This window comes from Streptomyces sp. NPDC030143 (assembly GCF_055573695.1).
The window spans coordinates 56692-154591 of the sequence record NZ_JBVIAY010000013.1; the positions used below are offsets into that span (position 1 = coordinate 56692).

The 97900-nt window shown below is 72.6% G+C and carries 91 protein-coding genes and 4 pseudogenes (1 of these 95 cut by a window edge); 52 read left to right on the plus strand and 43 right to left on the minus strand.

The genetic code is table 11. From position 1 onward, the window contains the following. The 5 genes from ACZ4YY_RS22350 to ACZ4YY_RS22370 form a co-directional block, all read right to left on the minus strand. Positions 1-237, minus strand: partial view of a cellulase family glycosylhydrolase gene (locus ACZ4YY_RS22350; protein ID WP_468292826.1) — the beginning only. Its footprint begins 1518 nt before the window's first position; the window shows 237 of its 1755 coding nt (coding positions 1-237); it begins with the start codon at positions 235-237; its stop codon lies beyond the left edge, outside the window. Between the two features lie 118 nt (positions 238-355). Beyond that, complete coding sequence (locus ACZ4YY_RS22355) at positions 356-1867, minus strand: glycoside hydrolase family 43 protein (protein ID WP_468292829.1); 1512 nt, start codon at positions 1865-1867, stop codon at positions 356-358. Positions 1868-1918: 51 nt separating this feature from the next. Then, positions 1919-2098 (minus strand): hypothetical protein, encoded by a 180-nt coding sequence (locus ACZ4YY_RS22360; protein ID WP_468292832.1) that lies wholly within the window; start codon positions 2096-2098, stop codon positions 1919-1921. Then, positions 2095-2250 carry a hypothetical protein gene (locus ACZ4YY_RS22365; protein ID WP_468292834.1) on the minus strand — a complete coding sequence of 52 codons (156 nt, stop codon included), beginning with the start codon at positions 2248-2250 and terminating at the stop codon, positions 2095-2097. Before ACZ4YY_RS22365 ends, ACZ4YY_RS22360 begins: the two co-directional genes overlap by 4 nt. 198 nt (positions 2251-2448) lie before the next feature. Next, positions 2449-4434, minus strand: a complete 1986-nt coding sequence (locus tag ACZ4YY_RS22370; RefSeq protein ID WP_468292837.1) for a beta-galactosidase — start codon at positions 4432-4434, stop codon at positions 2449-2451. 569 nt (positions 4435-5003) lie between these two features. Between ACZ4YY_RS22370 and ACZ4YY_RS22375 the strand changes: the two are divergent. The 6 genes and pseudogenes from ACZ4YY_RS22375 to ACZ4YY_RS22400 form a co-directional block, all read left to right on the plus strand. Next, positions 5004-5816, plus strand: a pseudogene (locus ACZ4YY_RS22375) (glycoside hydrolase family 3 N-terminal domain-containing protein); the annotation flags it as partial. Positions 5817-6099: 283 nt separating this feature from the next. Then, on the plus strand, positions 6100-6252 hold the full coding sequence (locus ACZ4YY_RS22380) for a hypothetical protein (protein WP_468292840.1): 153 nt from the start codon (positions 6100-6102) through the stop codon (positions 6250-6252). 300 nt (positions 6253-6552) lie between these two features. Beyond that, the gene (locus ACZ4YY_RS22385; RefSeq protein ID WP_468292843.1) at positions 6553-7761 is read left to right on the plus strand and encodes an ROK family transcriptional regulator; all 1209 of its coding nucleotides are present in this window, start codon (positions 6553-6555) and stop codon (positions 7759-7761) included. Positions 7762-8135: 374 nt separating this feature from the next. Then, positions 8136-9812 carry an extracellular solute-binding protein gene (locus ACZ4YY_RS22390; RefSeq protein ID WP_468292846.1) on the plus strand — a complete coding sequence of 559 codons (1677 nt, stop codon included), beginning with the start codon at positions 8136-8138 and terminating at the stop codon, positions 9810-9812. After that, entirely contained in the window at positions 9812-10864 is a 1053-nt protein-coding gene (locus ACZ4YY_RS22395) for an ABC transporter permease (RefSeq protein ID WP_468292849.1), read from the plus strand. The genes ACZ4YY_RS22390 and ACZ4YY_RS22395 overlap by 1 nt, the downstream gene beginning before the upstream one ends. Further along, positions 10861-11787, plus strand: coding sequence for a carbohydrate ABC transporter permease (locus ACZ4YY_RS22400; RefSeq protein WP_358480891.1), 927 nt, complete (start codon positions 10861-10863; stop codon positions 11785-11787). The genes ACZ4YY_RS22395 and ACZ4YY_RS22400 overlap by 4 nt, the downstream gene beginning before the upstream one ends. 189 nt (positions 11788-11976) lie before the next feature. Here ACZ4YY_RS22400 and ACZ4YY_RS22405 read toward each other — a convergent pair whose 3' ends face one another. Beyond that, entirely contained in the window at positions 11977-12399 is a 423-nt protein-coding gene (locus tag ACZ4YY_RS22405; RefSeq protein ID WP_468292852.1) for a hypothetical protein, read from the minus strand. A gap of 16 nt (positions 12400-12415) precedes the next feature. Then, positions 12416-12853: a glycoside hydrolase family 36 N-terminal domain-containing protein gene (locus tag ACZ4YY_RS22410; protein WP_468292855.1), complete on the minus strand. Its 438-nt coding sequence runs from the start codon at positions 12851-12853 to the stop codon at positions 12416-12418. Between the two features lie 351 nt (positions 12854-13204). Between ACZ4YY_RS22410 and ACZ4YY_RS22415 the strand changes: the two genes are divergently transcribed. The 3 genes from ACZ4YY_RS22415 to ACZ4YY_RS22425 all read left to right on the plus strand — a co-directional run bounded on the left by ACZ4YY_RS22415 (position 13205) and on the right by ACZ4YY_RS22425 (position 20621). Continuing rightward, a complete protein-coding gene (locus tag ACZ4YY_RS22415; RefSeq protein ID WP_468292858.1) occupies positions 13205-16078 on the plus strand; it encodes a glycoside hydrolase family 3 C-terminal domain-containing protein in 2874 nt (957 codons plus the stop codon). Between the two features lie 138 nt (positions 16079-16216). After that, on the plus strand, positions 16217-18199 hold the full coding sequence (locus tag ACZ4YY_RS22420) for a glycoside hydrolase family 31 protein (protein WP_468292861.1): 1983 nt from the start codon (positions 16217-16219) through the stop codon (positions 18197-18199). Between the two features lie 82 nt (positions 18200-18281). Next, positions 18282-20621, plus strand: a complete 2340-nt coding sequence (locus ACZ4YY_RS22425) for a WD40/YVTN/BNR-like repeat-containing protein (RefSeq protein ID WP_468292864.1) — start codon at positions 18282-18284, stop codon at positions 20619-20621. A gap of 14 nt (positions 20622-20635) precedes the next feature. On the opposite strand, the gene ACZ4YY_RS22430 is transcribed toward ACZ4YY_RS22425, so the two are convergent. Beyond that, positions 20636-20812 (minus strand): hypothetical protein, encoded by a 177-nt coding sequence (locus ACZ4YY_RS22430; RefSeq protein ID WP_468292867.1) that lies wholly within the window; start codon positions 20810-20812, stop codon positions 20636-20638. 11 nt (positions 20813-20823) lie between these two features. Between ACZ4YY_RS22430 and ACZ4YY_RS22435 the strand changes: the two genes are divergently transcribed. The 3 genes from ACZ4YY_RS22435 (at position 20824) to ACZ4YY_RS22445 (ending at position 23996) form a co-directional block, all read left to right on the plus strand. Next, positions 20824-21171, plus strand: a complete 348-nt coding sequence (locus ACZ4YY_RS22435) for a transposase (RefSeq protein WP_468292870.1) — start codon at positions 20824-20826, stop codon at positions 21169-21171. Positions 21172-21282: 111 nt separating this feature from the next. Beyond that, a complete protein-coding gene (locus tag ACZ4YY_RS22440; protein ID WP_468292873.1) occupies positions 21283-23085 on the plus strand; it encodes a family 43 glycosylhydrolase in 1803 nt (600 codons plus the stop codon). A 365-nt stretch (positions 23086-23450) separates the two neighbouring features. Further along, entirely contained in the window at positions 23451-23996 is a 546-nt protein-coding gene (locus tag ACZ4YY_RS22445) for a hypothetical protein (RefSeq protein ID WP_468292875.1), read from the plus strand. 87 nt (positions 23997-24083) lie between these two features. Here the strand turns inward: ACZ4YY_RS22445 and ACZ4YY_RS22450 are convergent, their stop codons facing one another. Further along, positions 24084-24245, minus strand: a complete 162-nt coding sequence (locus ACZ4YY_RS22450) for a hypothetical protein (protein ID WP_468292878.1) — start codon at positions 24243-24245, stop codon at positions 24084-24086. 377 nt (positions 24246-24622) lie between these two features. Here ACZ4YY_RS22450 and ACZ4YY_RS22455 point away from each other — a divergent pair, with 377 nt between their 5' ends. Then, complete coding sequence (locus tag ACZ4YY_RS22455) at positions 24623-26011, plus strand: MFS transporter (RefSeq protein WP_468292881.1); 1389 nt, start codon at positions 24623-24625, stop codon at positions 26009-26011. 47 nt (positions 26012-26058) lie between these two features. On the opposite strand, the gene ACZ4YY_RS22460 is transcribed toward ACZ4YY_RS22455, so the two are convergent. The 4 genes from ACZ4YY_RS22460 to lnt form a co-directional block, all read right to left on the minus strand. Further along, positions 26059-28008: a helix-turn-helix domain-containing protein gene (locus tag ACZ4YY_RS22460; protein ID WP_468292884.1), complete on the minus strand. Its 1950-nt coding sequence runs from the start codon at positions 28006-28008 to the stop codon at positions 26059-26061. A 76-nt stretch (positions 28009-28084) separates the two neighbouring features. After that, a complete protein-coding gene (locus tag ACZ4YY_RS22465) occupies positions 28085-28888 on the minus strand; it encodes a 3-hydroxybutyrate dehydrogenase (protein WP_468292887.1) in 804 nt (267 codons plus the stop codon). A gap of 54 nt (positions 28889-28942) precedes the next feature. Further along, entirely contained in the window at positions 28943-29422 is a 480-nt protein-coding gene (locus ACZ4YY_RS22470; protein ID WP_468292890.1) for an NUDIX hydrolase, read from the minus strand. A 309-nt stretch (positions 29423-29731) separates the two neighbouring features. Beyond that, positions 29732-31372: an apolipoprotein N-acyltransferase gene (gene lnt, locus ACZ4YY_RS22475; RefSeq protein ID WP_468292893.1), complete on the minus strand. Its 1641-nt coding sequence runs from the start codon at positions 31370-31372 to the stop codon at positions 29732-29734. Positions 31373-31615: 243 nt separating this feature from the next. Here lnt and ACZ4YY_RS22480 point away from each other — a divergent pair, with 243 nt between their 5' ends. Continuing rightward, positions 31616-32692: an O-antigen ligase family protein gene (locus ACZ4YY_RS22480; protein WP_468293234.1), complete on the plus strand. Its 1077-nt coding sequence runs from the start codon at positions 31616-31618 to the stop codon at positions 32690-32692. 15 nt (positions 32693-32707) lie between these two features. Here ACZ4YY_RS22480 and ACZ4YY_RS22485 read toward each other — a convergent pair whose 3' ends face one another. Further along, on the minus strand, positions 32708-33247 hold the full coding sequence (locus tag ACZ4YY_RS22485) for a hypothetical protein (protein WP_468292895.1): 540 nt from the start codon (positions 33245-33247) through the stop codon (positions 32708-32710). A 108-nt stretch (positions 33248-33355) separates the two neighbouring features. Next, complete coding sequence (locus tag ACZ4YY_RS22490) at positions 33356-34141, minus strand: glutamate racemase (protein WP_468292898.1); 786 nt, start codon at positions 34139-34141, stop codon at positions 33356-33358. 39 nt (positions 34142-34180) lie between these two features. On the opposite strand from ACZ4YY_RS22490, the gene ACZ4YY_RS22495 reads away from it, so the two are divergent. Beyond that, complete coding sequence (locus ACZ4YY_RS22495; protein WP_468292901.1) at positions 34181-35374, plus strand: glycosyltransferase; 1194 nt, start codon at positions 34181-34183, stop codon at positions 35372-35374. Between the two features lie 60 nt (positions 35375-35434). Here the strand turns inward: ACZ4YY_RS22495 and ACZ4YY_RS22500 are convergent, their stop codons facing one another. Next, positions 35435-36727, minus strand: a complete 1293-nt coding sequence (locus ACZ4YY_RS22500; protein ID WP_468293236.1) for a TerD family protein — start codon at positions 36725-36727, stop codon at positions 35435-35437. 309 nt (positions 36728-37036) lie between these two features. Between ACZ4YY_RS22500 and ACZ4YY_RS22505 the strand changes: the two genes are divergently transcribed. The 4 genes from ACZ4YY_RS22505 (at position 37037) to ACZ4YY_RS22520 (ending at position 41661) form a co-directional block, all read left to right on the plus strand. Continuing rightward, positions 37037-37462, plus strand: coding sequence for a DUF6643 family protein (locus ACZ4YY_RS22505; protein ID WP_468292904.1), 426 nt, complete (start codon positions 37037-37039; stop codon positions 37460-37462). Between the two features lie 42 nt (positions 37463-37504). Further along, complete coding sequence (locus ACZ4YY_RS22510; RefSeq protein WP_468292907.1) at positions 37505-38332, plus strand: MOSC domain-containing protein; 828 nt, start codon at positions 37505-37507, stop codon at positions 38330-38332. A gap of 185 nt (positions 38333-38517) precedes the next feature. Beyond that, positions 38518-39123, plus strand: a complete 606-nt coding sequence (locus ACZ4YY_RS22515; RefSeq protein WP_468292909.1) for an Rv1733c family protein — start codon at positions 38518-38520, stop codon at positions 39121-39123. A 105-nt stretch (positions 39124-39228) separates the two neighbouring features. Further along, positions 39229-41661, plus strand: coding sequence for a right-handed parallel beta-helix repeat-containing protein (locus ACZ4YY_RS22520; RefSeq protein WP_468292912.1), 2433 nt, complete (start codon positions 39229-39231; stop codon positions 41659-41661). A gap of 255 nt (positions 41662-41916) precedes the next feature. Here ACZ4YY_RS22520 and ACZ4YY_RS22525 read toward each other — a convergent pair whose 3' ends face one another. Beyond that, positions 41917-44250 carry a hypothetical protein gene (locus tag ACZ4YY_RS22525; protein WP_468292915.1) on the minus strand — a complete coding sequence of 778 codons (2334 nt, stop codon included), beginning with the start codon at positions 44248-44250 and terminating at the stop codon, positions 41917-41919. 299 nt (positions 44251-44549) lie between these two features. On the opposite strand from ACZ4YY_RS22525, the gene ACZ4YY_RS22530 reads away from it, so the two are divergent. Both ACZ4YY_RS22530 and ACZ4YY_RS22535 read left to right on the plus strand, forming a co-directional pair. Next, entirely contained in the window at positions 44550-45380 is an 831-nt protein-coding gene (locus tag ACZ4YY_RS22530; protein ID WP_468292917.1) for a DeoR/GlpR family DNA-binding transcription regulator, read from the plus strand. Between the two features lie 50 nt (positions 45381-45430). Further along, positions 45431-45907 carry an SRPBCC family protein gene (locus ACZ4YY_RS22535; RefSeq protein ID WP_468292920.1) on the plus strand — a complete coding sequence of 159 codons (477 nt, stop codon included), beginning with the start codon at positions 45431-45433 and terminating at the stop codon, positions 45905-45907. A 225-nt stretch (positions 45908-46132) separates the two neighbouring features. Here ACZ4YY_RS22535 and cds1 read toward each other — a convergent pair whose 3' ends face one another. Continuing rightward, positions 46133-47257, minus strand: coding sequence for an L-cysteine desulfhydrase Cds1 (gene cds1 / locus ACZ4YY_RS22540; RefSeq protein WP_468292923.1), 1125 nt, complete (start codon positions 47255-47257; stop codon positions 46133-46135). Positions 47258-47596: 339 nt separating this feature from the next. Here cds1 and ACZ4YY_RS22545 point away from each other — a divergent pair, with 339 nt between their 5' ends. Both ACZ4YY_RS22545 and ACZ4YY_RS22550 read left to right on the plus strand, forming a co-directional pair. Then, on the plus strand, positions 47597-47920 hold the full coding sequence (locus ACZ4YY_RS22545; protein WP_468292926.1) for a hypothetical protein: 324 nt from the start codon (positions 47597-47599) through the stop codon (positions 47918-47920). 213 nt (positions 47921-48133) lie between these two features. Beyond that, complete coding sequence (locus ACZ4YY_RS22550; protein ID WP_468292929.1) at positions 48134-48673, plus strand: ATP-binding protein; 540 nt, start codon at positions 48134-48136, stop codon at positions 48671-48673. 34 nt (positions 48674-48707) lie between these two features. Here the strand turns inward: ACZ4YY_RS22550 and ACZ4YY_RS22555 are convergent, their stop codons facing one another. Beyond that, positions 48708-48989, minus strand: coding sequence for an SHOCT domain-containing protein (locus ACZ4YY_RS22555; protein WP_468292932.1), 282 nt, complete (start codon positions 48987-48989; stop codon positions 48708-48710). Positions 48990-49159: 170 nt separating this feature from the next. Between ACZ4YY_RS22555 and ACZ4YY_RS22560 the strand changes: the two genes are divergently transcribed. The 6 genes from ACZ4YY_RS22560 to ACZ4YY_RS22585 all read left to right on the plus strand — a co-directional run bounded on the left by ACZ4YY_RS22560 (position 49160) and on the right by ACZ4YY_RS22585 (position 53466). Continuing rightward, entirely contained in the window at positions 49160-49732 is a 573-nt protein-coding gene (locus tag ACZ4YY_RS22560; protein WP_468292935.1) for a TetR/AcrR family transcriptional regulator, read from the plus strand. 25 nt (positions 49733-49757) lie between these two features. Next, positions 49758-50336, plus strand: coding sequence for a DUF4865 family protein (locus tag ACZ4YY_RS22565; RefSeq protein WP_468292938.1), 579 nt, complete (start codon positions 49758-49760; stop codon positions 50334-50336). Continuing rightward, a complete protein-coding gene (locus ACZ4YY_RS22570; protein ID WP_468293237.1) occupies positions 50333-51241 on the plus strand; it encodes a phosphotriesterase family protein in 909 nt (302 codons plus the stop codon). The genes ACZ4YY_RS22565 and ACZ4YY_RS22570 overlap by 4 nt, the downstream gene beginning before the upstream one ends. 126 nt (positions 51242-51367) lie before the next feature. Next, a complete protein-coding gene (locus ACZ4YY_RS22575) occupies positions 51368-51553 on the plus strand; it encodes a DUF1272 domain-containing protein (RefSeq protein WP_468292940.1) in 186 nt (61 codons plus the stop codon). A gap of 358 nt (positions 51554-51911) precedes the next feature. Next, positions 51912-52496, plus strand: coding sequence for a TetR/AcrR family transcriptional regulator (locus ACZ4YY_RS22580; RefSeq protein ID WP_468292943.1), 585 nt, complete (start codon positions 51912-51914; stop codon positions 52494-52496). A gap of 205 nt (positions 52497-52701) precedes the next feature. Beyond that, complete coding sequence (locus ACZ4YY_RS22585) at positions 52702-53466, plus strand: SDR family NAD(P)-dependent oxidoreductase (RefSeq protein WP_468292946.1); 765 nt, start codon at positions 52702-52704, stop codon at positions 53464-53466. A 51-nt stretch (positions 53467-53517) separates the two neighbouring features. On the opposite strand, the gene ACZ4YY_RS22590 is transcribed toward ACZ4YY_RS22585, so the two are convergent. Together ACZ4YY_RS22590 and ACZ4YY_RS22595 are read right to left on the minus strand one after the other, a co-directional pair. Then, on the minus strand, positions 53518-54762 hold the full coding sequence (locus ACZ4YY_RS22590; protein ID WP_468292948.1) for an ROK family protein: 1245 nt from the start codon (positions 54760-54762) through the stop codon (positions 53518-53520). Between the two features lie 28 nt (positions 54763-54790). Beyond that, entirely contained in the window at positions 54791-55525 is a 735-nt protein-coding gene (locus ACZ4YY_RS22595) for an alpha-ketoglutarate-dependent dioxygenase AlkB family protein (RefSeq protein WP_468292951.1), read from the minus strand. Positions 55526-55757: 232 nt separating this feature from the next. Here ACZ4YY_RS22595 and ACZ4YY_RS22600 point away from each other — a divergent pair, with 232 nt between their 5' ends. Next, positions 55758-57008 (plus strand): methyltransferase, encoded by a 1251-nt coding sequence (locus tag ACZ4YY_RS22600; RefSeq protein ID WP_468293239.1) that lies wholly within the window; start codon positions 55758-55760, stop codon positions 57006-57008. 244 nt (positions 57009-57252) lie between these two features. On the opposite strand, the gene ACZ4YY_RS22605 is transcribed toward ACZ4YY_RS22600, so the two are convergent. Further along, the gene (locus tag ACZ4YY_RS22605; protein ID WP_468292954.1) at positions 57253-57558 is read right to left on the minus strand and encodes a hypothetical protein; all 306 of its coding nucleotides are present in this window, start codon (positions 57556-57558) and stop codon (positions 57253-57255) included. A 362-nt stretch (positions 57559-57920) separates the two neighbouring features. Between ACZ4YY_RS22605 and ACZ4YY_RS22610 the strand changes: the two genes are divergently transcribed. Beyond that, positions 57921-58937: an SGNH/GDSL hydrolase family protein gene (locus ACZ4YY_RS22610; protein WP_468292957.1), complete on the plus strand. Its 1017-nt coding sequence runs from the start codon at positions 57921-57923 to the stop codon at positions 58935-58937. Positions 58938-59344: 407 nt separating this feature from the next. Here the strand turns inward: ACZ4YY_RS22610 and ACZ4YY_RS22615 are convergent. Beyond that, positions 59345-60052: pseudogene (locus tag ACZ4YY_RS22615) on the minus strand (MSCRAMM family protein); the annotation flags it as partial. 101 nt (positions 60053-60153) lie between these two features. Between ACZ4YY_RS22615 and ACZ4YY_RS22620 the strand changes: the two are divergent. Continuing rightward, positions 60154-61503 (plus strand): MFS transporter, encoded by a 1350-nt coding sequence (locus ACZ4YY_RS22620; protein ID WP_468292960.1) that lies wholly within the window; start codon positions 60154-60156, stop codon positions 61501-61503. A 178-nt stretch (positions 61504-61681) separates the two neighbouring features. On the opposite strand, the gene ACZ4YY_RS22625 is transcribed toward ACZ4YY_RS22620, so the two are convergent. Continuing rightward, positions 61682-62077 (minus strand): MarR family winged helix-turn-helix transcriptional regulator, encoded by a 396-nt coding sequence (locus ACZ4YY_RS22625; protein ID WP_468292963.1) that lies wholly within the window; start codon positions 62075-62077, stop codon positions 61682-61684. Between the two features lie 87 nt (positions 62078-62164). On the opposite strand from ACZ4YY_RS22625, the gene ACZ4YY_RS22630 reads away from it, so the two are divergent. Continuing rightward, on the plus strand, positions 62165-63709 hold the full coding sequence (locus ACZ4YY_RS22630; protein WP_468292966.1) for an MFS transporter: 1545 nt from the start codon (positions 62165-62167) through the stop codon (positions 63707-63709). A 130-nt stretch (positions 63710-63839) separates the two neighbouring features. Then, positions 63840-64133, plus strand: a complete 294-nt coding sequence (locus tag ACZ4YY_RS22635; protein WP_468292969.1) for a DUF6332 family protein — start codon at positions 63840-63842, stop codon at positions 64131-64133. Here ACZ4YY_RS22635 and ACZ4YY_RS22640 read toward each other — a convergent pair. The 3 genes and pseudogenes from ACZ4YY_RS22640 to ACZ4YY_RS22650 form a co-directional block, all read right to left on the minus strand. After that, positions 64094-64715, minus strand: a pseudogene (locus ACZ4YY_RS22640) (response regulator). The gene ACZ4YY_RS22635 and the pseudogene ACZ4YY_RS22640 sit on opposite strands and share 40 nt — an antisense overlap. 28 nt (positions 64716-64743) lie before the next feature. Beyond that, positions 64744-65046 (minus strand): hypothetical protein, encoded by a 303-nt coding sequence (locus ACZ4YY_RS22645; protein WP_468293252.1) that lies wholly within the window; start codon positions 65044-65046, stop codon positions 64744-64746. Between the two features lie 650 nt (positions 65047-65696). Continuing rightward, positions 65697-66455, minus strand: coding sequence for a TetR/AcrR family transcriptional regulator (locus ACZ4YY_RS22650; protein ID WP_468292972.1), 759 nt, complete (start codon positions 66453-66455; stop codon positions 65697-65699). A 224-nt stretch (positions 66456-66679) separates the two neighbouring features. On the opposite strand from ACZ4YY_RS22650, the gene ACZ4YY_RS22655 reads away from it, so the two are divergent. Beyond that, positions 66680-67135, plus strand: a complete 456-nt coding sequence (locus ACZ4YY_RS22655; RefSeq protein WP_468292975.1) for a nitroreductase family deazaflavin-dependent oxidoreductase — start codon at positions 66680-66682, stop codon at positions 67133-67135. A 10-nt stretch (positions 67136-67145) separates the two neighbouring features. On the opposite strand, the gene ACZ4YY_RS22660 is transcribed toward ACZ4YY_RS22655, so the two are convergent. Continuing rightward, entirely contained in the window at positions 67146-68375 is a 1230-nt protein-coding gene (locus tag ACZ4YY_RS22660) for a geranylgeranyl reductase family protein (RefSeq protein WP_468292978.1), read from the minus strand. A 135-nt stretch (positions 68376-68510) separates the two neighbouring features. On the opposite strand from ACZ4YY_RS22660, the gene ACZ4YY_RS22665 reads away from it, so the two are divergent. Beyond that, positions 68511-69866, plus strand: coding sequence for a M20/M25/M40 family metallo-hydrolase (locus tag ACZ4YY_RS22665; RefSeq protein ID WP_468292981.1), 1356 nt, complete (start codon positions 68511-68513; stop codon positions 69864-69866). Between the two features lie 64 nt (positions 69867-69930). Continuing rightward, complete coding sequence (locus ACZ4YY_RS22670; RefSeq protein WP_468292983.1) at positions 69931-70650, plus strand: MBL fold metallo-hydrolase; 720 nt, start codon at positions 69931-69933, stop codon at positions 70648-70650. Positions 70651-70851: 201 nt separating this feature from the next. On the opposite strand, the gene ACZ4YY_RS22675 is transcribed toward ACZ4YY_RS22670, so the two are convergent. The 3 genes from ACZ4YY_RS22675 to ACZ4YY_RS22685 all read right to left on the minus strand — a co-directional run bounded on the left by ACZ4YY_RS22675 (position 70852) and on the right by ACZ4YY_RS22685 (position 73508). Then, positions 70852-71895: an NUDIX hydrolase gene (locus ACZ4YY_RS22675; protein ID WP_468292986.1), complete on the minus strand. Its 1044-nt coding sequence runs from the start codon at positions 71893-71895 to the stop codon at positions 70852-70854. Between the two features lie 151 nt (positions 71896-72046). Continuing rightward, positions 72047-72247 carry a hypothetical protein gene (locus ACZ4YY_RS22680; protein ID WP_468292989.1) on the minus strand — a complete coding sequence of 67 codons (201 nt, stop codon included), beginning with the start codon at positions 72245-72247 and terminating at the stop codon, positions 72047-72049. Positions 72248-72554: 307 nt separating this feature from the next. Then, complete coding sequence (locus tag ACZ4YY_RS22685; RefSeq protein ID WP_468292992.1) at positions 72555-73508, minus strand: ROK family protein; 954 nt, start codon at positions 73506-73508, stop codon at positions 72555-72557. 224 nt (positions 73509-73732) lie between these two features. Between ACZ4YY_RS22685 and ACZ4YY_RS22690 the strand changes: the two genes are divergently transcribed. The 3 genes from ACZ4YY_RS22690 (at position 73733) to ACZ4YY_RS22700 (ending at position 76022) form a co-directional block, all read left to right on the plus strand. Then, positions 73733-74782 (plus strand): LacI family DNA-binding transcriptional regulator, encoded by a 1050-nt coding sequence (locus ACZ4YY_RS22690; RefSeq protein ID WP_468292994.1) that lies wholly within the window; start codon positions 73733-73735, stop codon positions 74780-74782. Between the two features lie 8 nt (positions 74783-74790). Next, positions 74791-75546 (plus strand): hypothetical protein, encoded by a 756-nt coding sequence (locus tag ACZ4YY_RS22695; protein ID WP_468292997.1) that lies wholly within the window; start codon positions 74791-74793, stop codon positions 75544-75546. Between the two features lie 86 nt (positions 75547-75632). Continuing rightward, positions 75633-76022: a VOC family protein gene (locus tag ACZ4YY_RS22700; protein ID WP_468292999.1), complete on the plus strand. Its 390-nt coding sequence runs from the start codon at positions 75633-75635 to the stop codon at positions 76020-76022. A gap of 38 nt (positions 76023-76060) precedes the next feature. On the opposite strand, the gene ACZ4YY_RS22705 is transcribed toward ACZ4YY_RS22700, so the two are convergent. Beyond that, a complete protein-coding gene (locus ACZ4YY_RS22705) occupies positions 76061-77362 on the minus strand; it encodes a DUF6986 family protein (RefSeq protein ID WP_468293002.1) in 1302 nt (433 codons plus the stop codon). A gap of 174 nt (positions 77363-77536) precedes the next feature. On the opposite strand from ACZ4YY_RS22705, the gene ACZ4YY_RS22710 reads away from it, so the two are divergent. Then, entirely contained in the window at positions 77537-78448 is a 912-nt protein-coding gene (locus tag ACZ4YY_RS22710) for an endonuclease/exonuclease/phosphatase family protein (RefSeq protein WP_468293005.1), read from the plus strand. 55 nt (positions 78449-78503) lie between these two features. Here ACZ4YY_RS22710 and ACZ4YY_RS22715 read toward each other — a convergent pair whose 3' ends face one another. The 4 genes from ACZ4YY_RS22715 to ACZ4YY_RS22730 form a co-directional block, all read right to left on the minus strand. Continuing rightward, the gene (locus ACZ4YY_RS22715) at positions 78504-79466 is read right to left on the minus strand and encodes an electron transfer flavoprotein subunit alpha/FixB family protein (RefSeq protein ID WP_468293006.1); all 963 of its coding nucleotides are present in this window, start codon (positions 79464-79466) and stop codon (positions 78504-78506) included. Between the two features lie 55 nt (positions 79467-79521). Continuing rightward, complete coding sequence (locus tag ACZ4YY_RS22720) at positions 79522-80310, minus strand: electron transfer flavoprotein subunit beta/FixA family protein (RefSeq protein ID WP_031139245.1); 789 nt, start codon at positions 80308-80310, stop codon at positions 79522-79524. Between the two features lie 219 nt (positions 80311-80529). Beyond that, a complete protein-coding gene (locus ACZ4YY_RS22725; RefSeq protein WP_468293008.1) occupies positions 80530-81039 on the minus strand; it encodes a flavin reductase family protein in 510 nt (169 codons plus the stop codon). 206 nt (positions 81040-81245) lie between these two features. After that, complete coding sequence (locus ACZ4YY_RS22730) at positions 81246-81659, minus strand: TlpA family protein disulfide reductase (protein ID WP_468293011.1); 414 nt, start codon at positions 81657-81659, stop codon at positions 81246-81248. A gap of 75 nt (positions 81660-81734) precedes the next feature. On the opposite strand from ACZ4YY_RS22730, the pseudogene ACZ4YY_RS22735 reads away from it, so the two are divergent. Together ACZ4YY_RS22735 and ACZ4YY_RS22740 are read left to right on the plus strand one after the other, a co-directional pair. After that, positions 81735-82053: pseudogene (locus tag ACZ4YY_RS22735) on the plus strand (DUF4395 family protein). A 184-nt stretch (positions 82054-82237) separates the two neighbouring features. Then, positions 82238-82966: a lysophospholipid acyltransferase family protein gene (locus ACZ4YY_RS22740; RefSeq protein WP_468293014.1), complete on the plus strand. Its 729-nt coding sequence runs from the start codon at positions 82238-82240 to the stop codon at positions 82964-82966. Positions 82967-83318: 352 nt separating this feature from the next. Here the strand turns inward: ACZ4YY_RS22740 and ACZ4YY_RS22745 are convergent, their stop codons facing one another. The 5 genes from ACZ4YY_RS22745 to ACZ4YY_RS22765 all read right to left on the minus strand — a co-directional run bounded on the left by ACZ4YY_RS22745 (position 83319) and on the right by ACZ4YY_RS22765 (position 87736). Then, entirely contained in the window at positions 83319-83537 is a 219-nt protein-coding gene (locus ACZ4YY_RS22745) for a hypothetical protein (protein ID WP_468293017.1), read from the minus strand. 280 nt (positions 83538-83817) lie between these two features. Continuing rightward, a complete protein-coding gene (locus ACZ4YY_RS22750; RefSeq protein ID WP_468293019.1) occupies positions 83818-84390 on the minus strand; it encodes a transglutaminase domain-containing protein in 573 nt (190 codons plus the stop codon). A 90-nt stretch (positions 84391-84480) separates the two neighbouring features. After that, the gene (locus tag ACZ4YY_RS22755) at positions 84481-85554 is read right to left on the minus strand and encodes a threonine aldolase family protein (protein WP_468293022.1); all 1074 of its coding nucleotides are present in this window, start codon (positions 85552-85554) and stop codon (positions 84481-84483) included. Beyond that, complete coding sequence (locus tag ACZ4YY_RS22760) at positions 85551-86297, minus strand: SDR family NAD(P)-dependent oxidoreductase (protein WP_468293241.1); 747 nt, start codon at positions 86295-86297, stop codon at positions 85551-85553. The genes ACZ4YY_RS22755 and ACZ4YY_RS22760 overlap by 4 nt, the downstream gene beginning before the upstream one ends. Positions 86298-86338: 41 nt before the next feature. Then, positions 86339-87736: a DUF6421 family protein gene (locus ACZ4YY_RS22765; RefSeq protein WP_468293025.1), complete on the minus strand. Its 1398-nt coding sequence runs from the start codon at positions 87734-87736 to the stop codon at positions 86339-86341. A 198-nt stretch (positions 87737-87934) separates the two neighbouring features. Here ACZ4YY_RS22765 and ACZ4YY_RS22770 point away from each other — a divergent pair, with 198 nt between their 5' ends. Next, positions 87935-88618 carry a glycerophosphodiester phosphodiesterase gene (locus ACZ4YY_RS22770; RefSeq protein ID WP_468293027.1) on the plus strand — a complete coding sequence of 228 codons (684 nt, stop codon included), beginning with the start codon at positions 87935-87937 and terminating at the stop codon, positions 88616-88618. A gap of 31 nt (positions 88619-88649) precedes the next feature. On the opposite strand, the gene ACZ4YY_RS22775 is transcribed toward ACZ4YY_RS22770, so the two are convergent. Then, entirely contained in the window at positions 88650-89198 is a 549-nt protein-coding gene (locus ACZ4YY_RS22775) for a GNAT family N-acetyltransferase (protein WP_468293030.1), read from the minus strand. Positions 89199-89431: 233 nt separating this feature from the next. On the opposite strand from ACZ4YY_RS22775, the gene ACZ4YY_RS22780 reads away from it, so the two are divergent. The 3 genes from ACZ4YY_RS22780 to ACZ4YY_RS22790 all read left to right on the plus strand — a co-directional run bounded on the left by ACZ4YY_RS22780 (position 89432) and on the right by ACZ4YY_RS22790 (position 91797). Beyond that, positions 89432-89824, plus strand: a complete 393-nt coding sequence (locus tag ACZ4YY_RS22780) for a VOC family protein (protein WP_468293033.1) — start codon at positions 89432-89434, stop codon at positions 89822-89824. A gap of 83 nt (positions 89825-89907) precedes the next feature. Next, entirely contained in the window at positions 89908-90672 is a 765-nt protein-coding gene (locus ACZ4YY_RS22785) for a VOC family protein (RefSeq protein WP_468293036.1), read from the plus strand. A gap of 78 nt (positions 90673-90750) precedes the next feature. Continuing rightward, a complete protein-coding gene (locus ACZ4YY_RS22790; protein ID WP_468293038.1) occupies positions 90751-91797 on the plus strand; it encodes an aldo/keto reductase in 1047 nt (348 codons plus the stop codon). A 481-nt stretch (positions 91798-92278) separates the two neighbouring features. On the opposite strand, the gene ACZ4YY_RS22795 is transcribed toward ACZ4YY_RS22790, so the two are convergent. Then, positions 92279-92887, minus strand: a complete 609-nt coding sequence (locus ACZ4YY_RS22795) for a MarR family winged helix-turn-helix transcriptional regulator (protein ID WP_468293041.1) — start codon at positions 92885-92887, stop codon at positions 92279-92281. A 602-nt stretch (positions 92888-93489) separates the two neighbouring features. On the opposite strand from ACZ4YY_RS22795, the gene ACZ4YY_RS22800 reads away from it, so the two are divergent. The 5 genes from ACZ4YY_RS22800 to ACZ4YY_RS22820 all read left to right on the plus strand — a co-directional run. Continuing rightward, positions 93490-94032: a DUF5134 domain-containing protein gene (locus ACZ4YY_RS22800; RefSeq protein WP_468293044.1), complete on the plus strand. Its 543-nt coding sequence runs from the start codon at positions 93490-93492 to the stop codon at positions 94030-94032. Between the two features lie 94 nt (positions 94033-94126). After that, positions 94127-95062: a M56 family metallopeptidase gene (locus ACZ4YY_RS22805; RefSeq protein WP_468293047.1), complete on the plus strand. Its 936-nt coding sequence runs from the start codon at positions 94127-94129 to the stop codon at positions 95060-95062. Positions 95063-95603: 541 nt separating this feature from the next. Next, a complete protein-coding gene (locus ACZ4YY_RS22810) occupies positions 95604-96275 on the plus strand; it encodes a phosphatase PAP2 family protein (protein WP_468293050.1) in 672 nt (223 codons plus the stop codon). A gap of 87 nt (positions 96276-96362) precedes the next feature. Beyond that, positions 96363-97055: an HAD family hydrolase gene (locus ACZ4YY_RS22815; RefSeq protein ID WP_468293053.1), complete on the plus strand. Its 693-nt coding sequence runs from the start codon at positions 96363-96365 to the stop codon at positions 97053-97055. Between the two features lie 186 nt (positions 97056-97241). Next, positions 97242-97900: TetR/AcrR family transcriptional regulator (locus ACZ4YY_RS22820; protein WP_468293056.1), on the plus strand; the 659-nt coding region annotated here is incomplete at its 3' end.

The following is a 97900-nucleotide window of genomic DNA, read 5'->3' on the forward strand; positions in this document are numbered from 1 at the left end:
CTCGTCGGGGATGGCGTCCAGGGTGTTGCCGAGGTTCCAGCTGGGCTGCATCGCGGCCACGGTGCCCATCGGACTGAGCGCGATGTTCTTCGTCGCCGCGGACGCGCCCTCGTGGGACGGTACGGCGAACGCGGCGGTGCTGGTCAGCCCTATCGCGGCGACCAGCGCCAGCAGCAGACCGAGCACCCGGCCCGGGCCGCCTCTGCGCCGGTCGGTGGGGTGGTGCGTTCCCTTCATCTGTGACCTCTCTCTTGTTGGCCGAGCGGGTTCCGCCCGTGGGGGGATGGAGCGGCAGGCAGCAAGGGGGCGGGGCGTCTTCGGAAGCCGACGTGGTGCCTCGGCTCGCCTCGCCGGTTCACCGGCCGAGCGGCTCGTGGTCGAACCAGTCGAAGTGGACTGTGCCGACCGCGGCGTACAGGCCGAGGACCCGGCCGGTGAATCCGCCGGCCACCTCCGTCGACAGATAGCGGCCGTCGAGTGCGCCGAGTGCGGTGAAGGTGCCGTCCTGCTCCTCGACGCCGAACGTGAGGATGTCGGGACCGGTGCGGGGGCCGTTCGGAGGGGCGTCGGAGACGTCGAGGCGCAGAACCACGGGCCCGGCCGGCACGGGACGGGAAGCCACGACAGTGCGGAACGGTCCGACGCGGCTCAGGACGCGTACTTGGCCCTCGGCCGCCTCGATCTCGTAATGGTGCTCTTCGTCCAGGCGGACGGCGAGGCCACCGCGCCCTTCGGCGGGGTCGATCCGGGTGCGCACCCGGCAGGCCAGATGCTGCTGGCGGCGGCCGACGAACACGACGTCCGGCTCGTCCAGCGAGGCGCCGCGGGCGCGCAGCGTCAGCCAGCCGGCCCGCTCCTTGGTGGTGCAGTGCTCCTCCGGACGGTCGCGTACGGAGATCCACTGCGGCCGCAACCCGCTGAGGTCGAAGTCGTCCCGGTGGGCCTCGGCGGGGCCGGGGACGAGCGGCCAGGCGGGCGCGGGCAGTTCGGGCGACACCTCGCCGGCGACGGGCCAGCCTTCCACCCACTCCACGGGCGCCAGGAAGGTCTCGCGGCCCAGCACGTGCCAGCCGGGCGTGCCACCCCGCGGCCGGACGCCCAGAAGCACCATCCACCACGAACCGTCGGGCCCCTGGACCAGGTCCGCGTGACCGGTGTTCTGGATCGGGCGGTGAGTGCCGCGGTGGGTGAGGACCGGGTTGGCCGGGCACGGCTCGAACGGGCCGGTGGGCGTGCGCCCGCGGGCGATCGAGACGGCGTGGCCGCGCTCGGTGCCGCCCTCGGCGATGAGCAGATACCAGTACGCGCCGATGTGGTACAGATGCGGCGCCTCCGGCGCCTGGGCGCCGGGGGTGCCGGCCCACACCTTGTGCGGAGGTCCGAACGTCTCGCCGGTGTACGGGTCGATACGGACCTGCGCGCCCCCGGCGACCGTGCACCAGCAGGTGCCGTCCTCGTCCCAGGCGAGATCCGGGTCGATGCCCTTCACCTCCGGCAGTCGGACCGGGTCGGACCAGGGCCCGGCCGGATCGGTGGCGGTGAACAGCAGGTTGCCCTCGCCCTCGGCCACGTTGGTGACGATCAGCCAGAAACGTCCGTCGTGGTGGCGCAGGGTGGGAGCGTAGATCCCGCCGGAGGACGGCATTGCGGCCGGCAGGCGCAGTTGGGTCGGCCGGTCCAGGGCGTTGCCGATCTGCGTCCAGTGCACCAGGTCACGGCTGTGGAAGACGGGGATGCCGGGGAAGTACTCGAAGCTGGAGCAGACGAGGTAGTAGTCGTCTCCGACGCGGCAGACGCTGGGGTCGGGGTGGAAGCCGGGGATCACGGGGTTGGTCATGGTGGCGTCCGTCCGCTGCATTTCTGACATTCGGCCAAGTCCCTTTCCTTCAGAGGGTTGTTGTCATGTGTCACCGGCGGTTCAGGGCGCGTCCGGCAGCGTGTGGGTGAGGCGGAGCAGCACGGTGGACGGAGCTGTGGGCAGCGTCAGCGTGAGGTCGGCGGCATCGGGGTTCCAGGCGGCGACGGCCTGGCTCGCGGTGAGGTAGAGGCCGTCGACGCGAGCGGCGGACCCGCGGAGGTGAGGCAGGGGAAGGCTCATCGTGGACTCGCTGCCGGGCGGCGCCAGACGGTGAGGTAGGTAGTGGCGGGGGTCCGCAGGGTCAGGGCGAGCCACGGGTCGTCCCAGGCCGGCAGGTCGAGCGGCCACGCGGGGACGGCCTGAGGCAGGTCGGCACGGATGGCCTTGTACACGGCGACGGTACGAGTCGATGAGACACACGCTCGACCAGGCGCAGCCGCGGTGCCGTCCTCGCCGACGTCGATCTCGATCTCCAGGGCCGCTTGGCCCCAAAGGGGAGTCTGCGGTGCGCCGGTCATGATGGCCTTTCCGGTAAGGGTCAGAACGCGCGGGGGCAGGCCCCGACGGCAAGGGAGGGACTCGGCGGGGAGTCAGGCGGTACGGAGCACCGCGCAGCCGCCGGGCGGCAGTTCGGACAAGGTGTTGCCCGTGAGCAGGTCGTGGGCGGGCTCGGGCAGGGGCACGGGCTCGGGGCGGTGGTTGATCAGAACGCCCCAGCGACGGCCGTCCGGGGCGCGTCGCATGACGGCCTCGACCTGAGCGGGCAGGCCCTGCACCTCGGGACCCACTCCCGCCTCGTCGAGCAGCCGGGCGACCAGGGCGGCGTAGCCGGCGTCGTCCAGGCGGGTGGAGAGGTACCAGCCCTGTCCGGTACCGAAGCGGTGACGGGTCAGCGCCGGGCTGCCGGCGAGCATGCCCTCGGCGTAGGCGGCGAGCGTTTCCGCGCCTTCGGCGCGAAGCGACTCGCTCCAGACGGTGCCGTGCGATCCGTCCGACAGGGCGATCCGCTCGTCCCGCCGCAGCGGCCGGTACTCCTCGACGCGGATGCCCAGCGCCTCGCGTAGCGGCTCGGCGGGGTAGCCGCCGAGGCGGGCGTGCATGCGGTCGTCGACGTATCCGCTCGCGTGCTGGACGAGGAGGGTTCCGCCGTCGGCGACGTAACGGCGCAGGTTCTCGGCCGCCCCGTCGGACAGGAGGAACAGGGCCGGTGCGATGACGAGCGGGAAGCGGCTCAAGTCGTGCTCGGGGTGCGCGAAGTCGACGGTGACGCCGGCGTCCCACAGTGCCCGGTGCGCCCGGCCGAGTGCCGCGTGGTAGTCGAGATCCGCCGAGGGCAGGCCGTCCACGCCGAGCGCCCACCAGGCGTCCGCCTCGTGCAGGACCGCCACCGAAGCGGTGACCGTCGATCCCGCCAGCTCGCCGAGCCGGGCGACCGCCTCGCCGACCTGCGTGACCTCACGGAAGATGCGGCTGTCCGGCCCCGCGTGCGGGACCATCGCCGAGTGCCACGTCTCGGCGCCGGCCCGGGACTGCCGCCACTGGAAGAAGAGGGCGCCCTCCGAACCGCGGGCGATGTGGCCGAGGGTGTGGCGCAGGATGTCCCCGGGCTCCTTGGCCAGGACCCGGTCGCGGTCGTAGACGGTACTGGTGCCCTGTTCCATCAGCAGCCAGGGGTGGCCGCCGGCCAGGGAGCGGGTGCGGTCGGCGTGGAAGGCGACGTCGGCGGCGGCGTCCAGACCGGGTGAGCTGGGGTACTGGTCGGACGTGACGACGTCGAGTTCGCGGGCCAGGGCCCACAGGTCGACGTTCTGGTAGGCGGGGAGCATCAGGTTGGTCGTCACCGGCCGGTCGCTGTGCGCGCGGATCGCGTCGCGTTGCTCGCGGTAGGCGGTGATGATCTCGTCGGACCAGAAGCGGTGGAAGTCCAGTGCCTGGCCGGGGTTCTTGTGCCACTGCGTCACGCGCGGCGGCAGCAGTTGCTCCCAGGAGGTGTAGCGCTGGCTCCAGAAGGCTGTTCCCCAGGCCTCGTTGAGGGCGTCCAGCGAGCCGTGGCGGGTGCGCAGCCACCCCCGGAAGGCGGCGGCGGTGTGGTCGCAGTAGCAGAGCGTGCCGTACTCGTTGTGGACGTGCCACAGGGCGAGGGCGGGGTGGTCTCCGTAGCGTTCGGCCAGGGCGGAGGCGATCCGGCGGGCCGCGGTGCGATAGGCGGGCGCGGTGAGGCAGTAGGTGTCGCGGCTGCCGTGGGTGAGGCGGGTGCCGTCCGGGGTGACCGGCAGCGCGTCGGGGTGGGCCAGGGTGAACCAGGGCGGCGGGGAGGCCGTCGGGGTGGCGAGGTCGACGGCCACGCCGTTCGTGTGGAGGCGGTCGATGTGGGCGTCGAGCCAGGCGAAGTCGTAGCGGCCCTCGTCCGGTTCCAGCAGGGCCCAGGAGAAGATGCCTACGGTGGCCAGGTTGACCCTGGCCCGGCGCATCAGCGCGTCGTCCTCCTTCCACACCGGTTCGTCCCACTGCTCGGGGTTGTAGTCACCGCCGTAGGCGAGGCCGCCCAGGCGGTCGGTCAGGCTGCGGATGGTCATGACTGGTCCTCGGGAAGAAGGGACTCGGCAACTGCTGGGCGACTGCTCTGGCATACCGTCAGAGCGTCCCTCCTGACGGTGGTGAGGGAGCGGCTCCGCTCCAGCAGCGGGGAATGGGCGGGTGGAGCCGCTCCCGGTCACAGGGGGGCGCAGACGGGCGGCCGGTTCACCCCTTGATCGCGCCCGAGAGCACACCGGTGCGGAAGTGCTTCTGCCCGAACGGGCAGAAGATCAGCAGCGGTACGAGCGTCAGGACGACCACCGCCTTCTGCAGGGACAGCGGAGCCGTCTGTGCGTGCGCGGAGCCGAAGCCGGAGTCGACCCTGCTTTGCCGACGAAGCTTCCGCGGTTCAGCCCGTTGCTCAAGGCGGCGGTCCCTTCCTCCGGATCGTCGAAGCGCTTCACCTGGCCGGGAACGTTAATGACACGCTTCTTGCGAGACAAGGGGGCAGGCATCAAGAAATTCCTTTGGCCCAAGTCGTTGACAGCCTGTCGCTGAGCTGCAAGCGTCGAAGCGCTTCGATAGCCCGCAACCAGCCTGCTTAAAGGTCCTCGGGGGTTCTTCGTCCCTGCCCGCCGCCCGGCTTCCGTTCCGCGACCCGGTGCTGCCGATCGACAAGCGCGTCGACGATCTGCTCGGGCGGCTCACGCTCGACGAGCGGATCGCGCTGCTGCACCAGTACGCACCGGCCGTCGAGCGCCTCGGCATCGCCTCGTCCCGTACCGGCACGGAGGCGCTGCACGGCGTTTCCCGGCTCGGCGGGGCGACGGTCTTCCCGCAGGCCGTGGGACCTGGCGCGACCTGGGACGAGAACCTGATCCACCAGGTCGCCGAGGCCGTCTCCATCGAGCTGCGTGCCTTCCACTACCACCGCCCGACGGCGAACGGCATCGGTACCAACAGTTTCCAGGCGTGGGCCCCGTGGTGAACCTGCTGCGCGACCCGCGCTGGGGCCGCAACGAGCCCGCGCTGGGGCCGCAACGAGGAGGGCTACTCCGAGGACCCGGTACACACGGCACGGCTGGGCACGGCCTACTGCGCGGGCCTGGCCGGCGGCCACCCCGCCTACCTGCGCCCGGCCGCGGTGCTCAAGCACTTCCTCGTCTACAACAACGAGGACGACCGCTGCGTCACCTCCTCCGGCCTGCGCCCGCGCGTCCTGCAGGAGTACGACCTGGCCGCCTTCCGACCCGTCGTCGCCTCGGGCGCGGCGACCGGCGCGATGGCCGCCTACAACCCGGTCAACGGCCGTCCCTGTCACGTCAACCCGCTCATCGAGACCGAACTGCGCAGCTGGTCCCCGCCGACCGGACATGAGTTGTTCGTCGTCAGCGACGCCGAGGCGCCGTCCAACCTGGTCGACCAGGAGCACTACTTCGACGACCAAGCCGTCTTCGAGCTGCTGCGCGAGGAGCGCGGCGAGGGCGAAGCGCGCACTCGTTCGGAGACGGCGCCGAGCACACGGTCGGGATCCCGAGTACCGACGGCCCCGGCGAGACGGCCCGCTTCCGCATGTGCCGCGAGGGCGGCCGGCTCCACGTGAGGGCCGACAGCCCGCATCCCTGGCAGCTGCGCATCGGCGGCCATGACGGCACCCTGCACACCAGCACCGCGAGGCTCGCGGTGTCCGGCTTCCCGAACTGGACTCCCTCGGCGTACGGCTCGTGGTGTCCGTCTGGCCCACCCTGCAGGACGACAGCGCCAACCACGATGCCCTGCGCGCCTGCGGCGGCCTGGTCCGGGACAGCCACGGCGGCCTGCTGCGCCACCACTGGCCGGCGCGCGGCGGGGACCAGCGTCACCTGCCGATGGCGTAATACGACGCGATGCACCCCCGTGCCCGGCAACTGCTGTGGGAGCAACTCCGCGCTGACCGCGAGCCGAACCAGCCCTTCAGCGCGCGGATGAGCGGCGGCCCAGGGCATCTTGAGCCACCGACACTTTCACCACGAAAGAGTCGATGCGGAAGCTCCTCGAAGCCACCCCACCTTCTAGGGCCTGCTCGCGAAATTCAGGCAATCATGCTTCCGCCATGGAAGTAATCGCGGTTGCGTGGAATGCTGACCCCTGCTAGCCGAGCACCTGCCGCGCATACCGACCCTGGGGAGGGCCACCCCGTGGACGCCACCACCGCTCCGTCGACCCGCGCGGTCGCCCTGGAAGTGCTGCTGAGCGGCCCCCTGCCCCGCAGCGAGATCGCCCGTCGCCTCGACATGTCGGCCGGCAGCCTCACCCGGTTGGCCAAGCCGCTGGTCGACAGCGGTCTACTCGTGGAGGTGGACACCAACGGTGGCCCCGAGTCCGGGACCCTGCGCCGGACTCGGCCGCTCGACGTCAACCCCACCGCCCACCACTTCATCGGCGCCAAGGTGACCGGCGACGACGTCCACGCCGTCCTCACCACGATGCGCGCCGAGGTGGTGGCCTCCAGCCGCAGACCTCTGACCGGCCGGGACCCCGCCTCCGTCGTGGCGACCGTCAACGAGCTGACGCAGGAGCTCACCCCCAGGCATGCGCAGGTGAGTGGACTGGGGGTGAGTCTCGGAGGACGAGTCGTCGACCATACGACGGTGACCGACGCGCCGTTTCTGCGATGGACCACAGGCGTTCCCCTCGGGGGCCTCCTCCAGGACGCGTTCGACGGTTGCGTCACCGTCGACAACGACCTTCTGGCGCTCACCCGGGCCGAGCACTGGTTCGGCGCGGCACGCGGTCATGACCGTTTCGCGGTCGTCGCCATCGGCGCGGGCATCGGCTACGGCCTGGTCATGCACGACACCGTCGTCGACATCCCTGACGTCGGTGCCGGGCTGCTCGGGCACCACCCCCTCGACCCGATGGGCCCGCTCTGCCCGCGGGGGCACCGAGGCTGCGCCACGGCGATGCTCTCCGTCGCCTCCATCCGCTCCGCCGTCTCCGTAGGACTGCGCCGTCCGGTGACCTACGACGAGTGCCTCGACCTCGCAGCCGACGGCGACCCCGTCGCCACGGCCGTGGTCACCGCCTCCGGTCGCGCCCTCGGCCGCCTGCTGGCCGCGGTCGCCAACTTCACGCTGGTACAGAAGATCGTGGTCACCGGCGAAGCCGTGCGTCTGGCGGAAGCCGCCCGTCCCGCCATGGATGAGGGCATCCGGGCCGACCGCGTCCCGGATGCCGCCCCTGTCGACGTGGAGGTCCGACACAACAACTTCGCCCACTGGGCCCGTGGCGCGGCGGCCACCGTCATCCAGAGCTACGTCCTGGGCCACGCCCCGACACCGGCGCGACGCCCACGGACAGCAGCGGCCGGCCCCGGAGCAGGCGCCGCCAGGGTCGCCTCAGGCTGAGTGAAGTCGTCGGGTGCGCCATCACGCGCACTCCGACTCTCGCGCCACCTTCCGCGCAGGCACACTCATGCCACAATTCCATGCTTTGTCGAAGCGCTTCGATAACGCCTAATCCGACGAGGCGCTGCTTTTGATGTCGTCAAATGGAAACCCAGCCCGTACGCATCCCCGTCTCTGCCTTTTCGAAGAAACTGAGGCGAAATCTCTTGTGCACCCTGGAGGGCGTCACTTAATCTCGCGGCCAAATCGAAGCGCTTCGACAGCGTTCTTGCGCAGCCGTGCCGACGCGCCGCTCTCAGCTCAGCCAGTTCTCCCGACACCGCAGCCGACGGCCCATCGCCGGGTGTCCAGGTGCACAACGAAGGGTTGAAGCAATGACACCGAACACCGTCTCCCCAGCCGGATTCAGCCGCAGGAATTTCCTCACCTCCACGGCCGTCGCCACCGCTGCGATGGCCGGCGGGATGCCGCTCCTGACCGCTTGTAGCGGTTCTAGCGGCGATTCAGGCGAGGGCACCACATCAGGCAAGAACGCAGCCAAGCTGCTCCCGACGTACGTCGCCAGCACGACCGCGCGGCCCGACCTGCTTTCGAAGAACGGCTCGGCGGCCGGGTACACCGGCAAGATCGACCTCGCCGACCTTGCCGCCTCGGTCCCCGACAAGCTCGGGACCGGCGCCCCCTTCAAGGTCATGGCTCCGCTCTGGGGGACCCCGCCGAAGCCGGACTGCGCCTACTACACGGAACTCGACAAGGCGGCGGGCACCAAGATCACCTGGCAGAACCAGGACGGCAACACCTACGGTGAGAAGCTCGGTGCCGTCCTCGCCTCCAGCTCCATACCGGACATGGTGGTCGTGCCCGGCTGGGAACTGACCGGCAAGATCCCCAACGCCGTCATCGCGAAGTTCATGGACCTGGGCCCCTACCTGGCGGGCGACGAGGTCAAGAAGTACCCCAACCTCGCCGCGATCCCGTCCGACGCCTGGCGCATGAGCATCTTCGGCGGCGCACTGCGCGGCATCCCCATATCCGGCGCCCCCGTGCCCGGCATCGTTCCGTACTACCGCAAGGACATCTTCGACAAGAAGGGCTACACCGTCCCCAAGTCGGCCGATGAGTTCCTCAGTTGGGCCAAGGAGGCCACCAGCGCCAAGGCCAAGGTGTGGGCCTGCGCCGACATGCGCTGGGCTGCGGGGGCCATCTTCGGTCTGCAGCCGGCCGGCACGCTCGGCTGGAACATGAGCAGCGACGGCAAGCTGACGTACCGCATCGAGCACCCCGAGTACCTCGAACACCTGGAGTGGGTCCGCAAGTTGTTCGCAGCGGGCGTCGTCCACCCCGACGACAGGGCCAACACCGGTGACCCGACCCAGCGGTTCACCGCCGGGCAGATCCTGGTCTTCAACGGCGACATGTCCGCCTGGTACGGCAAGACCGCAGAACAGGCCAAGGCCAACCCGGAGTTCGAGATCGACGGCATGGACTATTTCGCCGCCGACGGCGGCGACCCGACCCTGTACGCCGGTCAGCCCGCCGGCACCTGGTCGATGATCCGCAAGGGCGCCTCCAAGGAGACGGTCGAGAACGCACTGGCCGCCGCCAACTTCGCGGCGGCCCCGTACGGCACCAAGGAGCGGATGTACGTCGACTACGGCGTCGAAGGCACCCACTACACCATCAAGGACGGCGTCCCGGTCAAGAACGACCGGGGAATCCAGGAGGTGAACAACGCCTGGGGGATGCTCGCGACCCCGGCGCCCTACCTCGCCCACCCCGACTACCCGGACATCACCCGCAAGCAGGTCGAGTGGCAGCAGCGCCAGGGCGTCTTCGTCAAGAAGACGTCCACGTACGGCATGAACATCCTCGAACCGCGCCGCTACGCCAACATCTCCACCCCGTTCGAGCAGCTCGAGATCGACTTCGTGCGCGGTAACAGCAAGCTGTCCGACGTTCAGCAGGCCATCTCGACGTGGAAGACCTCCGGCGGCGACAAACTGCGCGACTGGTACAAGAAGCTGCTGGAGAAGAACGGCAGTGGTCGCTGATGTCCCTCACAGCGGGGAGCAGGCCGGACGGGACGCGTCCCCCCGCGGCCGTCGAGGAGCCGGTGGCCGCGGCCGGCACTGCCGTCCTCACCCGACACGTACCGGGCAAGGCCCGCCGCACGGGCGGGGTGCCCTTCCGGGTCCGGCTGCGCCGCGACCGCACGCTGATCCTGATGACGCTGCCCGTCCTCGTCCTTCTCCTGGTCTTCAACTACGTTCCGCTGCTCGCCAACGTCATCGCCTTCCAGGACTACGACCCGTACGCCGCGGGCAACGGCATCACGGCCGTCTTCCACAGCCCCTGGGTCGGCATGGAACAGTTCGCGCGGATGCTCCACGACCCGCCGTTCTGGGACTCCGTACGCAACACCATCGTGCTGTTCCTGCTCCAACTGGTGCTGTTCTTCCCCGTCCCCATCGTGCTCGCGCTGGTCATCAACAGCGTGGTCCGGCCCCGGGTGCGGGCCGTGGCACAAGCGATCATGTATCTGCCGCACTTCTTCTCGTGGGTCCTCGTGGTCACCGTCTTCCAGCAGGTCTTCGGCGGGGCGGGCATCATCGCCCAGACCGTGCAGAACCACGGGTGGAGCGGCTTCGACCTGATGACGAACGCGAGCCTGTTCAAGTACATGGTCGTGGCGCAGGCCGTGTGGAAGGACGCCGGCTGGGGAATCATCGTCTTCCTCGCAGCCCTGTCCGCCGTCTCCACCGACCTGTACGAGGCCGCCGCCATGGACGGTGCGGGACGCTGGCGGCGCATGTGGCACGTCACACTGCCCGCGCTGCGCCCGGTGATCGCGCTGCTCCTCGTGCTACGGGTCGGCGACGCGCTCAGCGTGGGATTCGAGCAGTACCTGCTCCAGCGTGACGCGGTCGGGGTCGGAGCCGCCGAGGTCCTGGACACCTACGTGTGGAACGTGGGCATCCAGAACGGCGACTTCAGCTACGCGGCCGCGGTCGGCCTGGTCAAGGGTCTCATCGGAGTCGCGCTCGTCCTGGGCGCGAACAAGTTCGCGCACCTGCTCGGCGAGCAGGGGGTGTACAAAAAATGAGCCTCAACACCCAGCTGATCCGCAGTCTCCAGGCGCCCGCACGTCCCGTGTGGGAGGAGCCGCCGGGCAAGGCCGGCATCACCGCCAAGAGCGGCTTCCTCCTGCTGTGCTGCCTGGCAGTGCTCGCACCGCTGTGGATCGTGATCGTCACCAGCCTCTCCCCCAAACCCGTGATCGACCAGGCCGGCGGCCTCGTCGTGGTCCCCAGAGGCATCACCTTCGTCAACTACACCGAACTGCTCAGCGGCGGCCAGGTCAGCCGGGCGATCACGGTCTCGGTCGGCGTCACCCTCGTCGGCACCCTGTTCTCCATGACGGTGTCGGTGCTCGCCGCCTACGGCCTGTCCCGGCCCGGCAGCCTGGGACACCGGTTCTCCCTGACGGCCATGATGGCCACCATGTTCTTCGGAGCCGGGCTGATCCCCACGTATCTGCTCGTGCAGACACTCGGCCTCACGGACACCTACCTGTCACTGATCCTGCCGAGCGCCGTCAGCGTCTTCAACATCCTGGTGCTGCGGGCCTTCTTCATGGGGATCTCCCCCGAACTCACCGAGTCCGCCCGCATCGACGGCGCCGGTGACCTGCGCATCCTGCTGACCATCGTCCTTCCGCTGTCCCGGGCGGTGCTGGCCGTCATCGCCCTGTTCTACGCGGTCGGCTACTGGAGCGCCTGGTTCAACGCCTCCATCTACCTCTCCGACCAGCAGATGATGCCGCTGCAGAACGTGCTCATCCAGCTGGTCCAGAAGAACACCGAGGCACCGACGGGTCTCCAGCAGGCGGTCCACACCGGCCAGCTCTCGGCACTGGGCCTGCAGATGGCCGTCATGGTCCTCGCGTTGATCCCTGTCGCCGTCGTCTCCCCGTTCGTCCAACGGCACTTCAAGAAGGGCATGCTCACGGGCGCCATCAAGGGGTGACGCCGAGGAACAGGGCGGGGGAAGGCGCTATGACGGGGCCGGCGATCACGGATGACGCGATCGCCGGCCCCGCCGCGCACTGCGCTCTTCCACCAGGGTGTCCGCCGCCCGACGGGCCGGTGCTGCCCGTCATCGACGCACTCACCGGTGACCACCACGTGGGGTACGTCCGGGGAGCCGGGGCGGCGCTCAGGCCTCCGGCGTCGTGCGGGTGATGCGGAGCAGTGCCGCCGAGGGCGCGGTGGGCAGGGTCACGGTGAGTTCGGTGCTGTCCGGGTTCCAGGCGGCGCTCGCCCCGCGTGCGGCGGGGTACAGCACGTCGGCGTGGGCTGCGGCGCCCGCCTGCTGCGGCAGACGGACGGACACCGTGTCCTGCCCGCCCGGGCGGCGCCAGAGCGTGAGGTAGGTGGTGGCGGGCGTGTGCAGGGCGAGGGCGGCCCACGGGGCGTCCCAGGCGGGGAGCCCGAGCGGCCAGGACGGCACGGCCTGCGGCAGATCGGCGCGGACGGCCCGGTACACGGCGATCGCCTCATGGACCAGTCCGCGGGCTTCGGGCCCCAGCTCCGGCAGACGGCCGGAGAGGTGGATGCGGCCCAGAAGTGCGCTCGTCATCGTGAAGGCGACTTCGTCAAGGGAGTCTCCAGGCTGCGGATATGCCCACACGGCGCCCTGTTCGGGGGTGACGGCGGTCGCAGCCGGCCGCGTCGATCGCTGCCGGGTCCCGCGGGGTGAGACAGCCCACGACGAGCGAACTGACCGATTCCAGGTGCAGCGTGTCCGGCCCCTCATTGCGCAGGGTCGCCTCGCCGCGGAGCACGGGGACGCCGTCCGGCGACCGGTAGGTCATCTCGACGGCGAGCCCGGTCTCCGGGTCGTGCAGGTCCACGGTCAGGGTGTGCCAGTCTCCGTCCCGGCCCGCCCGGTGCCCTCGGTGGCGCAGCCGGGCACCGAGAGCGGTCCCGATCAGGCGGCTGCCCGACCAGCCCCGGCCGTGGCCCGTCGCCGTCACCTCCACCAGAGGCAGGGACGCGCCGTCGTCGCCGCCCACGTCGCCGGGGCGGCCCATATGCGCAAGGCGGCCGCGGTCGTCGTCGCCGACGGTGAAGTCGAGTCGCAGGGCGCTGTGACCCCAGCGGAAGTCCCGCTGTTCGTTGTCCTTGGTGTCCTTCGGTGTCCCTTGTACGGAGGTGGGGAAGCCAGTCGCGGGATATCGGAATCGAAGCGCTTCACTTAACAGTGAAGCTAACCGAGTCAATTCTTCGGAACAAGAGGAAAGAGGCAGAATGACGTGTCAACTCCCGGGAAGATTCCTCGGTTCGAACCATTGACAGCAACGGAGCGGGAATGTCAGCGTCGAAGCGCTTCGACGCATGCTCTCCACCACCACTCGACCCCCGTCTGCCGAGGGATCCCTCACGTGACTTCTGCGTCCGCATCCGCAGCCACGCCCCCCTTCCGCGACTCCGCGCTCACGCTGCACGAGCGCGTCGACGACCTGCTGGAACGGCTCACGCTCGACGAGCGGCTCGCCATGCTGCACCAGTACGTGCCCGCCGTCCCCCGCCTGGGCATCGCCGCGTTCCGCACCGGAACGGAGGCGCTGCACGGTGTCGCCGGCCTCGGCAGGGCGACCGTCTTCCCCCAGGCCGTGGGGCTCGGCGCCACCTGGGACGAGGAACTCGTGCACGCCGTCGGCGAAGCCGTCTCCGCCGAACTGCGCGCGTTGCACCGGCATCGGCCCGCCCCGACCGGGCCCGGCCCCAACGGGCTGCAGGTCTGGTCGCCCGTGGTGAACCTGCTGCGCGATCCGAGGTGGGGCCGCAACGAGGAGGGCTACTCGGAGGACCCGCTGCACACCTCGCGCGTCGCCACCGCGTACTGCCGAGGACTGACCGGTGATCACCCCGCCTACCTGCGGACCGCTCCCGTACTCAAGCACTTCCTCGCCAACAACAACGAGACCGACCGCAGCGTCACCTCCTCCGGCCTGCGCCCGCGCGTACTGCACGAGTACGACCTGGCCGCCTTCCGCCCGGTCATCGCCTCCGGCGCGGCCACCGGCGCCATGGCCGCCTACAACCTCGTCAACGGCCGTCCCTGCCACGTCAGTCCGCTGCTCGAGCGAGAACTGCGGGCCTGGGCGAGGCCCACGGGCCACGAGCTGTTCGTGGTCAGCGACGAGGGCGCGCCGACCAACCTCGTCACACCGGAGCACTACTTCGACGACCACGCCGAGGGCCACGCCGCGGCCCTGAAGGCGGGCATCGACAACTTCACCGACCTCCGCGAGGACAGCGCGACCGTGATCGGCCGACTGCGCGCGGCTCTGGAGCGCGGCCTGATCGACGAACAGGACGTAAACAGCGCGGTCCGCCGACAGCTGCAACTCCGCTTCCGGCTGGGCGAGTTCGACCCTGACCTGGACCCGTACGCGGGCATCGGGCCCGAGGTCGTCGACTGCCCCGAGCACCGCGCCCTCGCCCGCCGCGCGGCGGCGGAGTCCGTCGTACTGCTCAAGAACGACGGCCTGCTGCCGCTCGCCCCGGCCCGTGCCGCGCGGATCGCGGTCATCGGCCCGCACGCGGACGCGCTGTACGAGGACTGGTACAGCGGCACTCTGCCGTACCAGGTCGGCATCGCGACCGCTCTGCGGGCGGCGCTCGCGCCCCTGGGCGGCGAGGTGGTGTGCGTGCCGGGCACCGACCGGATCGCGCTGCGCTCCCGTACCACGGGCGATCCCCTGGGCAAGAGCGCCTTCGACGTTCAGGAGTGGGGCGACGGCGTTGTCACCCTGTGCGAGGCCGGTACCGGCCGCTATCTCCGCTGCGGCGACGACGGTTCACTCGTCGCCGAACGGACGTCGCTCAAGAACTGGTTCGTCGACGAGACGTTCCGCCTGGAGCCCGCCCCGGACGACGAGGACGACGTCGTGGTGGTCCGGCATGTGCGCACCGGCCGCTACGCCGCCGTCGATCCCGCGGACGGCAGCGTGCACGTCACCGCTGACGGCCTCGCGGCGGCCGAGCGCTGGCAGCGGGAGCTGCTGCACGACGGGACGGCCGAGGCGCGGGCCGCCGCCGCGTCGGCCGACGCGGCCATCGTCGTCCTCGGCAACCACCCGATGATCAACGGCCGTGAGACCGAGGACCGTTCGGGAATCGCCCTGCCCGAAGCCCAGGGGGCGTTGCTGCGGACGGTCGCCGCGGTCCGTCCCGAGACCGCGCTCGTCGTCATGAGCAGCTACCCCTACGCCGTCGACTGGGCCGACACGCATCTTCCGGCGGTGCTGTGGACCTCCCACGGCGGCCAGGAGACCGGCCATGCGCTGGCGGCCGTCCTGCTCGGCGAGGCCGATCCCGGGGGACGGCTGCCGCAGACCTGGTACCGCGGCGACGACGAACTGCCGGACCTGCTCGACTACGACATCATCAAGGCCGGCTGGACCTACCAGTACCACCACGCCGCGCCGCTCTACCCGTTCGGGCACGGCCTGTCGTACGCGGATGTCACCTATCGTGACCTGCGGCTCTCCGCGCACACCATGGCCCAGGACGGCACCTTGGACGTCTCGGTGACGACGGTCAACTCCGGATCCCGGCCCGGCAGCGAGGTCGTTCAGCTCTACGTCCGCCCCCGTCACGCCCGTTACCAGGCGCCCCGGCTGCGCCTCGCCGACTTCCGCAAGGTCCGGCTCGAACCCGGCGAGACGAGGCGGCTCGACTTCCGGCTCCCCGCCGAACAGTTCGCCCACTGGGACGTGGGGACCGGCTCCTTCACCGTCGACCCCGGCGACTACGACGTGCTGGTGGCACGCTCCGCCGGGGACGTCGTAGCCGGCGCGGGGCTCCGTGTGACCGGGCCACCACCCGTGCCCCGGACGGTCGTCGGCCGCCGCACGCGCGCCTGCGACTTCGACGACCACACGCGCGCCGTCCTGGTCGACGCCACCCGGGCCGCGGGCGACGCCGTCGCCCCCTTCGATCCGTCCCGCCCCACGACGCTGCTGTTCCGTTCGGCCGATCTGACCGGCGCCGTCCGCTTCGCGGCCGAGGTCGCCCGCGAGGAGGAGGCCGAGGGCGAGGCCGAGGGCGAGGCAAGCGTGGAAGTGCGGGCGGGCGAGCGGAGCCTGGGCCGGATCATGGTCCCGGTCACCGGCGACCGGTACACATGGGCCGAGGTAGCCGCCGAGCTGTCCGGCGTCGAACCCGGCCCGCACGACCTGACCTTGATCCTGCGCGGGCGCTTGCGCCTCGCCGCGTTCCGCTTCCACTCGTCCCCGGCGGACGACTGAGCGTTCACCGCGCCCACCAGCGCAAAACACGTTTGTGCGATGTCTGTGCCCCCTCCTGATCCCGGCGCCGCGGCCCCTGCCGCGGCCGGGAGACCTCATAGACGTGGGCCGCGTCCGAGACGATCAAAGGGAGACACCGTGTCCTACAGCATCCGTGCGGGCGGCCTGGAGCGCCACACCGCGGCGGAGATGCTCCGCATCGAGCCCTGGGGCCCGCACGCCGTACGCGTACGGGCCACGGCCGGGACCCTCGACTCCGCCGCCCCCGGCGCGCTGGAGACCCCGGCGCCCGCCACCCCCGACGCCCTGTCCGCATCGGACGACGGCAGTGCCCGTCTGGTCAACGGCCGGCTGGCCGTGGAGGCGTCGACGGACGGCCGGCTGACGTTCCGTCACGTCGACTCGGGTCGCGTACTCCTCGCCGAGCGCGACCCGCGCTCCCATCACACCGGCTCCCGCGTCCTCGCGGCCGGCGGCCGCACCCAGCAGTCCTTCGACGCCTACGACGGCGAACGGCTCCACGGCCTCGGGCAGCATCTGCACGGACGCCTCGACCAGAAGGGCTGCGTGATCGATCTCGTCCAGAGCAACACCGTGGCGGCCGTCCCCTTCCTGCACTCCTCGCGGGGCTACGGGCTGCTGTGGAACAACCCCGCCACCGGCCGGGTCGAGCTGGGCGCGGACGCCACCCGCTGGACCGCGGACGCCGGCGGACGCATCGACTACTGGATCACCGCGGGCGACACCCCGGCCCAGATCCTCGACGCCTACACACAGGCCACCGGCCGGCCGCCCCTGCTGCCGGAGTGGGCGTCCGGCTTCTGGCAGTCGAAACTGCGCTACCGCACTCAGGACGAACTCCTGTCGGTGGCACGGCAGTACAAGGAACGCGGCCTGCCGCTGTCCGTCATCGTCTGTGACTTCTTCCACTGGCCGCGCATGGGCGACTGGCGTTTCGAGCCCGCCGAGTGGCCCGACCCCACCGCCATGACGCAAGAGCTGGGACGGCTCGGGGTGAAACTCGCCGTCTCGGTCTGGCCGACGGTCGAACCCGACAGCGACACCTACGACGAACTGCGCGCGGCCGGGCATCTCGTCAGGGACGCCGACGGAGGCCTGCTCACTTTCCCGTGGCCCTCCCGCCACGGCGGCGACGCGCTGACCCGCCCAATGGCGTACTACGACGCCACGCACCCCGGCGCCCGCGCGGCACTGTGGCAGCGCCTGAACGACAACTACCGTTCCCTGGGCGTCAGTTGCCTCTGGCTGGACGCCTGCGAGCCCGACATGCCCCCGGAGCTCGCCGAACGCGCGGTGTACGCGGCCGGGCCCGCCGCCCAAGCCGCCAACCTCTACCCGCTGCAGCACGCCCGCGCGGTGGCCGACGGTCTGCGCGCGACGGGCGAGGACCGCCCCTTGTCACTGATCCGGTCGGCCTGGGCGGGCAGCCAGCGACACGGCGCCCTGCTGTGGTCCGGCGACATCCCCACCACGTTCGACTCCCTGGCGCGCCAGATCAGGGCCGGTCTGAACGTCGCGATGAGCGGCATCCCCTGGTGGAACACCGACATCGGTGGCTTCGCCGGCGGCGACCCCGACGACCCCGACTACCGTGAACTGCTCATCCGCTGGTTCCAGTACGGCACCTTCGGTCCGGTCATGCGGCTGCACGGAGACCGCGAGCCGAACCACCCCACCTTCTCCACCGACATGACCGCCGGGCCGAACGAGGTCTGGTCGTACGGGCAGGAGGCATACGACATCCTGCGGCAGCATCTGCTGCTGCGTGAACGCCTGCGCCCCTACCTGCACCGCCTCTCCGAGGACGCCCACCGCACCGGCGCCCCGCCCATGCGCCCGCTGTTCTTCGACTTCCCCGAGGACCCGGGTGCCTGGGACGCGGACGACCAGTTCCTGCTGGGCCCCGATGTCCTGGTTGCGCCCGTGTACGAGGCGGGCGCCCGGGCCCGCCGGGTGTACCTGCCGGCCGGGACCGACTGGCTCGACCCTGCCACCGGAGCCCTGCTGAAGGGCGGCACGACGCTCGACGCCGAAGCCCCCTTGGAACGCATCCCGGTCTTCGTGCGGGAGGGGTCCGACATGGCGGAACACCTGGCCTGACGACGCCCCGGACACCCACTTCTCGTGCGCACACCGGCCAAGCGCTGAAGCCAAGACACCTACCAGAAAGGCAGGACCGTCCATGCCTCCCACCCCGCACCTCTCGCGGCGCGGAATGCTGGCCGCCGGCGCGGCAGCCGCCGCGCTCCCGGTGCTCGCCCCCTCCGCCGCGTCCGCCGCCGGCTCCGGAAGGGCCAGAGCGCCGTACCGCTTCCGCAACGCGGAGATAGTCGGCGGCGGCTTCGTCACCGGCATCGTCTTCAACCAGCGTGAGCCCGGACTGGTGTACGCACGCACCGACATCGGCGGTGCCTACCGCCTGGACAAGGCGTCCCGGCGGTGGATCCCCCTCACCGACTGGATCGGCTGGGACACCTACGGTCACACCGGCATCATCAGCATCGCCACCGACGAGGCCGACCCCGACCGGGTCTATCTGGCGGCGGGTACCTACACCCTGCCCGACTGGGACCCGGACATGGCGGCGATCCTGCGCTCGGCCGACCGCGGCCGCACCTGGAAGACCACCCCGCTGCCGTTCCGTCTGGGCGGCAACATGCCCGGCCGGGGCATCGGCGAACGCCTCGTGATCGACCCCAACCGCAACAAGATCCTCTACCTGGGAGTGCGCGGCGGCCACGGGCTCTGGCGCAGCACCGACCACGGCAAGACCTTCGCGAAGGTGACGAGCTTCCCCAACGTCGGCAACTTCGTCCCCGACCCCAGCGACCCCGACGGCTACAACGGCGACAACCTCGGCGTGCTGCAAGTCGTCTTCGACAAGCGCACCGGCAGACCGGGCAGAGCCACCCGGACGCTGTACGTCACCGTCGCCGACAAGGACAACATCCTGTACCGGTCGACCGACGCGGGAGCCACCTGGCAGCGCGTCCCCGGCCAGCCCACCGGGTACATCCCGCACCACGCCGTCCTCGACCACGAAGGCGGCTACCTGTACCTCGCGACCAGCGACACCGCCGGCCCCTACGACGGCTCCAAGGGCGACGTGTGGAAGCTCGACACCGCCACCGACACCTGGACCCGTATCAGCCCGGTCCCCTCCACCAGCGACGAGAACGCCTACGGTTACAGCGGTCTGACCATCGACCGGCAGAACCCGGACACCCTGATGGTGTCCACCCAGATCAAGTGGTGGCCCGACTGCCTCCTCTTCCGGTCCACCGACGGCGGCGCCACCTGGAGCCGAATCTGGGACCTGGACGCGGACGGACAGCGCACGCTCCGCTACGACATCGACATCTCGGACGCCCCCTGGCTGACGTGGAACGCCACCGTGAATCCCCCCGAGTTGACCCCGAAGCTCGGCTGGATGATGGAGTCCGTCCAGATCGACCCGTTCGACTCCGACCACTTCATGTACGGGACCGGCGCGACGATCTACGGCGCGGACAACCTGACCGACTGGGACCGCGACGGCACGGTCCATCTGTCCGTGCGCGCCCAGGGGTTGGAGGAGACAGCGGTCCTGTCCCTGATCAGCCCGCCGGCCGGGCGCGCCCATCTGTTCTCCGGCATCGGGGACGTCGGCGGCTTCCGGCACACGGACCTGCACAAAGCGTCGAAGATGTACGACACCCCGACCTTCGACAACACCCCGGCCCTGGACTACGCGGAGCTCGCGCCCCACACCGTCGTCCGGGTCGGCCGCCCCACCAGCGGCTGGACCCAGCACTTCGCTGTCTCCACCGACGGCGGTGACACCTGGAAACCGTCCGGCGACGAACCGGCCGGCCTCACCGGCCCTGGTGTCGAGGACCAGGCCGTCGCCGTCGGGGCCGACGGCCGACGGATCGTGTGGTCCCCGGCCGGAGCACCAGTCAGCTGGTCCGACGACCACGGAGCGACCTGGACGGCCTCGAAGGGGCTGCCGGCTGGGGCTCCCGTGCGCTCCGACCGGGTGAACCCGGCGAAGTTCTACGCGTACGCCTCCGGCTACTTCTACCTCAGCAACGACGGCGGCCAGAGCTTCGGCCGCACGGCGGCCACCGGTCTGCCCACCGAGGGAAACGTGCGGTTCAAGGCGGTGCCGGGCCACGAGGGCGACATCTGGCTGGCCGGTGGCACCGACAAGGACGGGACCTCCACCCCGTACGGCATGTGGCGCTCGACCGACTCCGGAGCGACCTTCACCCGGATCAAGACGGTGGACCAGGGCGACGCCGTCGGCTTCGGCAAGGCCGCACCGGGCGCTCCGTACCCCGCGGTGTTCACCAGTTCCAAGATCGGCGGCGTGCGCGGCATCTTCCGGTCCGACGACGCGGGCCGGACCTGGGTCCGCATCAACGACGACCGGCACCAATACGCCTGGACGGGCGGCACCATCACCGGAGACCCCCGCGTCCACGGCCGTGTCTACTTCGGCACCAACGGACGGGGGGTCGTCTACGGCGACCCGGCCTGAACCCCTGGCTCCGGTCACGGCTGACGCACCCAGCCGCCGTGACCGGACTCCGGGCGCTGGCGCACCGCCAACTGGAGGGCGGCCGGGTGAGGGCACGGCAGGTGGTGACGAAGAGTGCGACGTCCGCACCGTGCTCGGGCGCCGAGGTACTTCTCGAAGTCGTGCCAGGAAAGGGCGTCGACCTCGGCCATCGACAACTCCCGTGCCCTCGCCTCTCGGAGCGGCTCTCACCCTCCGGAACGGTGGCCGGACGCCTGGCCGTCCCCGTCGGCGCCCCGATGCCGTGCTCGGCGACATGGCGTACGACTCGAGGGCCGTGCGCCACGAACTGCGTCGGCGCCGGATCCTGCCGGTGATCTCCCGCAAGGGTTCTGCGAACATCAGGGGCCTGGGCAAACTCCGCTATGTCGTCGAGCAGACCTTCGCCCTGCTCCACCAGTTCAAGCGCCTCGCCGTCCGATGGGAACGACGTCTCGAACTCCACGAGGCCTTCGTCTCGTTGGGCTGTTCTCTCATCTGCTGGAGGCGCCTCAAGAAGACCCGCTCGTGATCCTGTTACGACCTCGTAGGTTGGTTGACCGACCACCAGTCGCCCTCCGTCCAAAACCGTCGTCGGATCCAGAGACCATCTATCAGCGCCGGACACTGAACGGGGTTCGTCATGGAAGACAGAGTTCTCGTCTACACCCGAACACCTCTCGGCGAGTACACGGAGTCGCTGAGCAACAGCATCCACCTCGCGTTGAGCGAAGACGGAGCACCGTTTGAGCCGCTCAACCAGAACTACGGGATCTTGTTTCCCGAAGCCACGGTGAGCGAGCACAACACGATCCTGGAGAAGGGTGCCAAGAACCCCTATCTGTTCCGCACGAGAGAAGGCGGGTTCGGGCTGGTCGCCGTCCGTGTCGCACCCCGGGGAGCACAGGACGAGGAAAGCCGTGGCTGTGTCCTGGTGTGGACGTCGACCGATCTGACGGAGTTCCGATCCCGAGGGCTCCTTCGGTTGCACAACTCCGTGCATATTGATGCCGTCGCGTGTCAGTACGACGAGGCGGTCGGTGCGTACGAGTTTCTGTGGCGAGACGCCGACGGAAACGTGTTCGTGAACCAGGTTGTCGATCTCGCAGGAGGAGGGTCAAAGGGGCCTCGGCCGGGATCCCGGTTCCCGCAGGTTGCGGACCCCTGCAACCTGACGGACATCAACCCGGGGAACGTGCTCGCGGTGGAACCGTCGATCGCTCAAGCCGTTCGGGACCGGTGGACGCCCCGGGCGCATACGGAAACCCGCGTCCCCAGGAGTGTCGTCGCGTCCTCCCTGTCGGAACTGGCCGCGGTGAAGGCGACAGCCGTCTACTCCGACGGTTCCACGGCCGACAAGTCTGTCGCCTGGGACACCAGTGCAGTGGACTTCTCGGCTCCGGGAACCTACCGAGTCTCCGGCACGGTGCAGACTCCCGTTCGCCCCTTCCCATTGGCGCGCGGGTACGCGGACCCGGTGATTCTGCCCTGGGAAGGGAAGTACTACTACATCGCGACCAACGACAACGTGGACGCCATCGGCCTCTACGTCCGAGAGTCCGAGACGATCAACGGCTTGTTCGACGACGGGTTCCGCGAGCAGGTGATCCTCGACGCGGACGAGAGCAAGGGCTTCGTGCAGACCTTCTGGGCCCCTGAGTTCCACCAGATCGGCAACGACCTCTATATCTTGTTCGCTGTCAGCGGCACCGAGTGGGGGCCGCAGTGCCACATGATGCGACTCAGGAAGGGTCACGACATCATGCAGGCCGACAGCTGGGAGACCCCCGTACGGGTCCGGAAGGCCGACGGCTCCTACTTGGCCGAGAGTGGCAGCATCACGCTGGACATGACCTACTTCAAAGCTGACGAGAGGTGCTTCCTCGTCTGGTCATCCCGGACAGGTCTGGGCTCGCCGATGGACTCGGGCAGCATGGTCTACATCGCGGAGACCACCGTGGCTGATCCCACTCGTCTCATCAGCGAACCGGTGTTGCTGACGCGCCCGCTGTACGGCTGGGAGAACGTGCAGGGGACGATCAACAACGAAGGCCCGTACCCGTTCCTGACCGACGAGACCGTGTACATCACGTACTCCGGTGGAGCGGCCAGAGGCTACACCTACTCCATCGGGATGCTGAGTATTCCCCGAGGCGGTGACTACCTGGATGCCTCCGCATGGTCCAAGGCGATCACGCCGGTCCTGAACTACCAGTCGGTAGAAGGGCTCTATGGTGCCGGGCACAACTCCCTCTTCACTGACTACGACGGCAACACCTGGATCTGCTACCACGCGGTCGCCTCGCCCGTGGGTCACGATGTGGTCTCGTCCGCGATGCACCGAGTCCACTTCGGCAGGGGCGGAGTTCCCGTCTTCAGTCTCAGCCCGGCCCGCGACCTGCGAGAGGAACTGACCGACGTTCGACTCGAAGTGGTGGTGCCCTGATGCGGAGGACAGGCCCTACCTCGGGCTGACGGCATCGGCGAACAGCCTGGGCGGCACCCGGACCTGGTAGGAGGTCCGGGTGCCGTCGTCACACGATGGCGGTGAGGTGGAAGACCACGGCCTGCCAGGCAGCAGGGTGGGGAGCTGGAGACCCACCTCGGCGAGCAGCCGGCCTGGAAGCACGAGTGGTGCGGTGGCGCTCAGTCAGCTCGGGGCGCCCACTCGGTCCGTGGTGCGCCGACGTCGTTACGCACCTGCACCGTGTAGCGGCGGTCGGGGTCGAGCCCGGGCAGCCGCAACCGGGTCAGCGAGGGACTCCTCGGGCCGGGCGGCAGCGCGATCACCGGGCACCTTGGCACGCCGCCGTGAGGCGGCGCTTCGCGCCGGCCAGCCGAGGCGCAGACACCGGTGATCCCCGGTCCGCGGCGCGCCTACGACGCCCGTCCCGCTCCCAGCACGACGACGTCACCGTCATCGGCTGCCCGGCCCTGAGCGAGCTGGGCGGCGACGCGGCGACTGGCGGCACGCTCTCCTTCCCGCACAAGGCGAAGGCGGAATTCACCTACGGCGGCAGTTCCTCGGAGATCTCCGAGGAGCTGTACAGCGACAGGGCGAGGAAGCTCTCCGACGGCATCGCCCGGATCTTCGACGCGATGACCGGGTGCCCGACCTATCAGGTCGTCGCGGGCGGCACCCCGGTCGACGTGACCTCGCAGAAGCTGCCCGCGCCCCACGGCGTCGGTGATGAGCAGTGGAGCCAGCTCCTCACGCTCTCCACGGGAGGGCGGAGCACCGTGGTCAAGCAGACCGCCATCCGCGACGACAGCCTGCTGCTGATCGTCTCCGGCTCCCCGGCCCTCGTCGACCGCAACCTCGACAAGGCCCTCACCAAGGCCACGGCAGCCGGCTGACCGGCGCCCGACGCACTGCTGCCCCGACCAGGATGGCCGGGGCAGCAGTGCTGTACGGCTTACCTCGCTGCACGGTCTGGCAAGGTCTCAACGAGATGTGAACCATGCGGCGAGTGAACTGCCCGTCGTTGCGACGAGTGCCGTGACGACGGCGGCCACCAGCCAGGGTGAGATGCGTTGGACGACGACGTGCACGCCACCGAGGCGGAGTTCAAGGACAGGCTGCTGCTTCTCTTCGGTTCGAGGCATACGGCTATTCAGCCGCACGGGAACGTGGCACCGCTACGCCATACCTTCGCCACTTTGCCCCACGTCAACGGGCCTCCGAATACCACATGCTGAGCGGCACCACTACGCCAAAACGTGGCCACTTTCCCCAATTTGAGGCGCTGGGAGTACCACACGGGAAGTCCCCACCGCCACCTTGACCCGGAACTACGCGTCCCGGACGGCACATGTTCCACCCACTTCCGAGCCCCTGAACCGCCTTCCGCGAGCCGGCATGGTGGCCACAGGCATAGCCAACCCCCGAACTATGTTGCCCCGCCACATGTGCGCCTGACCTGCGTCTTCCTACGGTGTGCCGACACCCACCCGTCCCCACCGCACACGAGGAAGTGGCGCACATGGCCTCCGGAACCACCGCTCCCCCACCCCCCGCCAACCTCAAGCGCATCGTCACCGCCAGCCTCATCGGCACCACCATCGAGTGGTACGACTTCTTCCTCTACGGCTCCGCGGCCGCCCTCGTCTTCAACAAGCTGTTCTTCCCCGACTCCGACCCCCTCGTCGGCACCCTCCTGTCCTTCCTGACCTACGCCGTCGGGTTCGCGGCGCGTCCGCTCGGGGCGTTGGTCTTCGGGCATTACGGGGACCGGCTCGGGCGCAAGAAGCTGCTGGTGCTGAGCCTGCTGTTGATGGGCGGGGCGACCTTCGCGATCGGTCTGCTGCCCACCCACGCGACCATCGGTACAGCGGCCCCGGTGTTGCTGACGGTGCTGCGACTGGTGCAGGGGTTCGCGCTCGGCGGAGAGTGGGGCGGAGCCGTCCTGCTGGTGTCGGAGCACGGGGACGCGCGCCGACGCGGGTTCTGGGCCTCGTGGCCGCAGACCGGGGCGCCGGCCGGGCAGTTGCTCGCCACCGGCGTGCTGTCCCTGCTCACCGCCGTGCTGTCGGACGCCGCCTTCGGCGACTGGGGCTGGCGCATCCCGTTCCTGCTCTCCGGTGTGCTGGTGATCGTCGGCTTGTGGATTCGTCTCTCCGTCGACGAATCACCCGTCTTCCGGCAGGCGCTCGCGCAGGCCGAGGCACGGAAGGCGACACGGGCGGCGGACGCCGAGAAGCTGCCCGTCGTCGCCGTTCTGCGCCACCACTGGCGTGACGTGCTGGTCGCGATGGGCGCGCGCATGGCGGAGAACATCTCCTACTACGTCATCACCGCCTTCGTCCTGGTCTACGCGACGACCTCGGCCGGTGTCTCCAAGCAGACCGCCCTGAACGCCGTCCTCATCGCCTCTGCCGTGCACTTCGCGGTCATCCCCGCCTGGGGTGCCCTCTCGGACCGCGTGGGGCGCCGGCCGGTGTACCTGGTCGGCGCGGTCGGCGTCGGCCTGTGGATGTTCCCGTTCTTCGCGCTCGTCGACACGGGCGGCTTCGGCAGCCTGCTCCTCGCGGTGACCGTCGGTCTGGTGCTGCACGGGGCGATGTACGCGCCCCAGGCCGCCTTCTTCTCCGAGATGTTCGCGACCCGCATGCGCTACTCCGGTGCCTCGATCGGCGCCCAGTTCGCCTCGGTGGCGGCGGGTGCGCCGGCGCCGCTCATCGCCACCGCGCTGCTGGCCGACTACGACAGCTCCACGCCGATCGCCCTGTACGTGATCGCGGCGGCGCTGCTGACGGTCGTCGCCGTGGGCGTGGCCAAGGAGACCCGCCACCGCGATCTCGGCGGGATCGAGCCGGCGGCCGACGGGGGGCGGCGGGGGCGGGACGCGGCGGAGGGCGCCCGCGTCGTCTGACACCGGTACCGCCGCCGACCCCTCGTACGCCCAGCGCGTACGGGGGGTCAGCGCGGTATCGGTTCCGACAACCGGTGCAGTTTCAGAGCGAGTTGTATCTCCAGTGCGCGGGCCGGGCTCTGCCAGTCCTCCCCCAGGAGACGGGCGACGCGCTCGAGACGCTGGGCCACCGTGTTGACGTGGACGTGGAGCTCGTCCTTGGTGCGGGCCGGGCTCATGCCGCAGGCGAAGTAGGCGTCGAGGGTGCGCACGAGGTCGGTGCCGCGGCGTTCGTCGTAGGAGACGACCTCTCCGATGGTGCGGTCCACGAAGCCCACCACGTCCCGGTCCCCGGCGAGCAGCAGTCCGAGGAAGCCGAAGTCCTCGGCGGCGGCGCCGTCGCCGGAGCGGCCCAGCAACCGGAGGGCGTCGAGACAGCGGCGGCCCTCCTCGTAGGCGGCGGCCGCCGCTTCCGGCCGGGTGGCGAGGTCGCCGACCGGTGCGGAGGCGCCGACGGTGACCGCCTCGTGGACGGCGGTGCCGAGGTGGCGGGCGGTGCGGCGGGCCAGCTCCGTCGCTGAGGTGCCGGGGTCGAGGGGCAGCAGCAGGACGGTGCCGCCGTCACGGGCCGCCGCCAGACCGTGGCGGGTCGCGGCGAGGTGGGAGGCTGCGGACCACAGGCGCCGGCGGGCGTCCGCCTCCTGGTCGGCGTCGGCCTCGGTGGTGTCCAGGCGGGCGGCGAGGACCACGTGCGTCGCGTCGAGGTCGGCGCGCAGCCGCTGGGCGCGCTCGCGCAGCAGGCGCCCGTCGCGGTCGCGGGCGTCGAGAAGGTCGTCCAACAGCTCGCCGCGGACGCGCTGCTCGGCCTCGGCGGCGGAGCGGCGGGCCAGCAGCAGCAGTGAGGTGACCATCGCGGCGCGCTCCAGGGTGCGCTGGTCGACGGGGTCGAGGCCGGGATGGCCGCGCAGGACGAGCGCGCCGAGCAGTTCTCCGCCGGCGGCGACGGCGGCGATCCAGTCGTCCGCGTGCCGCACCGCGTGTCCTTCGGCGCGGGACGCCTCCACCGCTGCCGCCGGTGCGGTCTCGGTGAACGCCACGTCGCCGTCGAGGACCTCGGAGACCGCGTCGGCCACATCGTGGACCCCGCCGCCGCGCAGCACGAGCTCGGCGAGCCGGTCGTGGACGTCGGAGGCGCGCTCGATGACTCCGCTGCGGTCCCGGATGATCTCGTTGGCGTGCTCCAGGTCGGCCAGCGCCGAGCGGGTCTCGGTGAGCAGGTTGGCGGTGTCGATGGCCGCCGCGGCGAGCGCGGCGAAGGAGCCCAGCAGCGCGATCTGCTCCCGTTCGAAGACGCGGGCGCGCCGGTCGGCGGCGAACAGCACCCCGATGACGTTCGCCCCCAGGGTCAGCGGAACGCCGAGGATCGCCACCAGACCTTCGTCACGCACGCCGGCGTCGATGGTCGCGGTGTGCCGGAAGCGCTCGTCGCGGAAGTAATCGTCGGTGACGTACGGGCGGGCCGTCTGGGCGACCAGACCGCCGAGGCCCTCCCCCATCCCCAGGCGCAGCTGCTGGAAGCGGGCGGCGACCGAGCCCTCGGTGACCCGCATGTAGGTGTCGCCCCTGACCGGGTCGTTCAGGCTGAGGTAGGCGACGTCGGTGCCGAGCAGCGAGCGGGCGCGCTGCACGATCGCCCGGAGGACGGCGTCCACGTCGCGCAGGCCCGCGAGGTCGTGCGCGGTCTCGAAGAGTGCCGACAGCTCGGCCTCGCGCCGACGGCGTTTCTCCAGCTCGGAGCGGACGCGCAGGGCGAGCAGCTGGGCGTGTTCGAGGGCCGCGGTCTCCTCGGCGGGTCGTCCCTCGGCGCGCGCGAGAAGCACCGGACGCTCGTACGCCTCGGCGGCCGCACCCCGGGTGAGCAGCTCGAGGAACGGCGCCTCGGCACCGTGGGGGGTGCTCGGGGCCGGCGGGGCGGCGCTGACGGAGCGCTCGACCGGCTCCACGTGATCGCGGGACATGCTCACAGGATTCCTCATGACCGGGGCGGCCCGTCAGGCCTGTGGAAAACTCCGGACGCCCCGGGTCGCGGGCGGCTCAGTGCGCGGTCCAGCCGCCGTCCAGGACCAGCGAGGTGCCGGTCACGAAGGACGCCTGCGGGCCGCAGAGGTAGGCGACGGCCTCGGCGACCTCCTCCGGTTCGAGGAGCCGTTTGACGGCGCTGTCCCGCAGGAGCACCTCGGAGAGCACGCCCTCCTCGCTCAGGCCGTGCGCCTGCGCCTGATCGGCGAGCTGCCGCTCCACGAGGGGCGTGCGGACGTAGGCCGGGTTGACGCAGTTGGAGGTGACGCCGTGGGCCGCCCCCTCCAGGGCGGCGGTCTTGGACAGTCCCTCCAGTCCGTGCTTGGCGGCCACGTACGCCGACTTGTACGCGGAGGCGCGCAGTCCGTGGACGGAGGAGATGTTGACGATGCGGCCCCAGCCCTGTCCGTACATATGGGGCAGGGCGCCGCGGATGAGCCGGAACGGCGCCTCCAGCATCACGGTGAGCACCGTGTGGAAGACGTCCGGCGGGAAGTCCTCCAGGGGCCGCACGAGTTGCAGGCCCGCGTTGTTGACCAGGACGTCGGTTCCGGCGGCGGCGCGTTCGGCGGCGTCCAGGTCCATGAGGTCCAGGACGTGCGCCTCGACGGCGCCCGGCAGACCGCCGGCGCTCTCGACGAGCGTCGCCAGGCCGGTGGCGTCCCGGTCGACGGCCCGCACCGTGGCCCCGGCGGCCGCCAGCCGCAGCGCACAGGCGCGGCCGATACCGCCGGCGGCGCCGGTGACGAGGGCGCTGCGGCCACCGAGGTCGAGGGAGGGGGAAGTGAGGTGGCCCGGGGCGGTGGGGGGTGTGGTCATGGACCGACCCTAGGCAGCGCCCCGCCACCACCCCATATGGTCAGACCCCATACTTCACTGCGAATCCGTGGTCTCGAACCATGTGGGTTCGTCGGACAGTGCCTGCTTGAGACGGAACAGCTGCCGCTCGTGCAGGGGCGGCAGGGCGTCCACCGCGAACCAGCCCACGTCGACGGACTCGTCGTCGTTGACGCGCGCCTCGCCGCCGACGGCCCGGCAGCGGAAGGTGATGTCCATGAACTGGCAGCGGTCGCCGTTGGGGTACTCGACCTCCCTGCCGGCGCGGACCAGTACCACCCGCTCCGGCACGCAGTGCACGCCGGTCTCCTCGTACACCTCTCGCACGGCGCAGTCCGCCGGCTGCTCGCCCGGGTCGGGGATGCCCGTGATCACGGTCCACTGGTGGTTGTCCGCCCGCTGCCCCAGCAGCACCCGGCCCTCGTCGTCGAGGACGACGGCGCTGACGCCGGGGAGCCAGAGCAACTGGTGACCGGCGGTCGTCCGGATCGCGCGGATGAAGTCTGGAGTTGGCATGCGCCGACCCTATCCGGGGCCGGCACCCGCGCCCGGAGGCGCGCAGAGGCCCCCGGAGGGCGTACGGACCTGCCGCGCGACCGGTGAACAGCTCCGTCCGCTCGCCGCACGCCCGGAGCGCACGCCACCGCGCCACCCGCCCGGAGCGCACGCCACCGCGCCGCCCACCCGAGGCGCACGCCCCCGTGTCACCCGACCAGGGCGCACGATCCCATCAGCCCGCCCGGGCGACACCACCCCGTGCCGCCCGACCAAGTGACGCGCGCCGCACCTGCCCCTGCTCCGCCGGGCCCCCGCTCCCGCAGTCCCTTATGCCTGCGCCTCCGACGCCCCCTGCGCCTGCCCCTGCGCCGGCGCCCGCCGCTCCCGCACTCCCGCGCCGAGCGCCCAGCCCAGTCCGCCCGCGGCGACGAGCACCAGCAGCATCTCCGGGATGGTGCCCAAGCGCGTCGCGGGCGTCTGCGAGGAGCGCAGGGGCACCTTCTGCACCAGGGAGTCCGCGACGAACATCCCGGTCCGCTGGGTGATCTTCCCGTCCGGCATGATGATCGCGCTGACGCCGCTGGTCACGGGCACGGTGACGGTCCGGCTGTGCTCGACCGCGCGGACGCGGGACATGGCGAGCTGCTGGTAGGTCATCTCGCTGCGGTCGAAGGTGGCGTTGTTGCTGGGCACGGAGATCAGCTGGGCGCCGTGGGTGACGGTGTCGCGCACGGCCCAGTCGAAGGCCGCCTCGTAGCAGGTGGCGAGCCCGACCCTGGTGCCGCCGATGTCGAACACGCCCGGCTCGGTGCCCCGGCTGAAGTCCTGGCGGACCATCGCGGTCCAGTCGGGGTTGATGGCTCCGATGAACGAGCGCAGCGGCAGGTACTCGCCGAACGGCTGGATCTGCCGCTTGTCGTAGGTCTGGGTGGGTCCCTTCGCCGGGTCCCACAGGATCTGCTCGTTGTAGAGCCTGCCGTCGCGCTCGACGACCCCGCCGACGGAGACGGGCACACCCACCGCCTCGGCGGCGTCCTGGATGACGGTGGCGGCGTCCGCGTAGGCGAAGGGGTCGATGTCGGAGGAGTTCTCCGGCCACAGCACGAAGTCCGGCCGGGGTACCGTGCCCGCCGCGACCTCGGCGGCCAGGCGGCGCGTCTCGCGCACGTGGTAGTCGAGCACGGCCCGGCGCTGGGCGTTGAAGTCGAGGCCGAGGCGGGGCACGTTGCCCTGGACGAGGGCGACCGTCGCGGTGCCGTCCTCCGCCGCGTCGCTCACCAGCGGGCGGGCGGCCACGGCGCCCACGACCGGCACGGCGACGCCGAGCAGCGCCAGCACGGCGGCCGACCGGCGCACCGCGCGGGTGCGCCGCCACCGGAGCGCCAGACGCACGACCTCGAAGAGGCCGAATCCGCACAGCACGACCGCGAAGCCGAGCACGGGGGTGCCGCCCACCGCGGCGAGCGGCAGGAACACGCCGTCCGCCTGACCGAAGGCGATCTTGCCCCAGGGGAAGCCCTCGAAGGGCGCACGCGCGCGTGCCGCCTCACCGGCGGTCCAGAGCGCGGCCGCCCACACCGGCCAGGCGGGCAGCTTCGACACGACCGCCACACCGGCGCCGACCAGGGCGACGAAGACCGCCTCGATGACCACCAGGGCGATCCAGGGACCGGGGCCGACCTCGACACCGGTCCACACCAGCAGCGGCAGCAGGAAGCCGAGACCGAAGAGGTATCCGAGGCCCAGGCCCGCCTTCCAGCTCCGGCCGCGCAGCACCCAGCCGAGGACGGCGAAGGCGGGCAGGGCGAGCCACCACAGGGTGCGGGGCGGGAAGCTGACGTAGAGGAGCACTCCGGCGAGCGCCGCGGTGGCGGCGGGGACGAGGCGCCGGAGCCTGGTGCCGCGCGACGGCGCGGGGGTGGGGTCCAGCTGGTCCGGCCGGGCCACGGAAGTTGCGGTGACGGTCACTCCGGGAGTGTACGGCGAGTCACCTTTTGGCCGACAGCACCGCCCGCGCCCCGGGACCGCCCCGCATCCCGCGCACGTCATCCACAAACCGCCCGTCAGCCGTTACCGTGAGCCAGAGCTCCTGCCGCGCGGGGCGGCCGGAGGCGCGGGGCGGTCCGCGGGAGACCGGGTTCGGGGGGACGCGTGCGGTTCACGGGTACGTCGTCCGCGGCCGGCCAGGAGGCGGACGACGACAGACGGCAGATCGACGACGCTCGGAACGTCGACAACAGGCGAAACGTTTCTGACGCGGCCGGCGTCGCAGTGCTCGGAGCCTGCGCGGCCTGGTCGTTGATCACCGCGACGGCCCAGGGCGGACGCCCGGAGGGTGTGCTGCTGGCGGTGCTGGCCGTGGCCGCCGGTTACGCGGCGGGGCGGATGTGCGGCGTGCTGCTGCCCGTCGCCGCGCCGTGTGCCGCGGCGGTCGCGGGGCTCGGTCTGACGGTGGCGCTGCCGCGGCTCACCCCGGGTCCCGAGTTCGCCGGCCCGCTCGGGCACGCGGGTGCCACCACCGCGGTGCTGACCCTGTCGGCGGGCGCCGCGTGCTGCGCCGCCTGGGCCACGCCGGTGCCCGCGCTGCGGTTCGCCCTGCGGCTGGTGGCGGTCGGCGTCGCGGTGACCGGGGCGGTCCTGGGGGCGACCACCGCCGTGGTGACCTGCGGCGCCGTTCTGCTGTGCTCCCTTGCGGCCGGCCGGATGCGGCACCGGGGCGCGGGCCTCGCCGGACTGACCCTGGCCGCGGCCGGCGGAACGGCCCTGACCTGGGCGGTGGCCGGCCGCGCGCTGCCCTGCGGGCTCGCCGCCTCGCTGGCGGACCGGCTGACGCCGCGCCGGGTCGACCTGTGGCGCGACGCCCTGGACCTCGCGCACCGCGACCCCGGTCTCGGCGTGGGACCGGGTCGGTTCGGAGAGCTCAGCGCGACGGCGGCCCGCTCGGCCCTGCCCGACGGCAAACCGCACTCCGCGCCGTTGCAGATGGCCGCCGAGCAGGGGGTGGTGGGGGTGCTGCTGCTGGCGGCTGCCTTCTGCTGGCTGTTGTTCGCGCTGTGGCGCGCCCCGCGCCCGACCCCGGTGGTCCTCACCGCGGGTGCCGCGCTCACGGCGCTGGCGGCGGCCGCCTGCGTCGGCAACGTGCTCAGCTTCACCGCCGTGTCGGTCGGCGCCGGTCTGCTGGCGGGCCTGGCCACGGCCCGTCCGCTCGCGGTGGAACCGGCCCCCGTCGACGCGCCACCCCGGCCGGCCGGGGACCGGCGCCCGCGTGACGACCGCCCGGCCGCCTGACCAGCGCGTCCGGCGTCAGTGCGCCGCGCCGGGCGTGCTCTGCCGCAGCCGGTCCCTGATGGCCTGCACGGCGGATTCGGCGTCGTCCACGGTGATCGTGAACGTGTGGCCGTCCCAGAGGCGCAGCACGACGCCCTCGCCACGCCGTACGACGACGGCGGTGCCCTTCTCCGGCCGCCAGCGGTAGCCCCAGCCGCCCCAGTGGCGGGGGGTGACGTGCGGGTCGAAGTCGGCACCGGCGACATGCGCGAGGGGGATGCGGCGGCGCGGCAGCCCGATGTGGCCGCAGCGCACCTCGAGGGACTCCCTGTCGAGCTTCAGGTCGACGTGGACGAAGGCGAGGGTGCCGAAGAGGACCAGCAGTCCGGCGGCGATGCAGCCCACGACGGACACGACCAGCGCGACGCCGGAGGTCCACGCGGAGTCGACGGCCAGCTCGACGCCGAGGGCCATGCAGGCGGCGCCCACGAGCGCGAGCAGCCACTGGAACCGGTTGGTGGCGCGTCCGTGCCAGACGTGCGGGGCGTCGTCCCCGCCGGCGTGGGGATCCCTCATGGGTATGAGGTTACTCAGGTTTCTCTCCGCCGGTACCGGGTCGCGGAGGGTGACTGGGCCGCCCGGAGGACGCGCGGTGCCGGGTGGGCCGGCGCGGTGACCGGCCCGTCACGGGGCGGGGCTGACCGCCTGGAGCAGACGCCCCTCCGCGTAGGCGAGGGCGGGAACCGGAAGGCCGCCCTCGCGGCCGCTGAGCAGAACGGTCACGGTGCCGCGGGCCTCCGCGTCGGGCGCGGCGGGGACGCCGATGCGGCGCAGCGCCTGCGCGGCGACCGCGCCGGCCGAGCCGAGCAGGGCGAGCGGGAGACGGCCCGGGCGCTGGACGGCGGCGCGAATGCGTTCGCCGACGAGTTCGTAGTGGGTGCAGCCCAGGACGACGGTCGTGACGTCCTCGGGGGTCAGGGCCGCGGCCGCGGCGACGGCGGCGTCGATCGCCGCCTCGTCGGCGTGCTCCACGGCCTCGGCCAGGCCCCAGCAGGGCACCTCGGCGACGGTGACGCCGCCGGCGAAGTCCCGGATGAGGTTGCGCTGGTAGGGGCTGCCGGTCGTGGCGGGCGTGGCCCAGATCGCGACGGGGCCGCCGCCGGCCGCGGCCGGCTTGATGGCGGGTACGGTGCCGATCACCGGGATGGCGGGTTCGAGGCGCTCGCGCAGGGTCGGCAGGGCGTGGACGGTCGCCGTGTTGCAGCCGACGATGAGGGCGTCGGGCCCGTGGGCGGCGGCGGCCTCGGCGACGGCCACCGCGCGCCGGGTGAGGTCCGCGGACGTGCGCGGCCCCCAGGGCATTCCGTCGGGGTCCAGGGAGAGCACGAGATCCGCGTCGGGTCGCAGGCGCCGTACCGCGGCGGTGGCCGCCAGCAGCCCGATTCCGGAGTCCATGAGCGCGATCTTCACCCGGCCACGATAGACGATGTGCCGTGGAGGCCCGGTCGGGTGGGGCAGACTGCGCCCGTGAGCGCCATCGTGTGGATCGCCGCCGTGTCCCTCGCCGCGTGGACGTGGCTGCTGCTCTGCCAGGGCTTCTTCTGGCGCACCGACGTACGGCTGCCGCCGCGCCGGGAGCCGGGCACGTGGCCGTCGGTCGGTGTCGTCGTCCCCGCGCGGGACGAGGCGGCGGTGCTGCCCGTAAGCCTGCCGTCGCTGCTCGCGCAGGACTATCCGGGGCGGGCGGAGGTGTTCCTCGTCGACGACGGCAGCGTGGACGGCACCGGCGAGCTGGCGCGTGAGCTCGCACGGCGGCTCGGCGGGCTGCCGCTGACCGTGGTCTCGCCGGGCGAGCCGCCCGCGGGCTGGTCGGGCAAGCTGTGGGCCGTGCGGCACGGTATCGCCCTGTCACGCGCGCGTGAGCCCGAATACCTCCTCCTGACGGACGCCGACATCGCGCACGCCCCGGACAGCCTGCGGGAACTGGTGGCGGCGGCGCGCACCGGGGGCTTCGACCTGGTCTCGCAGATGGCGCGGCTGCGCGTGGAGAGCCTGTGGGAGCGGCTGGTCGTGCCGGCCTTCGTCTATTTCTTCGCCCAGCTGTACCCGTTCCGCCGTGTCGGCCGGCGCGGCGCGCGCACGGCGGCCGCGGCCGGCGGCTGCGTCCTGCTGCGCACGGAGGCGGCCGCGCGGGCCGGCATCCCGGACGGCATCCGGCAGGCGGTCATCGACGACGTCGCGCTCGCGCGGGCCGTGAAGAGGAGCGGCGGCCACATCTGGCTCGGGCTGGCCGACCGGGTGGACAGTGTGCGCCCCTACCCGAGCCTGCGCGACCTGTGGCGGATGGTGTCGCGCAGCGCCTACGCGCAGCTGCGGCACCGTCCGCTCGTACTGGCCGGCACGGTCCTCGGCCTCACCCTGGTGTACCTGGTGCCGCCGCTCGCCGTCCTGACCGGGCTCACCACCGGCAGCGCGTCCGCGGCGTGGCTCGGCGGCCCGGCCTGGCTGGTGATGACGGGCACCTATGTGCCGATGCTGCGGTACTACCACCAGCCGCTGTGGCTCGCACCGCTGCTGCCGTTCACCGCCCTCCTCTACCTCCTGATGACGGTGGACTCCGCCGTGCAGCACTACCGGGGGCGCGGTGCGGCCTGGAAGGGCCGCACCTACGCCCGTCCGGACGCCGTGCCCGACGAGGGCTGAGAGCTCCGAACAGGAGGGAGCCCGGCTCGGCCTCCCTCTTGTTCGGAGCCTGAACCCGCGTCACTTGCGGCCCGGCGTCCAGTTCATGCCCCATCCGTAGGCGTGGTCGACGGTGCGCTGCGGGCTGACGCCGCGTTCCGGCACGAGGTAGCGGGCCTCGCGCTGGACGACGAGGTCGCTGCCGGTGTTGGTGATCAGCGCGAGCGCGCACACCGTCGACGGGACGGTGCACTCGTCCAGGGAGAAGTCGATCGGGGCACCGTACTGGGGGTGGAGCGTGACCGTGGCGTGCAGGTCGGCGAAGGACCGGGCGCCCTCGTAGACGGTCACGAAGACGAGGATGCGCCGGAAGGCGTCCTTGTGGTCGAGGTTGACGGTGAGGTTCTCACCGCTGGACACGGCCCCGGTGCGGTCGTCGCCGTCGAGGTGGATGTACGGCGGCTGGTGCAGCGCGCCGAAGGCGTTGCCGAGGGCTTGGACGACTCCCTTGCGGCCGTCGGCGAGTTCGAACAGGGCGCACAGGTCCAGGTCGAGGTCGTTGTGGAGGGCGACGGCGCGGCCGTGCTTGCTGCCCCACCGCGAGAACTGCTTGCGCACCTCCCAGTTGAGGTTCACGCGCATCGCGCCCGAGGTGCCGCCCTGCTTGGTCAGCGACACGGACGGGGCGGCCTTGGTCAGCGTGACCTTGGTCAGGCGGACCGGCGCGGTGGGCGGCGCCTGCGGCGGGGGCGGGGGCACGGCGGCGGGGACGGAGGGCATCGTCACGGGCGGCGGCACAGGCGTCGCGGGGATCTGCGGGGTCGACGGCGCGGTCACGGGGGGTGCCGCGCGCTGCGGCTCGTCGACGGTGATGCCGAAGTCGGTGGCCAGGCCCTCCAGGCCGCTGCCGTAGCCCTGTCCGACGGCCCGGAACTTCCAGGCGCCCTGGCGGCGGTAGAACTCGCCCAGCACGAAGGCCGTCTCGACGCTCGCGTCGGTGCTGTCGAAGCGGGCCACCACCGTGTTCTGCTGCGCGTCCCGCACCTCGACGGCGAGGTCCGGCACCTGTCCGAACGTGCCGCCGTCCGACGAGGCGGCGAGGACGACCGTCTCGACCGTGGGCTCCACGCGCGCGAGGTCGACGAGCAGGGTGTCGGTGACCCGGCCGCCCGCGTGCCGCTTGCCCTCGTGGCGGACCGCGCCGGAGGCGTGCGCCGGCTGGTTGTAGAAGACGAAGTCGCTGTCGGAGCGGACCTTCCCACCGACCAGCAGCAGCGCGGAGGCGTCCGCGTCGGGCACGCCCGGCCCGGAGCGCCAGCCGACCTCCACCCGCAGCGCCGTCGTCGGCACCGGCGTGTTGGAGCCCTTCGGCATTGACATGTCCGCCCCCATCACCTGTCGCGGGGCCGGGCGCTCGTCCCGGCGTCCTCGGTCCTGTCTACCCGGCCAACCTATTCGGCCGGACCGGGAACGCCCATCCGCGGCGCGGAAACAAGCGCCGAACAACCCCGGCAGACCGCCGGTAACCCGCCCGGAACTCGGCCTTTATCCGATCACAGCGTGGATTGCCGCCCCTTTTTGCCAAGTTCGCTCGCATTGGGGATCCCAAGTCATCGCCGACACGGAAAACAACCCTCTTATCGGTCTCCCCAACCAGCACATCGTGGGCTTAACTTATGTCCCATGACCTCCCCCCGCTCCACTTATGGCGGCGGCTACTACTCCGCCTCCTTCCCGGACACTCCGATCTACGACTCGCTCGTGGCCGAGCGGGGCACCCCGCAGATCGCCCCGATCCGGGTCCCCGCCGAGTACGCCATGCCGACCGGCAGCCTGCCGGCGCTGCCCTCGGCACTGCCCGCCCTCCCGGCGGCCCCGTCCCAGCCCTCCTACGGCTACCCGCAGACGCAGCAGCCCGCCCCGCTGCAGCAGGCGGCCTACATCCCGCCGCAGGCCACCGCGCCGCGCGGCTACCCCGGCCCGCAGGCGCAGCAGCCGCGCCCGGCGGCACCCGGCATGGGCTATGAGGCGATGCGCCCCGCGGCTCCCCGGCCGGCCGGTGCTCCCTACCAGGATCCGTACAACAACCAGCAGTACCGCGGCTACTGATCCGTCGCAGGGCCCGTCCACGCCACCTGGCAGGATGGGCCCATGGGGCATCATGCGCGACTGCTGTCGATTCACGTTCATCCGGTCAAGGCGTTCCGGGGTCTGTCGCCCCGGGAGGCCCTCGTGGAGCCCTGGGGGCTGGCCGGAGACCGACGCTGGGCGCTGATCGACGACGGGGGAAAGGTCGTCACGCAACGCCAGCAGCCGCGCCTCGCCATGGCCGCCGCCGAGCTCCTGCCCGGCGGCGGCCTGCGTCTGTCCGCTCCCGGTCGTGAGCCCCTGACCGTCGCCGTGCCGGAGCCGGTGGGCACGGTCGTGGTGGAGATCTTCCGCGACAAGGTGGACGGCGCCCTCGCCGACCCGGCCGCGCACGCCTGGTGCAGCGCCTACCTGGGATCGGAGGTGCGCCTGGTGCACATGGACGATCCCGCGACGCGCCGCCCGGTCGACCCCGCGTACGCCCTGCCCGGCGAGACGGTCACGTTCGCCGACGGCTACCCGCTGCTGCTCGCCACGACCGCGTCCCTCGACGCCCTCAACTCCCTGATCGCGCAGGGTGAGCACGCCGCCGAGGGCCCGCTGCCGATGAACCGGTTCCGGCCGAACCTGGTCGTGGCCGGCACCGCCCCGTGGGCCGAGGACGGCTGGTCGCGTCTGACGATCGGCGAGGTCGGCTTCCGGGTGGCGAAGACCTGCGGGCGGTGCGTGGTGACGACGACCGACCAGACCACCGCGGTCCGCGGCAGGGAGCCCCTGTACTCCCTCGGCCGGCACCGCCGCCTCGACGGCAAGCTGGTCTTCGGGCAGAACCTGGTGCCGCTGTCGCGCGGCACGGTCCGGGTCGGCGACCCGGTCCGGATCGTCGCGTAGTTCCGGCCGCGCTCTGCCCGCGCCGGACGGGCGCGGGAACCCGCGCTCGCCCTCCGGCCGTTGTGCTCTCGTGAGAAGTCCATGAGGGGACCCGGTTCCAGGTGATGTGGCTCTCTCTTCGACCGGTCCCCGCCGTGAACGGCCCCTCGGGGCGTTATCACGGAGCAGAAGGGGGTGCGGGACACATGAGAGCGATCGGCGGACTCTGGCGCTGGCGGCACAACCCGTTGCGCCGTACGACTGATCTGGTCGAGGCGTGGCTCGCTCTGACGGCCCTGCTGTCGATCCTCCTCCTCGCACCCGTCGTCGGCTCCCTCGTCGGGGCGGTCACACGGGACGCGCTGCAGCGGTCGGTGCGCGAGCAGCACGCGTCCCGCCACCCGGTCACGGCCACCGTGGCCCGCACACCGGCCCCCTCGCCGCTGGAGGCGAACCCCGAGACGGCCACCGGGCGCGAGACCCGCAGCCGCGTGGTCGCCGACTGGACCGCGCCCGACGGCACCGACCACCGCGGCACGGTCGTGGCCGACCTGCGATCCCCGCGGCAGGGCGACGAGTTCCGGATGTGGACCGACGCGCACGGCCGACCGGTGGCGCGGCCGCTGGACTCCGCCACGGCGACGGCGCACGCCGTCCTCGCCGGGTTCGGCGCGGCCCTGCTCGCCGCCGGCGTCGTCGAGGGCGGCCGACGGGTGATCGTGTGGCGCATGCTCCGCCGTCGGTACGCCGTCTGGGACCAGGCCTGGGACCGCGCCGGCCCGGACTGGGGCCGCACCGGTACAGGTTGCTGACACCTTCTGTCTTGGTCAACTCAGCGCCCGTCCACACGCTACGGTGGTCCGGCCGAAGCATTCGGCATCGACCCGCGTACGACGAGGTGGGGGCAAGGCAACTCCATGGCACAGGGCACGGTCCAGGTGACGCACACCGGCGCATCGCGGTGGCGGCGCCGCACGGGTGAGTACGCATCGCTCGCCGCCGCCCTGGAGGCCGCGGCCGAGGGCGACGTCCTCACCATCGCTCCCGGCACCTACCGGGAGAACCTCGTCATCGAGCGGGCGGTGACCCTGCGCGGTCCCGAGGGCGCCCCCGGTTCCGTGCGGATCGCGCCCGCGGACGGTGTGCCGCTGACCGTGCGGGCCTCGGCGGTGGTGCAGGACCTGCACGTGGAGGGCCAGGACGCGGCGGCGCCCGCGGTGCTCGTAGAGGAGGGCACACCCGAACTGCTGGACGTGCGGATCGTGTCCCGGTCCTCGGCCGGCATCGAGGTGCGCGGTGGAGCCCGGCCGACGGTACGGCGGTGCACCGTCGACAATCCGGCGGGCATCGGCATCGCCGTGGTCGACGGCGGCGGCGGTGTCTTCGAGGAGTGCGAGGTCGTCGCCGCCGGGCAGGCGGGCGTCGCCGTCCGCGGCGGCGGGCATCCGCGCCTGGAGCGCTGCCGGGTGCACCACACCTCGGGCAGCGGCCTGAGCGCGACCGGCGAGAACTCCGCCCTCGAGGCGGTGGGCTGCGAGGTGTACGAGGTCAGGGGCAGCGGCGTCCAGATCACCGCCCAGGCCACCGGCCACCTCACCGACTGCGATGTGCACCGCACCACCGCTGACGGTGTCACCCTGGACACCGACGCCGTGCTCACCCTGGCCGACTGCCGTATCCACGACATCCCGGAGAACGCGGTCGACCTGCGCTCGCGTTCCGTCCTCACCCTCACCCGCACGTCGGTGCGTCAGTTCGGGCGCAACGGGCTGTCGGTGTGGGACCCGGGCACCAGGGTGGACGCCAACCAGTGCGAGATCTTCGACAGCACCGGCGACTACCCCGCCGTGTGGGTCAGCGACGGCGCCACGGCCGTCCTGGACTCCTGTCGTGTGCACGACGTGCCGGACGCCCTGTTCGTCCTCGACCGCGGCTCGCGCGTGGACGTCGTCGACAGCGACCTGTCGCAGGTGCGCAACACGGCCGTGTCGGTCAGCGACGGCGCGACCGCACAGCTCGACGACTGCCGGATCCGGGACGCCGGCACTGGGGCCTGGTTCCGCGACCACGGCAGCGGCGGCACCCTCAACAACTGCACCGTGGACGCCACCCAGACCGGTGTGATCGTCACCAAGGGCGCCGATCCCACCGTCGAGCGCTGCACGGTCGACTCCCCCGCCGAGGCGGGGTTCTACGTGTCGGCCGGCGGCCGCGGCAGCTTCCTGAACTGCCGGGTGACGCGCAGCGGCGGCTACGGCTTCCACGTGATAGACGGTTGCCGAACGACGCTGCGCAGATGCCGGACCGAGCGCTGCGCGCGCGGCGGGTACGAGTTCGCCGACGCCGCCGACGCGCCGCCCGGGTCGGGCCCGGTGGCCGAGGACTGCACGAGCGACGAGAGCGCGGGGGCGCGCGACCCGTCGACGGCGCTCGAGACGGCCGTGCAGACGGCGGTCCCCCCGTCGCCGGTCCTGCTCGGCGCGATCCCCGAGCAGCGGGACACGGTGCCGGCGTCGGCCGGCGGCCCGGAGAAGCCGGTGCGCACCTCCACGGACGTGCTCGGTGAACTCGACGCGCTGGTCGGCCTGGACAGCGTCAAGCGCGAGGTGCGTGCGCTGACCGACATGATCGAGGTGGGCCGGCGCCGGCAGCAGGCCGGACTGAAGGCGGCCTCCGTCAAGCGCCACCTGGTGTTCACCGGCTCCCCCGGTACCGGCAAGACGACGGTGGCGCGTCTGTACGGGGAGATCCTCGCCGCGCTGGACGTCCTGGAGAAGGGCCATCTCGTCGAGGTCTCCCGCGTCGACCTGGTCGGAGAGCACATCGGTTCCACGGCGATCCGCACCCAGGAGGCGTTCGAGCGGGCCCGCGGGGGTGTGCTGTTCATCGACGAGGCGTACGCGCTGTCGCCGGAGGACGCGGGGCGTGACTTCGGCAAGGAGGCCATCGACACGCTCGTGAAGCTGATGGAGGACCAGAGGGACGCCGTCGTGGTGATCGTGGCCGGCTACACCGCCGAGATGGAGCGGTTCCTGTCGGTCAACCCCGGCGTGGCCTCCCGTTTCTCACGGACCATCACCTTCGGCGACTACGGGCCCGAGGAGCTGCTGCGGATCGTGGAGCAGCAGGCCGAGGAGCACGAGTACCGGCTCGCGTCGGGGACCGCCGAGGCATTGCTGAAGTACTTCACGGAGATCCCGAAGGGCCCCGCCTTCGGCAACGGCCGCACCGCCCGCCAGACGTTCGAGGCGATGGTGGAACGCCACGCGAGCCGGGTCGCGCAGGTGCCGGAGCCCAGCACCGACGATCTGACGCTGCTGTACGCGGAGGATCTGCCCGAGCTGCCCTGAGAGCCCCGGGCAGAAGGGGAGTCCGGCTCGCGGCGCCCGGCACGCGGCGCCCGGCACGCGGCGCCCGGCACGCGGCTCGCCGCGTCGCCGAGGGGCCGGGTGGCTCCGCTACGAGGAGCTTCCGGCGCTTTGCGATCGCACGCACCGGACGCCGCCGGCTGACCGGTCTCCCCCTCTGTTCGGAGCTCTCGGGGGTCCTTGCACTGTGCCCGCCTGACCGCGCGGCCTGATCAGAGGCTCACGGTGCAAGGAACCCTAGGCCCCGTCGTCGGACCCCTCCGCGCGCGGTGCGGGGACCTCCGGGTGCAGGCGGGCCAGCAGGCGCTGCCGTTCCTGTGCGAACGCCGGGTCCGCCTGGTAGTCGGAGTGTCCGAGGAGCGGCGTGGGCAGCGGGTGGTCCTCGGTACGGCCGTAGGCAAGCGGGTCGGCGAGGGGGGCGCGGTCGACCGCGGGGCCGCAGTGGTCGCCGGCCAGCCTCACCGGCCCGCCGATGGGGTCGGTGAGGCGGTAGAGGTTGCGCCAGCAATCCATGTCCTCGTGGAGCGCGGTCAGCGCGGCCGGGCCGAAGTGGGCGGGGAACCAGCGGCCGTAGAGGCGTTCCAGCGGCGAGCCGTAGGTGAGCAGGGCGACGCGTCGACGGTCGGCCGCCCCCAGCTGCCAGGCTGCGGCGGCCGCGAGGACGCTGCCCTGGGAGTGGCCGGAGATCACCAGCCGTCCGCCGGTGGCGCGTGTCCAGGTGGCCATCCGCCAGGTCAGGTCGGGCACCGCGCGTTCGGCGTAGCAGGGCGGTGCGAAGGGGTGGGCGGCGCGCGGCCAGAAGGTGCCCACGTCCCAGAGGATGCCGATGGTGCGCCGGGCGGAGGGGTCCTTGTAGGCACGCCGGCCCCAGGTGACGAACAGTATGAACCCGAGCCCGATCAGCCAGGAGCCGAGGGCCTGTCCGGTCCGGGCGGCGCCTTCGAGGAAGGGCAGGGTGCCCTCCGCGGCCCGGTTCGGTGTCTTCCCGGTGGCGAAGGCGCCGACGAGGGCGCCGGCGCCCAGCAGCAGGGTCGTGGCGGCGGTGACGGCGACGACGAGGGGCCCGCGGTCGGTGAGGGTGGCCATCGCGCGGGCGCGGGCGATGCGCTGGGTGCGGGCCGCGTCCGCGGGCCCCACCGCGTAGTCGCGCTCGACCGCGGCGCGTTCGGCACGCGCCAGCCGCACGGTCTGCCGGGCGAGCAGTCCGCCCAGCACGAGCAGCACGAGCAGCAGGACGGGAATGACGGACGCCTGCCAGGTCAGCAGCACGGGCGGCCCGGGGAGGAAGCCACCGGTGCCGTCCAGCCAGTCCGACACCCGCTGCGACACGCCGCCGGACATCACCCCGCCGAGGGCGCAGGCCAGCATCACGACGGCGGGGCCGCCGAGGCCGTGCAACGCGGCCCGGCCGGAGGCCTCGTGGGAACGGCGGTGCAGCACGGTGGCGACGCCGGCGAGGACGATCACCAGGGCACCCTGGAGCACGGCGATCCCGCCGAATGTCACGTCGCCGGGGAGACGGCCGGCCGAACGCCAGCCGGGGCGCTCCCAGCCGGCGTACACGAGGGTGAGGGCGAGCAGGGCGAGGGCGGCCAGGGGCAGGCGGCGTACGAGGCGGGCGTCGAGTGCGCGGTCGAGGCGGCGTTCGCTGCGGCCGCGGCGGCACACCACCCACAGCGTGGCGAGCGCGCCGCCGGCCAGGGCGACCGCCAGGAGCCGGCCGAGGACGTCGAGCAGCGCGGGGCCGCCCGGGGCGCGGTCTTGGCGTGCGGCGGTCGATCCGACGGCCGCGGCGATCGTGAGCAGGCCGGCCGCGGTGTGGGCCGCGCGCAGCCGGGCCACCAGGCGGCGTCCGTACCAGAAGCCGGGCCGGCCCAGGGCGGTGTGGGCGGGTGCGTCGGCCGGCTCGGGCCGACCGCCCGGCGGCTCCTGGGACTCGTAGGCCCGCCAGGTGCGGTGGGAGAGGTACCAGAGCAGGCCGGTGAGGGCGGTGGGGACCAGGGCCGCGAGGGCGAGGCGACGGCCGGGCGCGCTCCACCAGCCGTCGTCCGACAGCGCCGGGGACAGCAGGTTCAGCCAGGAGTGGCGCTCGGCGCAGGCGCGGGTGCCGGCGCACTGCCAGGCCGTCAGGTCGAGGGCGACCTCGCAGGCCGCGGCGACGAGCAGCACCGTCAGGCTGAGTCCGGCGAGGCGCACCAGCAGGCCGTACAGGCGCACGGGGCGGGTGCGTTCCCGGGCGGCGGGGCGCATCCAGTGGGCGAGGTTGACGACCATGAACGGCAGCAGCAGGAGCCACAGGGCGCGGGTGCCGTTGCCGGAGGTGAGGTTGCACCAGACGTAGGCCTCGGGGACCGGTCGGTCCCGGGGGCCGCCGGTGGCGTCGTCGGGACGGTCGGCGTCCGCGTCCTCGGCGCGCCGGAAGACGGCGGCCGTGTCGTCGCCGGTGATCCGCACGGTGCGCGGATCGTTCAGCATCCTCTCGGGCGTGGCCCCGCCCACGCCGTGGACCAGCAGTTCCAGGGCGGCTCCCGTCGCCGCGCCGGACGCGGCCCGTTCCTGCGCACGTTCCACTGCTCTCGCACTTCCCCCGTGACGCGCTGCCGACATGTGTGCGTGCGGGGCAAGGATCTCCGCTGAGCGGGCCGTGCACACCTGTTGTCACCGAATCTCTCCCGTTCCGTGGGGCGAGCGGGACCTCGGTCCGGGGTGTGACATGCCCGCGTCGGGCAGGTGGTGGCGCGACCGGTACCCGCCCGTGCGAGGATGGGACGCCCGCAGCCCCGCCGACCGGCACAATGACCTCGTCGTAGCAGGTGCGCGGGCATGTCGGACGGAGTGGATCGGCTTGAGGCGAGAGGACCGGAGCGTACGTGAGTGAGAATCAGAACCTCCTCGCGGAGCAGCGTCGCGCCCTGATCCTGGACGAGGTCCGGCGACGGGGCGGCGTCCGCGTCAACGAGCTGACGCGCAAGCTCGGCGTGTCGGACATGACGGTGCGGCGCGATCTCGACGCGCTGGCCCGGCAGGGCGTCCTGGAGAAGGTGCACGGCGGTGCGGTGCCGGTGGTGGAGGCGAGCACCCACGAGCCGGGGTTCGAGGCCAAGTCGGGGCTGGAGCTGACCGCGAAGGAGGACATCGCGCGGGCGGCGGCCGAGCTGGTCGCGCCGGGCAGCGCGATCGCCCTGTCCGGCGGGACCACGACGTACGCGCTCGCGCACCAGCTGGTCGACGTGCCGGATCTGACGGTGGTGACCAACTCGGTGCGGGTGGCCGACGTCTTCCACGTGGCGCAGCGCACGTCGGGGCCCCGACAGGGTGCGGCCACGGTGGTGCTGACCGGCGGGGTGCGCACGCCGTCCGACTCGCTGGTGGGGCCGGTGGCCGACCAGGCGATCGCGGCGCTCCACTTCGACCTGCTCTTCCTCGGCGTCCACGGGATATCGGCCGAGGCCGGTTTGTCCACGCCGAACCTGGCGGAGGCCGAGACCAACCGGCGGCTGGTGCAGTCGGCGCGGCGGGTCGTGGTGGTCGCCGACCACACGAAGTGGGGCGTGGTGGGGCTGAGTTCCTTCGCGACCCTGAACCAGGTCGACACGCTGGTGACGGACGCGGGGCTGCCGGCGCCGGCGCGCGCGGAGATCTCCGAACGCCTGCGCCGTCTGGTGGTCGCCGGCGAGCCCGACGAGGGTGCGGACAACTGACGGGACAGCGGCTGGGATGACGCAGCGTCGACCGAGGGGGTGGCTTCAGCATGGCCCGTCGTCTGCGTCCGGTGGGGCTCGACTTCGTCGGGAGCGCGCCTGTCCGCCTGGTCTTCGCCGCGGAACTGCCCGCCCCGCCCGACAGGGTGTTCCGCGCGCTGGCCGGCGACGTGCCCGGCTGGGCGGAGTGGTTCCCCCAGGTGACGTCCGCCCGGCCGGTCGACGACGGGGCCGGCCGGGAGATCCGTCTCAAGGGCGGGATCAGGTTCCGGGAGACGATCCTCGCGGCGCGCGAGCCCGAGGTGTACGCCTACCGCGTCGACACGACCAACGCGCCGGGCGTGTGGGCCCTCGCCGAGGAGTGGCGGCTGATGCCCGCCGACCGCGGCACCCGGATCCGGTGGACCTTCGCGGCGGACGGGTCGGCGCCGTTCCGCCTGTTCATGAAACCGGCCCGGGCCGCCCAGTCCCGCGCCTTCCGGGACGCCATGACGCGTCTGGGCCGGCGGTTGGCGGCGGGCGGGTAGGGGCGCGGGCAGGATCGGCGGGAACAGGCCCGCAGGGACGGATCCGGGGACGCAGGACCCTCAGGGGTCCTTGCACTGTGCCCGCCTGGGCCGCGCGGCCCGGCACCGCACCTCGCCGCGTTGCGGGAAAGCCCTGGTGGCTCCTCTACGAGGGCTCTCCGGCGCCTTGCGATGCACGGCACCGGACCACGCGGCCTGATCAGGCGCTCACAGTGCAAGGACCCCTCAGTCCGGCCAGACCCCCGTCGCCAGCAGCGAGTCGATGGCCGCCGTGTAGGGGGCGATGTCGAGGCCCTGTTCGGCGAGCCAGGCGTCGGAGTAGTACTTGTCGAGATAGCGGTCGCCCGGGTCGCACAGCAGGGTGACCACACTGCCCTGCCGTCCGTCGGCCACCATCTCGGCGACGATCTTCAGGGCGCTCCACAGGCCGGTGCCGGTCGAGCCGCCCGCCTTGCGGCCGATGGCCCGCTCGAGGGCGCGAACTGCGGCGACGCTCGCGGCGTCGGGGACCTTCATCATGCGGTCGACGGCGCCGGGCACGAAGCTCGGCTCCATGCGCGGCCGGCCGATGCCCTCGATACGTGAGCCGCAGTCGCAGGTGACGTCCGGATCGCCGGTGGTCCAGCCCTCGAAGAAGCAGGAGTTCTCGGGGTCGGCGACGCACACACGGGTGTCGTGCTGCGTGTAGTGGACGTAGCGCGCGATGGTCGCCGACGTGCCGCCGGTGCCCGCCGTCGCGACGATCCACGCCGGCTCCGGGAACCGCTCCCGCTCCAGCTGTCGGAAGATCGATTCGGCGATGTTGTTGTTACCGCGCCAGTCCGTGGCCCGTTCGGCGTAGGTGAACTGGTCCATGTAGTGGCCGCCGGTCTCCGCCGCGAGGCGGGCCGACTCCTCGTACATGGTGCGCGGGTCGTCGACGAAGTGGCACCGGCCGCCGTGGAACTCGATCAGGCGGATCTTCTCGGCGCTCGTCGTGCGCGGCATGACGGCGATGAAGGGCACGCCGATCAGCTTGGCGAAGTAGGCCTCCGACACGGCCGTCGAGCCGCTGGACGCCTCGATCACCGGACGGTCGTGCCGGATCCAGCCATTGCACAGGCCGTACAGGAACAGGGAGCGCGCGAGGCGGTGCTTGAGGCTGCCGGTGGGGTGGGTCGACTCGTCCTTGAGGTACAGGTCGATGCCCCACCGCTCGGGCAGCGGGAAGCGCAGCAGGTGGGTGTCGGCCGATCGGTTGGCGTCGGCCTGGACCTTGCGGACGGCGTCTTTCAGCCAGATGCGGTAGGCGGTGTCACTGCGGTCGACGTCGAGGGTGGCGCCGGTGCGGGACGGCTCGGTGGTGCTCACGGCGAGGGCTCCTTCGTACTTCGCTCCGACGGCGCCTCACGCGGCCGACACCTCGATCATAAGCACCTTCCACACGCTTCTCACCTGCATAAACGCATCTTTGGGCGCCTCAAAGACACCCCTGGGGGCGGCGGCCGGTGCGGTGGGGGCGCATTCGCGCGAGTGCTCCGGATGCCCCGGCCCGCGTCTCGTGCGGACTGGTGCTCGCCGCCGCGCCCGGGCAGACTGCACCCGGCGGGGCGAGGGTCCCGTACGGGGGGCGCACAGGATCACGACACGGACCGGTTCCCGTCCGCGCTGCGGCAGGGACCGGCACACCCACGTGCAAGGGGGCGGGGCATGGCGGAGCCGGAGTTCACGGCCACGGGCGTGCGGATCGACAAGCGACTGCGCTCGCTCACCCGGGCCGGACAGGTCCGCATCAACGACGGCAGGCTGGAACTGCTCACCAGCTACGGCAGCGAGATCGACAGTGCTCCGGTGCAGGCGGTCCGCGCCTCCCGGCCCCGGTTCGCGCCGGAGGACCGGGCGCTGGCGGACCTCAACGGCAAGCGGTACCTGCTGACCCTCGGCGACCACGACCCCGCACCGGGCGAGCCGGGCCCACCGGCCGTGAGCCGCTTCATCGAAGCCGTGCGCAGGGCGGCGGGGCGCGAGGACTGAAGCCGTTCGCACGGGGTGACCCTGCGGGGACGGCGAGTTGCGGTCCCCGACCCCTTGCGCCACGCTGGTCTCACGTCACTCTGGGTTTACCGGCGATAACGCTGCGAACCAGCCCGCCGGACACGACAGCAGGCGGCCGCCTCGCGCAGACGCACTGCTCCGATCGATCCGAACTCCGTGTTCTTCCGGACCTCACGTCGGGGAGTCGCAGCCGTGATCAGCAACCCAAGCAGGCACTGCACGGTGGAGCTCCAAGCCCTGCCGTCGCGGATCGGCCAGGTCCGCAGAATCGTATCGGCGCAGTTGCGCTACTGGCATCTCGATCCGCTCATAGACCGGGCCGCGCTCGGTGTGACGGAGCTGTTGACCAACGTCCACCTGCACGCCCAGCCCGACAAGACGTGCACGGTCGAGATGGAGCTGTTGCTCGACCGGCTCACCGTCTCGGTGCGCGACCACGATCCGCGTCTTCCGCAGGTGGAGGACGTCGACGAAGCCGACGTCCTGTCCACGTGCGGGCGCGGGCTCGCCATGGTGGCCGCGCTCAGCGAGAGCTGGGGCGCGCGGCCCGACGGCGAGTCCGGCAAGGTCGTGTGGTTCACCCTGCCGACCGCGGTCTGCACGCGCGACCGGTCGGCCCGTCCGCCACGCCGTACGCCCGCAGAGGTCGGTGCGCACCGGTTCCCCGAGGTCGTGGCCGTCGACGGCCACCGACCGGCACACGCTCCCGCCCGGTCCGCCGTCGTCGGCTGACCGGGCGGTGACCCGTCCCCTCTGACCGCGGCCGTCACGCACGGCGCTCGCGTGGAGCGCCGAACTGCTCGTCGAGGACGGAGAGTCGGCGCCAGCACTCGTCCTCGTCGGTCTCGCCGGAGGTGAAGCGGCGGCCGAGGACGGTGAGGGGCGAGTCCTCGCCGTCGGCGGCGTGCCGCCGGGGGCCGGGGCGCCCGTGCCACGCCGTGCGGCGCAGCAGCGCGATGCCGCCGCCGATGACGAGCGCCCAGATCACCGGGAAGAGCAGGATCCACGGGCGGGGCCCGCCGTCACCGAAGTGCGCCAGGTTCTGCATGGTCGGTCAACTCCTCGGTCGCCGTGCGCTTGCGTGTCGCTTTCGAGGGTCGTCCGGACAGGGACGCGGGGCGTCGTCCGGGCAGCGGCCGTTCGCCTACCTTCCGGGGAGTACGCGCCGGGCGGGTGAGCGACTCGACTACTGTACCTACTGGTATGTACAGTAGGTGTATGAGCACGCCGGAACGTCTGATCGAGTCCACCCGCGAGCTGCTGTGGGAGCGCGGCTACGTGGGCACCAGCCCGAAGGCGATCCTGGAGCGGGCGGAGGCCGGCCAGGGCAGCATGTACCACCACTTCAAGGGCAAGCCGGATCTCGCGCTGGCCGCGATCCGGCGGACCGCCGAGGAGATGCGGGCGGCCGCCTCGGCGGTCCTGGAGGGACCCGGGACGCCGTACGAGCGGATCGAGGCGTATCTGCGGCGGGAGCGGGACGTGCTGCGCGGCTGTCCGATCGGGCGGCTGACCATGGACCCGGACGTCGTCGCCAGCGCGGAGCTGCGCGCCCCGGTCGACGAGACGCTCCGCTGGCTGCGGGAGCGGCTCGCCGCGCTCGTCGAGGAAGGCCGACGGCTCGGGCACTTCCCGCCCGAGGTGGTCGGGGAGGAGATCGCGGCGGCCGTCGTCGCCACCGTCCAGGGCGGGTACGTCCTCGCCCGCGCCTGCGGGTCCCCCGACGCCTTCGACGCGGGCGTGCGGGGACTGCTGTCGCTGCTCGCCCCGCGCGACACCCGTACCGCCTGACGCGACACACCCGAGGAGACAGCCGATGCACGCCATGCAGTACGAACTCACTCTGCCCGCCGACTACGACATGCGCGTCATCCACGACCGCGTCGCCCGCCTCGGGCATCTGCTCGACGACTGGGCGGGGCTGGGCCTCAAGGCGTACCTGGTGCGCGAGCGCGGTGAGCACGGCTCGCCGGTCAACCAGTACGCCCCCTTCTACCTGTGGAACACGGTCGACGGCATGAACGCCTTTCTGTGGGGCGGCGGTTTCCAGGGTCTGAGCGACGACTTCGGGCGGCCGCGGGTGCGGCAGTGGACGGGGCTCGCGCACGAGCCCGGCGGCGGATCCCGGGCGCGGTTCGCGGTACGGCGACGACAGTCCGTGCCGGCCGACGCGCGGGCGGCGGACGTGGCGCAGGACGCGGTGCGGGAGGCCGGGCGGCTGGCGGCGCGGGACGGGGCGGTCCTGGCGGCGGCGGCCGTGGACACGAGCCGTTGGGAGCTCGTCCACTTCTCGCTCTGGGAGCAGAGCACGCCCGAGGCGGAGGGCGACGTGTTCCGGGTGCTGCACCTGTCGGCGCCGGGCCGGGACCGGCTGCCCAGGGGGCGCCGGTGGTGAGCACGGTCCGCACGGTGCTCGGCGACGTGCCGCCCGGGCGGCTGGGGGTGTGCGACGCGCACGACCACCTGTTTCTGAGCAGTCCCCGGCTGCCCGGGCAGGAGTTGCGCAGTCGGTCGGCGGCGCGGGCCGAGCTGGCCGCGTTCCGGGAGCAGGGCGGCGGATCCGTGGTGCAGTGGACGCCGTACGGGCTGGGGCGGCGGGCAGCCGACCTGCCGGCGCTGTCCCGGGAGTCGGGGGTGCACGTCGTGGCGGCGACGGGGCTGCACCAGGACGTCCACTACGACGAGGCGACGCTCGCCGGGCTGCGCGGCCGGCTCGCCGAGGTGTTCGTGGCCGAACTGACCGACGGCATCGGCACGTCCGGCGTGCGGGCCGGGTTGATCAAGGTCGCGGGCGGGTTCCACGTCCTCGACGCGCACACCCGCTGGACCATGGCCGCGGCGGCCGAGGCGCACCATGCGACGGGGGCGCCCCTCGCCGTCCATCTGGAGCTGGGCACGGGCGCGCTGGACGTGCTGGACCTGCTGTGCGGGGAGCGGGGGGTGCCGCCGCACCGGGTGGTGCTCGGGCATCTGAACCGCTCCCCCGACACCGTGGTGCACTTGCAGGCGGCCGAGGCGGGCTGCTACCTGGCGTTCGACGGCCCGTCCCGCGCACACCACGCCACCGACTGGCGGATGCCGGACGCCGTACGGGCCCTGGCCGAGGCCGGTTTCGGGGACCGTCTGCTGCTGGGCGGCGACACGACGATCGCCGCGGCCCGCTCGGTCGACGGCGGGCCGGGGATGCCCCACCTGCTGCGCCGGGTGCGGCCCCGGCTCGCGCTCGCCGTGGGCGAGGAGCTGGTCACGCGCATCCTCACGGAGAATCCGGGGCGGGCGTTCGCCGTGGAGTGGCGCTGAGGCGGCCGTGTCGGGGTGGCCCGATCGTGTTGATCTTTGACCCGGCGCGGCCCTGCCCGGCGTCCCGGCGGCGGCGAGGATGGGCACGACCCACTCGTCACCCCGTCACCGAGGAGAAGGACCACGATGGCCCTGGAGATGCGCGACCGCTGCGAGCGCTGTACGACGGCGGCCCTGCCGCACGACGCGCCCGCCCGGATCTGCTCCTACGAGTGCACCTTCTGCGTGCGCTGCGGCGAGGAGCTGCGGAACGTCTGCCCCAACTGCGGGGGCGAGCTGGTGGCCCGGCCCCGGCGGGCGCTGCCGGCCTGAGGGGTCCTTGCACTGTGAGCGCCTGATCAGGCCGCGCGACCCGGGCGGGCACAGTGCAGCCCGGCGGCGCGGCCCGTCAGGCGGAGGTCTGGTCGCTGCCCTTGGGGGCGCCCCGACCGTGCCGGCGCTCGGCCTCGGTGCACGCGCTGACGCGGGCGCGGACCCGGTCGGGGTGACGGTCCGCGCGTCTCGATGGCGGGGTGCTCGTCTCGGCGTGCGCTCCTGGGGGCGCGGCGCGGACCCTCACGCGGAGGAGAGCGCATCGACCGCACGGTGACCGGCGGTGCGGAGGGGGAGCCGACCGGTCGGACCCGACCTTACTTGACTGATCGTTCTTGATTGATCTAGCGTCCCTCACATGTCCCGGACCAAGCAATTCGACCCGGACGCGGCCCTTCAGGCGGCGCTGGAGCTGTTCTGGCGGCGCGGGTACGAGGCCACGTCGATGGCGGACCTCGTCGAGCACCTCGGGATCGGGCGCGCCAGCCTCTACGCGACCTTCGGCAACAAGCGGGACCTGTACCTCAAGGCGCTCGACCGTTACGGGGAGATGCAACAACCGCTGCTCCTGCGGGAGTTGTCCCAGCCGGGGCCCGCACTGCCGGCGCTGCGCGCGGTGGTGCGCCGGTTCGCCGCGGAGGCCGTGGACGAGACGCGCCGGGCATGCGGGTGCTTCGTCACCAACACGGCCACGGAGCTTGCGCCGCACGACTCCGCCGCGGCCCGTCGTGTCGAGATGAGCTGGGAGCACCTGGAGACACTGCTGCACTCGGCACTGACGCGGGCGCAGGCGCAGGGCGAGTTGCCGGACGGCCGCGACCCGCGGGCACTGGCCCGCATGCTGCTGGTGCTGATGCAGGGCCTGCGGGTGGTCGGCAAGGCGTCCCCGGATCACGCGCGGGTGCGGGACGCGGCGGAACAGGCGCTGGCACTGCTGGACTAGGGGTCCGGGCGACGACGGGAACCCTCGGCCCGACCCCCTGCCGTCACTCCGGCCCGGCGGGGGACCACCCCGAGGCCGTCGCGGGGGCCGCCCCACGGCCGTCGCCCGGCCTTGGCGTGACGCTCAGGAGATTCATCGCGGCCGTTGCCGCGTTCCCTTCTCACCACCTCATTCTGAAATGATCGGTCTGGAAAGGACCCGCTTCATGTCTAGCAACCGATTCTCCGACCGCACCGCCCTCGTCACCGGCGGCGGCTCCGGCATCGGACGGGCTCTCGCCCTCGCGTTCGCCGCCGAGGGCGCCCGGGTGGTGGTGGCCGGGCGTGGCCGGGAGTCGCTCGACGAGACCGTCGCCCTCGTCGAGGCGGCCGGCGGGACCGCGGTGGCGCAGACGGCGGACGTGACCAGCGCAGCCCACGTCGACGCACTGGTGCGCACCGCCGTCGAGCGCTTCGGGTCGCTCGACGTCGCCGTCAACAACGCGGGTGTCTTCCGGGGCGGACCGGTCGCCGATCTCACCGAGGAGGACTGGCGGGAGGTGGTCGGCACCAACGTGACCGGTGTGTTCCTCGCACTGCGGGCCGAGATCCGGCAGATGCGCGCTCAGCCGGGCGGCGGCGCGATCGTCAACGTCTCCTCGAACCTGGGCGCGCACCGGCAGATACCGGGCGCCACCGCGTACGCCGCGAGCAAGGCCGCCGTCACCGCCCTCACCCGCGGTGCGGCGCTCGAGTGCGTCGGCGACGGCGTCCGGATCAACTCCGTCAGTCCCGGTCCGACCGAGACGTCCATGTCCCTGCTGCCCGGCGAGTCCGAGGCGGAGCGCACCGTACGGATGAAGGAGCAGTCGCCCCTGGGGCGGGTCTCGTCGACGCGGGAGGTGGCGCGGGCGGTTCTGTACCTGGCGTCGGACGAGGCGGCGTCGGTGGTGGGGACGGACCTGGTGATCGACGGAGGGGCCTCGCTCTAGCAAGTACCGGCGAGTGTCAACAACGCTTGTGATCAAAACATCTAGCGCCCGTCAGACTGCGCTCAGCGCCCTCAGCGGATCGTCCAGCACCGGCTGCCAGGCCAGTTCCGCCGCGCCGACCAGGCTGTTGTGGTCGAGGGTGCAGGGCAGGATGGGGACGCCGCCGCTGCGGCCCCACAGGCTGCGGTCGGCCACGACCGCGCGGAGCCGGTCGGGGTCGGTGTCGAGGAGGGTGCGGTGCAGACCGCCGAGGATGATGCGGTCCGGGTTGAGGATGTTCACCAGGCCCGCGAGGCCCAGGCCGAGGCGGTCGATCAGGGCCTCGACGGCGGTGCGGACGACCGGGTCGGCGTGTTCCTCGCGGATCAGTTCGTTGGCCTGCTGGAGCAGGGAGCCTTCGGGGCCGGGTGCGCGGCCGGCCGTGGTGAGCAGGGCCAGCGGATCGGCCTCGACGTCCAGGCAGCCGCGGCTGCCGCAGTGGCAGGGCCGGCCCTCGGGGTTGACGGTGAGATGGCCGACCTCCAGGGCGAGGCCGGAACTTCCCGTGTGCAGACGGCCGTCGAGCACCAGCGCGCCGCCCACGCCGCGGTGCCCGGTGGCCACGCACAGCAGGTCGCGGGCGCCGCGCCCGGCACCGTGCCGGTGCTCGGCCAGCGCGGCGAGGTTGACGTCGTTCGCGGCGAAGGCCGGGCCGGGGATGCCGGCCGCGGTGACCCGCTCCGCGAAGATCTCCCGCACCCGCGCCCCCACCGGCCAGGCCACATGGAGGGGGTTCAGGGCGAGCCCCTCGGGCTCGGCGACCGCGGACGGCACGGCGAGTCCGGCGCCCACGCAGCGGCGGCCGGTGTCGCGCAGGAGTTCCGCGCCGGCCTCCACCACGGTGGCGAGCACCTTGGCGGGGTCGGCGTCGACGGTCTCGCAGCCGGGCGTGGTGGCGACGATCCGCCCCCCGAGACCGACCAGCGCGGCGCGGAAACCGTCGGCGTGGACCTGCGCGGCGAGTGCGACGGGGCCCTCTTCGGCGAGGAGGAGACGGTGCGAGGGTCTGCCCTGGGAACCGGCGGCGGCGCCGGGCCGGGCGTCGACCCGGATCAGACCGAGCGCCTCCAGTTCGGCGGCGACCGCGCCGGCCGTGGCGCGGGTGACGCCGAGTTCGGCGGTGAGCACCGCGCGGGTGGGGGCCCGCCCGGTGTGCACGAGCTCCAACGCGGGCCCGAGCGCACCGCGTCCCCGGTCCAGCCGCGCCCTCGAGGTGGTCCCTTCCCCCGCCGTCCGGGGGTCCGCCTTGCCGCTCATGAGGGGGAGTCTCCCATGATCCGCTTCGTCAGGTGGCGTCCGGGAAGCCGCTGACGCGCAGGGTGACGTTCAGCCGCCCGCTCAGCCCGAGCCCGGCGGGGGACGTTCCCGCAAGCACGCGCGGCACGCCGTGGTAGGCGCGGCGTGCCGGGCCGCCGAACACGAACAGGTCGCCGCTGCGCAGCTCGACGTCGGTGTAGGGGCGGGTACGGGTCTCGGTGTTGCCGAAGCGGAACACGCAGGTGTCGCCGAGGCTGAGGGAGACCACCGGCGCGTCGGACTGCTCGTCGGCGTCGCGGTGCATGCCCATGCGGGCGTCTCCGTCGTAGTAGTTGATCAGCGCGATGTCGTAGGCGGCCGGCCCGGCCTCCTCGGGGCCGAGCGCGTCGGCCACCGCGCACCGGCCCAGCTCGCCCAGCCAGGCCGGGAAGGGCTTCACGGGGCTGCCATCGCCGTCGACGACCGTGCGGGCGTAGCCGTAGGGGTACCCGTGCCGGCCGGGGCACTCGGGATTGTCCCGTACGGCTCGACCGCAGTTCGGACACCTCGGTACGGGCGCCCAGTGCCGGCCGAGGCAGACCTGGCGGGCGGTCATCGTGCCGCCGCCGGGGGTGCGGACGGTGCGCAGGCCGGCGGGTGGCCGGGCCCAGTCCCGGCAGGCCCTCAGCAGCTCGACCTGGCGGGCGGCGTCCAGCCAGTCCGGCACGTGCACCGCGCCCGGTGCGATCCGCGCGCGCTCCCGGGGAAACAGCTCGCTGTCCATGCGCCCATCCTCCCCCACCCTGTCTGAGCTGCGGCTCGGCCAAGGGGTGTTTCGAAAGTCCTGTGCGGTGCCCGCGGTGTCGGGTGCGTGCTCTCGGCGTGCCGGACGGAAGCGCTCGTACTGGATGTACTCGGGCTTTCGGCCGATGCGGCGCGAGGGCGTGCCGGGCGCCGTGGGTGCTGTGCGGGACGTTCGAAACACCCCCTAGCCTTGACCCACGATGGACGACCGTATGACGACGCCGTGGGGCGAGCTCGCGCTGGCCCGCCACCCCGAGGATCCGCGCGAGAGGCTGCGCGCCTGGGACGCCTCCGACGCCTACCTGCTGCGCCGCCTCGCCGAACAGGACGTGCCGTTGTCCGGCACCGTCGTGGTGCTCGGGGACCGCTGGGGCGCGCTGGTGACCGCCCTCGCGGCACAGCGGGCCGCCCAGGCCCCGGAAGCCGTACCGGCCCAAGCTCCCGTAACGGCACCAGCCGCGGCGGCCCCGGCCCGCGAAGCCGCACAAGCCGCACCGGCCCGGGTCCCCGACGCCGCGCCGGTGCAGATCACCGACTCCTGGCTGGGGCAGGAGGCGACCCGGAAGAACCTCGCCCGCAACGGCGTCGAGCCCGGCGCGGTCCGGCTGCTCACCACGCAGGACGCACCGCCCGAGCGGATCGACGTGCTGCTGGTGCGGGTACCGAAGAGCCTCGCGCTCCTGGAGGACCAGTTGCTGCGGCTCGCGCCCTCGGTGCACGCGGGGACGGTCGTGGTCGGCACCGGCATGGTGAAGGAGATCCACACGTCGACGCTCCGGCTGTTCGAGCGGATCATCGGCCCGACCACGACCTCCCTCGCGCAGCAGAAGGCCCGGCTGGTCTTCTGCACCCCGGACCCCGCGGCGGCGCACCCCGCCAGCCCCTGGCCGTACGGCTACGCCCTCCCCGACGGCATCGGGGCGCTGTCCGGCCGGCCGGTCGTCAACCACGCGGGGGTGTTCTGCGGCGACCGGCTCGACATCGGCACCCGGTTCTTCCTCGGGCACCTGCCCGAGACGCGGGGCGCCCAGCGGGTCGTCGACCTGGGCTGCGGCAACGGCATCGTGGGGACGGCGGTGGCGCTGGCCAACCCCCAGGCCGAGGTGCTGTTCACCGACGAATCGTTCCAGGCGGTGGCGTCGGCGGAGGCGACGTACCGGGCGAACGGGGTGCCGGGGCACGCCGAGTTCCGCGTCGGGGACGGGCTCGCCGGTGTGCCGGACGGCAGTGTGGACGTCGTCCTGAACAACCCGCCGTTCCACTCCCACCAGGCCACGACGGACGCCACCGCGTGGCGGATGTTCACCGGTGCGCGGCGCGCGCTGCGGCCGGGCGGTGAACTGTGGGTCGTGGGCAACCGCCACCTCGGCTATCACGTCAAGCTGCGGCGGCTGTTCGGCAACAGCCAACTGGTCGCCGGGGACCGCAAGTTCGTGGTGCTGAAGGCCGTCAGGCGCGGGTGAGCCGCCCCGCTCCGGTGACGATCCGCTCGACGGGGGACCGCGGCGGCGCGGTCCTCCTCGACCAGCCGGCCGGCAACGAGCAGACGGACGGACGCTGTTGCGGCCCCCGGGCACCGGCGCCCGCCCCGCGGCTGATGTGGCTCGGTTCCAGGCCCCCGTACTCCTCCGGCTGTTGATCGTCCCTGCATGGTGAATCGCCTGATCCGCGCCCCCTGTTCGAGGTGGAAGGGATCATGACCGCACTTCACCGGAAGCTCGTCGCCGACGCGACGGACCCGCACGCGCAGGCCGCCTTTTGGGCCGCCGCCCTCGAGCCGCCCTCGACCACCAGCGCGAGGACCACGGCGCCCTCGTCTCCCGGCTCCTGGACGCGGGCGCCGTCCCGTCCGCCACCACGCTCACCGTCGACGGCCGCCCCGCCTGGCGCCACCTGGCCGCCGTCCGCCACCCGTACGAGCCCTTCGACGAGACCTCGGACACGGGCCTGGGCCGCCCCATCCCCTTCCAGCGCGTCCCGGAGCCGAAGTTCGCCGGCGAGGACAGCCGGCACCCGCAAGGAGGAGGTCGCCCGCCTGGGGCTCCCGGGCGCCGCCCTCGTCCGCGAGGTCACGGAACAGAGCGGCTCCTGAACGGTCATGACGGACCCCGAGGGCAACGAATGCCGCGTCCGCTGTCCCCGGTCGCCCCGTCTCGCGCGCGCGAGATTATCAGGCTGTGCCAGCAATCGACGCGAAAGATCCGATCGATTAGCCCGATCGGGTGACGACTGATCGTTTCACCGGACAGGGTAGGGCGACGGCGCGGATGATGTTGGTTGAGGTGTGTTCCGCCCCCGGGCGTCGTGTTCCGGCCGTCCGGACGTCTTCCATTGATCCTGGAGGATCCATGCGTCACCCTGTCTCCCGCCCGCGAGTGCGAGTCCTGGCTGTCGGGCTCGCGCTCGCCGCGGCCACGCTCTTACCCTCCGGCTCCGCCGGTGCGGCCGACCAGTACGAGTGGGCCGCGCTCGGCGACTCGTTCACCGCCGGAGTCTTCGTAGGCGACCCGCAGCCCCCGCTGGGGGATCCGTCGCAGGACGGTTGCGCCCGGACCAGCGGGTCCTACCCCAGCCTGGTCGCACGGGAACTCGCCAAGTTCCCGCCGGGCAAGTCCGTCCGTCTGACCAACGTCGCCTGCAGCAGCGCCGTCATCGCGAACGTCGCCAAGGTCAAGCAGACGCCGATCAGCCCGGTCCAGACCCCTGCCGGCGGCTGGCCCGCGGTGGACACGCAGATCAAGCGGGCCGGGCTCGACGACGAGACCGACGTCGTCACCATCGCCATCGGCGGCAACAGCCTGCCCTTCGGCGACATCTTCCCCAAGTGCCTCGAGCAGGGCACGGTCGGCAAGACCTGCCGCGAGTACTTCACCGACCCGCCCGCGGGGGTGGAGACCGTCCCGGAGAGGCTCGCCCGGGTCAAGAACGAGTACACCGAGATGCTGGCCGAGGTACACAAGGCCGCGCCCAACGCCAAGGTGATCAACATCGGCTACCCGGTCATCATGCCGGCCAAGTCCAGTGTCTGCGACCGCGGGTCCCTCACCGAACTCGGCGCGACCACCCATTCCGACATCGACTGGCTTCGTGACGACGTCCTCAAGCCGCTGAACAAGACGATTCAGCGCGTCTCGTCGTCCTTCGGCGACCGTTACGTCAACGTCTACCCCTCCAGCGAGGGCCACGACGTCTGTCAGCCCGCGGGCATCAAGTGGATGGAAGGAATCTGCGGCGACGCCGCGGACTACTGGCCCGCCACGTTCCCCGGCACGTCGGTGGACTGCGCTCCCATCGGCAAGCGCGCCACGATGATCCACCCCAACGCCGCGGGACACGCCAACACCGCGGTCCAGGTGGAGCGAGCGATCCGCATCGCCCTCCGCCAGCACTGACCCACCGGCCCGAACCCTGACGCCGGAGCCCGGCCCCCCGGCCGACGGCTCCGGCGTCGGGGCGTCCACGCGGTCACGCCGAGTGCGAAACAGCCATGAGTACGCGGTCAGGCGGGCCGGTAATCCGCGTGAGGAACCGGCCCGGTCCTCGTATGGGCTACGGCCGGGTGTCGCTCGCGGGGGCCGGTGACTCCCCGCGTGGCGGGCGACGTCCGCCGCGGCCCGCATCCAGCACTCCGGCTGACCGCTGAGCTCGTCCTCGACGTGCGTCAGGCCCATCCTCCCGACGGTGACGGTCCCTGCACCACGGAGTCGTCCCGCCGCGCGCGACGGGAGCGCGACGGCGATCGTCCGGAGCCGCGGCCCGGAGCGGGGCGGGCACCGCCGCGTCCGCACGACAGGTCCCAGTCGGCCGCGTGGGCGCGTTCGACGTCGTGTCCGTCGACGTCGCCGCCGGACAGTCTCACCCCCGCCGCGCGCGGCGGACAGCCCGTCGCGATGACCGTGTACCGGCCTTCGTCCAGGTCGGAGAAGGCGTGGACGCCGTCGACGCCGGTCGTGGGGGTGGCGACGACGTTGCCGGCGGCGTCCACCAGCGTCACGCGGGCGTCGTCGCCCAGCGGCGCGCCCGCGCCGCGAACGGTTCCCCGCACCTGCGCGCCGGGCCGCAGTACGACGTCCACCCGGGTGATCCCCTGGGCGCCGATCTCGACGGGCAGCGCCGCAGGCCGGTGCTCGGGCGAGCTGGCGGCGAGCGTCACCGGGCCCGGTACCAGGTCGGTCACGGTGAACTCGCCGCCGCCGTCCGTGCGCGCGGTGGCGAGCACCTCCCCGCGGACGTCGGTGACGACCACCACCGCCCCGGCCACGGGCACCGCACCGTCCGCCGACCGCACCACGCCGGTGAGCCCGCCGCTGCCGATGAGCAGCACGTCGTACGTGACCGGCGGGGGTCCGACCACGACGGTCGTGCCCTGCGGCTGGTGGCCGTCGGCGGAGACGATCAGCACATACGTCCCCTCCCCCGGCGCCTCGGTGGCGCAGGTCCCGTCGGACTCGGTCACCGAGCGGCTCAACTGCCGTCCACCCGGGGAGATCAGGGTGACCGCGGCACCTTGAGCAAGGAGAGGATCCGGTGGCCGAGGGGTAAGGATTCCGCAAGCATGCACAACCCAACTACCTTGTCGGAGGCCTCAGTTCCACCTAGCCTGATTTTGTGCCGCTCAGAAACAAACCCCTGTCGCACACCGTCGTGCGGGAGTATTCGCCGGGTCGGCTCCGACTCGCCCTCACCGTCTTCTTCGCCCTGGACGGCTTCGTCTTCGCCGGCTGGGTCGTGCGGATCCCGGCCGTCAAGGAGCAGACCGACGCCTCGGCGAGCACGCTGGGCCTCGCCCTGCTCGGCGTCTCCGCGGGGGCCGTGGTCACGATGCTGCTGACCGGACGCCTCTGTCACCGCTACGGCAGCCATCCGGTGACCGTCGTCTGCGCGGCCCTGCTCTCCCTGAGCGTCATGCTCCCGCCGCTCACCCACTCCGCCCCGGCGCTCGGCGCCGTCCTGCTGCTGTTCGGCGCCGCGTACGGCGGGATCAACGTCGCCTTCAACAGTGCCGCCGTAGACCTGGTACGGGCCCTCGACCGGCCGATCATGCCCACGTTCCACGCGGCGTTCAGCCTCGGCGGCATGATCGGCGCGGGCCTCGGCGGACTGGTCGCGGGCTCCCTCTCCCCCACACGGCACCTGTTCGGCCTCGGCCTGATCGGCCTGACCGTGACCGCGTGCGTGGGCCCGCTGCTGCTCCGCCTGGAGCCACCGGCCCCCAGGGCGCACGCGCCCGCCGGGGACTCGGAGCCCTCGTCCCCAGAGCACTTGCCCCAGGAGGCCTCGCCCGCCGGGGCAGCACCAGCCGAGGATTCGCCACGGGAGCACTCGTCTCCACAGCACCCGCCCCGAGACACCTCGCTCGCCGGAGCAGCGCCCGAGGGCGGCTCCGGCCACCCCGACGCCTCCCGCCCGACGTCCCGCGCCCGCCGGCTGGTCGTCGTCTTCGGCCTGATCGCGCTCTGCACGGCCTACGGCGAAGGCGCCCTCGCCGACTGGGGCGCCCTCCACCTCCAGCAGGACCTGGGCTCCTCGGCCGGTGCGGCGGCGGCCGGTTACTCCTGTTTCGCGCTCGCCATGACGGTCGGCCGGCTCACCGGCACCACCCTGCTCGAACGGCTCGGCCGCACCCGCACGGTGGTGACCGGCGGCGCCGTCGCGGCGGCCGGCATGCTGGTCGGCTCCCTCGCCCCGGCACTGTGGGCGGCGCTTCTGGGCTACGCCGTCGCGGGCCTCGGCCTCGCCAATCTCTTTCCGGTGGCCGTGGAACGGGCGGGCGCCCTGGCCGGCCCCCACGGGGTCGCCGTCGCCTCGACCCTCGGCTACGGCGGCATGCTCCTCGGCCCGCCCGCGATCGGCTTCATGGCGGACTGGTTCTCCCTCCCCACGGCCCTCACCAGCGTGGCGGTCCTGGCGGCCGCGGCGGCCCTGATCGGCGTGGGGACGCGAGGGGTGGCGGACTGACCGGCCCGGCGCGGGCCGGGGCTGACCCGCCCGGGGCCGGCCGGGGCTGACCTGCCCGGGGCCGGCCGGGGCTGACCTGCCCGGGGCCGGCCGGGGCTGATCGGCCACTCGAGACTCCGCGGACACGTGGTCCGTGTCCGCACGTGGAACTGACCGGCCGTGACGTGGAACCGACCGGCTACGACGAGGTCAGCATCCGCGCCAGCACGGCGCGCTGCACCGGCAGCACCTCGCCGTGCAGGGCGCGCCCCTTGTCGGTGAGCGCGACCCGGACACCCCGGCGGTCCTCGGAGCACATGCCGCGCTCGACGAGGCCGTCCTTCTCCAGCCGGGCGATCAGCCGCGACAGCGCGCTCTGGCTCAGGTGGACGCGCTCGGCGATCTCCTGGACGCGGTAACTGCACGAACCGTCCGACGAGGCTCCTCCGGCGAGCACGTCGAGCACCTCGAAGTCACTGGCGCACACGCCGTGTCCGTGCAGTGCGCGGTCGAGTTCGCACTGGGTCCGCGCATGCAGCGCCAGGATCTCCCGCCACTGTTCCACGAGCGCCTGTTCGGCCTTCTTCGCCGCCATGGGGCGCACCGTAGCAGAGGACCAGCTTTCATTGCATCTGAATTAAATGCATTTGCATTCGATGCATGCGCATGTAGTGTCTGCCGCATGACCTCTCCGCTCACCTCCCCCGCGCCCGCCTCGCCGGCGGTTCGCTGGACCCCGCGTCTGTGGGGCACCCTGCTCGTGCTGTGCGCCGCGATGTTCCTGGACGCGCTGGACGTGTCGATGGTCGGCGTCGCCCTGCCGTCCATCGGCTCCGACCTCGGTCTCTCCACCTCGACGCTGCAGTGGATCGTCAGCGGCTACATCCTGGGCTACGGCGGTCTGCTCCTCCTCGGCGGCCGCACTGCCGACCTGTTGGGCCGCCGCCAGGTATTCCTCGTCGCCCTCGGCGTCTTCGCGCTCGCCTCGCTGCTCGGCGGGCTCGTCGACTCCGGCCCCCTGCTCATCGCCAGCCGCTTCATCAAGGGCCTCAGCGCGGCGTTCACCGCGCCCGCAGGCCTGTCGATCATCACCACGACGTTCCCGGAGGGCCCGCTGCGCAACCGCGCGCTCTCCATCTACACCACCTGCGCCGCCACCGGCTTCTCCATGGGCCTGGTGCTGTCCGGCCTGCTCACCGAGGCCAGTTGGCGGCTGACCATGCTGCTGCCCGCGCCGATCGCCCTGATCGCCCTCGCCGCCGGTCTGAAGCTGCTGCCGCGCAGCGAGCGCGAGAAGGACCACCGGGGCTACGACGTCCCCGGCGCCGTCCTCGGCACCGGCTCGATGCTGCTGCTGGTCTTCACCGTCGTCCAGGCACCCGAGGTCGGCTGGGCGTCCGCCCGCACCCTGCTGTCGTTCCTCGCCGTCGCCGTCCTGCTGACCGTGTTCGTCCAGGTCGAGCGGCGCTCGTCGGGCCCGCTCATCCGGCTCGGCGTCCTGCGCTCCGGCGGCCAGATCCGCGCCCAGCTCGGCGCGATGGCCTTCTTCGGCTCGTACGTCGGTTTCCAGTTCCTCGCGACGATGTACATGCAGACGCTGCTGGGCTGGTCGGCGCTGCACACGGCGCTGGCCTTCCTGCCGGCGGGCGCGCTGGTGGCGCTCTCCTCGACCAAGGTCGGCTCGATCGTCGACCGCTTCGGCACCCCGCGGCTGATCGTGGCGGGCTTCGCCCTGATGGTCGCCGGGTACGCGCTGTTCCTGCGCGTCGACCTCGACCCGGTGTACGCGGCGGTGATCCTGCCCAGCATGCTGCTGATCGGCGCGGCCTGCGCGCTGGTGTTCCCCTCGCTCAACATCCAGGCCACCAACGGGGTGGAGGACCACGAGCAGGGCATGGTCTCGGGCCTGCTGAACACCTCGGTGCAGGTGGGCGGCGCGATCTTCCTGGCCGTGGTGACGGCGGTGGTGACCGCGGGCGCCCCGGCCGACCCCACCCCGCAGGCCGTCCTGGACAGCTACCGGCCCGGCCTGATGGTGGTCACCGGCATCGCCGCCGCCGGTCTCCTGATCACCCTGACCGGCCTGCGCACCCGGCGCGCGCGGCAGTCGGTGGTGGTCGCCGGCTCCACCGCGGCCTCCGGGCCCACCGGGATCACCGCGTCCACCGAGGCCTCCGCGTCCACCGTGGAGGAGGCGCACGCGGAGCCGGTGGCGGTCCGGGACTGAAGAGTTCGAACAAAAGGGGCCCCTTGCACCATGGGCGCCTGATCAGACCACGCGGCCCAGGAGACGTCTCCTTCCGTGCGCCCGGCGGGGTCGGTTGCCCCGCCGGGCGCACGCCTGTGAGACTCCCCCTGTGAGCGGTCATGGGGGACACAGGGGACGACGCACACAGGCCGACCGCGACGCGGTCACCGTGGAGATCGGGTACGCGCTGTTCAGCGCCGCCTTCGCGGCGGCGGTGCTGTTCGGGGCCGTCGCGGGACCGGCGCTGCTGTTCGACCTCGCGGGCCCGGTGGAGAAGGTGCTGCTGCGGACGGGGGCCGTGCTGGCGCCCGTGGTGTTCGCCGCCCGGGTCGCGGGCGTCCTGGTCCGCTTCCGGGCCGGGACTCAGCCCAGCCAGCCCGGCCGCACCGACCCCGACTCGTAGGCCGGCACGACCAGTTGGCCCGGTCCCGCGCGCCCGGTTTCACCATCGTGCGGCTGACGTGGGTCTTCGCGGTGAGCGGGCTGACGACCAGCCGGCGGGCGATCTCCTCGTTGGACAGGACGATCCCGACCAGTGCCATCACCTCCCGCTCCCGTTCGGTGAGCCGGCCCAGCACGTCCGCAGCGGCGGGCTCCTTGGAGCGGGCGGCGAACTCGGCGATGAGCCGACGCGTCACCCCCGGCGAGAGCAGCGCGTCACCGCCCGCACGGCGCGCAGGAGTTCGTCCGGCTCGGGGGCCTTCACCAGGAACCCGGAGGCGCCCGAGCGGATCGCCTCGAAGACGTACTCGTCGAGTTCGAAGGTGGTGAGCATGACCGCCCTCACCTGCGTGAGGGCCTCGTCCGCGGTGATGCGGCGGGTCGCGGCCAGACCCTCGGGCACAGGCATGCGGATGTCCATCAGGACGACGTCGAGGCGCAGCGCACGCACCGCGCGCAGCGCCTCCTCGCCGTGGGCGGCCTCCCCCGCCACCTCGAGGTCCGGCTGCGCGTCGAGCAGCGCCCGGAACCCCGCGCGGACCAGCGACTGATCGTCGGCGGCAGTACGCGGATCACCGGTCGTCCTTCTCGCCCTTCGGCTTCGGCGGCAGTACGGCCGGCAACCGGAACCCTCCGTCGGGCAGGCCCTGAGCACGGGAGGCCGGCCACTGAGGCGAGGGCTGCACCTGAACGACGTCGACACCCTGTTGCACGTCCTCGACCGCCTCGTCGAGCAACGGCACACGGTCGTCGTCATCGAGCACCACCTCGACGTCGTCCGCCGTGCGGACTGGCTCGTCGACCTCGGTCCAGGGCCCGGCCGCCACGGCGGCACCGTCCTGTTCGAGGGCCCGGTGGTCCACTACACCGGCCACCCGACGCCGACCTGCCGGGCCCTGAGCACGCCTTGACCGGCCTGACCACGTTTTGACCGGGCCCGAAGCATGTCCTGACGGCCCAAGGCACGTTCCTCACGGCGGCTCGAAGCACGTTCCGACCAGGCAGGGGGCACGCCCTGACGGAGCCTCGGGCGCGGCGGGTGGCCGGAGAGCGCAGCAGGCCTTGAGCACGGGAGGCCGGCCCCTGAGGCACGAGTAGCCCGGGTCTGCGTGCGCGCAGCCGGGCCCTCAGCATGCCCTGACGGCGCTGTGGGCGCGCGCAGCCGGGCCCTGAGCGCGTCCTGTCGGGGCTGTGGGCGCGGGCGGCCGGCCCCTCAGCACGCCCTGACGGGGCTCCGGACGCCGGCAGCCGGGTCCCACCGGCCCCGACCCTGCCCTGCCGCGGGCACGCACACCCCGATCCGGAACGCGCCCCTGCCCCGGCCCCGGCGCCCACCGCAGCCGAGCGCCTGACCACGTCCTGCCCCGGCCGCCGCGCGCAGCCGAGCCCGGAGCACATCCCACCCCGGAGCGCACCCGTACCGGGCCCGGGGCGCCGGGAGCCCGGGTCCCCGCACGTCCCGCCCTGCCGCGGGCACGCACACCCCGATCCGGAACGCGCCCCTGCCCCGGCCCCTCGCGCGCGCTCAGCCGTGCTCCTGACCGCGTCCTGCCCCGGCCGCGGGCGCGCGCAGCCGTGCCAGGGGCGCGTCCTGGCCGAGTCCCACCTCCTGGGCGAGCCGTGTCACCGCGTGCCGGAAGAACGGCTCCCGGTCCTCCACCACCCGGTGGAACTGGCCGAACAGCTCGAACCCGACCAGCCCGTACAGCTGGGCCCAGGCCGCGACCAGGACGGCGACCGTCTCCGGCGGGAGGTCGGGCGCGAGATCGGCGGCCATGCGCTCGGCCTCGGCGCGCAGTTCCTCCGGCAGCGGCGGCAGTGCCGTCCCGCCCTCCCGCCGGCGGGCGTCGCGGGCGATGTCGATGAGGAGCGTGCCGACGCGGGCGGCGGCGGGGACCGTCGTCTCGGGGGCGCTGTAGCCGGGCACCGGTGAGCCGTAGATCAGGGCGTACTCGTGCGGATGCGCCAACGCCCAGCCGCGGACGGCCTCGCAGACGGCGACCCAGCGCCGGACGGGGTCGGCCTGCGCGACCGCCGCGTGCGCGGACTCGGCGCTCTCGCCGAGCGAGTCGTAGGCGTCGATGATCAGGGCGGTGAGCAGGTCGTCGCGGCTGGGGAAGTAGCGGTAGAGCGCGGAGGAGACCATGCCGAGCTTGCGGGCGACGGCCCGCAGGGAGAGTTCGGCGGCCCCTCCGGCCGCGAGTTGGGCGCGCGCCTCTTCCTTGATGGCGGCGGTCACTTCGATCCTGGCGCGGGCACGTGCCCCTCGTGCGGTGCTGCTCATGGGGCCAGTGTTCCACGGATGCGGAGCGGTGCACCGGTTCTGGAGCAGTGCACACCATCCTGAGCGGTGCCCTTGTTTTAGATCGCTGCCCACATTGGAGAGCACTGCTCTTGCTTTCGGCCGCCGATCTCAGGCAGACTCCCTCTCGGAGGGAACGAGAGCGCTGCTCTCCCGTCACCCGCCGCACCGCTCTCCGTTGCTCGCCACACCACCCGGGGGTCACCATGTCGTCGTCATCGCCCTACTACCTCAAGGGCAGCCCGCTCAACGTCCGCCTCAACAGCGTCGTCGGATGGCTGGCCCGGCACGGGCTCAGCATCGCCGGCACGGCGGAGATGTCGGTGCGCGGCCGCAAGAGCGGCAGGATGCAGCGCATCCCGGTCAACCCGCACACCTTCGAGGGGTCCCAGTACCTGGTCTCCGCCCGCGGGCATTCCCAGTGGGTGCGCAACATGCGGGCCGCGGGCGGCGGGGAGCTGCGTGTCGGGCGCAAGGTCAGCGTGTTCTCCGCGGTGGAGCTCCCCGACGAGGAGAAGCTCCCGATCCTGCGGGCCTATCTGGAGAAGTGGGGCTGGGAGGTCGACCAGTTCTTCAACGGGGTCACCGCCCGGTCCACCGACGCGGAGATCACGGCCGCGGCCGGCGACCACCCGGTGTTCCGGATCACGGTCGGGTCCTGACCCCGCACGCTCACTCGGCCGGAGCGGCCGGCTGCCTGCGGTCCATCGCGGTCAGCGCCCGCTGGGCGAGCGGATGGGTCCGGACGAGCTCGCCGAGGGTGGTCCGGCCGCGGGTGATGTCGGTGAACGCCCGCCACGCCGGGCGGAAACCGGTGAGCGCCGCGTGGAAGAGGCCCGGGCGCCGCTCGAACAGAGCCAGCATCCGCTTGCCGACGCTCATCTCCACGCCCAGGCCCGACTTGACCGCGAACGCGTAGTTCAGGGCCTGGCGGCGGGCGTCCACCGCGTCGTGCGCCTCGGCGACACGGACCGCCCACTCGCCCGCGAGACGGCCCGAGCGCAGCGCGAAGGAGATGCCCTCCCGGGTCCACGGCTCGAGCAGGCCCGCCGCGTCCCCGCACACCAGCACCCGCCCGCGCGAGAGCGGCGAGTCGTCCGCCCGGCAACGGGTCAGGTGGCCGGAGGAGATGCTCGGTTCGAAGCCGGCGAGGCCGAGCCGGCCGATGAAGTCCTCCAGATACCGCTTGGTGGCGGCGCCTTCACCGCGCGCGGAGATCACGCCGACGGTGAGCGTGTCGCCCTTGGGGAACACCCAGCCGTAACTGCCGGGCATCGGGCCCCAGTCGATGAGCACGCGCCCCTTCCAGTCCTCGGCGACCGTCTCCGGCACCGGGATCTCCGCCTCCAGGCCGAGATCCACCTGGTCGAGCTTCACCCCGACGTGCGCCCCTATGCGGCTGGCGCTGCCGTCGGCGCCCACCACGGCACGGGCCAGGACCGTCTCGCCGCCCTGGAGGACGACCGCGACGGTGCGCCGGTCCGGCACCGCCGAGCCGTGCTGCTCGACACGCTGCACGGCCACGCCGGTGCGCAGCTCGGCGCCCGCCTTCTGGGCGTGCTCGACAAGCTGCTGGTCGAACTCGGGCCGGTTGATCAGCCCGAACAGCATCTGCCGGGAGCGGCGAGTGCGGGTGAAGCGTCCGTTGTTCGAGAACGTCACCGCGTGCACCCGGTCGCGGAAGGGCAGCTCGAAGCCGGGTGGCAGGGCGTCGCGCGAGGGTCCGATGATGCCGCCGCCGCACGTCTTGTAGCGGGGCAGCTCCGCCTTCTCCAGCAACAGCACGCGCCGCCCCGTGACCGCCGCCGCATAGGCGGCCGAAGCCCCCGCGGGTCCCGCGCCCACCACGACGACGTCCCACACCTGCCGCACGTCGTCCGCCGAAGAGTTCTCGCTGCTCACGATGGTCTACTGCTCCCGATCAAGCCGCCTGCCGCACCTGTCCCCCCGCATCCTACGACCGAGATCGCCACAGCCCGCTGTGGGAGGATCGACGGCACTCATCGGTACAACGTCGCACCCACAAGGAGCGTGCCCATGTCGTCGAATCCGGTCGCCGAGACCGTCGCCTCCCTGATGCCCGGGGCCAAGGCGGAACTCGCCGAACTGGTGGCCTTCAGGTCGGTGGCGGACTTCGACCAGTTCCCGAGGAGCGAGAGCGAGGCCGCGGCGAGCTGGATAGCGGACGCGCTGCGCGCCGAGGGCTTCCAGGACGTGGCCCTCCTCGACACGCCCGACGGCACCCAGTCGGTGTACGGCCACCTGCCCGGGCCCGAGGGCGCGAGGACGGTCCTGCTCTACGCCCACTACGACGTGCAGCCGCCGCTGGACGAGGCCGGCTGGACCACGCCGCCCTTCGAGCTGACCGAGCGCGACGGCCGCTGGTACGGGCGCGGAGCGGCCGACTGCAAGGGCGGCTTCATCATGCACCTGCTGGCCCTGCGCGCCCTGAAGGCGAACGGCGGGGTCCCGGTCCACGTCAAGATGATCGTCGAGGGTTCGGAGGAGCAGGGCACGGGCGGTCTGGAGCGGTACGCCGAGCAGCACCCGGAGCTGCTGGCGGCCGACACCGTCGTGATCGGCGACGCGGGCAACTTCCGGGCCGGTCTGCCCACGGTGACCTCCACGTTGCGCGGCATGACGATGATGCGCGTGCAGATCGACACGCTGGCGGGCAACCTGCACTCCGGCCAGTTCGGCGGCGCCGCCCCCGACGCGCTCGGCGCGCTGATCCGCGTCCTGGACTCGCTGCGCGCCGAGGACGGCTCGACGACCGTGGACGGGCTGACCGAGGGCACGCGCTGGGAGGGCCTGCAGTACGACGAGGAGCAGTTCCGCCGGGACGCCAACGTCCTCGACGGCGTCGGGCTGATCGGTTCGGGCACGGTCGCCGACCGGATCTGGTCCCGGCCGGCGGTGACCGTCCTCGGCATCGACTGCCCGCCGGTCGTCGGCGCGACGCCGTCCGTGCAGGCGAGCGCCCGCGCGTTGATCAGTCTGCGGGTGCCGCCGGGCGTCGACGCCGCCGAGGCCACGAAGCTGCTCCAGGCCCACCTGGAGGCGCACACGCCGTGGGGCGCGCGGGTGCAGACCGAGCAGATCGGGCAGGGCCAGCCGTTCAGCGCGGACACCGCGAGTCCGGCGTACGCGGCGATGGCCGAGGCGATGGCGGTGGCCTACCCCGGCCAGGAGATGCAGTACGCCGGTCAGGGCGGTTCCATCCCGCTGTGCAACACCCTCGCCGCCCTCTACCCGCAGGCGGAGATCCTTCTCATCGGCCTGAGCGAGCCGGAGGCCCGGATCCACGCGGTGAACGAGAGCGTCTCGCCCGAGGAGCTGGAGCGTCTGTCGGTGGCGGAGGCCCTGTTCCTGCGCGCCTACGCCGCGAGCTGAGCTTCGGCTCTGCCGTCGGCAGAGGGCCTCGCCGCTCGGGCGGGGCCCCGCCTACGGTCGCGCCATGGACGTCGTCGAGCTCCTGCCCCGTCGCCTGCACCTCCTGCGCTTCCCGGTCGGTCAGGCCTATCTCTGGTCGGACGACGGCGAGTTGACGCTTCTGGACGCCGGACCGGCCGGTTCGGGCCGGGTGATCGCGGACGCGGTCAGGGCCCTGGGGCACGCGCCCCGGGCCGTGCGGCGGGTGGTCCTCACGCACTTCCACGAGGACCACGCGGGCGGGGCGGCGGAGTTCGCGGACCTCTCGGGCGCGGAGGTCCTGGCCCATGCGGCGGACGCGGCGGTCCTGCGGCGCGAGGTGCCCGCCCCGCCGCCGGTGCTTCAGGACTGGGAGCGCCCCCTGCACGCCGCCGCGCTGCGCCGGCTCCCCCCGGGCGACTTTCGACGCCCCGACCGCATCGCCGAGGTGACCGACGGAGACGTCCTCGCCTTCGGCGGCGGCGCTCACGTGCTGCACGTCCCCGGCCACACCGACGGCAGCATCGCCCTCCACCTCCCCGCCCCCGGCGTGCTGTTCACCGGCGACACGATCGCCGCCTCACCCGTCGACGGGACGGTCCTGCCGGGCGTGTTCCATCTCGACCGGACGCAGGTGCTCGCCGCCCTGCACCGGCTGGCGGCCCTCGACACGGACGTGGCCTGCTTCGGGCACGGCGCCCCGGTGACCGAGCGGGCGTCGCGGGCCCTGCGGGAGCTGGCGGGGAAGTACCCGGCGCCGCGCTGAGGCCGAGCGCCGCGACCTCGGGGCCGTCAGGGGGTGTTCCGAAGGTCCCGCACAGCGCCCACGGCGCCCGGCACGCCCTCGCGCCGCACCGGCCGAAAGCACGAGTACATCCAGTACGAGCGCCTTCGTCCGGCACGCCGGGAGCACGCACCGGACACCGTGGGCACCGCACGGGACTTTCGAAACACCCCCTCCAGGGCGTCAGCCGACCGGAATCCCGGCCTCCAGATAGAGCGCGGCGCCGCGTTCCCGGGCCCGCAGCGCCCAGCGCAACCGCTCGTAGCGGACCGGGGGCAGCAGGTCGGCCGCCTCCTCCTCGGTGACGAAACGGCAGCCCCGCAGTTCGGGGCCGGGCAGGAGGAGGCCCTCGGCCGCCGCGGAGTCGAGCAGGCCGCCGTCGAACAGCAGGCGCAGTCCGCCGTAGCCGGGCGGTGTCGGCCGCTCCCAGTCGACGACGAGCAGCCGGGGGACCTCGGCCAGGCGGACGCCGGTCTCCTCCTCGACCTCGCGCATGCCCGCGCGCGCGGGTGCCTCGCCCGGCTCGACGACACCGCCCGGGAACTCCCAGCCGGGCTTGTAGGTGGGGTCGACGAGCAGCACGCGGTCGCTCTCGTCGAAGAGCAGCACCCCGGCGGCGAGCGTCTCGGCGGTGGGCTCGGGGGTCTGCACGATGTCGCAGGCGGCCGCGGCCCCGCTGCCGACGGCCTGCGCTATGCGTACGGCGGTCTCGTGCGGGGTGAGGTCGCTGGTGTCGACCGGGTGGGCGTCCGCGGTGAGCCAGGAGGCGAGGGCGGCGCGGTAGGGCTCGATGTGGTCGCACGACCACTGACGTATCCGCAGCTCGCCGTCGGGGAGGTCGGGCGGGACCTCCCGCCCGGCCATCCGCTCACGCAGGATCGTTTCCGCCGGAGCGAGGAGCACATGGCGGACGGGGATCCGGCGTGCGGCGAGACCGCCGAAGATCTCGTCGCGGTACTCCTGGCGCAGCAGGGTCATGGGGACGACGAGGGTGCCGCCGACCTCGCCGAGCAGGGCGGCGGCGGTGTCGATCACCATCCGGCGCCAGATCGGCAGGTCCTGGTAGTCGCCGACCTCGGTGAGGCACTTGGGCGGCAGCAGGTGCGGGAGCACCGCCCCGATGACCTCGGGGTCGAAGAGCGTGCTGTTCGGGATCAGGTCGATCAGCTCCCGTGCGGTGGACGTCTTCCCCGCACCGAACGCGCCGTTGATCCAGACGACGGTCACGTGTCCCCCTCTTCTGTTGGCCCCCTGTGGCTTGCCCGCTCCACCCTCCCACGGAAACCCCCTCCCGTTGAGGCCTGCGGGCAGGCGTACGAACGCCGTGGCGCCGGCCCCCGTGGTGGGGACCGGCGCCACGGCGTCGGTGCGGAACGCGTCAGTCGGTTGCGCCGCCCAGGGCGCTCTCGTCGACACCGGAGAGGCTGTCGCTGGCGACGGCCGGGTCGAGCGTGCTGAGGGTGTCCCCGACGTTCAGCCCCTCGAGGGCCTCACCGCCCAGGCTGTGGGAGGGGGTGATGGCCGCGACGACGAAACCGGTGGCGAGGGAGGCGATGGCGAGCATGCTGCGCTTCTTCATGCCGGGATCAACTGCGCAGAGCGCGTGAGGTCACGCGGCGGCCGGCGCACCGACCGAACGGGGCGTCGGCGTCCCGGCGCCGAAACGTTCCGGCACGGGACCCCGAGGGGTTCGGCCCCCGCCACCCCACCCACCGGGAGGCAACGTTTCACCAGCGGCCCCGCCCCGGTGGCGGAACGTCCACCAGGCGGATCCCCGCCCAACGCCGCCGACGGCCGGCGACCGCCGCCGGGCGCTGCGCGGATCCGGCACCCAGTGGTTCACCCCCGCCACCCCACCCGTCGCGCCGAAACGTTCCGTCAGCTCTTCACACCCCCGCCGCCGTGACTCCCTGCGTCCTCGCCAGCGCCGCCGCGGCCGCGCCCACCAGCCCGGCGTCCGTGCCGGTGCGGGCCGGCGCCACGGTCAGCCGCCGGACGAAGGAGAGCGTCGCGTAGTCGGCGAGTGCCCGTCGCAGCGGGGTGAAGAGCACGTCGCCGGCCTTGCCCACACCGCCGCCGACCACCGCGATGTCGATCTCGACGAGGGTCGCCGTGGCGGCGATGCCGGCGGCGAGCGCCCTGGCGGCCCGCTCGAAGGAGGCCACCGCGACCGGATCCCCCGTGCGGGCGGCGGCGGCCACCGCGGCCGCCGAGGCGTCCCCGTCCGGACCGGGCCGCCAGCCGTTGTCCAGCGCCCGCCGGGCGATGTTGGGTCCGCTCGCGATGCGCTCCACGCAGCCGCGGGCACCGCACGGGCACGGGTCGCCGTCCAGGTCGACGCTGATGTGACCGATGTGTCCGGCGTTGCCGGTGGGGCCCGCGTGCAGTCGGCCGTTGAGCACCAGGCCGCCACCGACCCCGGTGGACACCACCATGCACAGCGCGTTGTCATGGCCGCGGGCGGCGCCCTGCCAGTGCTCGGCGGCCGTGATCGCGACGCCGTCGCCGATCAGCTCGACGGGCAGGTTCCCGGTGGCGGCCCGCACCCGCTCGACGAGCGGGAAGTCGCGCCAGCCCGGCACGTTCACCGGGCTGACCGTCCCGGCGGAGGCGTCGACGGGGCCCGCGCTGCCGATGCCGAGGGCCTCGGCGCGCCCCCACAGCGGCGAGGCGGTCAGGTCCCCCAGCACCTCCCCGACGGCCCGCATCACGGTGTCGCCGTCCTCCTGAGCGGGCGTGGGCCGCTGCGCGCGGGCCAGGATCGTGCCGTCGCCGTCCACCAGCGCTCCGGCGATCTTGGTGCCGCCGATGTCGAGCGCGGCCACGAGGTCGGTGTGCATCAGTCTGGGTTCTCCCCGTCACCATCGGAATATGGGCTGGCCGGTCCAGCGGTGGGGGACGTGGGCCGGAGATTGCGGTGGACAGTCTCCCCCGCACCTGACAACGTTGTCCAGGGCCTATGCTCGACGCTACATCCTCATACAGACCAGGGACGCGTGCACCCCCCGGGAGCGATCGGGTGCGACGGCCGTCCCCGTGGACCACAGGACAGGACACCCGCACCGTGCCCGAGACGCCCCGCCGCCCGGTCGGCATCGCCGGAAGCCGCTACGGCAACCGTCCCACCATGAAGGACGTCGCGGCCCGCGCCGGAGTGGGCCTGAAGACCGTCTCGCGCGTGGTGAACGGCGAGCCGGGCGTCACGCCGGAGACCGAGCGGCGCGTGCAGGAGGCCATCGAGGCGCTCGGCTTCCGGCGCAACGACAGCGCGCGGGTGCTGCGCAAGGGCCGCACCGCGAGCATCGGCCTGGTCCTGGAGGACCTCGCCGACCCGTTCTACGGCCCGCTCAGCCGCGCGGTGGAGGAGGTGGCCAGGGCGCACGGGGCGCTGCTCATCAACGGCTCCAGCGCCGAGGACCCGGTGCGGGAGCAGGAACTGGCGCTGGCGCTGTGCGCGCGCCGGGTGGACGGGCTGGTGGTCATCCCGGCCGGTGACGACCACCGTTACCTGGAGCCGGAGATCAAGGCGGGCGTGGCCACGGTCTTCGTGGACCGGCCGGCCGGCCGGATCGACGCCGACTGCGTCCTGTCGGACAACTTCGGGGGCGCCCGGGAGGGGGTCGCCCATCTGGTCGCGCACGGCCACCGCAGGATCGGCTTCATCGGTGACATGCCGCGCATCCACACGGCCGCTGAACGGCTTCGGGGCTACCGGGCCGCGATGGCGGACGCGGGCATCGAGGTCGAGGACGCCTGGATGTCCCTCGGGTCCACCGATCCGGGCCGGGTGCGGCGGGCCGCCGAGGTGATGCTGTCCGGTCCGGCGCCGGTCACGGCGGTCTTCTCCGGCAACAACCGGGTGACGGTCACCGTGATCCGGGTGCTCGCCGAGCAGGCCCGCCGGGTCGCCCTGGTGGCCTTCGACGATCTGGAGCTCGCCGATCTGCTCCAGCCGGGCGTCACCGTGGTCGCCCAGGACGCGGCGGCCATCGGCCGGACCGCCGGGGACCGGCTGTTCCGGCAGTTGGACGGCACGCTGCTCGTGCCCGAGCGCATCCAGTTGCCGACCCGGCTGATCACCCGCGGCTCGGGCGAGCTGCCCCCGGCGGACTGAGGCCGCCGGTGTACGAGCGTCACGAGCACCGCACCCTCGAGACCCTGCGCCTGGCGGACGCGCCGCGCGACCGGCCGCTGAGCTATCCCGGGGCCTGGCCGGCGGAGTCCGGGCTGCTGGAGGGGGACCGGCTGCTGCCGCTGGACCGGCTGACGTTCCCCGGGCGGACACCGGTCCTGGCCGTCGGCTCCAACGCCTGTCCCGGTCAACTGCGCCACAAGATGACCGAGTTCTCGATCACCTCGCCCGTCCCGATGGTCAAAGTCCGCGTCACCGGCATCGGCGTCGGCGTCTCCGCGCACGTCAGCCGCCTCGGCTACGTGTCCGCCTCCCCCGTCAAGGCGCCCGAGGCGACAAGGGAGTTGTTCGTCATCTGGCTGGACGCCCGGCAGCTCGCGGCGATCGACGCCAGCGAGGGCGTGCCGCTCCCCCACGGCAACTACGCCCGGGCCCTGCTCCCCGCCGCGCAGGCCCGCATCGAGCTGGAGAACGGCGAGACCCTCCCGGAGGCGTTCGCGTACGTCAACCGGCACGGCGTTCTGCACGACGGCGACGGCGCCCCCCGCGACCATCCAGGCCAGCGCGCCCTGATCTCCGAACTCCTCAGGGGGTCGGCCGAGTTGCGGCGCCTGTTCGGGGCGACCCCGGAGGAGTTCTGCGCCCGTGCGCGGGCCGACGCGGGGTTGTGCGAGCGCGGGACCCGGCTGTTCGCGTCGGAGGGGCTGGTGACGAAGTCCGGGCTCGAGCATCTCCTCGTCCGTTAGGATGATCACACGGCATCGCGTGTCGGTCACCGGCTGGGTGAGGCATGGAGGTGCCCGTGAGATTGCCTTACGGAGGCATTCCACACATGTCAGTCGAGCTGAACCACACCATCATCCACTCCCGTGACAACCGGGAGTCCGCCGAGTTCCTCGCCCACGTCCTGGGACTCGAAGTCGGGACCGAGTGGGGGCCGTTCGTCCCGGTCGACACCGCCAACGGCGTCACCCTGGACTTCGCCACCGTCCCGGCGGAGTCGATCGTCATGCAGCACTACGCCTTCCTCCTCTCCGACGAGGAGTTCGACGCGGCGTTCGAGCGCATCCGGAAGGCGGACGTCACGTACTACGCCGATCCGCACGGGAAGCAGCCGGGTGAGATCAACCACCACCACGGCGGCCGGGGACTGTACTTCATGGACCCGTCGGGGCACGGGATGGAGATCATCACCACCCCGTACACCTTCCCCGAGCAGTAGCCGCGGTGGCCGCGCAGTAGCCGACCGCGCGTCGGCGGCTACTGCGCGGCAGCGGTCAGACCACCGCGCCGGGGTGCCGCGAACGTCTCCAGGGCGGCCCGGGTCAGACCGGTCGCCGCGGTCACCTCGTCGAGGTCGAGCGCACCGCAGTCCAGACCGCGCAGCAGATGGCCGCTGAGCGCCTTGGCGGTGGCCGGCTCGTCCATCACGTCGCCGCCGGCCCGGTCGGCGTAGCGGGACAGGCGCTCGGCGGCCTGGGCGAAGCCCTCCCGGTAGAAGGCGAAGACGGCCGCGTAGCGGGTCGGGAGGTGGCCGGGGTGCATGTCCCAGCCCTGGTAGTAGGCGCGGGCGAGGGCTCGGCGGGTGAGGCCGTAGTGCAGCCGCCAGGCGTCGTGGACCTTCTCGGTGGGGCCGACCGGCAGGACGTTGGTGGAGCCGTCCGAGACCCGTACGCCGGTGCCGGCGGCCGCGACCTGCATGACCGCCTTGGCGTGGTCGGCGGCCGGATGGTCGCTGGACTGATGGGCGGCGGAGACGCCGAGGCAGGCGCTGTAGTCGAAGGTGCCGTAGTGCAGGCCCGTGGCCCGACCCTCGGCGGCCTGGATCATGCGGGCGACGGTGGCGGTGCCGTCGGCGGCGAGGATGGACTGGCTGGTCTCGATCTGGATCTCGAAGCCGAGCCGTCCGGGGGCGAGACCGCGCGCCTTCTCGAAGGCCTCCAGAAGCCGGACCATGGCGGTGACCTGCTCGGGGTAGGTCACCTTCGGCAGGGTGAGGACCAGCCCGTCCGGCAGCCCGCCGGCCTCGGTCAGGCCGGTGAGGAAGACGTCCAGGGTGCGGATGCCCCGGTGGCGGACGGCGGCCTCCATGCACTTCATGCGGATGCCCGTGTACGGGGCCCCGGTGCCCTCGGCGTGCGCCTCGGCGATCAGCCGGGCGGCCCGGGCGGCCGCCTCGTCCTCCTCGGCGTCCGGGCGCGGGCCGTAACCGTCCTCGAAGTCGACGCGCAGGTCCTCGATCGGTTCGCGCTCCAGTTTGGCCCGCACGCGTGCGTGGACCGGCTCGGCGAGGTCGTCGGACAGGCCGAGGACGGCGGCGAGGGACGCGGCGTCGGGCGCGTGCTCGTCGAGGGCGGCGAGGGCCCGGTCGCCCCAGGAGCGGATCGTGTCGGCGGCGAAGGCGTCGCCGGGCACGTACACGGTGTGGACGGGCTGGCGGGTGCCGGGGTCGCCGGGGTAGCGGCGCTCGAGCTCGGCGTCGACCGGGGCGAGGGAGGCGCTGATCTCCTCGCTGACGGTGCCCGCGAGACTCGTCGCCACCTGCTGCTGGCCCTGACCCATCCGACACCCTCCCGTTTTCCGCTTTACGGAATCAACAATCCGTAGAATGAAGCTATCCGTGGATCTTCCCGCGGGTCAACACCCTGTCCGTCCTCCGGTCAGCCTCCCGCCCCTCCGCCCCCCTTCCGTCCGGCCGGTCTCCCCTTCATCCTGGCTCACGAGGAGAGGGGGCACATGCCGGGCACCGGGAGCATGACGCGCCGCACGGGACTGAGGACCGTCATGGCGGCAGCCGTCGCCGTGCCCTTGCTCGGGACGGTGCGCGCGTCCGCGGCCCGGGACGGACGCATGCGTCGGGCGGTGCGCGTCCCGCCACTGGAGGTCATGACGTTCAACCTGCGGTTCGCGAGCACCCGGGAGCCCAACAGCTGGGCGGTCCGCCGCCCGGTCGTGCACGCCCTGCTGCACGAGGCGGCCCCGCACGTCGTCGGCACCCAGGAGGGGCTCTTACCGCAGGTGCGCGACATCGTCGAGGACCTCGGGGGACGCTACGCCTGGATAGGCACCGGGCGCAGCCGTGACGACGACGAATCGGTGGCCGTCCTCTACGACACCCGGCGGCTCGCCCCTGTCGAACACGCCCACTTCTGGCTGTCCGACACGCCGAAGGCGCTCGGCTCCAACACCTGGGGCGCGGCCAACCCGCGGATGGTCACCTGGGCCCGCTTCCGCGATCTGCGGGCCGGGGGCCGGGAGTTCTGCCTGATCAACACCCATCTCGACAACGCGAGCCAGTACGCCAGGATGCGCTCCGCCGCCCTGATCTCCTCGCGGATCGCCGCGTTCGACCCGTCGCTGCCGCTGCTGGTGACCGGCGACTTCAACGCCGCGGCCCATCGCAGCCCGGTCCACGGCGTGCTGCTGGACGCCGGCCTCGTCGACACCTGGGACACCGCGCGTGGGCGCGGCGTGTCGTACGGGACCTACCACGGGTACCGGGCGCTCAGGCCGGGCGGTGACCGCATCGACTGGATCCTGGCGACACCGGACGTGACGGTCCACCGGACCTGGGTGAACACCTACGCGGCCGACGGACAGTACCCGAGCGACCATCTGCCGGTGCAGGCCACGGTGAGCCTGGAATGAGCCGAGGCCCCCGCGACCGGTGGGGTCGCGGGGGCCTCGTACAGCCGGGAGCCGATCAGCCCTTGCGGGTGTTGATCTCCTCGGTGAGCTGCGGGACGACGTCGAAGAGGTCGCCGACGACGCCGTAGTCGACCAGGTCGAAGATCGGGGCCTCGGGGTCCTTGTTGATCGCCACGATGGTCTTCGAGGTCTGCATGCCGGCACGGTGCTGGATCGCGCCGGAGATGCCGTTGGCGATGTACAGCTGCGGCGAGACGGACTTGCCGGTCTGGCCGACCTGGTTGGTGTGCGGGTACCAGCCGGCGTCCACCGCGGCACGCGAGGCACCGACGGCCGCGCCGAGCGAGTCGGCGAGCGCCTCGATGATCGCGAAGTTCTCCGCGCCGTTGACCCCGCGGCCGCCGGAGACCACGATCGCGGCCTCGGTCAGCTCCGGGCGGCCCGTCGACTCACGCGGCGTGCGGCCGGTGACCTTGGTGCCGGTCGCCTGGGCGGAGAAGGAGACGTTCAGGGCCTCGACCGCGCCGGCCGCCGGGGCGGCCTCGACGGCGGCGCTGTTGGGCTTGACCGTGATGACCGGGGTGCCCTTGGAGACGCGGGACTTGGTGGTGAAGGACGCGGCGAACACCGACTGGGTGGCCACCGGGCCCTCGTCGCCGGCCTCGAGGTCGACGGCGTCGGTGATGATGCCCGATCCGAGACGCAGCGCCAGACGGGCGGCGATCTCCTTGCCCTCGGCGGAGGACGGGACCAGCACGGCGGCCGGGGACACGGCCTCGTGGGCGGCCTGGAGCGCGTCGACCTTCGGGACGACCAGGTAGTCGGCGTACTCGGCGGCCTCGTGCGTGAGGACCTTGACCGCGCCGTGCTCGGCGAGCGTGGTGGCGGTGTCACCGGCGCCGCTGCCCAGCGCGACGGCGACGGGCTCGCCGATGCGGCGGGCCAGGGTCAGCAGCTCCAGGGTGGGCTTGCGGACGGCGCCGTCCACGTGGTCGACGTAGACGAGAACTTCAGCCATGGGACTTCTTCTCTCCTGCTTGCGAAAGATGAGGGGCGGTCGGCGACTGCGGTGCTCAGATGAACTTCTGGCCCGCGAGGAACTCAGCGAGCTGCTTGCCGCCCTCGCCCTCGTCCTTGACGATCGTGCCCGCGGTACGGGCGGGGCGCTCGGCCGCGCCGTCGACCGTGGTGTAGGCGCCCTCCAGGCCGACCTCCTCGGCCTCGATGTCGAGGTCGGACAGGTCCCAGGACTGAACCGGCTTCTTCTTGGCCGCCATGATGCCCTTGAAGGACGGGTAACGCGCCTCGCCCGACTGGTCGGTGACCGACACGACGGCCGGCAGGGACGCCTCGAGGTTCTCCGAGGCGGCGTCGCCGTCGCGGCGGCCCTTGACCGTGCCGTCCTCGACGGAGACCTCGGACAGCAGGGTCACCTGCGGCACGCCCAGACGCTCGGCGAGCAGCGCGGGGACGACGCCCATGGTGCCGTCGGTGGAGGCCATGCCGGAGATGACGAGGTCGTAACCGGCCTTCTCGATCGCCTTGGCCAGAACCAGGGAGGTGCCGATGGCGTCGGTGCCGTGGATGTCGTCGTCCTCGACGTGGATCGCCTTGTCCGCGCCCATGGACAGCGCCTTGCGCAGGGCGTCCTTGGCGTCCTCCGGGCCCACCGTCAGGACGGTGATCTCCACGTCGTCGTCGGAGTTCTCGGAGATCTGCAGCGCCTGCTCGACCGCGTACTCGTCGAGCTCGGAGAGCAGACCGTCCACGTCGTCCCGGTCGACGGTCAGGTCATCGGCGAAGTGCCGGTCGCCAGTGGCGTCGGGCACGTACTTCACAGTGACAACGATCCTCAAGCTCACGCCGGCTCTCCTACTGCATCGTCAGTTCTCGGCTGCCTTCTCTTGCAGGCAGCATAGGCGCCACAAGCGGCCGATCCCGGTCGGGGCGGCCTGTGCTCCGACCGAATATTACTCGTCAGTACACCCAGTTCGTTCCCGCTAAGCAAGCGCTTTGAACTGTGACCTGTGCAACGCAGCGTAATCGGAACCCGACGGTTCCGCAGGGCGGCGGGGCAGTGATCAATCACGCAGGGCGGTGAAGCGCCCCTGGTGGTAGAGCAGCGGGCGGCCGGCGCCGGCCGGGTCGCCGACGACCACCTCCGCCAGCACGATGCGGTGGTCTCCTGCGGGGACGCGCGCGACGACCCTGCACACCAGCCAGGCCAGCACGTCGTCCAGGACGGGCACCCCCCGCGGCCCCTCGCGCCACGCGGTGGGGGCGCCGAAGCGGTCGGCGCCGCTGCGGGCGAAGGTGGCGGCGAGCTCCTGCTGGTGCTCGCCGAGTATGTGCACCCCGACGTGGTCCGCCCGCGACACGGCCGGCCAGCTCGAAGCTCCGGTGCCGATGCCGAAGGACACCATCGGGGGCTCGGCGGAGACCGAGGTCAGGGAGGTCGCGGTGAAGCCGGCCGGGCCGCTCTCGCCGGGCGCGGTGATCACGGCGACCCCGGCGGCGTGCCGGCGGAAGACGGAGCGCAGCAGGTCGGGGGAGGCGAGCCGAGGGGTGCCGAGGCCGGACGTGGCCGTCATGGAGTGGTCCTTCTGCGAGAGAGGGCGGCGGCGTGGGTGGCTGTTCAACGACCCGGACAGCACGCGCTCGCGGTACGGGCGAGGTCGAGGTGGACCCGGCCGTGCAGAAGGAGTTCCTCAGGCATACGGTCAGGCTGACGATAGGTGGCGTGCGCAGTCAAGTGCGTCCCGGGATCTGGGAGGTGTCTCACGGGCCGACGCCCGCGTCAGACGGCCTCCCCCAGCGCCGCGATGACGTCGGCCCTGCGGGGCTGGCCGGCGGCGCGGCGCACCACCCTGCCGTCGGCGTCGAGGACCAGCACGGTGGGCGTCCTGAGGATGCCGAGCTCGCGGACGAGGTCCAGGCGGGCCTCGGCGTCGATCTCCAGGTGGGTCACGCCCGGGACCATGCCGGCGACCTCGCCGAGGATCCGGCGGGTGGCCCGGCAGGGGGCGCAGAAGGCGGTGGAGAACTGCACGAGCGTCGCGCGCTCGCCCAGTGCCCCTCCCAGCCGGTCGGCTCCGAGCCGCTGTCCGTCGTCGCGCCCGCTCACGCGCTTCCTCCCGTTCCGCCGCCGGTGCAGCACCTTGAAGGTGTTCGCCGCCGCGAGCACCGCCCCGCACACCATGAGTCCGGTCATCCTTGGCACAACCCATCGCAAGACTGCAAGGATGCCCGCCTCACCGTCGGCTTGCCGCTGCGGAAAGCATGATTCATGGACATCGATGCGAGGGGGCCGCGCTTCGGGGCGGCCGTGACGACCGCGGTGCCGACGGTCGCACTGATCACCGGGAGCGCCCGGGTGCGCGCCGGGCAGACGCCGGCGTTCGCGCTCGGCGCGGCGGGCGGCGGGCGGCGGGCGGCGTGGCCCGTTCGCGTGAGGGGCTGGTCGGGTTCACGCCGGCATCGCGTGGCTGGGGTCGGCGGCGACCGGCGCGGCGCCGGCGGCCGCGTTTCCGAACGCCGCGTTCGGCCACTGCCTGGGACGCGAGACGTACCTGCTCGTGCGGCGGCTGTCGGTCCGGGCGGGGTGACGGTGACCCACAGCCGGAGGTGGGTCGCGGGGTGACGTGACGAGGATCTCGCGGCTGGGGGGCACCAGGACTGGCTCCCCGGCCGTTCTTGGGGCACGATCTGCGAGATGCCGTAAACCTACGGCTGCGTAACTTTGCTGCGGGAGACCGTCCCGGGCAGAGAGAAGAAGGGTCCGCCCCGCCCATGGCAGAGCTTGTCTACCGTCCGGTCGTCGGCCTCGCCCAGACACTGTTCAAGGTCTGGGACCTCAAGATCGACTGCAAGGGCTCGGAGAACATTCCGCGCTCGGGTGGTGCCGTGTTGGTGAGCAACCACATCAGTTACCTCGACTTCATCTTCAACGGTCTGGCGGCGCTCCCGCAGAAGCGTCTCGTGCGGTTCATGGCGAAGGAGTCGGTCTTCCGGCACCGGATCTCCGGTCCCCTGATGCGCGGCATGAAGCACATCCCGGTCGACCGCAAGCAGGGCGAGGCCGCCTACGCCCACGCTCTGGACTCGCTGCGCTCCGGCGAGATCGTCGGGGTCTTCCCGGAGGCCACGATCTCGGAGTCGTTCACCCTGAAGAGCTTCAAGTCGGGTGCCGCCCGGCTGGCCCAGGAGGCGGGCGTGCCGCTTGTCCCGATGGCCGTGTGGGGCACACAGCGGTTGTGGACCAAGGGCCACCCGCGCAACTTCAAGCGCAGCCACACCCCCGTCACCATCCGGGTCGGCGAAGCCATCGAGGCGTCCCGCGACAAGTACGCCGGCGCGATCACCCGTCAGCTGCGCGAGCGGGTCCAGGAGCTCCTGGAGGCCGCCCAGCGCGCCTACCCGGTACGCCCCAAGGACGCGAACGACACCTGGTGGATGCCGGCCCACCTGGGCGGTACGGCACCGACGCCCGAGCAGGTGCGCGCGGCCGAGGCCCGCTGACGCTCCCCCGCCCCGGCCCGCGCGGGCGGTGCGGCGGCCGACAGGGTCCCGGCCGGGAACCGTGAGCCGGGTGTCCGGGACCCCTGGGTGACCGCCCCGCCCGGCCGTTGTCCGCCGAACGCGCTACGGGGGCGAGGATGCGGCGCTGGATCAAGGTGTCGGTGGCGGTCGGCGGTGCTGGGCCCGGGCGGCTGGATCGCCCGGCCGTGCCTCCACGAGTGGTGGCTGATCCGCGGCGCCCGTGACGGGGTACTGCCCGCCGGCGCCGTGCGCGATCTGGTCCCCGACGACTCCCGGGTCACGGACACCGATGCGGGCGGGGTGGAGGAACTCGGCGACTACGGCTGCACCGTCACCGTCGACGGCGAGGACCGCTTCGCTCGAGGTCGCTGTCGACCCAGTAGGTGACCGGGGTCCGGAACCGGTCCTCGCCCGGCGCCGGACGGCAGTCGGGGTCGCGGCCCCGGGGGTCGAGGCGCTCCGGGCAGCGGGCGAACCGGGCGCGCTCGGCGGCGTAGAGGATCGCGAAGGCCTCGGGGTCCTCCGCGACCTCGGCGACCAGGCCCTCCACGTCGGCCTCGATGTCCGTGGAGGGCCGGGTGTGGGCGAAGTCGGCGTGGGCCTCGCCCGGCGCGAACCCGCCGTATGCCGACCAGCCCTCCCGGTCCGGTGCGCCTGCCGAATCCCGTCCCTCTCGTCCGCGTCGGCACCTGCGGGCTCTCCCCCGTCGCGCATGGCGGGGAGGTGAGCGACTGCGACCGGACGCGTGGGCGGTGGGGCTCAGAGGACGGTGGGGGCTCAGAGGACGGTGGGGGCTCAGAGGACGGTGGGGGCTCAGAGGACGGTGGGGCTCAGAGGGCGGTGGGGAGCGTCGCCCAGAGGTGCGGCCGGTCGCGGGCGGCACGCAGTGCGCGCAGGACCGCCGGGTGGGGTGTGGCGTACAGGACCGGGTCGTCGAGTTCGCCGGCCCCGGTGTCGGGAAGGAAGGCCAGCCGCTCGCCGTCCAGGGAGAATCGGGCGTCGACACCGGGTTTGTTGCCGCGCGGGTCCTGGCGGTGCCAGGAGCCGTGGAAGCGGACGGCGACGAGTCCGTGCACCACGTCGAACTTCTGGTAGCACAGCGCGGTCGGGATGTCCTCGGCCCGCAGCAGGGCGGCCAGGGCGTGGGCCTTGGCGTAGCAGATGCCGGTCCGCTGCTCCAGGACGTCGGAGGCGCGCCAGGTGACCCGCAGGTCGCCGGAGTCCTGTGAGTGGGGGATGGTGTCGCGCACGAAATCGAACGCCAGTCGCGCATAGGCATACGAATCATCCGCCTCCCGGGCGAGGCGCGCGGCGGTGTCCCGCACCAGGGGATGGTGATGGTCGATGACCTCGTCGGCGGCCAGATAGGCGGACAGGTCGGGGTTCTCCTGGATCAGCTCCATGCCCGCCGAGCATAGGAATGCGATCACCCGAGGTCAATAGATTTTCGAGCGATCGCATACCTATGCATGATGGTGGGCGGCAGTGGGCCGCTAGCGGGCCATCTCCTCCTTCAGCGTCGCCACGAACGCGTCCACGTCCTCCTCGGTCGTGTCGAAGGCGCACATCCAGCGCACCACGCCGGCCGCCTCGTCCCAGAAGTAGAAGCGGAACCGCTTCTGCAGGCGCTCGCTCACGTCGTGCGGCAGTCGGGCGAACACCCCGTTGGCCTGGACCGGGTACAGGATCTCCACACCGTGCACGGCCCGGACGCCCTCGGCCAGCCGCTGGGCCATCTCGTTGGCGTGGCGGGCGTTGCGCAGCCACAGGTCCTTGGCGAGGAGCGCCTCCAACTGCACGGAGACGAACCGCATCTTGGAGGCGAGCTGCATGGACAGCTTGCGCAGGTGCTTCATCCGTCGGACGGCGTCCTGGTTGACGACGACGACCGCCTCACCGAACATCGCGCCGTTCTTCGTGCCGCCCAGGGAGAGGATGTCGACGCCGACCGCGTTGGTGAACGTCCGCATCGGCACGTCGAGCGAGGCCGCCGCGTTGGCTATCCGGGAGCCGTCGAGGTGGACCTTCATGCCGTGCGCGTGGGCGTGGTCGCAGATCGCGCGGATCTCCTCGGGCGTGTACAGCGTGCCGAGTTCCGTGCTCTGGGTGATCGAGACGACCTGCGGCATCGCGCGGTGCTCGTCCTCCCAGCCCCAGGCCTGCCGGTCGATCAGCTCGGGGGTGAGCTTGCCGTCGGGGGTGGGGACGGTGAGCAGCTTCAGGCCGCCCATGCGCTCGGGCGCGCCGCCCTCGTCGACGTTGATGTGGGCGCTCTCGGCGCAGATCACCGCGCCCCAGCGGTCGGTGACCGCCTGGAGCGCGACGACGTTGGCGCCGGTGCCGTTGAAGACCGGGAACGCCTCCGCCGTGGCGCCGAAGTGGCTGCGGATGATCCGCTGGAGGTTGTCGGTGTACCGGTCCTCGCCGTAGGCGACCTCATGGCCGCCGTTGGCCAGGGCCAGGGCGGCCATCACCTCCGGGTGGGCCCCGGCGTAGTTGTCGCTGGCGAAACCTCGGACGTCGGGATCGTGGTGGCGACGGGCCTGTGTGTAAGCGGTCGGGTTCACGGCTTCTCGGTGAGCCACAGACGGTGTCCGTTCACTTCGGCGGCGGGCTTCTCCCAGACGTCGGTGATGGCCTCGGCGAGGTCCTTGACGTCCGTGAAACCCGCGAACTTCGCGTTGGGTCGCTCGGCGCGCATCGCGTCGTGCACCAGCGCCTTCACCACCAGGATCGCAGCCGCGGAGGTCGGCCCCTCGGCACCCCCGGCCTTGCGGAAGGCGTCGGCCAGCGCGAGCGTCCAGGCCTCGGCGGCGGCCTTGGCGGCGGCGTACGCGGCGTTGCCCGCGGACGGCTTGGTGGCACCGGCGGCGCTGATCAGCAGGTACCGGCCGCGCTCACTGCGCTGAAGGCTCTCGAAGAACGCCAGCGACGTGTGCTGCACGGTGCGGATGAGCAGCAGCTCGAGGAAGTCCCAGTCGTCGAGGCTGGTCTTGATGAAGGTTTCGCTGCCGCGCCAGCCACCGACGAGGTGGACCAGGCCGTCGACCCGTCCGAAGTCCTGCTCGATGCGGCCGGCCCACTCACGGGTGGACTTCAGGTCGAGCAGGTCGACCGGCTCGCCGGTGACGCTCGCGCCGCCGGACGCGTAGCGCGCAGCGTCCACGGCCTCCGCGAGCCGCTCCGGGTCGTTGTCGGCACCCACGACCGTGGCGCCCGCCTCCGCGAGCCGGAGCAGCGCCGCCCGGCCGGCGGGTCCACCCGCACCGGCCACCGCGATCACCGCACCGCTGAGAGCCCCGTTCCCCATGATCTTCGCCTCCTGAGCAGTGTTCTCGGTCCGCAGGTCGCTCACGCGGCGATCCGCTCGGCCCCGTCAGCCGTGATGCCCTTGGTGGAGGCGATCACGTTCTTCAGCTTCTTGGACAGTGCCTCATAGAACATGCTCAGCGGAAACTCGTCCGGAAGCACGTCATCGACGAGCTTGCGCGGCGGCTGGGTCAGGTCCAGGGCGTCGGGGCCCTTGGCCCACCGGGAGCCGGGGTGCGGGGCGAGGTAGGTGGAGACCAGCTCGTACCCGGCGAACCAGTGGACGAGCTTGGGGCGGTCGATGCCGTCGCGGTAGAGCTGCTCGATCTCGGCACACAGCTCGTTGGTGACCTGCGGGGCGCGCTGCCAGTCGATGAACAGCTTGTTGTCGGTCCAGCGGACGACGTCGTGCTTGTGCAGGTATGCGAAGAGGAGCTGACCGCCGAGGCCGTCGTAGTTGCGCACGCGCTCGCCGGTGACGGGGAAGCGGAACATGCGGTCGAAGAGCACCGCGTACTGCACGTCACGGGCCTGCGGGACGCCGTCGGCCTCCAGCTTGACGGCCTCCTTGAAGGCGGTCAGGTCGCAGCGCAGCTCCTCCAGGCCGTACATCCAGAACGGCTGGCGCTGCTTGATCATGAACGGGTCGAAGGGCAGGTCGCCGTGGCTGTGGGTGCGGTCGTGGACCATGTCCCACAGGACGAAGGCCTCCTCGCAGCGCTTCCGGTCCTGGACCATCGCGGCGGTGTCCTCGGGCAGCTCCAGACCCAGGATGTCGACGACGGCGGCGGTGACGCGGCGGAAGCGGGCGGCCTCGCGGTCGCAGAAGATGCCGCCCCAGGAGAAGCGTTCCGGCGCCTCGCGCACGGCGATGGTCTCCGGGAAGAGGACGGCCGAGTTGGTGTCGTAGCCGGCCGTGAAGTCCTCGAAGGTGATGCCGCAGAACAGCGGGTTGTCGTAGCGGGTGCGCTCCAGCTCGGCCAGCCAGTCCGGCCAGACCATGCGCAGCACGACCGCCTCGAGGTTGCGGTCCGGGTTGCCGTTTTGCGTGTACATCGGGAACAGCACCAGGTGCTGGAGGCCGTCGCGGCGGTCGGCGGCGGGCTGGAAGGCCAGCAGCGAGTCGAGGAAGTCGGGCACCTCGAAGCCGCCCTCCGCCCAGCGGCGCAGGTCCTTGACCAGGGCGCGGTGGTAGTCGGCGTCGTGCGCCAGCAGCGGGGAGAGCTCCTCGACGGCCTCGATGACCCGGCCGACGGCCTGCTCGGCGTCACCGCGCTCCGGGGCGCCCTCGGCCGCGAAGTCGATCGAACCGTCCTTCGACTGCCAGGGGCGGATCCGCTCCACGGCATCCTTGAGCACGGGCCACGCCGGGTGCTCCACCACCCTGGCCGCGGGAGGAACCTGTTCCCCCGAACCCACCTGCACAAGAATTTCCGTCATGTCCCACCCTCCACAGGAGAACCTCGCGTAAGGACACCGTAGGCATACGGGCTTCCTCTCAGCAAGGGGAGAGGCGGGAAAACGTCCTGCGTGCACGCATGGTCACCGAACTTTTTCCTGTACTCCACCGGCTGTCCAACGGCTTTGGCTACGCTGCGAGCTGCTCCAGCGCAGCCGTCTACGGAAGCGAGTCGATTCGTGGATCTGCTCACCATCGGTCACCGCGGCGTCATGGCCGTCGAACCCGAGAACACCCTGCGGTCGTTCGTCGCCGCCGAGCGGGCCGGCCTCGACGCGGTCGAGCTCGATCTGCACCTGAGCCGGGACGGGGCGCTCGTGGTCATGCACGACGCCGACGTGGACCGCACGACCGACGGCAGCGGGCCGGTCGCGGAGCTGACCCTCGCGCAGCTGCGCGCGCTCGACGCGGGGGCCGGCGAGCGCGTCCCGGTCTTCGAGGAGGTCCTGGAGGCCGTGTCGCTGCCGTTGCAGGCGGAGATCAAGGACGTGCGCGCGGCGCGGGCGCTGGCCGAGGTGCTGCGCGAGCGGGACCTGGCGGAGCGGGTGGAGGTGTCCTCGTTCCACGACGAGGCGGTCGCCGAGATCGCCCGGCTGGTGCCCGGCGTGCGCACCGCGCTCATCGGCGGCCGCTACGGGGTCGACATCGTGCGGCGGGCGGTGGACGTGGGCGCCGCGACGCTGTGCCTCGACATCCGGCGCCTGACCCTGGAGATCGTCGAGCAGGCCCGCGCCCGGGACCTGCGCGTCCTCGCCTGGGTGGTCAACACACCGCAGCACCTGCGGCTGGTGCGGGCCCTCGGTCTGGACGGCGCGACCACCGACCGGCCCGACACCAAGGGCACGGCCCGAGCCACCCTGTGACCACGCGCCCGCAGGATCGTCCCGGGCCGGCTCAGGCGAGGGGCTTGACCAGCAGTTCGAACCGGAGGTCGTCGCGCTGCGGGATGCCGAAGCGCTCGTCGCCGTAGGGGAACGGCGTCATCCGTCCGGTGCGGCGGTAGCCGCGCCGCTCGTACCAGGCGATCAGGTCGTCGCGCACGGAGATCACCGTCATGTGCATCTCGGCGACGCCCCACGCCTGGCGGGCCCGGCGCTCGGCCTCCGCGAGGACGGTCCTGCCGAGGCCGCCGCCCTGGGCGGTGGGGCTGACCGCGAACATGCCGAAGTACGCGTGGTCGCCGCGGTGCTCGAGCTGGCAGCAGGCGACGATCCGGCCGTCCCGCTCGACGGCCAGCAGCCGGCTGTCGGGCGACTCGATGATCGCCAGGACGCCCTCGGCGTCGGTGCGCTGCCCTTCCAGGATGTCCGCCTCGGTGGTCCAGCCTGCCCTGCTCGCGTCCCCGCGGTAGGCCGACTCGACGAGCGCGACGAGCGCGTCCACGTCGGTGGCCAAGGCTTCACGGAAGGTGAGTTCGGTGCTGGTCTCGACGGTGCTCTCCATGCTGGCGGTCTCCCATCTCGGACGCGGCTCGGCACCGACGAGCCTAAGGGGTCCTTGCATGAGCGCCTGGCCGCGTGGTCCGGTACCGCACCTCGCCGCGTTGCCGGCAAGCCGTGGTGGCTCCGCTACGAGGACTCTCCGGCGCCTTGCGGTGCACGGCACCGGACCACGCGGCCTGATCAGGCGCTCATGATGCAAGGACCCCTGACCGTCACCCACTACGCTCCGCATGCATGGTGCATGTACTCAGCAGCAGGGTCCTGATCCGCCCCACCGACCCCGAACGCTCCCGCGTCTTCTACGGCGACCGGCTGGGCCTCGCCGTCCACCGCGAGTTCGGCACGGGCCCGGAGCGGGGCACCGTCTACTTCCTCGGCGGGGGTTTCCTGGAGCTGTCCGGGCGCTCCGCGACCGCACCGGACCCGGGCGTACGGCTGTGGATGCAGGTCGCGGACGTGGCGGCGGCGCACGACGAACTGGCCGCGAAGGGCGTCGCGATCGTGCGGCCGCCGGTGAAGGAACCGTGGGGCCTGGTCGAGATGTGGATCGAGGACCCGGACGGGACGCCGATCGTGCTGGTGGAGGTGCCGGCGGACCATCCGCTGCGCTACCGCCCGGGCATCTGAGGCCAGCGGATGCCGGGGCCCGGGCCCGGGCTTAGAGTTTCGAAGGGTGCTGTGGGGGGTGCTTTCTCTTCGGAGGGAACGCCATGAAGCTCGACACGCCCGTGCCCGGCGGGCCCTGCTGGACCGAGCTGGGCACCAGTGACCTGGCGGCGGCCCAGCGGTTCTACGCCGAGCTGTTCGGCTGGCGGTGCGAGACGGACCCCCGGCAGGAGGCGGGCGGCTACACCGTCGCCCACCTGCGTGACGCGCCCGTCGCCGCGCTGAGCCCGCTCTACCAGGAAGCACAGCCCGTCGCCTGGAACGTGTCGTTCGCGGTCTCCGACGCCGATGTCACCGCGCGGATGATCGAGGAGGTCGGCGGCAAGGTCCTGGTCGGCCCCATGGACGTCTTCGACGTGGGCCGTTTCGTGGTGGCCCTGGACCCGGGCGGCGCGGCCTTCCAGCTGTGGCAGGCGCGGACGTTCCCGGGCGCGGGGCTGTTCAACGCGCCCGGCTCGCTGGGCTGGGTGGAGCTGCTGACCCGGGACCCCTCGCGGGTGGAGGCCTTCTACACGACGGTCTTCGGCTGGACCGTGCACACCTCCGAGCACTACACCCGGTGGGGCATCGGCGGCGCCGACTTCGGCGGCATGATCACGATGGACGACAAGTTCCCGCACGAGGTGCCGCCGCACTGGCTGCCGTACTTCTCGGTGACCGACGTGGACGCCACCGCGGCGACGGCGGCGGAGGCGGGCGGCACGGCGCTCATGGCGCCCACCTCGGTGCCCGAGGGCCCGCGGATCGCCGTGCTGCGGGACCCGCAGGGCGCGGTGTTCGGGGTGTACCGGTCCGGGGACGAGCCCTGAGGCCGTCGCCGTGTTTGCCCTGGAGTGCGCTCCAGCCCCTAGCGTCGTTCCCACGAACGGCCCTGAGGGGGAAGAGACATGCGGTACACACTGTTCGGCAGGACCGGCCTGCGGGTGAGCGAGCTGAGCCTCGGCACGATGACCATGGGCGGTGATCCGGGCTGGGGCGCCGACAAGGACACCAGCGCGAAGATCCTGGACGTCTACGCGCGGGCGGGCGGCAACTTCGTCGACACGGCCAACATCTACACCGGCGGCGACTCCGAGCGGTTCCTCGGGGAGTTGCTGGCGGGGCGACGCGAGGAGTTCGTCCTGGCCAGCAAGTACACGTGCGGGATCCGCGACGGCGACGTCAACGCGGCGGGCAACCACCGCAAGAACCTCGTGCAGTCGGTGGAGGCGAGCCTGGAGCGGTTGCGCACCGACCGGCTGGACGTGCTGTGGGTCCACGCCCGCGACCACTTCACGCCCGTCGACGAGGTCATGCGCGGGCTCGACGACCTCGTGCGCTCGGGCAAGGTGCTCTACGTCGGCGTCTCGGACTGGCCCGCGTGGGAGATCGCTCAGGCCAACACCCTCGCGGAGCTGCGCGGTTGGACGGCGTTCGCCGGATCGCAGCTGCGGTACAACCTGCTGGAGCGCACGGTGGAACGTGAACTGCTGCCGCAGGCGCGGGCGTTCGACCTGGCGGTGCTGGCCTGGGCGCCGCTCGCGGCGGGCAAGCTCACCGGGAAGTACCGGCGGGGCGAGTCCGGGCGGCTGGGCTCCGGGAACGAGGACCCGCGCGAGGAGGCCGTCGTCAGCGCCGTTCTCGAGGTCGCGGAACAGGGCGGCTGGAGCCCGGCCCAGGTGGCCCTCGCCTGGCTGCTGGGCCGGCCCGGCAACGTCGTGCCGATCGTCGCGGCCACCCGGGAGAGCCAGCTCGTCGACAACCTCGGCTGCCTCGACGTGCGTCTGGACGCCGACGCGGTGGCCCGCCTCGACGAGGCGAGCGCGGTGCCGCTCGGCTTCCCGCACGAGTTCCTGCGTGACCCCCAGGTCACCCGGAACGTCTACGGCGACCGCTGGCAGGCCATCGACGACCGGCGCTCCACCTACCGCCGCACGGCCCACGACGTGCTGTGATCACAGCCCTGACCGACGGCGCCCCGGGGCCGCCCCTCGGCCCGGACGACGGGGGCGACCGCGGGCGGAACGCCGCCGCCCGCCACGGGCGTCGACGGGAGGGGGCGGCCGGGCCCAGGGGCAGGGCCGACGGAGCGCCGCCTCGCCCCGCCGCCGACGCCGCCTTCGCCTTCGCCGCTGGCGGAAGGACGCGTTCGGGTCACGCCGGAGTGCGGGGCACCGCCCCGAGCGGCCGGCGTGGGCCACGGGAGGGAGTTTCGGGCCTTGCCGGCCCGCGGAGCACCGCTCCGGCCCCCGAGCGACGCCGACGGAGGGAGCGCCCGGGACCTCCCGCGCCGCCGACCACGCCGACGGAGGGGGCCTTCGGGCCCTGAGGTCCACGGAGCACCACTCCGGCCCCCGGTCGGAACCGACGGAGGGGGCGTTCCATCTCTGAGGGCCTGCGGAGTGCCGTACCGGGCCCGGACGGCGGAGGGGGTGGTCAGGCCCTGAGGGCCTGCATGTGGCCCTCCAGCCGCCTGAGCAGCTCGCCGAGGAGACCGGCCAGTTCGCCCTGTCGCCGGCCGTCGAGGGCGGACAGGAAGGCGCGCTCGTAGGCGAGCTGCTCGGGCAGGATGCCGTCGACGAGGTCACGGCCGGCGTCGGTCAGACGGACGTGGGCGACCCGGCGGTCGCGGGTGTCGCTGCGGCGCTCCACCAGTCCGCGTTCCGTGAGCAGCTTCAGGCGCTTGGTGACCGCGGCACCGGAGGAGAAGGTCTCGCGGGCCAGGTCGCCCGGGGTCAGCTCGTGCCCGGTGCGGCGGAGCGCGCCGAGCAGGTCGAACTCCGGCCGGCTCAGTCCTGCGCCGCGCAGCGGGGCGTCCTCGGCCCGCTGGAGCAGGGCGGCACACCGGTTGACCCGGCCGATGATCTCCATGGGCGCGGTGTCGAGATCGGGCCGCACGGTCCGCCACTGTCCGACCACCGCGGAGACGGTGTCGGCGCGGGGCGTTCCGGGGGTGGCCGCGGGGGGTGCCTGCCGCTCCCGGTCCGTCGGACCCTCGGATTCCTCGGGAGCCCCGTCCACGCGCCGTCCCTGCCTCGCCGTCATGGCCGTGCGTCCTCCGCTCTCGCGTCCGCGTTCCGGGCCGGGCGGTCCCTCGCTGCGGAAGGAGTCCCCGGCGGCGTACCGTCGCCGCGAGCGTACGGTGTCCGGGCCGTTCGGCGGCGGCGACCCTCCCTTCGGGCAGGGCGCGCTGCCACGGCTCGCCCATCGCGGCGTCGGCCGTGGTGCGCAGGTCGTCCAGGGCGCGGGCGAGGGTGCGGGCGGCGGATTCCAGGGCGGCGGGGCCGGGGGTGTCTCCGCGAGAGGCGGACGGCGCGCTCACGGGCGCGTTCGGCGGCCGTCAGGGCGTGTCCGAGACGGTCCCCGGCGCGGGGGTCGGTGACGACGACCGCGGCGGCGAAGCCGACGACGACGGCGACGAGGGTGTCCACGCCCCGCTCGCCGATCAGTTCGCCCACGTCCTGAAAAAGCAGGCCGGCACTCGGCATCCGGCATCCGGCATCCGAGGCACACCTCTGCGCAGTGGCGGGCCCCCGTACACCGTGCTCCGCCGAACGCTCCCCGTGTACACCTCTGCGCTTGCGTGCGCGCCGCGTGCCGTGGGCATCGCATCCCTCGACCGACCGTCGTCGAGCGGGGAGGTGCGCGTGCACGGACCGGCTTCGCCCGGCTGGCTGCTGGTCGCGCTGTGTGCGATGACCGGCGTCTACTGCCTGCTGCGGATGCGCAGCTCGGACGAGGAGCAGCGCCGGGCCGCGGGCGGCGAGGCGCTGATGGGCTTCGGCATGGCCGTGATGGCCGTGCCCGCGGCCGCGTTCACCCCGCCGGCGTGGGCCTGGCCGGTGTATGCGGCGGTCTTCGGCGCCGCCGCGCTGCGGGCGCTGTGGGCGGCCCGCGCGAGCGCCCACCACCTGCACCATCTGGTGGGGGCCTCGGCCATGGTCTACATGGCGGTCGTGATGGCCGCCTCCCCCGGCTCCGGGCACGGCCACGGCGGTTCGGGGGTTCCCCTCCTGACGGGTGTCCTGCTGCTGTACTTCACGGGATTCGTCCTCGTCTCCGGGGTCCGACTGCTGCCGGCGGCCGGGGCCGGGGCGGGGACCGTCGCATGGAGTGACCGGCCCGAACTGGCGCGGGCGTGCCGGTTGTCGATGGCGATCGGGATGCTGGCGATGCTGTTGGCGATGTGATCGGCGAGCCGCCTCGCGGACGGGTCGTGGTCTGCGTCACTTTGCCGGGCCGAGCCGTACCCCTGAGCGGCGCGCCGCTCATAGGGTGCTGTCCATGATGGTCCCCGCGGTCCTGCTGCTGCTCGGTGCCCTGACCGCCGTCGTCGCCCCCCGGCTGCTGGCCCGGGCCGACTGGCCGGACCGTGAACCGGTGGTCGCGTTGTGGGTGTGGCAGTGCGTGGTGGCGGCGGTCCTGCTGTGCTGCGCGCTGTCGATGACGCTGAGCGCGGCGGCCGCCTGGCAGGCGGTGCGCGGGCATGTCTTCGCGCCGGCCCCGAGTGCCGTCGTCGAGGCGTACGCGACGGGCGCGAGCGGTCAGTGGGCGGCTGCGACCGCGGTGACGCTCGCCTGTGCCGGGCTGTGGAGCGGGGCGATGCTGGTGCGGGAAGTCGTCCGGTCCCGGACCCTGCTGCGGCACCGCCGGGCCGAACTGCGCTCACAGGCACCGCTGCTGCCCGGTGAGGAGCCGACGAGCGGACGGCTCGTCGTGCTGGAGGGCGAGCGGCCCGACGCCTGGTGGCTGGCCGGCGGCGCACCGGGACTGGTCGTCACCACGGCCGCGTTGCGGCGCCTGAAGGGACGCCAGCTCGACGCGGTGCTCGCGCACGAGCAGGGGCACGCCCAGGCGCGGCACGACTGGCTGCTGCACTGCTCGACGGCGCTGGCCACCGGGTTTCCGCAGGTTCCGGTGTTCGCCGCGTTCCGCGACCAGATGCACCGGCTGGTGGAACTCGCCGCCGACGACACGGCCTCCCGTCGCTTCGGCCGGCTGACGACCGCGCTCGCACTGGTCGAACTCAACGAGGATCGGGGCGTGTTCGGCCCCTCCCCCACCCCGCACGCCCACGTCCCCCAGCGGGTGCACCGGCTGCTGACGCCCCCGGAGCGGCTCCCGGCGGCCCGCAGGCTCCGGCTGACTGCGGCGGCCTCGCTGGTGCCGGTGATCCCGGTCCTGGTGACGCTGGTGCCGGGGCTGCACGCCCTCGGCTGAGCACCACCGCGGTGGGCAGCCCACGCCGAGCGGACGGACGGGGTCCGGGCGGGATCCGGGCCGGGTCCGGGCGGGATCCGGGTAGCGCCCGGACCGAAGCCGGGCAGGCACCCGGGCGAGAGCCGCGCAGGCCCGGACAGAACGCGGGAAGGGGTGCGGGCGAGTCCGGACAGGAGCTGCGCGCGGCCGGAGCCGGGCAAGATGCGGACACGAGCCGGCAACGCCCGGACCGAAGCCGGACACAGCCGGAGCCGGGCAAGATGCGGACACAGCCCGAGCCAGGACCGGTTGCAAGGCCCGCGCAGCGCCCGAGCCAGAACCCCGGACAGGCCACAGCGCCCGAGCCAGAACCCCGGCCAGGCCCGGCCAAGGTCAGGTCAGGTCAGGTCAGGTCAGGTCAGGTCAGTTGAGAGTCAGGGACCCGCGCAAGGTCCGAACCGGACCCGGGGCAAGGTCCGAGCCGGACCCGAGCAAGGTCCCCAGGGTCCAAAACCCACCCCCACGTTGGCTTGGAACCCCGAGATTCGGCGAGGATCACACCATGCACACCCCGTCCGTCGAGTCCCCGCCCGCACCGTCGCCCCACCGCACGGCAGTCCGCGCCGCCCTGGCCACGGGAGTGGGATCCCTGCTGCTGCTCGTCCTGGTCGCGATCGAGTGGCGTCCCCTGATCTCCGCCGACGGCGACATCTCGCGCACGACGCACCGCTGGGCCGTCGCCGACCCCGACCTCACCCAGGTCTGCCGCGTGCTCACCGACTGGGTGTGGGATCCGCTGACCATGCGCCTGCTGGTCGCGGCGGTCGCGGTGTGGCTGGTGTGGCGGCGCTCGGCCTGGTGGACGGCGGTGTGGCTGGTCACCGCCTCGGCGGTCGGCACCGCCCTCCAGCAGGGCATGAAGGCCGCCGTCGGCCGCTCCCGCCCGGTCTGGCCCGATCCCGTCGACTCCGCCCACTACGCGGCCTTCCCCTCCGGTCACGCCCTGACGGCCACCGTGGTCTGCGGCCTCCTCCTGTGGCTGCTGCACCGCCACGGCGTCGGCGCCGCCCTGTGGCGTACGGCGCTGGCCCTGGCGGTGGTCTCGGTGCTCGGCGTGGGCCTGACCCGCGTCTGGCTCGGCGTCCACTGGCCGACGGACGTCCTCGGCGGCTGGCTCCTCGGAGCGATGGTCGTCGCGCTGGCGATCGCGGCCCACGTGCGGTGGCGGCCGTAGACGCGACGCGGCGCCCGCCTGCGGTGTGCGGCGGGACGACCCCCCGCCGCCTGGAGCGGGGCACGGGCCGTCCGTAAGATCCACCGCATGACCGCCACCGTGCTCTTCGACTTCTCCGGCACCCTCTTCCGCATCGAGTCCGCCGAGTCCTGGCTGCGCGCGGTGCTCGGTGCCGCGGGTATGACGCTGTCCGAACCGGAGCTGGTGCGCACGGCCCGGGCCCTCGAGTCGGCCGGTGCGCTGCCGGGGGGCGCGGCTCCCCTGCGGATGCCCGAGGAGCTGGCCGGTCTGTGGCGGGTGCGGGACGAGAGCGCGGAGCTGCACCGGGCCGCGTACACCGGCCTCTCCCGTCAGGTGACGCTGCCCGACCCGGCCCTGCACGACGCTCTGTACGACCGGCACATGACGCCGGCCGCCTGGGCCCCGTACCCGGACGCCCTGCCGGTGCTGAGCGCACTGCGCGAGCGGGGCGTCCGGGTGGGCGTGGTGAGCAACATCGGGTGGGATCTGCGGCCGGTGTTCCGGGAGCACGGCCTCGACGCGTTCGTCGACACGTACGTGCTGTCGTTCGAGTACGGGGTGCAGAAGCCGGATGCGCGCCTGTTCACGGCGGCGTGCGAGGCGCTCGGCGCCGATCCGGCGACGACGCTGATGGTGGGCGACGACCGGCGCGCGGACGGCGGGGCGGCGGCGCTGGGCTGCGCGGTGCACTTCGTGGACCACCTGCCGGCCGCGGAGCGTCCGGACGGGCTGCGGCCGGTACTGGACCTCGTGGGCTGACACGGGACAGGCGCTCCCGCCACCGGAAAGGCGCCTGAGGCCACTATCGGGGGAAGATACGCGCCCACTCTGGACGATCCCCCGCGTCGCCCAGAGCAGGCGGCAGCCCGGCGCACCTCCGACCGGAGGCCACCGGGTTGTCCTGAGTATAGTTGGCTGAGAGCCAGTCAACGCAGGAGTTTCAGAATGTCCCCGCGCAGCGCCTCGGTCAACGAAGAATTGCGACGGCGTTCCCGCGAGCGGCTGCTGCAGGCGGCCGTCGAGCTCGTGGGCGAACGCGGCTACGAGGCGACGACGCTCGGCGACATCGCGGACCGGGCGGGTTCGGCGCGCGGACTGGTGTCGTACTACTTCCCGGGCAAGCGCCAACTGGTGCAGTCGGCCGTGCACCGGCTGATGCATCGCACGCTGGAGGAGGCCCTGGAGCGGGAGCCGCGCACCGAGGACGGCCGGGAACGCATGGCGCGGGCCATCGACGCCGTCCTGGGGCTGGCCGGTGACCGTACGGTGCTGATGCGCCAGCACATGGCGGGGCTGCTCCAGGCGGAGGGGTTCGTGCAGTGTCCGGAGCAGCGGCGGCTGGCCGAACTGCTGCGGGACACGGTCGTGCGGCACGGGTCGCCGGACGCCGACACCGACTATCCGATGCTGCGCTCGCTGCTGATGGGCGCGGTCTACGCGATCGTGCTGCCGAACGTGGGCATGCCGGTCGCCTCGATGCGCGCCGAACTGTTCGCGCGCTACCGGCTGGACTGGGAGCAGGGGGTCCCAGGGGGGGGGGGGGGGGGGGGGGGGGGGGAGGAAGAAGAGGGGGGGGGGGGTTTGTTTTCCTCCCCCCCCCCCCC

Excerpts from the sequence above, each read along its gene's own strand:
- ACZ4YY_RS22805 (WP_468293047.1), top strand. The coding sequence starts at position 94,127 with ATGATGGTCCCCGCGGTCCTGCTGCTGCTCGGTGCCCTGACCGCCGTC.
- ACZ4YY_RS22400 (WP_358480891.1), top strand. The coding sequence starts at position 10,861 with ATGAGCCTCAACACCCAGCTGATCCGCAGTCTCCAGGCGCCCGCACGT.
- ACZ4YY_RS22725 (WP_468293008.1), bottom strand. The coding sequence starts at position 81,039 with ATGACGGCCACGTCCGGCCTCGGCACCCCTCGGCTCGCCTCCCCCGAC.
- ACZ4YY_RS22450 (WP_468292878.1), bottom strand. The coding sequence starts at position 24,245 with ATGCCTCGAACCGAAGAGAAGCAGCAGCCTGTCCTTGAACTCCGCCTC.
- ACZ4YY_RS22360 (WP_468292832.1), bottom strand. The coding sequence starts at position 2,098 with ATGAGCCTTCCCCTGCCTCACCTCCGCGGGTCCGCCGCTCGCGTCGAC.
- ACZ4YY_RS22655 (WP_468292975.1), top strand. The coding sequence starts at position 66,680 with ATGTCGTCGTCATCGCCCTACTACCTCAAGGGCAGCCCGCTCAACGTC.
- ACZ4YY_RS22780 (WP_468293033.1), top strand. The coding sequence starts at position 89,432 with ATGGTGCATGTACTCAGCAGCAGGGTCCTGATCCGCCCCACCGACCCC.
- ACZ4YY_RS22355 (WP_468292829.1), bottom strand. The coding sequence starts at position 1,867 with ATGTCAGAAATGCAGCGGACGGACGCCACCATGACCAACCCCGTGATC.
- ACZ4YY_RS22510 (WP_468292907.1), top strand. The coding sequence starts at position 37,505 with ATGGGGCATCATGCGCGACTGCTGTCGATTCACGTTCATCCGGTCAAG.
- ACZ4YY_RS22790 (WP_468293038.1), top strand. The coding sequence starts at position 90,751 with ATGCGGTACACACTGTTCGGCAGGACCGGCCTGCGGGTGAGCGAGCTG.
- ACZ4YY_RS22795 (WP_468293041.1), bottom strand. The coding sequence starts at position 92,887 with ATGACGGCGAGGCAGGGACGGCGCGTGGACGGGGCTCCCGAGGAATCC.
- ACZ4YY_RS22700 (WP_468292999.1), top strand. The coding sequence starts at position 75,633 with ATGTCAGTCGAGCTGAACCACACCATCATCCACTCCCGTGACAACCGG.
- ACZ4YY_RS22470 (WP_468292890.1), bottom strand. The coding sequence starts at position 29,422 with ATGCCAACTCCAGACTTCATCCGCGCGATCCGGACGACCGCCGGTCAC.
- ACZ4YY_RS22680 (WP_468292989.1), bottom strand. The coding sequence starts at position 72,247 with ATGAAGAAGCGCAGCATGCTCGCCATCGCCTCCCTCGCCACCGGTTTC.
- ACZ4YY_RS22515 (WP_468292909.1), top strand. The coding sequence starts at position 38,518 with ATGAGAGCGATCGGCGGACTCTGGCGCTGGCGGCACAACCCGTTGCGC.
- ACZ4YY_RS22565 (WP_468292938.1), top strand. The coding sequence starts at position 49,758 with ATGCACGCCATGCAGTACGAACTCACTCTGCCCGCCGACTACGACATG.
- ACZ4YY_RS22665 (WP_468292981.1), top strand. The coding sequence starts at position 68,511 with ATGTCGTCGAATCCGGTCGCCGAGACCGTCGCCTCCCTGATGCCCGGG.
- ACZ4YY_RS22740 (WP_468293014.1), top strand. The coding sequence starts at position 82,238 with ATGGCAGAGCTTGTCTACCGTCCGGTCGTCGGCCTCGCCCAGACACTG.
- ACZ4YY_RS22625 (WP_468292963.1), bottom strand. The coding sequence starts at position 62,077 with ATGGCGGCGAAGAAGGCCGAACAGGCGCTCGTGGAACAGTGGCGGGAG.
- ACZ4YY_RS22630 (WP_468292966.1), top strand. The coding sequence starts at position 62,165 with ATGACCTCTCCGCTCACCTCCCCCGCGCCCGCCTCGCCGGCGGTTCGC.
- ACZ4YY_RS22405 (WP_468292852.1), bottom strand. The coding sequence starts at position 12,399 with ATGACGAGCGCACTTCTGGGCCGCATCCACCTCTCCGGCCGTCTGCCG.
- ACZ4YY_RS22595 (WP_468292951.1), bottom strand. The coding sequence starts at position 55,525 with ATGGACAGCGAGCTGTTTCCCCGGGAGCGCGCGCGGATCGCACCGGGC.
- ACZ4YY_RS22710 (WP_468293005.1), top strand. The coding sequence starts at position 77,537 with ATGCCGGGCACCGGGAGCATGACGCGCCGCACGGGACTGAGGACCGTC.
- ACZ4YY_RS22590 (WP_468292948.1), bottom strand. The coding sequence starts at position 54,762 with ATGAGCGGCAAGGCGGACCCCCGGACGGCGGGGGAAGGGACCACCTCG.
- ACZ4YY_RS22460 (WP_468292884.1), bottom strand. The coding sequence starts at position 28,008 with ATGTCCCGCGATCACGTGGAGCCGGTCGAGCGCTCCGTCAGCGCCGCC.
- ACZ4YY_RS22750 (WP_468293019.1), bottom strand. The coding sequence starts at position 84,390 with ATGGAGCTGATCCAGGAGAACCCCGACCTGTCCGCCTATCTGGCCGCC.
- ACZ4YY_RS22535 (WP_468292920.1), top strand. The coding sequence starts at position 45,431 with ATGGCCCGTCGTCTGCGTCCGGTGGGGCTCGACTTCGTCGGGAGCGCG.
- ACZ4YY_RS22670 (WP_468292983.1), top strand. The coding sequence starts at position 69,931 with ATGGACGTCGTCGAGCTCCTGCCCCGTCGCCTGCACCTCCTGCGCTTC.
- ACZ4YY_RS22520 (WP_468292912.1), top strand. The coding sequence starts at position 39,229 with ATGGCACAGGGCACGGTCCAGGTGACGCACACCGGCGCATCGCGGTGG.
- ACZ4YY_RS22705 (WP_468293002.1), bottom strand. The coding sequence starts at position 77,362 with ATGGGTCAGGGCCAGCAGCAGGTGGCGACGAGTCTCGCGGGCACCGTC.
- ACZ4YY_RS22765 (WP_468293025.1), bottom strand. The coding sequence starts at position 87,736 with ATGACGGAAATTCTTGTGCAGGTGGGTTCGGGGGAACAGGTTCCTCCC.
- ACZ4YY_RS22390 (WP_468292846.1), top strand. The coding sequence starts at position 8,136 with ATGACACCGAACACCGTCTCCCCAGCCGGATTCAGCCGCAGGAATTTC.
- ACZ4YY_RS22425 (WP_468292864.1), top strand. The coding sequence starts at position 18,282 with ATGCCTCCCACCCCGCACCTCTCGCGGCGCGGAATGCTGGCCGCCGGC.
- ACZ4YY_RS22650 (WP_468292972.1), bottom strand. The coding sequence starts at position 66,455 with ATGAGCAGCACCGCACGAGGGGCACGTGCCCGCGCCAGGATCGAAGTG.
- ACZ4YY_RS22775 (WP_468293030.1), bottom strand. The coding sequence starts at position 89,198 with ATGGAGAGCACCGTCGAGACCAGCACCGAACTCACCTTCCGTGAAGCC.
- ACZ4YY_RS22545 (WP_468292926.1), top strand. The coding sequence starts at position 47,597 with ATGGCGGAGCCGGAGTTCACGGCCACGGGCGTGCGGATCGACAAGCGA.
- ACZ4YY_RS22730 (WP_468293011.1), bottom strand. The coding sequence starts at position 81,659 with ATGACCGGACTCATGGTGTGCGGGGCGGTGCTCGCGGCGGCGAACACC.
- ACZ4YY_RS22585 (WP_468292946.1), top strand. The coding sequence starts at position 52,702 with ATGTCTAGCAACCGATTCTCCGACCGCACCGCCCTCGTCACCGGCGGC.
- ACZ4YY_RS22555 (WP_468292932.1), bottom strand. The coding sequence starts at position 48,989 with ATGCAGAACCTGGCGCACTTCGGTGACGGCGGGCCCCGCCCGTGGATC.
- ACZ4YY_RS22505 (WP_468292904.1), top strand. The coding sequence starts at position 37,037 with ATGACCTCCCCCCGCTCCACTTATGGCGGCGGCTACTACTCCGCCTCC.
- ACZ4YY_RS22430 (WP_468292867.1), bottom strand. The coding sequence starts at position 20,812 with ATGGCCGAGGTCGACGCCCTTTCCTGGCACGACTTCGAGAAGTACCTC.
- ACZ4YY_RS22395 (WP_468292849.1), top strand. The coding sequence starts at position 9,812 with ATGTCCCTCACAGCGGGGAGCAGGCCGGACGGGACGCGTCCCCCCGCG.
- ACZ4YY_RS22815 (WP_468293053.1), top strand. The coding sequence starts at position 96,363 with ATGACCGCCACCGTGCTCTTCGACTTCTCCGGCACCCTCTTCCGCATC.
- ACZ4YY_RS22685 (WP_468292992.1), bottom strand. The coding sequence starts at position 73,508 with ATGCACACCGACCTCGTGGCCGCGCTCGACATCGGCGGCACCAAGATC.
- ACZ4YY_RS22575 (WP_468292940.1), top strand. The coding sequence starts at position 51,368 with ATGGCCCTGGAGATGCGCGACCGCTGCGAGCGCTGTACGACGGCGGCC.
- ACZ4YY_RS22600 (WP_468293239.1), top strand. The coding sequence starts at position 55,758 with ATGACGACGCCGTGGGGCGAGCTCGCGCTGGCCCGCCACCCCGAGGAT.
- ACZ4YY_RS22440 (WP_468292873.1), top strand. The coding sequence starts at position 21,283 with ATGGAAGACAGAGTTCTCGTCTACACCCGAACACCTCTCGGCGAGTAC.
- ACZ4YY_RS22810 (WP_468293050.1), top strand. The coding sequence starts at position 95,604 with ATGCACACCCCGTCCGTCGAGTCCCCGCCCGCACCGTCGCCCCACCGC.
- ACZ4YY_RS22560 (WP_468292935.1), top strand. The coding sequence starts at position 49,160 with ATGAGCACGCCGGAACGTCTGATCGAGTCCACCCGCGAGCTGCTGTGG.
- ACZ4YY_RS22715 (WP_468293006.1), bottom strand. The coding sequence starts at position 79,466 with ATGGCTGAAGTTCTCGTCTACGTCGACCACGTGGACGGCGCCGTCCGC.
- ACZ4YY_RS22760 (WP_468293241.1), bottom strand. The coding sequence starts at position 86,297 with ATGGGGAACGGGGCTCTCAGCGGTGCGGTGATCGCGGTGGCCGGTGCG.
- ACZ4YY_RS22455 (WP_468292881.1), top strand. The coding sequence starts at position 24,623 with ATGGCCTCCGGAACCACCGCTCCCCCACCCCCCGCCAACCTCAAGCGC.
- ACZ4YY_RS22580 (WP_468292943.1), top strand. The coding sequence starts at position 51,912 with ATGTCCCGGACCAAGCAATTCGACCCGGACGCGGCCCTTCAGGCGGCG.
- ACZ4YY_RS22410 (WP_468292855.1), bottom strand. The coding sequence starts at position 12,853 with ATGGGCCGCCCCGGCGACGTGGGCGGCGACGACGGCGCGTCCCTGCCT.
- ACZ4YY_RS22785 (WP_468293036.1), top strand. The coding sequence starts at position 89,908 with ATGAAGCTCGACACGCCCGTGCCCGGCGGGCCCTGCTGGACCGAGCTG.
- ACZ4YY_RS22485 (WP_468292895.1), bottom strand. The coding sequence starts at position 33,247 with ATGAGGGATCCCCACGCCGGCGGGGACGACGCCCCGCACGTCTGGCAC.
- ACZ4YY_RS22465 (WP_468292887.1), bottom strand. The coding sequence starts at position 28,888 with ATGACCACACCCCCCACCGCCCCGGGCCACCTCACTTCCCCCTCCCTC.
- ACZ4YY_RS22370 (WP_468292837.1), bottom strand. The coding sequence starts at position 4,434 with ATGACCATCCGCAGCCTGACCGACCGCCTGGGCGGCCTCGCCTACGGC.
- ACZ4YY_RS22500 (WP_468293236.1), bottom strand. The coding sequence starts at position 36,727 with ATGCCGAAGGGCTCCAACACGCCGGTGCCGACGACGGCGCTGCGGGTG.